Below are 114,008 nucleotides of genomic sequence, written 5' to 3'. Positions count from 1 at the left end.
ATCAGCACGTTGTTGACTGCACCTTCGTTGGAAGACACTTCGACGCTGGCTGCGCTGGCCAAGATGGTGCCAGTCGCGTCTCCGCCACGGATGGGGTCAACCGTATCCGTGAGCTGGGTTTGCTCGGAGATGAACGACGTGACGGTCACGCAAGCCTGAGCCTGACCCGTGCCCGCGTTGGTGCTGGTGTAGCTGCCGGTATTGCAGTAGCTGCCGCGTGGGGTGCCTGCCGCAACGCTGCTGGTGAGGGTGAGGGTCAAGACCTGACCGGGGGCCAAGTTCACGGTGGCGGGCACGGTGCTGACGGTGCGCGTGGCGGCGTCAAAGGTCACGCTGCCGGGTTGAGCGGTGCCGGACACGGTGTAAGAGCCGCTGCCGTAGTTCATGAACACGTTGTTCAGGTTGCCCAGCAAATCCTTCACGGCAACGGCGGTGGCGGTGGCCGAACCGGAGTTGGTGACTGTGATGACGCTCTGGTAGCTGCTGCCGGGGGTCAGTTGGTTCAGGGGCGGCTGGCCCGCGACTTGGGTGTTGACCTTGGTGATGGCGAGGCGGGGCGAAGCGACCTTGAAGCAAGGAATGCCCGAAGCGCCCGTGACGGCTGCACCGTTGTTGCTGGTGGCCGTGAAGGTGCCTTGGTCGCAGTAGTCGCCGTCGACGGTGCCACTTGCGGCGAAGGTGAACGACTGCGTGGCTCCAGGGGCCAAGTTGAACTGGCCGGTGGTGAAGCCGTCGTCACCAGTTTTGCTGGTGTTGACCGTCTGGGGCGCTGTAGTGATGTTCCCCTGAATCGCGTAGTTGGCGGCCACGGTATTGTTGGCGATGGTGTCGGTGACAACGACGTTGGTGGCTGGTGCATTGCCGTTGTTGCTGACCGTAATGCGGGCCACGACGGGCACGTTCGGGCCGACGACCACGCCGCTGGCGATAGGCGTGAAGGCTCCAGCGTTGTCCAAGGTACCTAGCGTCTTGCTGATGCCGAGGCTAGGAGCCGTGACCGTGAGGCAGGCCTGATCGGAGAGCGTGGGGGTCACGGTGCCGAACGCGCCGTTGTTGTAGCTGACGATGGTGGCGACGTCACAGTAGACGCCGACAGCGCTGGCCTGAGCAGGCAACGTGAAGGTGCGGCTGGCTCCGGCAGCGAGGTCGAAGGTGACGTCGAAGCCGTCGGTAGCGTTGGCGGTGGTTCCGGCGGGGGCCGTAACGCTGTAGGCAGCGGCGTCACCAGACCTCAGGACATCGCTGAGGCGGATAGCGGTGGCGGGGCCTGCGCCGGTGTTGCTGACCGTGATCGCGAAGTCGCGGGACTGATTAATTCCGGCTTGGTTGTCCTTGGGCGTCTTGACGATGGTCAGGCGGGCGCTGGGGGCGAATGTCTTGTTCAGGAAGCGTTTGGTGACTTCGGTGCCGTTGACATAAGCGATGACGCGAATGCGGGCGGTCGCCTGCGTGGTCACGGCAGGATCGTGGTTCAGGGCCGTCCAAGTGAAACCGTTGGTGTCGGGCGTGTTCACGCCGGTCACGTTGTACAGAGGGTAGTCGGTGCTGCTGGGAAAGCGCACGTTGTTGCCGGTGGCGCTGTTGGTATACGTGTTGGCGCTCAGGGCATTGTCGTTGATGTCTTGCCCGGTCACAGGGGAGCCGGACGCCTGCCCACCATCGTCAGCGGCGGCAAAGCGCACGCTGCCCGTCTGCTCCAGAATGTCCCAGCGCACGTTTGCACCGACGATGGGGTACACCTTGCCGTCGGCGGCCTTGTAGCCCACGTATCCGCCTGCGACGTTCTGGCTCAGCAGAGGAGCCACTTCGTCCATTTCGCCTGCGGTGGGGGCTGCGGGGTCGGCAGTGCCGCCCACTTTGGTCGGGTCGATGCCGCCCGTTTCGTTTTCCATCCAGGCGTAGAAGGCAAACTTGGTGCCTGCATTGTTCAGATCATCTTTGGTAATGGCAACCATCTTGCCGTTGGCGTCCATATAGAATGCGCCGCTGACGGTGTTTGCCTGCAAGGTGGGGTACACCAAGTTAGTCGTTTTACCAGCTTCCGCCGTAAAATTCTGGGTTTGGGGAATAAAGCCGTCTTTGCTGTAGGTGGCGGTATAGGCACCGGGGGCCAGGCTGCTGTACATGCTGGGCGCGATGATGTTTCCGCCACTGTCGCGGATGGTCAGCGTGTAGCCGCTGGGGTTGGCAGGCAGGGCAATGGTTCCAACCGTCACTGCCGGAGGAGTAATAGTTTGGTCGCCGCCCCCGCAAGATGCGAGTAACAACACGCTGGTCAGAGCAAAAATACCTAATTTGACGTTCATATTCATATGAGCCTCCGGTGAAAATTGCCAACAAAAGAACTGTGAAGTACGCTGCCTTTCAGGTCAGAAGGTACTCCTAGCGGTGTTGGGCTTTCTGTTGAGCTGTTCTCATTTAGGCACATGAGTATCTTAGTAGCAACCCGCCAGAACATTAATTAGTCCTCATAAATCCGGCAGATTCTCACTTCTGATGCCTGACTGACAACCAAGTTAATTATGAGGGCATTAAACTTAATCTATGAAGGCTTTATAAAGATTATGAACAATGGGTTAACACGCGCTTATGACTCGGCGTGAATTTCGCTCAGTGAGTGATTCATCTCACACGACAGTCTTATTTGAGTAAGATTTATCACAAATAGTTGGCATGCCACACCGACCTCACGAGGTACCAGCTGTGTATTCTCAGGGCCACCTGCGTTAATTTCGAGCAATTGGCAGGCAGAATGTATACTCGCACTACACATCAAATAAGTCCATCAATGTTCATTGAAAAGTGCTATAACAATAGTTAAGGCGTATTATCAACTATTCATTAGCAACAGATTGTGGATTATCTCTGCATCGATACTTTTAGGAATTAATGAGGTCAATCTTATTAAGATCACTTAAAATCTTGTGATTCTAGGATGAATCAATAAATTGTTGGCACTCTGAGCTGTGTTGGTTGCGGCGATCCCAGCTAGGACAGGTTCACAAAGACGCTTGCCAGAGTCGTGCAAGCCCACCCTCTAACTCGTTAAATCACTTCCCTATAAGCCACACTCTGGCTCCGGTTCTGCAACTCGCTCCGCAGGTATTGCAAACGCGGGTGCTCCAGCTTGGGGTCGTGGGCCAAAATGTGTTTTGCCAACTCGCGGGCCTGCTCGATGATTTCTAAGTCGTTGGCGAGGTCGCCTAGGCGCAGGTCAGGCACGCCGCTTTGCCTTGTACCGCGAATCTCACCGGGGCCGCGCAGTTTCAGGTCGGCTTCAGCGATCACAAAGCCGTCGGTGCTGCCCTCGATGATGCCGAGGCGCTGGCGGGTTTTGCGGCTGTTCTCGCCGGAAATCAGGACGCAGTAACTCTGGGCACTGCCCCGGCCCACGCGCCCGCGCAACTGGTGAAGCTGCGCCAGCCCGAAGCGTTCGGCATTTTCGATGACCATCACGGTGGCGTTGGGTACGTCCACACCCACTTCGATCACCGTTGTAGACACCAGAATGTCGAACTCGCGGGCGCGGAAGCGGGTCATCACATGGTCTTTCTCGGCGGCGCTCATTTTGCCGTGCAGCAGGTCGATGCGGGCTTCGGGCAAGATCACTTTCAGGTCTTCGGAAAGCTGCGTGGCGGCCAACAGTTCCAGCGTGTCGCTTTCCTCGATCAGGGCCGTCACCACGAAAGCCTGCCTGCCCTCCCGAATCTGGCGCATGGCGAACCCGTAGGCCTGCTGGCGGTGCGTGTCTTGCAGCAACTTGGTTTCAATCGGGGTGCGTCCGGGCGGCAATTCGTCGATGATGCTGAGTTCCAAATCTCCGTAAGCCGTCAGTGCGAGGCTGCGCGGAATGGGCGTAGCACTCATCACCAGCACGTCGGGGCGGCCCGCCAGCAGCTTGCGCCGTTGCTGCACGCCAAAGCGGTGTTCTTCGTCTACCACTGCCAGCCCCAAGTTGTCGAAGCGCACGTTTTCCTGAATCAGCGCCTGCGTCCCCACCACCACGTCCACGTCGCCCTCGGCAATGCGCGTTTGCATTTCCAGCTTTTGCTTGGCGGTCATGGCCCCGATCAGGAGGCCCACCCGCACATCCAGTTGGCCCAAATAGCCCGACAGGTTGGCGTAATGCTGCCGCGCCAAAATTTCGGTGGGGGCCATCAGTGCCCCCTGATAGCCGTCGCGCACGGCCAGATACAGGGCGCAGGCGGCCACAGCCGTTTTGCCGCTGCCCACGTCGCCCTGCACCAGCCTCGCCATTTGCCGCTCGCTCCGCATATCGTCGGTAATTTCCAGCAGCACGCGGCGTTGGGCACCCGTAAATTGAAACGGCAGAGCGCCCTCAAAACGGTGGATGTCGTCGCCTGTGGCCTGAAACCGCTTGCCCAGCAGTACGGCGTCGTCGCCCTGCAACAGCACGCGCAATTCCAAAAACAGGTATTCGTCGAAGCGCAGACGGTTCATGCCGCGTGCCAACTGCGCCTCGTCGTGTGGAAAATGCATGCCCCACAGCGCGTCCGACAGGTCGGTCAGGCCGTATTTCTGCCGCCAGTGCGCGGGGAGGTAATCGTCCAGCGGCACGGCTTCCAGCGCCCGGTAAGCGGCGCGGCGCAGGAACTCCTGGCTGATGCCGTCTTTGGAGTCGTACACGCCCACGATTCGGCCCGTGCTGAGGCTCCCTTTGGCGTCTTCCACCGTTTCCAGATGCTCTACGCCGATTTGCACGCTGCGCCCAAACTTCTTCACGCGCCCTGTGAGCACCAGCCTCGCCCCCACGCGCAATTGGCGTTCCATCCACGGCTGATTAAACCAAGTGGCCTTCACGCGCCCGCCCGCCGGGGTTTCCAGCGTCACGTCCAGAATCAGCATGCCGGGTTTGGGGCTGCGGCGCGACTTCGCCACCACCGTGCCTTCCACCGTCACCTTCTGGCCCTCTTCCACCTCTGACAGGTCAGGCAGGGCGCGGCGGTCTTCGTGGCGGTGAGGATAGGCGTGCAGCACGTCGCGCAGGTTGTGCAGCCCCAACGAATTCAGCTTGCGCGTTCCGCCGGGGCCGGTGTCCAGTCGGGCCAGATCAGCGTCGGGCGGCAGGCGTTCGCCGGGGGCGGCGGTGGGTACAGCCACGCGGGCCGGGGCGCGGGGGGTTCTGGGGGCTTTGGCAGCGGCGTCCTGTCCGTCCAGCACGTTCAGCGCGGCATTCAGGGCGGCGGCGCGTCCGGGTTCGTCCAGATCGCCGTAGCCCTTCAGCGCCTCCCGCACGCCCGGAAAAGGGTTGCCCAGCGGCGACGCCAGTAGCTTTTCTACGCCGCCCGCCACAATTTTATTCTGATGCCCACTCGCCCGCTCCGCCAGCAGTGGCCGCCTGAGTTTGTCGCGCAGTTCTGCCACCGTTGCCATACGGGGTGCAGGCTAGCAGGCGGCGGCGGTAGGCAGGGGGAGACGGGCAACAAAGGGGAGAGGGTAGGCAGAAAACAGGGCAAAAGAAAGCCCCCAGCGGTGGGCCGGGGGCAAAGATTTGTCTTCTGAGTTGAAGTTGAGCTTCCATGTAAACCCCCCAGTCTGCTTCGCAGCCAGCCCCCCTTAAAGGGGAGCGCAGGAGCTTTTACTCCCCACCTCTAAGGGGGGGCGTTGCGCCAGCAACGGGGGGGTTCACACACAAAGTCCGAACCACCTCACTTCAAGCTATACACCCGCACGCTGTCGAACCGACTGGTGAAGCCCGCGCCGCCCATAGAAAACAGTCCGATTTTGGCCTGCCCCAGCTTGTGCGTCCACGTGCCGCCTTTCGTCCAGCTCATGCCGTCGCGGCTGGAATAGGCGGTGTAAGTTTCGCCCGCTCCGGCAACTGAGCTGGCCCGGCGCACGATTCTGAGCCACGTTTCGCGGCCCGGTGCCGATAGTACGGTGTTGCCGTAGCGCGGGAATTTGTCGGCCACTGGGTTTTGCTCTTTGGCAAACTCGATCTGGCGCGTATTCCAGATAGAGGTCACGCCCAGCTTGATGAAGTTGTCGTCGTCGCCGTAGATCAGCAGGCCGCCCTGCGCGTAGTTGAAGCAGCAGCCTTCGTCGGGCAGGTCGCTTTGCAGCTTGATGTCTACGGCGTAGTCGCCTGCGGGCGCGTTCTGAGTCAGCACCGAGGCGTTGTTGCTGTTCTCGAACAGGTCGGCGGGCTGGGTGGCAAAGCGCAGTGCACCGTTTTCCAGCCCGGCTTCTGCGGCGGCGGGCGGACGAACCCAAGTCCAGCGCGGGGCGAGGGCGGGGCCACTGAAATCGTCGTTGAAGGCGCTGAGGGTGTTGCCCAGCACGTCGGGTTTGGGGGGATTGGGCTTGTAGGCACTGAGTTGTCCGGCCTGAGCGGCGGGCGCGGGCATCACGCTGTCCGAGGCCCAGTTGCCCGCCCGCACGGTGGGCCATTCGTCTACCCAGTCCAGCGGATCAAGCAGCACGGGGCGCTTGTTCACGCCGCCGGGGGTGAAGTAGGGATCGTTCAGGTCTATGGCGTGGTACATCGTCCAGTCCTGACCCCCTGCATCGGTAAAAACCGCGTTGTGGCCGGGGCCGACCCAGCGGTTGCCGTTCATGCTGATCAGGGGAGTGCCGCCTGTGCGGGGATCGAGCAGCGACACGCCTTCCTTGTCTACGAACGGGCCAGTCGGAGAGGCCGAGCGCCCGGTGAACATGCTGTAGCCGGTCAGAGGGCCGTTGCAGCAGTTGGCCGCCGACAGCATCAGGTAATAGAAGCCGCCGTGTTTCACGACTTGAGCGCCCTCGTAGCGGTTGTCTATCGCCACTTCTTTCTGGGTGGCCGCGTCGGTTTTCAGGCCATCGGCGCTGAGTTTCCGCACCGAGATTCCGCCGAAGTAGCTGCCGTAGTACATCCAGTTCTGGCCCGCATCGTCGGTAATCACTTCGGAATCGAAGACCCAGCGGCGGTCATCGGGATTGCCTCCGGGCGGGCCTTGGGGTTCCACCACCGGGGTGCCGCTGTCTGTCCACGGGCCAGTAGGCGAAGTGCTGGTCGCCACGCCTATCGCGCTGCCCCGCGCTTTGGTGTCGCTGGCGGTGTAGTACAGGTAGTACTTGCCGTTCAGATACTCGATGTTGGGTGCCCACAGCCCCGCGTCGTCCTTCACCCAGTCGGGCTTGGTGGTAAAGGCGTCACCGATGTATGTCCAGTTCACCAGATCAGGCGATTTCGCCATGCTGATCAGGTGAAAGTTGAGGTTGTTGTTGGCGTCCACATCCTTGGTGTTGTGCGGGTCGGTGGTGCAGTACAGATACCAGTTGGTGTCGCCGGGCGTGCGCGACTGGATCACGGCGGGATCGGCGCAAGATTCCACTCTGGTGCCGTCTGCCTTCTTGATCGTCAACGGGTTGCTGTAGGTCAGCTTCACGGTCTTGTCGGGGGTCTGAAGGGTGTTGCAGGCCGACAAGAGGCCCACGAGGCCGAGCATGGGCCACGCGGCACGGGAACGGCTAGAACGGGTGGTGCTGGATGGGTGCATCACTAAACCTCCTGAGAATGAGGGGAGAGGCCAGCGGAACCGGAGAAGGTTCCTCGTTGAGTTGGGAACTGCTGGGCGAAGCACTGCGTCAAGCACGGTGTTTCTCGATAAACACTGCGCCTCTCGATAAACACTGCGTCTTGAGCCTTCGAAACGCGGAATAGAGACACCAGAGCGACTGACACAGCAAAAGCACCGTGCCAAGACCCATGCGGGCAAGACAAACCAGGTGAACTCATTCCTGCGAAACGTAAGCTTTTAGACAAATCAATCTTAACACGGAACTGGTGATAAACCCAGTTTTGTTGTGGCTTTATGAATCCCGCTCTTAAATCCCGCCGTCAACTTGGGGTAGTTTTCTGCCCCAAACCGCTCTCCGACCACCCCTACCCCCGCCGCGCTTCCCCCATCCCTGCCCCCGCCGTGTGAGGTTTCGCCTCGCCTCTGGTCATTTCCGGCATATCATGGCCCGCAGATGCTGACTCACCTCTCGCAACTTGTGACCGATGTAGACGGCGCGTGGGCTGCGGCCATCGGCGGTCTGGACGGGCTGTTGGTGGAAGGCCACACCGCGACCACCGCAGACCTGAATTTACTGGTGGCCGAACATGCCGGACTGCTCCGCACCGCCAGCGCCGCCTACAGCCAAACCCTCAACGGAGGCCAGACCCGCGAACTGTACCTGCGCGGCGAACGCCTCAGCGTGTACCTGCATCCCATCAACGCCGATTTCTTTTTGCTGCTGGCCCTCGATGGCCGTAGCAATCTGGGTCAGGCGCGGCTGTATGGCCGGGACACCGCCCGCAAACTGGAAGGCTTCTTGTGAAACTTGAACCCCTGCACGCTATTCCCGGTGTGGTCGCCAGCGCTTTGGTCGGCCCAGACGGCCTTCCTATAGAAATGTACGGCGAAGCAGGCGACGCCCTCGCCGCTGAACTCGCCTCGCTGCGGGCCAGTCTAGACCGCACGGGCCGCCGCCTCGGGGCCGGAGAAGTGACCCGCATGGCCTTTACCAGTGAGCGAGTTGAAGTGGTCGCGCTCTCCAGCGGTGAATTCGTGCTGGGCGCGGCCATGTTGCGCGGCAGCGACACCCGCGCCGCCCAGCAAGCCTTGGCCCGCCTCGCCCTCGACCTCACCGATTTGCCCAAGGTGGACGACGCATGATCGAAGCCCTGATGGAAACGCGCGGTGTGCGTCACGCCCTGTTGGTGAATGCACAAGGCGAGATCGTGACCGCCGCCGGGCCGCGTGGCCCCGAAGCCGACGCTGACCTGAATTTGGTGGCCGCAGGCCGCGCCGTGATTGCCAGCCTGCAAGCCACGCAGGGCAGCGGCGAATGGAACGACCTGCTCCTCGACGTCGACGGTGGCCCCGTGCTGCTGACTCCGGTGGGCGATCAGATTTTGCTGGCCGCTTTCGATGACGTTGCTAGCCTAGGCCGAATCCGCTTCGCCGTGCGCCGATTGTTGGGCCAGATCTAGTTCGTCACCAAGAATTCAAGCTGTGGACTAGGGGTGTCAAGGCCCGTAGTCCACAGCTTTTTGGTTCTAGATTGTGTCGGCTCACTAGGCGCGTCTCATCCGGAATCAAAAAGAGTCCTTGATCTGAGGCGGGTTTGCCGTTGGTGGCCCCCCTGCTGCGTAGCTGTACGAGTCCCGCAAATGGAGAGGGCAACAGCAGCATAGTTGAAACTCTTCTTAGTCCCAGATTATTCCCCGTCCACCGCTTCAAAGCCTGCCAGTCCGTCGAACAACCCGCGCAAGGGGAAGGCAGGCAACCCGGTTCGCGTGCCGCCGATGCTGAAGTTTTCGTTGCCCAGCATGCCCACTTCCATCGCTTCCCGTTCCTCGGGCTTCATGCGGCCCACCAGACTCTCTGCGCCCATTTGGGTGCCGTGTGCGGCGAGGGCGGCCTTTTTGTTCTCGGCATAGGGGGCCACGTTCATGGTGACGGCGATGGTGCTGGCGTCCACACCATAGATCAGGGGGTCGAGGTCTTGGCCCAACTGCGACACCATCTGGGCGGCCTCTAGGGTGAGGGCTGTGAAATACAGGCGCTGTGGCCCGCCCCCCGGCAGGTGCCCGGTGCTGAAAAACGCCGCGCTGGTGGCCCGGTGAATCTGTAAATGATCGACGTGGCCGTAGCCGCCGTGTGGGTCGAAGGTCAGGATCACTTGGGGGCGAAGGTCGGCGATCAACGCCCGCAATTTGGTTTCGACATCCAGCGGATTGACGTTCAGCATGGCAAGGGGGTCATCGGTGCGCGTGCGTTCGTGGCGGCCCGAATCGTGATAATCGAGAAAGATGGGCGGCTCGATTTCCAGCGCCTTGCAAGCTTCCCGGAGTTCCTGCTCGCGCTGCACGCCGAGATCATCCACCGTCATGCCCGGCACCGTGATTTTGCCCGCTTCGCCGCGTGTGGCACAGGCCAGCACCACGCGAACCCCCTTCCTTGCGTAGTGGGTCAGGGTTCCGCCTACGCTGAAGGCCTCGTCGTCGGGGTGGGCGAACACAGCCAAAATGGTGGGCTGGGTGTTGGGTGCAGTGTGCGTGTCATTGGAGATCGGCTCGGCAGTCATGGGCGGCAGTCTAGCGGGCCAGACTCGCCCAGATCGTCAGCTAAGCTAAACGCATGAAAGCGGCTCTGCAAGCCCTCTGGACAGTGCTGCAACAAATTGTTCTGGCGCTGATCGGGCAGCCTGTGGCGGGCAAACGGCAAAGGCCCAAGCGTGCGCCCGATTTCCGCCCTGCCTCAGCCCGCCGTGCTGTATGGGAAGTGGGGCGGCAGGCGTGGCTGGCCCTGATCGGTCAGCGGGATTCGGTTCCCAAAGATTCTGTGCCTAAAGACTCTGCTTCAGCCGCCGCCAAAAGCAAACCGCGTTCGTAAAAGTCCCAGAACTCTTCCGGCCAAGTGACGTACAGCAGGCGGCGGTTCCGCAGATCGGCGGCATCGAGCGCCTGCCCCAGCGCGGCATAAAAGCGGCTGCCCTGTTCCTGCATGGCCCGCGCCGTCCAATACGGTTCGGCGGCCAACAATCGGGTCAGGCGGTCTTCGGGGGTGAAGGGTGAGTCGGACATCTGTCTATTATTGGTTCTCGTAACGCTGAGCAACGTCCAAAAGCTGTTGTCCTCCCCTCAAAGGGGGGGCGTTGCGTGAGCAACGGGGGGGTTCGCCCAGCAACTCAGCCTCTCGCCAGCAACGTGGGTTCACCTTTCAAGCTAGAAAGACTGACCCTCACCCTGCCTGACGCAACCCTACACGCCCTCTGATACGCTAGCGCTATGCCAAAAGTGTTAGCCGTCACAAGTGAAAAAGGCGGCGTGGGCAAAAGCACGCTGGCCGTGCATCTGGCCGGAGCGTTGGCCGAACGAGGACTGAAAGTGGCCCTGATCGACGAAGACCCCCGCGTGGGCAGCAGCATTCGCTGGGCAGCGCGGGGAATGAATCTGGGTGGCTCAGGGGTGGGCGGCGCGGGCCTGCCGTTCGCCGTGTACGAGGCCGACGACGTGAAACCCAAGAAACTGGCCGCGCTGGACGCCGTCGTCATTGACACGGAAGGCCGTCCCAAACGCAAGGAACTGCGTCAACTCGCAGACCGCGCCGACTTGATTTTGGTGCCCAGTGGAACCTCGGCGCTGGAGTTGGAAGCCACGCTGGAACTGATGGATTTCCTTCAGAGTGACGCCGATGCCGCCCGCAGAGCGCGTGTGGTGCTGACCCGCGTACCGCCCGTGGGCCGAGCCGGAGAAGAAGCCCGCGAGGACTTGCGCGAGGCCGGGGCAACCGTGTGCAATACGCTGGTGCGGGCCTACGCCGCGTACCAGAGGGCCGCCGAATTGGGCACGCTGGCCCGCGACGTGCGCGATCCCCGTGCCGACACCGCTTGGGAAGACATGCTGGCGTTATCGCGCGAGGTGCTATGAGTGCCGCTGCGGTGGCGGGAGCCAGATAATGGCCCGGTTCGACTACCTGAAAGAAGCGGGCAAGGGCAGCAAGAAAGCGGCAAAGCAGGCCAAAACTGCCGCCCGTGCTGCGCCTGTTGCACCGCCCGCCCCTGCCGCACTGCCCGAAGCCGCCGCACCGCGCAAGGGTGAAACCGCCGAGCGGGTGGAAGCCGTGTATGTCCGCAAGGAAACCGTGCGGGCCGTGTGGCGCGAGGTCAAACGCGGCGGCGGCGAGAGCGTCAGCGAATTGGTAGAAGACCTGCTGCTGCGCTGGCTGCGCGAGCGAACCTGATTCTCGGACGCCGTCGCCCTGCGCTACCCTACCCGGATGAGTGTTGGCCGCTACGCCCCAAGTCCGACAGGCGGGATGCATCTGGGCAATGCCCGCACCGCGCTACTGGCGTGGCTGCATACCCGGTCTGCCGGGGGGAAGCACATCCTGCGCTTCGAGGATTTGGACGGCAGCCGGGTACGCGGCTGGGCCTACGACGCTACCCGCCGCGATCTGGAGTGGCTGGGCCTCGACTGGGATGAGGAATATCTGCAATCCGAGCGGCTGGATTTGTATGCGGAAGCAGTGGCGCGGCTGGATTCTTACCGCTGCACTTGCACCCGCCGCGAAATAGAGGCGGCCATTCAGGACAGCGCGGGCGCTCCACACGGCATAGAAGCGGTGTATCCGGGCATTTGCCGGGGCAAGCAGGCTGACCCAGCCCGGCCCGCCGCCCTGCGCTGGAAGGCCTCAGACCAAACCGTGTGCGCCAGCGACTTCCTGACCCGCCAGACCCTCTGCCAGCAGTTGCCCACCGAGGTTGGAGACATCGTGCTGAGGCGCAACGACGGCGTATTTGCCTACCATCTGGCGGTGGTGGTGGACGACGCCGCGATGGGCGTGACCGACGTGCTGCGCGGCCTAGACCTCTGGACGGCGACGCCCCGTCAGATCGCGCTTCAGCGGGCGTTGGGCTATCCGCAGCCCCGGTATTTACACGTTCCTCTGATGACCGATTACGCCGGGGAACGCCTCGCCAAACGCGGGGGAGCGCCGCCTGTGATGGCGCTACGTGAAAGGGGAGAGGATGCAGGGAGGGTGCTATCGGCCGTCGCTCATTCGTTGGGGCACGGCTTCTGGCCTCAGCCGTTGCCGCCCGAAGTCGCGCTAGACGAGCTTCTGATGCTCTGGCGTTCTAAGCTGGAGCAGCTTCAGCCCTAGCCTACCCCCCCCATCAAGTACCCCCAATCTAGACCAGTTGTCTAAGTTTCCCGAACGCCCGTTAGGTCTGGGGGGCTAGCATTTTGCCATGACCCTCAAGCTGTCCGATCTGACGCTGCTGCTGCCCGATTATCCGCAGCCTGACCCGCGTGGGCGCTTTGGCCGTTTTGGTGGCCGCTACGTGCCAGAAACGCTGATTCCGGCGCTGGACGAACTGGAAGAGGCCTACCGCAACGCCAAAAAAGACCCCAGTTTCCTGAATGAACTTGACCGATTGCTGCGTGAATTCGTGGGCCGTCCCAGCCCGCTGTACTTGGCGCAGCGCCTCACCGATTACGCGGGTGGGGCCAAGATTTACCTCAAGCGCGAGGATTTTAATTACACGGGCGCACACAAAATTAATAACTGCTTGGCACAGGGCTTACTGGCCGTGCGAATGGGCAAAAAGCGCGTGGTGGCCGAAACAGGTGCGGGGCAACACGGCGTCGCCAGTGCCACCGCCGCCGCTTTGTTGGGGCTGGACTGCGTGGTGTACATGGGCGCGGAAGATATTCGCCGCCAAGAACTGAACGTGTTCCGCATGAAGCTCTTGGGTGCAGAAGTGCGCGAGGTGACCAGCGGCACCAAGACCCTGAAGGACGCCACCAACGAGGCCATTCGGGATTGGGTCACCAACGTGCGGGACACCTTTTACATCTTAGGCAGCGTGGTGGGGCCGCACCCCTACCCCGCGATGGTGCGCGATTTCCAGAGCATCATCGGTGAGGAAACGAAGGTGCAGCTTGAGGCGCTGGAAGGCCGCCAAGCCCCCGACGCCATCGTGGCCTGCGTGGGCGGCGGCTCCAACGCCATCGGTATTTTTGCGCCCTATGCCTATCTGCCCGCCCACCAGCGCCCCCGCCTGATTGGCACGGAAGCCGCCGGAGAAGGCGTGCATACGGGCAAGCACGCCGCGTCGGTGGCAGGCGGGCGTGTGGGCGTGCTGCACGGCTCTCTGATGTATCTGCTGAACGACGATGAAGGCCAAATCGTGCCGCCGCACTCCATCAGCGCGGGGCTGGATTACCCCGGCATCGGGCCGGAACACTGCTTTTATTCCGAAACCGGGCTGGCCGAATACGTGCCCGTGACCGACGCGCAGGCGTTGGAAGCCCTGAGCCTGCTGACCCGTCTGGAAGGCATTCTGCCTGCGCTGGAGAGCGCCCACGCCATCTATCACGCCGTCGAACTGGCCCGCGAACTTGGGCCGGACGGAATCATCGTGGTCAACCTCAGCGGGCGCGGCGACAAGGACGTGTCGGAAGTGATGCGCCTCCTAGATTTGGAGAAGTTGAACACCGAAAAGCATGACGCGCATGTCGCTGTTGCTGAAAAAGTCGAGGTCATCGCATGACTGCCGTCTCCCAGACACGCGGAGCCGCCCGCATCCACGCCGCTTTTGCCGAAGCTCAGGCGCAGGGCCGCGCCGCTTTCATCCCCTTCATGACCGCCGGATACCCCAGCGCCGCCGAGTTCCCCGCCGTAGCCGACGCCCTGCTTTCGCGGGCCGACTTGCTGGAAGTGGGCATTCCCTATTCCGACCCCCTCGGAGACGGCCCCACCATCCAGCGGGCCAGTGAGAAGGCGCTGGACGGCGGCACGAGTACCCGGCGTACCCTGCAACTGGTGGCCGATTTGCGCGTGCGGCACGACAAACCCATCGTCATCATGACTTACGTGAATCCCATCTACGCCGTCGGCCCGCGTGAATTTATGCGGCTGGCACAAGCAGCAGGCGTAGATGGCCTCATCTTGCCCGATCTGCCGCCTGACCAAGACATAGAAATCGCGGCGCTGGCAGAAGAATACGGCCTCGCGGTCACGTTCTTGATCGCGCCCACCAGCACTCCGGCCCGCGTGCGCCTCGTGGCTGAAGCCTGCACCGGATTCCTGTACGCCGTGAGCGTCACGGGGGTCACCGGAACCCGCGAGGGAGCGGCGCTGAATGAAGTGCCTGCCATGCTCGCCCTCGCCCGCCAGTTTGCTCATGTGCCGATTGCCGTGGGCTTCGGTGTGAAAGACGCCGCTACCGCCTCGCAAGTGGCCCAGCAGGCTGACGGGGTGGTGGTAGGCAGCGCCTTCATCAATGCCGTGCGGGACGGGCAGGATGTCGGAGCATTGGCAGCGGAGATTGCCGAAGGGTGCAGAAAGCTGTAAGTGGCTTCAAAACCGTAGGGGGTAAGTGGTGAGTGGGCAGTGGGCGAAGAGGGAAAGGCTGGAGCTTCAGGCTTTGGTTTTGGGTTTCCCACTCACCACCGCCCACTCACCACTTACCCTATAGCTATGTCTCTCCCCAGTTCTGCCCGTTCCACTTGGACTCAACATCGCCGCGTTGGTGAAGCTGACGTGTATTCCCTGACAGACGGCCAATTCGGGCTAGACGGCGGCGCGATGTTCGGCAACGTGCCCAAGGTGCTGTGGGAACGCCGCGCCCCTGCCGATCATCTGAACCGGATTCGCCTAAGAATCAATCCGCTGCTGATCCGCTTGGGTGGCCGCAACATCCTAGTCGAAACTGGCTTTTGGGACGGCGGCGACGAGAAGTTCGAAACAATCTATGCCCTAGACCGCGATGAGACGCTGTTTCGGGGGCTGGAAGAAGTGGGCCTGACGCCGGACGACATTCACACCGTCATCAATACACACCTGCATTTTGACCATGCCGGACGCAATACCACGCTCTTGGGCGATCCAACATTTCCCAACGCCCGCTACGTGGTGCAGGCCGCCGAGTTGCAGGAAGCCACGCACACCCACGAGCGCAACCGCGCCAGCTACATTCCCGAAACCTTTCAGCCCATCCTAGACGCGGGACTCTTCGACGCTGTAGACGGCGAGCAAGAGCTTCTGCCGGGCCTGAGCGTGCTGCCGGTGCCGGGGCATAATCTGGGGCAACAGGCGGTAGTTCTCCGCAGTGGCGGCCAAACGCTCGTGTACACCGCCGATATGCTGCCTACACTGGCCCACGCGCCCTATCCGTACATCACGGGCTATGACCTGTACCCCGTGACCACGCTGGAGCACAAGCGCAAGTATCTGCCCCAGTGGTACGAAGCAGGCGCACTGATCTGCACGCCGCACGATCCCGATGTGGCGTTTGCAAAGTTGGTAGAAGGCAAAAAGGGCGGGTTTGAGTTGGTGGCGGCGGAGTAGGAAGAAGAATGCCCCGCCAATTTAGTAGGCGGGGCATTCTTTTAAAAATAGATCAGATTTAAGGCAGGACGCTTAAGAAGTACTCTAAGCCACTACCCGTAGGACGTCCGCTGGCGAGGATCGACACCCCACCCTTGGTATTGACAACACTCCTCTCGATACTGTCAGTAGGGATCAGACTTGTGGTGCCGGATACAGCATCTACTTTGATGCTGCTATTGTACCCAGTGGCCCATAAAGTGTTGGCGTTGTTCTGGTCGAAGCCGGTGATCCGCGAGACAGAACCGCCACTCACGGTAAATGTCGTTGCTGTGCCGTCGCTGTTGATGCGAGTGAGACCACCATTGCTGGAGTACCAGACTTGCCCGGTATTGGAAACTGCTGCGCTGTCAATGCTATTGCCTGAAGGATTGGCAACAGGACTGGCGACTGACGTGGAGGTATTGATAAGGATCGGGGTGCCGTTGTATTCAGGCCCGTACAAGACATACAGTCCGTTGTTACTGACGACGAGCCGATTATTGGGGGTGTAAGTCCGGCTGCCGTCTACCAGCGTTCGTGCCCCTGTAACTGGATTCCATTGAAACAATCCATAAGTGGACGCGCCGGTGCTACCGTCTAAAGTGGCGACAAACCAGATTCGTCCCTGATCGTCTACCACACCATTGCTCATGCCTGCGGTCGTCGTTGTCGTTAGGGCGCTAGAGGTGCCGTCATCCTTGACACGGTAAATAATGTTGCTGTTACGGAAGTCGGTTCCTATAGCGTAGACATCTCCGCCCGGTATTGCCAACAAGAAGTTGGAAACATCGCCTAATGTCACCTCTTTCACATTTTGTCCATTGGCAATCCGGCGCAAAGTGGCCTGAAATCCGCCGTTGGCATAGTTGTAACCACTGATGACCCAAACTCCGTTGCTTGCCGGGGCAAGAGTGTTATAGGCCAATGTACCCAATGAAGTCCGGGCAGGCTTGATCGACAACTGGAACACATTGGGCATGCCATTGTTGTTAACAGGAACTTTATCGCCTGTTACTTTGACTTGAGTGATCCCTAATGGGGCGTCTGCCGCCACTTGCATAGGAATAGCAACAGTGGTGGTCGCGTTGGCATTCACGTTGACCGTGACAGGAGAGGCCGTGACACCCGCAGGCAGACCAGTCAGGTTAAGCGTGACATTTCCGCTAAAACCTTCCTGCGGGCTGACGTTGACAGAGACAGAGGCGCTGCCGCCTTGATAGGCATCGACACCAGTCATAACATTGGCGACATAAACGTTGACAGAAGGAAGACGAATGCTAGCGGGCAATTGAGTCCTGCCCAATTCAGTTCCGCCTTGAGAAGCGATCAATGCAAGCGGCCCGGAATAATCTGTTGCCTGATCCGTCAGGCTGAAGGTCACAGTGGTGGTCAGCGCCTGTGGCTTCAACGCTTGTTGAATCAAGCTCGACCCCTGGGCCGATTGAGCTGAGAGTGAACTAGTACCGCTGAGATTGATAGTGCTAGGAGTAACTTTGACGCCTGGAACGCTGGTGCTGAGGTCAATAGAACCTGAGACGGTCCCGGTGGGAGTGAAAGTGATTTCCCGTGTGACTGAGGTTCCCGCCCCCAAGACGACTGTGCTGTAATCAGTGGGGTTTAGCCTGACAGAGGGCAGCGCTGGCACAAAACCAAGTTGAATCCTTGCATCGCTAGGGACGTTTCTAATCGTGAAGGTCGCCACACCACCTGCGTCAGTTCGGACAATGCTCAGGGCATTCCAGCCCACGCTGACGGTGAGGTCTAGATCGAGGCGGTTAGCACTGCCGCACATGGCGATCCCTTTGAGAGTGGTGGCGGTTTGGGCATACACCCGCGTGACGGGAACGCCTGCGGTTGTGGTTTCAGTGAGTCCACCCAAAAAGTCTCCGGCTGCACTGTAAGCAGAAGGATTGGCAAACTCCGATTGAAAATCACCTCCAGTGGTTCCAGCAGAGAGCGTACAACCAGACAAGAAAAGTCTCAAAGTAGTAGGGGTTGGAAGGGCGGCATTCAGAGACCCACTTGCAGAGATCGTATTGGGGGTGCCGTCAACAGTTGCCCGTGCATTGGTCATGAAGAAACCAATTTTGCCCGCGCCAGCAGTCCAGCCCGGAATCGTGCCCACGACTCGTGCCGCCTCCAACGCCGCTCCTGCCAATGCCGTGTAGGTCAGCGATACATACTTGCTGGCATCCAGCGTCACTGTTTGGGCGGCGGGAGCGGCATAATCGGCCACTGCGCCCCCCTCAACTTTAAGCACACTATTTGCGGGAAGGCCCGTAAAGGTTTTGCTGGCGTTCAGTGTCCCCTTGAAGACTTCTGCGTTGGTGGCCGTGTTGGTGACCGTTACGGGTGCGCTGGAGACACCGCTCAGGTTGACTGTCAGGTCGTAGGTAGGGGCGGGCGTGGGCTTGACATACGTCAGCGTCACCGTTTTGCTGGCATCCAACGTCACCGTTTGGGCAGCGGGTGTGGTGTAGCCAGCAACGTTGCCGCCTTCTATCTTCAGCACGTCGTTGGCTGTGAGGCCTGCAAAGGTTTTGCTGGCGTCCAGCGTGCCTTTAAACAGCTCTGCGCCAGTAGTCGTGTTGATGACCGTCACAGGCGCAGAAGACACGCCAGCCAAAGCAACCGTGAGGTCAAACGTGGTGACTGGAGGGGTCACGCCGGGGCAGGCCGTCAGCAGAACGGTCAGACCCAGCATCGCGCCCGACAATTTCAAATGAGTAAGAATCTTCATATTCACTCAGGATTCTAACGTGCAGATGAGCAAGGCGTGTGCAAGATTGAGGCTTCTTAACAACGGTTAAGGCGTCGTCAGATTGATTAGAAGGGCTGTGGCCCAAGCCGTCTATCCCACCTGCCTTGCCCCAGCCCCGGCGCGGCGGTACACTCAGGCCATGCCGAGCGCACTGACGAGAGACGGGGCCGCCCACTTGGGGCTTCTTCTTCGCTGGGGGCGTTGAGCGCTGGCCCTTGCGTTCACCTGTTGCCCCCGGAAACCTCACCGTTCCGGGGGTCTTTTGTGCACCTAGGCAAACATCACGGGCAGTACCCGCAGCACCGCAGACACAGCACCACCACTTGGGGGAAGACATATGGGAATGACGATTTCGGAAAAGATTCTGGCGGCTCACAGTGGACACGCGCACGTCGTACCGGGTCAACTGACCGAATGCACCACCGACTGGGTGCTGTGCCACGAGATCACCACGCCCGCCGCCCTGCGAATGCTGGAAGAACGCGGCATGGACAAAGTGTTCGACCCCAGCAAGATAGTCGCCATTCCTGACCACAGCGTGCCCGCCATGAATATCAAGGCCGCCAAGATGTACCAAAAGCTGAAGTCTTGGGTCAAAGAAAAGGGCATTGAGCATTTTTATGATGTGGGGCGCGGCGGTATTGCCCATGTGGTACTGGAAAATACTGGGCTGGTCAAGCCGGGGCAAACGCTGGTCAGCGGCGATTCTCATACCTGCAACGCGGGCGCACTGGGCATGTTTGCTACGGGTGTGGGCAGCACCGATTTGGCTGGGGCCATCTACGCGGGCCGCGTGTGGTTCAAGATTCCCGAAACCATGCTGATCCGCGTGACCGGAGAAATTCAACCCGGCGTGACCCCCAAAGACATCGTGCTGGAAGTCATCAAGCGCATCGGGGCCGACGGCGCGAACTATATGGTGATGGAATGGGTGGGCGACACGATTGACCGTCTTGATATGGAAGGCCGTTTTACGCTGACCAATATGGCGATTGAGGCAGGCGGCAAAACCGGGATCGTGGCCGTGGACGACACCACGCGCGCCTATCTGTCGGCACGCGGCATAGAAGCCGGCACCTACACCGAATACACCTCCGACCCCGACGCCAATTACAAAGTTGTCATCGACATCGACGCCAGCAAAGTTGAACCCACCGTCGCCTACCCCCACATTCCCAGTAACGGGCGCGTGGCGGGCAGCGACAAGATTGCCGTCACACACGCTTACGTGGGCAGTTGCACCAACGGACGCATCGGCGACCTGCGCGACGTGGCCCGCATCCTCAAGGGCCGCAAAGTGGCCGAAGGCGTGCAGATGATCGTGGTTCCCGCCACGCAGGCCATCTGGAAACAGGCCGCGCAAGAAGGGCTGATGGAAATTTTTGTGGACGCAGGCGCGAGCGTCAGCTACCCCAGTTGCGGCGCCTGCCTCGGGATGCACTCCGGCGTTCTGGGGCCAGACGACGTGTGTATCAGCTCGACCAACCGCAACTTCGTCGGGCGCATGGGCGACCCCACCGCGCAGATTTATTTGGCGAGTCCCGCGACGGTGGCCGCCAGTGCCGTGGCCGGATTCATAGCTGATCCCCGCGCCTACAACGCCGACGGCAGCAACGCGGCAGACTGAGCGTGGAGGCCAACTGATATGGGAGACGCCAAACGCCGTAAACAATTGGGCCTGATGCCCACCGTGCATCCCTTCGAAGCCGATCTGGACACCAGCGGCAATGTGACCCTGAACCGGGGGCCACAGGAAGCCGCGCTGCAAGTCCTGATCGTAGACGCCTTGCGCGAGACTCAGCCCACCGGGCCATTGTGGGACAGTGCCTACCGGACTTCCTACGTGATGGCAGGTCGCCCTGATCGCCTGCTGGAAACCGCCGATGACGTGCAGGCCATTCCCGTGCCGCCGCACCGCCGCTATGTAGGCGAATTGGCGCTGGGCACGGCGCTCCCCGAAGATGCCAACACTTACACGCATATTCCGTTGGAAGGCGGCGTGCTGCACCTACGCCAGCAAACGCATTCTGCCGACGGCGTGCGCTGGGAATCGTTTCCGGCCAATACCGATCCCCGCCGGGCGCTGGAATTTCTGATGCAGCACCCCGCAGCGGGCGGGCTGGGCAAAGTGGTGGCGACCTTCCGCATAGAGCAGGCGCAGGGCGAAGACGGGCAGCAGGGCCGCGTCACTATCGACCCCGAACCGCCTGAAGAATGGCTGGAAGTGCTGGAAGAACTGGCGAGCGAGTGGCACGGCCAGACGCCCGAAGAATGGGCCGCTTTGCACGCCGAACAGGTGGACGAAGACGAACCCACCGCGCCTGTGCTGAAGCGCAGCCTGTTCGAGTTGCGCGAGCCTGCGCTGCTGCTTTCACCGCTGGGCACACCGTTTGCCCAAGTGGGTGGGCTGGAACTGCATATAGATCCGGCAGGCTCCGGCTACTCGCTCGACGGCGAAGAGTGGATTACTTACGACCCCGACGCCGCGCGGCTGGGCGACTCCCTGCCCCCCGAACTGAGCCAGTTTTTGGACGTTGAGACCGTAACGGTGACCGTGTTTGCCGATGGCCGCGTGGAATGGCAAGACGACGACGTGCCCGCCGACCAAGCAGACCGAATTCGCGCCGATTTGATGCAGGCCACAGGCGCAGGCCACGCCGAACGCTGGGCCGACTGGACAGAGAATCTGCTGCTGGAACTCTTCGCCGACGAATACCCCGACCTGAACGAAGTGGAAACGCTGCCCGTGCCGACGGCGGTGCGCCTCGATATTCCAGTAGACGCCCTGACCGACACTGACCCACTCGCGCAGGCGTTTATAGAATCCGAGCTGACCTTCGACGGCGAGACGTGGCACGACTTGTATGCCGAAGAATTGCCCGCTGAGTTGAGTGCTGCTCGGCCTCTGAATTAAGTTGGCGTCGCGTGCAAACCCCCCAGTCTGCTCCGCAGCCAGCCCCCCTTAAGGGGAGCGCAACAGCTTTGTCCTCCCCTATAAGGGGGGGCGTTGCAAAGCAACGGGGGGGTTCACCCAAAATCCCTACTCTTTGCACCTCAGACCCTCGACCTTTAGACCCTTAGACTCCCCCACCCCCAAAAAGGAACCCCCTATGCCCAAAGTTCATGTCTTCGGACGCGACCACATCAACACCGACGAGATTATTCCGGCCCGCCACCTGACCACCGACGTGGAGGCGGAACTGGCCCCCTACGCGATGGAGGATTACGACAAGACCTTCGCGGCGCGGGTGCAACCGGGCGACATCATCGTGGCGGGCGCGGACTTTGGCTGCGGTTCCAGCCGGGAACACGCGGTCTGGGCCTTGCGCGGCGCGGGCATCGGCGCGGTTATCGCCCCAAATTTTGCGCGGATTTATTACCGCAACTCTATCAACAACGGGTTTCTGGCGCTGGAATGTGCCGGAATCGTGGAAGCCTTTCAGGACGGCGACGAGGCCGATCTGGATTTGATCGGCGGCACGATTGCCAACCTCCGCACGGGTCAGAAGCTGACCTTCGTGCCGGTAGCCCAGTTTGCGCTGGACGTGCAAAAAGCGGGCGGCTGGCTGGAATACATGCGCGACCACGATCAGGCGGCGCTGGAAGCCGGAACGTTGAACGCGGCCAGCACCGAAGCGGGACACGGCCACCCCGGCCACGAGGCTGACCAAGACGCCAAACAGGAGGCCCACCGTGCCTAAAATCGTGATCTTGCCCGGAGACGGGATTGGCCCCGAAGTCACCGCCGCCGCCGTAGAAGTGCTGCGTGAAGTGGCCCCAGACGTGACTTTTGAAGAACACGCCATCGGGGGCGGAGCCTACGACCAGTACGGCGACCCGCTGCCCCCCATCACCCGTGACGCGCTGGCCGATGCCGACGCGGTGCTGCTGGGTACGGTGGGCGGCGCACACAACAGCCCGTGGAACCTGCTGCCCCGCCCCCTGCGCCCCGAAAGTGGCCTGCTGGCGCTGCGGAAACTGCTGGGCTGCTACGCCAACTTGCGGCCCGTCCGCGTGCAGCCGGGGCTGGAGCATCTCAGTCCCCTCAAGCCCGAATTGGCGCGGGGCGTAGACATCCTGATCGTGCGCGAACTGTTGGGCGGCGTGTACTTCGACCAAGACCGCAAGATCGAGGGCGACACCGCCTACAACACCATGCGCTACACCACCGCCGAAGTGGAGCGCGTGGCGAAAGTGGCGTTTTGGGCCGCCGAACAGCGCCGGGGCCGCGTGACCAGCGTGGACAAAGCCAATGTGCTGGAAGTCAGCGAACTGTGGCGGCGCGATGTGACCGCCCTGCGTGACCGCGACTACCGCAACATTCACCTGAACCACGAATACGTTGATAGCGTCGCCATGCTGATTGTGTCCGACCCCAGCCGCTACGACGTGATCGTGACCGAAAACCTGTTCGGCGACATCCTGTCTGACCTCGCCGCCGTGATTCCCGGTAGCCTCGGCCTGATGCCCAGCGCCAGCTTAGGCGACGGCGCGGGCCTGTTCGAGCCGATTCACGGCAGCGCCCCCGACATTGCTGGAAAGGGGATTGCCAACCCCGCCGCCGCCATCATGAGCGCCGGAATGCTGCTGCGGCACGGCCTCAAGCGCAGCGACGCCGCCAACCAGATAGACCGCGCTGTGGCGTTGGCCCTGCGCGAGCATCCCACGCCCGATCTGGGCGGCAAGGCCGATACCAAAACTTTTACCCGCGCCGTGCTGAACGCGATGGGCAGCCCCAGCGTCGGTTAATCCCACTGTCGGTTAAGCAAAGGCAGATTTGAGAATGGGGCGGAGGCCAAGTGCTTTCGCCCCACTTGTTTACGGCCTGTTCTCCAACTCCCGCACGCGGTTTTCCAGCGTTTCTATACGGCTCCGTTGGCCGCTGTTGCTGGCCCGCTCAATCAGTTTGATCACCAACATGACCACGCCAACGATGACGGCCAGCATGGTCAGGATCACGATCAATTCGATGGGGCCGAAGTTAGGCATAAACACAGCCTACTTGTCTGACGGTCAGGTAGCAATGAGACGCCCACACTCCGTATCCCACCAAGGAATCCCACCATGACCGAATACCGTGATACCGCCTATGCCGCCGCTTACCTCGCCATGCAGGACGCTATTCCTCAACGCGACGTGGGCGAGCGGTTGCTGCTGGATTTCCTGCCTGCCCACACGCGCCGGGTGCTGGATGTCGGCTGCGGCGATGGCCGATTGCTGGCGCTGGCCCAGACCCGTTTTCCGGGGGCAGGGGGTGTGCTGCTCGATCATTCTGCGGCCATGTTGGACGCCGCCCGTGAACGCACTTGGGCGGCTCCGGTAGATTACGTGGCCCACGATCTCAGCCAACCCCTGCCCCCGCTAGGCACGTTCGACGCCATCATCAGCGGCTTTGCCATCCATCATTTGCCTGATGCCAGAAAGCGCGAGCTGTACGCCGAATTGCGCGGCCTGCTGAATCCCGGCGGCCTCCTGCTGAACTTGGAACATGTCGCCAGCGTGGATGACCGCGAACATGCCCGCTTTTTAGACCTCATGGGCGGCAAAGAAGACCCCAGCAATCAGCTTGCGCCCGCGTGGGATCAGGTGGCGTGGCTGCGTGAATCTGGCTTTGCACGCGCTGACGTAGTTTGGAAGTGGCTGGAACTGGCGCTGATCGTGGGCTGGACGGATTGAACTACCGCGCCCAAGCTGACTCCGGTTGCCTGCCCACTCGTCCTAAGCCAGCTTCAGCCGCCCTCCAAGCGTGTGTTCGTCTATGTCGCCGCCCACCAGCGCGGCATGAATCCGTCCCAGTGGATCGGTCACGATCAGGGTTGGAAAGGCATAGACGCCGTAGCCTTTGCGAATGCGTCCATCAGCGTCCAAGATCAACTGATCGCCGTACCCGTGTTCGGGCAAGTCACCTCTGCGGGCATCGATGACGCGAATATCGAGTTGGTGGGCCGCAGCGAACCGCCCCACGAACATATCGAGTTGATCGCAGCCGACGCACGCTTCCGCCTTGAAGTACAGCAGGGTTTGCTTGGTCAGAGTCAGAACTGTCGGTGGCGGTCTGACCGAGCCTGCTTTGGGGACAGACATGCTGAACACTTTGTCCAGTACGGTACCCAAGACGCGGGGCAGCTTAATTTTTATCTGAGTGGACATAGACTTTTCTAGAATACCCATGAATGACAGCCCGTCTTGCTGCATGTTCGCCTCTGGGTGCATCCTGTCCTCATGACCTACACCGCTGCCGTGACTTTCCCCGCCCCCAACCGTATCCCTTACCCCGGTGGTTGCGTGCTGGAGCCGGGGCCATACGCGCTGGATTACCTGCTGAAATGGCGGGCCGATGTGATCATAGGCGGTACTGTTCACGCCGATATGCCGGTGTTTCCGCTCATCCGCGCCTTGCTGGCCGACCCCGCCGCGCACGGCGTTACTCAGGCCGAAGCCGAGGCCGCACGCGAACGCTTTTTGGAGGTGGCGGGGCAGGCACTCACGGCAGAGGGCGGCCAATTGGCGTGGCTGGCGCGGGAATTTGAGCGGGCTTGACCCTCATCCCCGAGTTGCTGCCCACCCTGCCCGGTGAAGTGCTGCACGCCCGCGTGGCCCGCACCCTGCGCGACGCCGTGCAGCGCGGTGTGTTGGTGCAGGGCGCACGCCTGCCCGGACACCGCACGTTGGCCGCGCAGTTGGGCGTGTCTCGCAATACGCTGGTAGACGCCTTGGCACAACTTCAAGCCGAAGGGTACGTGAGCGCAGGCGAACGGTCTGGAACCCGTGTGGCGGTGCCGCCTGCTGCGGCTGTGGCTCCTGCCGTTCAGCCCCCGTTACCGCTGAGCGCGTGGGCCACCCGCGCCCTCGCAGGCCGAATCACCGACGCGGGCGGCGTGTACGCCGTAGATTTCCGGGTGGGCCAACCCGTGCCCGACTTGTATCCGGCGGGCGCGTGGGCTTTGGCCTTGGCACGGCGGGCAGGGCAGGCCAGTTCGGGTCAGTTGGGCCTGCCGCCAGATTCACCGACTGAGCCGGGCCTGAATGAACTCGGCCCACTGGAAACCCGCCGTGCGCTGGCCGCCTACCTGAATGCCGAACGCGGCGCACGGGTCACGCCCGACATGCTGATGTTGACGGGCGGGACGCAATGGGCACTAGACGCCCTCGCCCGTGTGTTTTTGGAAGAGGGCCGGGTGGCCGCCACCGAAGACCCCACCTATCCGGGAGCGCGGGCTGCACTGGCCGCCACCGGAGCCACACTGCTGCCCGTGCCCGTAGACGAATACGGCATAGACCCTGCCGCGTTGCCCGCGCACGCCACGCTGCTCTATGTCACCCCCGGTTGCCAGTACCCCACCACTGCTGCCCTGCCCGCCGCCCGCAGTGGGGCCGTGATCGCGTGGGCGCGGGCCTGCGGAGCGTTCATTCTGGAAGACGACTACGCCGCCGACCTGCACCACACGGCGCGGCCCCCAGCCGTGATGCAGGGCCTCGCGCCAGACCGGGTGTTGCTGCTGGGGAGCTTCAGCAAAAGCCTAGCCCCCGTGACCCGCAGCGGCTACTTGGTGGCCCCGCCCGACGTAGTGCGTGTGCTGGCCGGAACCCGCCCCCTCACAGACCGCGCTCCCGGTGTGCTGGACGCCCTCGCGCTGGCCGACATCCTGTCTTCTGGAGCCTACGCCCGCCACCTGCGCCGCGCCCGCCAGAACATTCGTCACCGCCACGACACGTTGCTGGAAGCGTTGGCGGCCCATCTTCCCGGTTGGAACCCCACCCCCGCCCGCGCTGGCCTGCATGTGCATGTGACCCTGCCGCCCCACCTGACCGAAGCCGACGCAGTGGCCCTCGCCCGCCGCGCCGATGTGGCTCTCACGCCCGCCGCCCCATTGGCCGTCTTGCCCCGCCCACCCGCCGTACTGCTGGGGTACGCGCATTTGTCGCCGGAAGCGATTCGGGATGGAGTGCGCAGAATGGGGGAGAGTAGAACGTAAAACGTGGATCATGGTCAGGGTTTTTCGCCTTTTCCACAATCCACGTTCAGCCGTTATTTCGGCTTACAACCTAATCCGGCCCTCAAACAAAGGCGCTGAGGCCTGTAATCGCCCGCCCCACCACCAACGTATTGATCTCGTTGGTGCCTTCATAGCTGTAAATCGCTTCGGTGTCGGCAAAGTGCTTGGCGACGCCGTGTTCCAACAGAATACCGTTGCCGCCAAAGGTTTCGCGGGCAAAGGCCACCGTTTCGCGGCAGCGGGCGGCGGTAAACACCTTGGCGAGTGCGGCGTGTTCGTCGTTCATCTCGCCCCGGTCTGCCATGTAGGACAGGCGCAGGCACAAGGTAAACATGGAGGTCACGTTGCCCAACATATGCACGAGGTGATTCTGAATCAGTTGAAATTCACCGATGCGCTTGCCGAACTGTTTGCGGGTTTGGCTGTAGGTGAGGGCCAATTCGTAGGCTCCCATCGCGCAGCCCACGCCCTGCCACGCCACGCCCGCACGGGTCAGCTTCAGCACGTCGGCGGTGGTGCGCCAGCCCTGCACGGCTTGCAGGCGGTCACGTTCCTCGATCCGGCAGTTTCCCAGCGTAATGTGCCCGTTTTCCACGATCCGCAGGGCGATCTTGCCTTCGATTTTCTTCACCGCGTAGCCGGGGGTTCCGGCCCGCACGATAAAGCCGCGCACTTCCTGCGTGTCCACGTCGCGTGCCCAGATCACAGTTAGGTCACTGAACGTAGAGTTACCGATCCATTTTTTCTCGCCGTTCAGAATCCAGCCGTCGCCGTCGCGTTTGCAGGTGGTACGCATGCCCTGACTCACCTGCGATCCGCCTTCGGGTTCGGTCAGGCCGAATGCGCCGATGGCTTCGAAATCCATCATCTTGGGCAGCCACTCGGCTTTTTGTTCGGCGCTGCCGCCCAAGGCAATAGAGGCGAAGGCGAGGCCCGCATGCACGCCGAAAAACACCGCCGTACTCACGTCCACCTTGCAGGCCTCCAGCGTCACCAGACCTTCGATGATGGTGGCGTTGGGCTTGCGCGTGCCGTCCTCGTTCCAGATTTTACGCAGCAAGTCCAGTTTCCGCAGTTCAGGAATCAGGTGTTTGGGGAACTCGTCGCGGCTCCAGTACTCGTTCATGATCGGCGCGACGTGCGTGTGCATAAACTCTTTGGTCTGGGCGGCCACTTCGCGCTCATCGTCGCTCAAGGTCTCCATCAGGCCGTAAAAATCGCCGTCGGCAGTGGGCAGGGCCGCCTTTTTGCCGCCGTCTCCGGCCAACATGCGCGTCAGTTGCTTGAGTTGGCCGTCGCTCATGCGGGAGGCGGCGTTCAGCAGGGCGGGCAAGTCTACGCGCCCGCTGAGTTTTCCCAGCGCCTGAAGATCGATCTGGGCCAGCAGATCCATCGGATTAGGGGCCATCGGATTGGAAGCCGTCGCGTCCTTGGCAGGAGAGGTCATGCCCCTAGTCTGACATATTTTATACTCGGTACAAAGTTTTATATCCTGCGATTGTGCTGCCCGGTTGTTTATTCATTCTTTAGAGAGCGTGGGGTTGCGAGCTGAACAGCCTCTAGCATGGGTTATGTCCTTCTTCTCGCTCTTCTTTGCCGCCCCATGACGCTGCCCAAAGCAGACCGTCCTACGCGCCCGCTGCCTGCCAAACCTGCCGGGTATGTGGAATTGGCACGGTATTCCAGCTTGGGCCGCCTGTGGGGACTGCTGGGCGGGGCGCTGCGGGCGGGCCGAGAAATCAGCATCGTGCGCGGCGATTCGCCCGACCTGTGCCGCCGCCGAATTGCCGGGTATGCGCTGCCGGGGGCGGCCCTGTTCCTCGATACGGCCCGCCTGCTGAGCCAACTCGAAGACGGCTTCGAAACCCATCCGGCGCTGCTGGCCCTGTTATCAGGCGACGCCGATCCGCTGCGGGCCGAACTGAACGCACACTTTGAATTGCAATTGAATTTTGTGGTGGCCCTGACGGCGGGCCGTGACCTGATCGTGCGTCCAGAATTTAAGTATCTGCCCACTGTTCCGGGCCTCAGCACCTTGCCTGCACAGTTGGCCCTTGTTCCCCGCCGCTTGGGCCGCGATGAACTGCACCTGCTGCTTCAGCGGGCTTGCGGACTGGCTTAAGCCGGAGTGACCCAAACGTGGAGCATCCCCCAATTGGGGGTGTAGGACTTCGCGCAAGCGGCGTGAAACAACCGCTTTACATTAGAACGTTACTGGGACATTCTAGGCAGACAAGCGCCTCAACGTCATTTTGCTCTATGCTGAATGATCTCGCACATATTTCTCATAGCAGATTTGAATAGCAGATTGCCTGTGAGGGTGCGTTTTTAGTGCTGCGGCAGCGTCTTTAATTGAACAACCGGTAGAGTGAACCGTGAATGAGTTCACAGCCAACCGGACAGTTAACAGGATAAGGTCTGACTCGTGGTCAGCGAAACTCCCCGTCCCGCCCGTGCGCGTAGCCCTGAAGAGAAATCTCAGCGCCGCGACGATATCCTCCGTGCCGCCGAACGTCTCTGGACGAATACGCCTTACGCCGATCTGAGCATGAATCAGGTGGCACGTGAGGCCAAACTTGCCAAAGGCACCCTGTATCTGTACTTCGATACCAAAGAAGAATTGTTTCTGGCCCTGCTGACCGAGCATCTGCAGCAGTGGTTGGGCCACCTGACGGGCATGCTGGCCGAGCGTCAGCCCAAAACGCCGGGCGACGTGGCCGATGTCATCATCGATTCTTCTAAAGGCTACGAGGCCCTGCGCCGCCTGCTGATCTTGCTGGGCACGGTACTGGAGCGCAATGTGCGCCCCGAACTGACCCTGAACTTCAAGCGCGACGTGCGCCGGATGCTGCAAGAAGTCATCGCCCAGATGCCCTTCGAGGCTGACCTGACCCTCAAGATCATCGTGCATGTGTACGCCTTGGCGGTGGGCTGGCAGCAGATTACCGAAGAGACCCCGTCCTCGGAAACCCTGCGCCGCTACCCCGAAATGTCGTTCCTGACGCTGGATTTCGACACCGAGTTCCCCATTTCGGTACGCGCCACCATTGACCGTCTGACGGCCAAAGCGTAAGCGCAGCGCCGTTTTAACCCAAATGAAGCAGGCTCCCCAAGTCACCGGGGAGCCTGCTTCTACTTCGTTCAGACCAGCTGGATTATTCCTTCACACCGCCCGAGACGGTTCCGCCCACGAAATAGCCTTGGAAGCCGTAGAACAGCGCGATAATAGGCAGTGCGCCCAAGGTGGCGGCGGCAGAAAAGATGCCCCACTTGGTACTGAATTGCCCGGTGGTAAAGCTGCGGAGCATCACGCCCACCGTCCACTGATCCACGCCCGTCAGGAGGATGCTGGCGAGGATAAATTCGGCGTAGGTGCCGATGAATTGGTTCAGGAAAATGAAGACCAGAATGCCGCCCGACAAGGGCAAGACCACTTGCAGGAAGGTTTGCCAGCGGGTCGCGCCGTCCACCATCGCGGCTTCTTCCAGCGATTCGGGCAGGCTTTCCACGTAGCCTTTGAAAATCCACGTGTTGAAGGCGATTGCGCCGCCAGAGTAAGCCAGAATCAGGCCCGTGAACGTGTTGACGAGGCCCAGGATCACCATCAGGGTGTAGACGGCCACCAACGCCAAAAACACTGGGAACATCTGAATGAAAATGAAGAACAGCAGCATCTGAAAGCGGCCAGGAAAGCGTAGGCGGGCCATCGCGTAGCCTGCGGTGGTACTCAGCACAATTGCCAAGAAGCCCGTGACGCCCGACACCAGCAGCGTATTGCGTACCGACAGCAGGAATTTGCTCTCGTTGCCCTGCCCCGTGAACTGCGACGGCACCATAAAGATGACCAGCAGGGCCAGAGCGGCGATGAGGGCGCGCATGGCCCACGCCCGCGCCTGCGTCAGGCGTTCGCTCTCGCGGCCCACGCGGCCCATGATGGCGAGAATGAGGAGAGCCGTCAGGGCCGCGCCGACCACTCCGGCCAAGACCAGTTGCCAGCCGGGAATGGTCACGCCGTCGAAGAGGGCGGCGTAGTTTTCAAAACTCAGCACCTGCAAATTGGGCAGCAGTCCAGAGCGGTACAGGATATTGGGGTCAGAGAAATTGGGGAAGGCGAACAGACTGTTGCGGGGATCGAAAGCCGCGATCAGCACGTACAGCAGCGGATAGACCGCGATCAGCACCACCAGAATCAGGAACAAGTGCGTCAGTTGATCGCCCAGCACGGCGGCGTAACTGATTTTGCGCCCGGTGCGGGCCATGCCGATGCGCTGCCCGATCAGGCTGGTGAGCGCCAACAGGCCGCTGGCGGCCAGCAGGAACAGAAGGAAGCGAATCCAGCCCCGTTCGACAAAATAGATGGTGAAGCTTTTGGGCCTGCCTGCCATGTTGCGGGCCAAGAAGTAGCCCAGCACGATAAAGCCGATGACGACGGCGGCGGCCACCAGCCAAGGCGCGGCGCGGCGCAGTGCGCCCGGTTCCTTGTGGACGTAGCCACCCGGCGGCAGATTCTGGGGAGTCGGAAGGGCGGTCATTTGCGGGCCTCCTCGAACACGCCAGCGGCCTTAAAGTTGACGAGGCTGATGGCGAGCGTCAGGAAAAAGATGATCAGGGCAATGGCACTCGCCAAGGAGTAGTTCTGGCCCCCGGCACTGGCGAACGCGGTGTTGTAGCCCCACGACAGCAAAATGTCGGTACTCTGCGCGGTACTTTCGCGGCCTTCCTGCGCCGGGCCGCCCGCCGTGAGCAGATAGATGATGCCAAAGTTGTTGAAGTTGAAGGCGAAGCCCGACAGCAAAATGGGCGTGAAGGCGGTACGCAGCAGGGGCAGCGTGATGGACTGGATTTGCTGCCAGCGGCTCGCCCCGTCGATGGAGGCGGCTTCGTACAAATCTTCGTTGATGGTGGCGAGCGCGCTGATGGTGGCGGTCATCATGTACGGAAAGCCCAACCACAGGTTCACCAGCAAAATAGAGACTTTGGCCCACAAGGGGTCGTTCAGCCACGGCACGGCGGCAAAGCCCAGCAGGCCCAGCGCCTTGTTCACGATGCCGAATTGCTGGTTGTACAGCGCCACCCACATCTGCACGCTGATGACAGCGGGAATGGCCCAAGGCAAGAACAGCAGGGTGCGGTAGATGTTACGGCCTTTCAGGCGCTTGTTGTACAGCAGGATGCCCAGAATCAGGCCCGCCAGACCGTTGATGACCACCGTAGAGAACGCAAAAATGACCGTCCACAGGAACACGGGCCAGAGTGCGCTGCTGGCCTTGGAGAAAATCTCTTGAAAGTTGGCGAGGCCCACGCGCTCGATGCGGTTGATGCGGGTCACGTCGGCCAGCGCGAATCCGGCGGCGACGGGGGCGGTCAGCGTCACGTTGTTGCCCTGAACGCTGGCAATGCGGGCGCGAACGGGCGACGAAGCGTCTTCGTCCAGCAGCACCAGCGTATCGCCCACACAGGTGGCCGTCCGGCAGCGCAGGTAGGCCTGCACCGAATCGGCTTCCGGCGTTTCGCTCAGGGTCACCACGCGGCGGTCTGCGCTCAGGGTAGCCGCCGTTCTGACGCCCGAATCCGGGTTGCCGCTGTTCTGGCCGCTGTAATTGGTGAAGGCGTAATTCACGGTCAGGATGATGGGCAGCACTGTGAACGCGATCAGGAACACCAGCGCGGGGAACAGGTAGAACCAGTTGGCGATCCACGGCACCAGCCGCCCGGTAATGGGCATCAGCACCAGCAGCGCGCCCAGCGTGTACACCAGAATCATGTACGGGGGGGCGTCGGGTAGGGCGCGGGCCGTCGCACTCGCCAGCAGCCAGCCGATCAGGGCCGCGCCGCCCAGCAACACGGTCAGCACCAGAATGGCGATCAGAACGCCGCGGGTTCCTTCCGGGGGAACGTTGGTGCGCTTGGCAGGAAGAGGCAGGGACGTGGTCATCGGTAGGTAAACCTCCTAAAAAAAATGTGGGTTGAATGCGCCCCATTGTGGGCGTCATCTGAAATGACTGCAACTCTACCAGAGCGCAGCCTGACCATTGATCTAGTCAGACGAACCATGTAATCGTTTGCATCTCTTGTTATGGTGCAGCCGCAGCAATGGAAAACGGACAGGCGTCTATAGCCCGTCCGTTTTCATTCAATCGGTGTGCTTTTACTTGATGTTGCTGTTAATTTCAGCGACGGCCTTGTCCAGAATCTGGGAGTAGTTCTGGTTGGGCTTCTGCACGCTCTGGGCAATCGCGGCGCTCCAAGGCCCCCACACGCTGCCCATCTCCACGATGTTGGGCATAGGCGTACCCATGCTGATGGTCTTGCCGAAGCCGGCCACCACGGGGTCAGCCTTCAGTTTGGTGCGGGCGCTGAGGCTGACGGGAATACGGCCCCCGGCCTGATTAAAGCTGACCTGCGCGGTGCTGGAAGAAATCTGCTTGGCAAACTGCGCCGAAGCGGCCTTTTGCTTGCCGTAGGCGTTGATCATGGTGCCCTGCACGCCCACGAAGGGGCTCCACTTGCCGGTTGCGCCGGGAGGGGTGGGGAAAGCGGCGATGCCGTAGTCGATGCCTGCTTTCTTGATGTCGCCGATGTCCCAAGGCCCGGTGAGCAGCATGGCGAGGCGTCCGTCCACGAAGGCACTCTTGGCCGCGCCGCCGTCTACACCTTCGGGCACGAGGTTGTACTTGTAGCGCAGGTCGTTCAGGAACGCGCTGGCTTTTTCGGCTCCGGCGTTGGCCAAGCCGATGTCTTTGGGGTTCAGGGTGCCGCTGGTGTTCTTGAACACGTAGCCGCCGTAAGCGCTAACCACGCCGTAGTTCATGTAGGCGTTGCTGAGGTCGGCGAGGAAGCCGAACTTGCCGTTGCCCGTGTTCTTCTGGGCGGCGGCCAAGAAGGCGCTCCAAGTGGTGGGCGCGTTGGGGATGAGCTTCTTGTTGTACACCAGCGCCACGCTTTCAGCGAACATGGGCAGACCGAACAGTTTGCCCTTGTAGGTCATGGCGGTCAGTGCGGTTTTGTCGAAGTCGGTGCGGCTGGTCACGTACTTGTCCATCGGCTCCACGACTCCGGCAGCGGCCAACTGGCCCAAGCGGTCTTGGGGCAGCGTGACGACCACGTCGGGGCCTTGGCCCTTGGGCGCACTCTGAATGAACTTGTCGGGGATGTTGTCGAAGGGCACGCTGACCAGCGACACTTGGGTGCCCGTCTTCTTGGTGAAGTCGGCGGCCTGAGACTTGAGCCATGCCAGTTCGGGGCCGCCAAAGTGAGTCCAGACGGTAAGGGTGGCCGCGCCTGCCTGAGAGGTAAGGGCGCTGCCCAACAGGGCCAGAGACAACAGGGTCAAAGCTTTCTTCATAATGCTCCTTGGGTGGATCGGCGGTGAACCGCTTCCAGTAAAACCAGACGAGTGAACTGTAGAACAGGGCCGCCGTGTTCAGCTTGCTCCAGCAACGCCAGAAGTAGGGTCTGGTGCGGGAGGTTTTGTACGCGAGCCAAAATCTCACGCAGCACTGAAGGGGAATGAACGGGGATGTTCGCTCATCATTATAGGTGCCGCCCTGTCACTTGACAAGACGAGTTCCTGACCTTGGGTTAGCCTTTATTTCACGTTGCCGTCAGAGAAAACGGTTTGTGTTGGAGTGGATACAATTTTCATCTTGGACAAAATAATGGACTTGATCCAATGGTCTCCTGACCATTCGCTGCCCGCGCTTTCTGTTGCCCGGCCCGTTTCGCCGTATGCTGGCCGGATGATTCGTTCCCGCCGTCCTCAACCCAGCAAAGCGAGTGCTGACAGCCCCACAGCCGAGGCGGGCGGTTCAACCCGGCCCGGCAAATTCCGCCCGCGCCCTGACCCGGCCAACCCTGCCCGTGAACTGGCGGTAAAAGTGCTTCTACGTGTGCTGGCAGGCGAATCCTACGCCGCCTCTGCGCTGGATTCGGCCCTGCAAGCGGCCAAGTTGCCCGGACGTGATTCCGGCCTTGCCACCCATATCGTGTATGGCGCTCTGCGGTACGCGCCCACCCTGCAAGCGGTGCTGACGCCCATGCTGACGGAAGATACCCATCCCAAAGTGCGGGCGCTGCTATTGGCCGGAGCCTTCGAGAAACTGATCTTGGGCACGCCCGCGCACGCGGTGGTCAGTGAATACGTGAATCTAGCGCGGGACGCCCGTTTCGCGCCGCCTGCATTGGTGAATGCCGTGCTGCGCCGCGTGGCCCTCCCGCCCGAAACTGAGGAAACCCGCACTGCCCTGCCTGCGTGGATGATCCGTGTTTACCGCGCGGCTTACGGCGAAGATGCCGAGCCTGTGATGGCCGATCTGCTGACGCCGCAACCCCTCTGGCTGAGCTTGTCGGAGGCGGGGGAGAGGTTGCTGGAGGAGGAAGGCAGCGAGGTTTTCTCCGGCCCCAACAGCGTGCGGCGCGTGGCGTTGGCCCGCCCCCTGCGTGAATCGGCGGCATACATGCAGGGCGAGGCGCAACCCATCAACCCGGCCAGTCTGGCCTGCGTGGACGCACTGGGCGACGTAGACGGTGTGCGGGTGCTGGATTTGGCGGGCGGCATGGGCATCAAGGCGGCGATGCTGGCGGCACGTGGGGCCAACGTAACCAGCGTCGACGTAATGCCGCACAAGCACGACGCGGCCCGTACCAACTTGGCCCGCCTCGGCCTCAGCGCCGACTTCATTACCCACGATCTGACCACGCCACTGGACTTGCCGCCCGCTGCGTTGGTGCTGTTGGACGCTCCCTGCACGGGCAGCGGCACTCTGCGTTCTCACCCCGAAATTAAGCTGCGCCTGACCCCACAGGCTGTGGCACAGATGGCGGCCCTGCAAGCCCGGATGCTGCCCCACGCCGCCGCTGCCGTCGCGCCTGGCGGAGTACTTGTGTATTCGGTCTGCTCGGTCATGCCGCAGGAAGGGCAAGACGTGATTGGTGCGTTCTTGGCGGCTCACCCCGACTTTGCCCCCGATCCCTTGCCCGATTTGCAGTTGCCCACCGTTTCCGCCGGAGCAGGTGTGCTGACCGTGCCCGAACACGGCATAGACGGCTTCTTTATTGCCCGGATGCGTCGCCTGAGCTGATGGAGCTTGGTGCGCTAGGCTGAAGAATGCCCCTTAAACATGGTCTGCTCGGTGCCGCCCTGTTGCTGTTCGCCGCCGCTCCTGCACAGGCTCAAGCCGCCGCCAACTGCACCCTTGCCAACGTTGTGGACTCGGCCACCTACGATCTGCTGACCATCACCAACTGGAGCGAAGTCGATCAGGACGAATCCAGCTACAACTGGGCGCAGTGCCGCGCCGCCAAGCTGGATAAGGATTTGGCGACGCAGCCCCAACTGCGGGCCAGATTGCAAACTTTACGCAGGCAGTACCGCGAAATGCGGGCCATAGAGGGCCAATTGGCCGGAATCCGGGCGGGCGGCGGCACGATGTACGTTCACCAAGTACCGCGCATGTATCCGTTTTTAGAGGAGCAATTGGGCAGCCTCGGCGCACTGGCCCGCAGCACTCTGGGCGCACCCACAGGCCAGCATTACGCCCGCGTGATTGCCGAGGCCAAGGCCGATCACGCCAGTTATCTCAAGCTCCAGCGGGCCTACAAACCCGGCCCCGACGAAGACTACGTGATGTACGATCCCAAAACGTGGGCCACTACCCTCAACCGCTACGACACGCTGGGCAAAGCCATCATGCTCACGCTGGGCAACCGCAACGACGCGGCAACGGCGCTCGGCTACAGCATCCTGACCCATTTCACCTTTTCCGCCGATCCGGAGGAATACGGGTACTGATGACGGCAAACCAAGACCCTGAACGCACCGTGTAGCTCAGCGTTCAGGGTCTTGAATTTAGAACTGCGGAGACGGGCGGGTGTGCGGCCCCTCTTCCCACTGAAATCTCAGTTCTGCTTGCCTTCCGCTTCCAACCCCAGCGCAGCGTCCAGCGCCACTTCGATCATGCCGTTGAAGGTCAGTTGGCGTTCTTCAGCTGTGGTTTCCTCGTGCGTGATCAGGTGATCGCTGATAGTGAGGATGGTCAGCGCCCGCACGCCGTGTTTGGCGGCCAGCGTGTACAGCCCGGCGGCTTCCATTTCTACGGCCAGCACGCCAAAATCGGCCCACTGCTGAAACTGCTGAAACTCGTCTTGATAAAAAGTATCGCTGCTCATGATGTTGCCGACGTGCGTAGCAAATCCGCGTTCCTGCGCGATCTGGTAGGCCCGCAGGAGCAGCTCGAAATCGGCAATCGGCGCGAAGTTCTTGGCCCCGAAACGGATGTTGTTGATGTTGGAATCGGTGCAAGCGGCCTGAGCCAATACCAGATCGCGCACATGCACATGCGGCTGGTAGCTGCCCGCCGTACCCACGCGAATCAGGTTTTTGCAGCCGTAGCCCGTGATCAGTTCGTGCACGTAGATCATGGAACTGGCGATGCCCATGCCGGTGCCCTGCACACTCACGGGCTGGCCTTTGTAGGTTCCGGTATAGCCCAACATGCCGCGCACGGTGTTGTGCTGCACGGGGTTTTCAAAAAAGGTTTCGGCAATGTGCTGGGCACGCAGCGGGTCGCCGGGCAGCAGGACGGTTTCGGCAATTTGGCCGGGTTGGGCATTCAGGTGAAGACTCATCGGGCCTAGCCTAGCAAGTTTGGCGGGGGCAGCCTCGAAGTGCTTAGCCGTCTATGCAGTTTCTGTGTGATCGCTGCCGTCCACCCATTCCTGTGCCAGCCAGCGCGAGTGTGGTAGGCCCCGGCTGAGAATGCCGCGCCGCACATCGGCCACGTCGTAGGGCACTCGGTGAAAAGTAGGTTGCCAGCCCGCCCCGGTGCGCCTCAACATCAGGTATTCGGCCCGCGCCAGATTGACATAGCGGTCACCGCGTTTCTGGAAAGGCAACCCCACACTGCCGGGATTCAGCAGCACCCAGCCGTCCAATTCACGGTGCAAAGGCTGGTGCGTATGGCCGCCGATCCAGACCGACTGTTGCCCAAATTCCGCCCGCAGTTGGTTCAACCGCGCTTCTGGCGTGTGCGCCGTCAATTCTTCGTTGTCGCGTTCCGGGCTGCCGTGAAAACAGAGCAGATCAGGCCACTCGGCGCGGGCGGTGTAGGTCTGGAGCAAATCCAGTTCGGCGCGGCCCAGTTGTGTTCTGGCCCATTCGCCAATGGCGTGCAGCTTTTCTTCGTCGGGAAAACCGCGTGGGGCAAAGGCTGTAGCTTCTTCCAGCAGCATTCGGTCAGCGTTGCCGCGTACCACCGGGCAACCCAGCGCCGCGATTCGCCCTATACATTCGGCGGGCCACGCGCCGTCCATCGCCACATCGCCTAAGCAGATAAAAGCCTCGGCTCCCTGCCGTGCCATATCGGTCAGCGCCGCAGTCAGGGCGGGCAGATTGCCGTGAACGTCGCCAAACACGACCAGTTTGAAGCCTTCGCGGGGGAGCATGGCTGAGCATACCGGCTGGCCTCACACGCTCACCAGCCCCAGACCAATCCCGCGTGCCACCGCTCCGGCGCGGCTTTGTACGCCTAGCTTGGAATACAGCGCCCCCACATGAAACTTGATGGTGCTTTCGGTGACGCCCAGTTCCCGCGCCGCCCGCTTGTTGCTGAGGCCCTCGGCCAGCAGCACCAACACGTCGTGTTCGCGGGGGGTCAGGGTCACATCGGACGGCGCGGGGGCCATGTCGTCGGCTGGCGAGTTCGGGGCGTGCAGCAACGCGGGGGGCAGCACCACCAAACCCGCCGCCGCGCCCAGCACCCCGGCCAACAGTTCGGCGGGAGTGGCGTCGGCACTCAGCACCGCCCAGCCGCCGCCCGTCAGTTCTGGCAGAAGTGCGGCCCATTCCGCCGATCCCAGCGCCACAATCGCCCCCCCCTCGGCCAAGGCGTCGGCCAGCGCGTCCGGGTCGGCCAGCCACGCATCGTCTACGATCAGCACGGCACTTTCGGCCTCGGAGCGTAGCAGGCCTGCCGCTCCCAGCAGGCTTTCTATCCCGGCCCGCAGCATGGCCGACTGCACCGCTACCCGTACCGACGGCGGCAGATGGGCAGGCAACGCAACAGGTTCGGCCATAGCTGATGCTACGCGCACGGGCTGTGGCCGGGGCAAAAAGCTCAGCGTTCTCCCACAGTCACGGTCACGTCGGTTTCTTGGCCGCCGCGCAGCACCCGCACAGCGAGCATTTCTCCGGCCCGCTCGCGCACCAGCGCCAGCAGTTCGCCGGGATGCCGCACGGCCTCACCGTCCAGCGCCAGCAGCACGTCACCGACCAAGAGTCCTGCGTTGGCGGCAGGGCTGCCCGTTTCCACCTGCACCACCGTCAGGCCAATTCGCCCACGCTGTTGGCCGCCGCGTCCTCCCCAGCCGCGACTCTCCCTACCGCGCTCGCCCCGTCCGGCTCCCCGGCGTGGGCCATGTTCGCCGCGCCCGCCGCGTTCTTCAGGTTGGGCTTCGCTCCCTGCTTCGGCCTGTGGCCCGGTTTGCGTGTCCGACTGTTGAGCATCAGGAAAATGAACCGGCTGTGTTGCCACTCCCAGATACCCACGCGGCACGCGGCCCGCCGTGTTCAGCAGGTCGGCCACCCGCAGGGCGCGGGCTGCGGGTACGGCCAGCAGGGTGCCCCGGCTGACGCCCGCGTTCAAAAGGCCCACCAAGCCGCCGCGTGTGTCTACGAGTGCGCCCCCGGTCACGCCGCGAAACGGGGCGGCCCCGGCTTCCAGCCAGCCGCGCATCGGGCCACGTTCGGGCGGGGCGGCCCGTTCCATCAGCCCGAGCGTCACCTGTAAGCCGTGCATGGGGCGGCCCACCCCCAGCAGCAACTCGCCCACTCGCGCTCCGGTGCTGGCGGGCATCGCGGGCAAGTTCAGCCCCTCCACCCGCAGCAACGCCAAGTCGGTGGAGGGGTCACGGCCTGCCACAGTGGCGGCCAGTTCGCGCCCGTCTGCCGTGCGGACTTTCACTTCATCGCTGTGCAGCACGTGGGCTGCCGTCAACACTTGTCCGTCTGCTACGACTGTGCCGCTCACTGGGCGTCCACCCAACACGGTCACTACAGATTGTCCCGCCGTTTGCGCGGCGTCCGCTAAACCTTCCGAAATCCTGCTCATGTCATTTATATTCGTCATGCCCATAGAATGCGTCCAGCAGACTAAATCTGCGCCGGGCGAATGGTGGGGGCGGCGGCCTGTCCGAACGGCTAGGGGTGGGGTTGGGTCAGATAGACAGTTCCGGGCGAACCCCCCAGTCTGCTTTCGCAGCCAACCCCCCTTAAGGGGAGCGCAACAGCACTTGTCCCCACCTCTAAGGGGGGGCGTTGCGGAGCAACGGGGGGGTTCACCCACAATCTAAAAAACTCCCCCGCCCCAGCCGATAGCACACCACCCCCACCCACTCCTCCCGGTAAAGTTCCGGCTCAGCCCGCCCCACTTCAACAAATCCCAGCCCCAGCATCAGCCGATGAGAACGGCTATTGGGCGCGTGAACCTGTGCCGTGACTGTGTGTAGTCCAAGCGGGCCAAATGCGTGTGCCAGCAGCAACCTGCACGCCTGATGCGCCAGCCCACGCCCCCACTGCGCCCGCTCGCCAATCGCCACGCCCAGTTCTGCCGTGTGCGCCAGCTTATTGGCAAGGTCTACATAGCCCACGAGTTCTCCGTTTTCTTCTATTCCCAACCGCAAAAAGTCTGGCCCGGTTCCGGCGATCAGGCGCTGCCAGTGCTTGCTGATCAGACGCGGGGCGAGGTGGGGCGTCCAGCCTGCGGCAAGGCAGAATTCCGGGTCGGCGGCCCAGCGCACGGCGGCCTGTTCGTCGCCGGGGCGAAGTGGGCGCAGGGTCACGGCCATGCCCGCAGGATAGGCTGAATTCAGTGTCCCTTCCTCCGCACACCTTCCCGCATCCCTACCGCGCCTTCACGGCTTTTCTGGGCGCGTCGTTTGCGGCTGGCCCGGCCCCACGCCGTCAGTTCTTGCCCGCCGAATTCCGCGCAAGCTTGCTGGCCGGAGCAGGGGAGAGGCTGCCCTTGCTGTACGCTCCGGTGCTGGAATGGGCCTTGGCCGAGCGCGTCCACGACGCCGAGTATCTGCGCCGCTGGCGGGCTGGAGAGGTCACGCGGGCCGAAGAACGGGCGCTGGGGTTTGCTTGGTCGCCTGCCGTCGTCGAGCGCGGCTTAGCCAGCAGCGGCGCAACCTTGGCGGCCACAGGGGACGCTTTGACCTTGGGCCTCGGCATCAATCTGGGCGGCGGCACGCACCACGCCTACCGCGCTCACGCCGAGGGGTTTTCCTTCCTCAACGACGTGGCGATCAGCGCCCAGTGGTTGTTAGATGAAGGCCGGGCGGCGCGGATTGCAGTGGTGGATCTGGACGTGCATCAGGGCAACGGCACGGCGTCTATCTTCGCCGCCGAACCCCGCGTCTTCACCGTCAGCGTGCATGGAGCCAACAATTACCCGTTTCAGAAGGAGGTCAGTGGGCTGGACGTGGCCCTGCCCGACGGCACGGGTGACGTGGTGTATTTGGCAGCGTTGGAAGACGTGGTTTTTCCTGCGCTGCACGCTTTCGCCCCCGATTTTGTCTTCTACCTCGCCGGGGCCGATGTGCTGGAAGGCGATCAGTTGGGCCGCCTTGCCCTCACGCCTGCCGGAGTACGCGAACGAGATGAGCGCGTGTGCCGCTGGGCCGCCCTGCACGGCATTCCGCTGGTGCTGGTCATGGCGGGCGGCTACAACACAAATCCCCAAACGCTGATCGCGGCGCGCTTGGGGACGTTGGAGGCGGCGTTGTCTGCGTTTGGGGCGGTGGTTGGAGAGGTTTAAAGGTTTAGGGTCTAAGGTGCTGGGTCAGTCCGGCGCTTCGGCTTAAAGAGGCGGTGAGTGAGCGTCAGCGAATGCCGTTGTTAGACCCTCAGCCCCTCGACCCTTAGACGGTCTTTCACCTCACCACAAAGTCAATCTCCACCACTGCCGTCACGTCTTTTTCCAACGCCGTCGTGTCGTAACTGCCCGTGTCTTCCACGCTGGTTTCAAAGCGGGGCGTGATCTGGAACACGCCCACGCGGGCATTCTTCACGGCCCCGATAGAGTTTCCGGCACTCTGGGCAATGGCCTGAGCGCGGCGTTGGGCGTCTTTGCTGGCTTCTTCCAGCAGTTGCACGCGCACGTCGCTCAGCTTGGTGTACAGGTACTGCACGTCGCCGCTTTCGATGCTGAGGCCGCCTGTGCTGGCATCTACAAAGGCCGCCGTTGCCGCACTTACCGCGCTTTGCAGCTTGGCAATGTTGCCCGACTGCACCCGGAACGTCTGGCTGACCACATAACGGGTGCGCTCCACTTCGGCGTTTTCGCCGTTCACGTCCTCGATGACCGTGTAGTTTTGCGGCCCCGCATTCACTGGTTCGCGCCGCAGTTCGGACGTTGCAAACGCCTGCGCCCGCAAAAAGGCGTCTATGGCAGGCTGCGCCCCCTGAAAAGCCTTATACGCATTCTGCAAATTGCTGTCGTCGCTGCTGCGAACCGTAAACGTCCATCCCGCTAGATCGCTGGTGATGTTGCGCTTGGCGCTGCCCGTCACATTGATCACGTCGCTGGCATTCTTCACATCGGCAAGGCCCCGCACGACGACAAACCCGGTGGCAAAAAAGGCGACGGACGCGATGGCGGTAGCAATAATGGCGCTGGGCAGGCGCACCGATGGGGTCATGAGCTACGCTAACACGCTTCTCATTTAAGCGCGTCATCCGAAAGAATGGGCCTGAATGAATTGACCCTGAAGAGTGTGTAGGTGGTCAGAAAACCGGGGCGCAGGCTGTGGCATAGTAGGGGACAGCGCCGTCCGGCGGGGGAGGGGAAAAGATGACTGTCAACAACAATTCACAAGATCAAGCTCAAGACTACGTGCGTGCCCAAGAGGTGAAGCGGGAATCTAAACCGCCCCGCACGGAAGCAGAGATCCGCGCCGAGATGAAAGAGAGTGTCAGGCGCAATGCCCGCGTGTTGCAGACGCTCGCCAAGTTGTAGGGGATGGCTGGCCCACTGTCCAACACCTACTTTTACCGGTAGCGAGGGATAGATTACCCCACCAAAAAATACGTCCTCGAACTCCATGACGACGTGTTGGAAGTGTCGGAAGGCCGTCCGGGTGTGGCCCATATCGGCGTGATCGAAAGTGCGGTCAGCAAGCCCGTCACTTCTTTGGGTGGCGAAGATGCCTACCCCACGTTTTTCACCAAATTGGCGGCGATTGGCTACACCTTAGCCCACGATCACGGCTTCAGTGACGGCAACAAGCGCACCGCCCTTCAGGTCATGCTCAACGTCTTGGAAGCGAATGGGTTTTATCCTGACCCATCTGACCGCGAGAAGGTGACGGCGGCGATTCTGGCAGCTATGAATTTGCTGGATGTGGCGGGACTCCGCGTCACCCTGATGCTGTGGTGCGGCATTGATCCCGCCGACGCGGAAGCCTGACGCGGTATACTGAGCGCATGACGCGCCGCCTAACGCCAACCTAGTGACCTCGCTGTTCATCTCTGGATGAGCCGAACGAAGCGAGAGGCGAAAAACAGACAGTGCAGCGGGAATGGAGACCCTCCCCGCTTTTGCGGAGGCTCGCAACGTGAGCGGCACTGTCTCGAGCGTGAGTTGAAGGCGCGATCACCCAGCCTCAAGAACCCAAGAACCAGCAACAGTTCATCATCCGGGCCGCACCGATCAGGCCCGCAGGAGTTCCTATGACCAGTCTTCCCACCCAGCCCGACGTGCAGGACGGGGCCACCGCACCAGACCCAGCCGTCTTAGAAACGATTGTCGAACCCACCGCCACCGAAAAAGCCGCAGCGTTGGCCGACAAGAACCTCACCACCGAGATTGCCCGCCGCCGCACTTTTGCCATCATTTCTCATCCCGATGCGGGCAAAACCACCATTACCGAAAAACTGTTGTTGTACGGAGGCGCAATTCTGGAAGCAGGCAGCGTGACTGCCAAGGAAGGCCGCTCCCACACCAAGTCCGACTGGATGAGCATTGAGCAGCAGCGCGGCATTTCTATTTCGAGTTCTGCACTGACCTTCGAGTTTTCGGGCCGCCACATCAACCTGCTGGATACGCCCGGACACCAAGATTTCAGCGAGGACACCTACCGCACCCTGACCGCCGCCGACAGTGCCCTGATGGTGCTGGACGCGGCGCGTGGGGTGCAGACGCAGACCGAAAAGCTGTTCGCGGTGTGCCGCAACCGGGGCATTCCCATCCTGACCTTTGTGAACAAGATGGATCGCCCCGCCCAAGACCCCTTTGAACTCTTGGAGCAGATCGAGAACATTTTGAAAATCACGGTGGTGCCGCTGACGTGGCCGATTGGCGACGGCCCCGACTTTAAGGGCGTGTACGACTTGCAAACCAAGCAAGTGCTGGCCTTCGAGCGCACGGCGGGCGGCAAGCAACGTGCGCCTATGCAGACGGCGGGGCTGGACGATCCTAAATTGGTGGGGTTGGTAGGTGCGGATTTGGCTGCCAAACTGCGCCACGATGTAGAACTCATCACCGCCGCGCTGCCCGAATTTGACGCCGCCGAGTTCCTGAGCGGCGAACTCACTCCCGTCTTTTTCGGCAGTGCCATGAATAATTTCGGCATCGAACATTTTCTCAGCAACTTCGTGGAACTCGCGCCGCCCCCCGGCCCCACCGAAACCAATCTGGGCGAGCGCGAGCCGGAAGCGCCGTTTGCCGGATTCATCTTCAAGTTGCAGGCCAACATGAGCAAGCAGCACCGTGACCGCACCGCCTTTATGCGCGTCATGAGCGGGCATTTCGAGCGCGGCATGGACGTGACCCACACCCGCACAGGGCGCAAGCTGAGGCTCTCGCAGGCGCATACGCTGTTTGCCCAAGACCGCGAAAAGGTGGAGGACGCTTACCCCGGCGACATCGTGGGCTTGGTCAACCCCGGCGTGTTCCAGATTGGCGACGTGATCAGCGTGAACGGCAAAGTCGTGCTGCCCAGCTTCCCGCGTTTTACGCCCGAAACTTTCGCCACCATCGGTCTGCGCGATGTAGGCAAGCGCAAGGCCTTTATGAAGGGACTCCAGCAACTTGCTGAAGAGGGCGTGGTGCAGGTGTTCTATCCCACCGACGGCGCACGCGATCCGTATTTGGGCGCAGTGGGGCCGCTGCAATTCGAGGTCTTTCAGGCCCGCTTGCTGGAAGAATACGGCGTGGACGTGGAAATGAACGTCACGTCTTATCAGTTGGTGCGCTGGTTGGCCGGAGACGCCAATTCCGTGGCCCGTTTTGCCCGCCACGTCGAAGACGATCAGGGCCGCCCCGTGATGCTGTTCCGCTCTAAATACGACTTGAGCTATACGCAAGAGCAGCATCCCGAAATTGAGTTCTTGCCGCTGCCCAAAGACTTGACGCGGGTATAAGGGAAAAAGCCAATTCTCTAAGTCGTCCGGCCTGAATCCTACGCATTGGATTCAGGCCGGACGCTTTTGCTCTTTACAAGAATCGCCCGTTTTCCTGCCATACCTCGCCGTCCAACAGAATCCGCCCGCCTCGCCGTAAGTCCGTGATCAAATCCCAGTGAATCGCGCTGGCATTCACGCCGCCCGTTTCCGGATAGGAGCGGCCCAGCGCCAGATGCACCGTGCCGCCAATTTTTTCGTCGAACAGAATGTTGCCTGTGGGCGTCTGGATGCCGCTATTGGAGCCGATGCCCAGTTCGCCCAGCTGCCGTGCGCCGGGATCGGTGTTCAGGGCGGCCAGCAGGGTGCTTTCGCCCTCGTCGGCGCGGGCATCCACCACCACACCTTCCCGAAATTCCAGCCGTGCGCCGCGCACCATCACGCCCCCGTATTCGGCGGGCACGTCAAAAGTAATAAACCCGTTGGCGCTGTCTTCCAGCGGCCCGGTAAACACTTCGCCGCTGGGCATGTTGCGTTTGCCGTCGCTGTTGGCCCAGGTTCGCCCGCCCACGCGCAGGGTCAGGTCTGTGCCGGGGGCCTCGATTCTTACCGTGTCGGCGCGGCTCAGGCGGTCTATCAGACGGGCCTGCAGCTCGCGCACCTCGCCCCACGCGGCCACCGGATCAGGGCGGTCAAGGAACATAGCCCGCATCACGAACGCGCCAAAATCGGCTTCGGTCATGCCTGCTTGGGCGGCGGCGTGCGCGGTGGGATACAGGGTCAGGCTCCATTTTTTGCGGGCGCGGGTGGCGGCCAAAGCGGAGCGGGCAGCGGTCAGGCGGGCGCGTCGGCTGGCATCTACGGCGTCCACTTGGCCCGCCCCCGGCGTCAGGATTCGTAAGGTGCCGTCCATGCCTTCCATATCGGCCAACTCTGCGGGGTGAAGTACGTCCAGCACGCCGTCAGCCGCCAGTGCGGCCACGTCGTCGTCTTGACCCGGATACTCCAGCCGCACCGCGGGCCGCCCGCCTACCTTCAACACGGCGCGGGCCACTTCGCGCACGAGGGGCAGACCCGCCATGCCGCCCGCAATCAGAATGCGTTCGCTCGGCTGCACATTCAGGCAGTAGGCCACCAGCAATTCGGCATGTGGGCGCGGATCGTAGGCCAAGAGGGTTGCATGTGGGGCCGCTGCTGAGGTTGCTTCTGAGTTGTTCTGCACGCGGGCCAGCCTACCGCATTGGGCCAAAGCAGCGGGCCGGAAATGTTGTGTGGTAGATATGCAGCGTTGACGGTTCCGGGTAAACCCCCCAGTCTGCTCTCCTGCGGGGCTGTGCCAGTTCGCAGCCAGCCCCCCTTAAGGGGAGCGCAACAGCTTTTAGTCCTCCCCTCCAAGGGGGGGCGTTGCGGAGCAACGGGGGGTTCACCTTCCAACTTGGGCGTCCTCGCCCCTCAACTCCAGCCCCCAGCCTGCTCGCCCCGCTGCTGACCATCTGGCCCGGTGCTATCCTGCTCGGCTATGACGGCCCCGCTTGACCCAACCCCCTCCAACTCTGTCAAATCCGCTCCGGGTGCATCCGAACCCGCCCGCCTCGACCCCAACAATACGGCCACCCTGACCATCGCCTGCCCAGACCGCAAGGGCATCGTGGCCGCCGTGTCGCAATTTTTGCTCAATCACGGCGCGAATATCCTGCACTCCGATCAGCACACCACCGACCCCAGCGGCGGCCAGTTTTTTATGCGAATGGAATTTCATTTGGACGGCCTCGACTTGGCACGCGGCGCATTCGAGCGGGCCTTCGAGAGCGTCATCGCCCAACCCTTCGAAATGCAGTGGCGCGTGAATTACACGGCCCAGCCCAAGCGTATGGCGATTCTGGTCAGCCGCTACGATCACTGCTTTCTAGACCTGCTGTGGCGCAAACGCCGGGGCGAACTGCACATAGAGATTCCGCTGATTATTTCCAACCATGAAGACCTGCGCCGCGACGCCGACATGTTCGGCATTCCTTTTCACGTGGTGCCTGTCACCAAAGCGAACAAAGCCGAGGCCGAAGCCGAGCAGGTGCGCCTGATGCACGAGGCCGGGGCCGATTTCGCTGTGCTGGCGCGCTATATGCAGATTCTGAGCGGCGATTTTTTGCGGAGCTTTGGCCGCCCGGTCATCAACATCCACCATTCGTTCCTGCCCGCGTTTATTGGCGCGAACCCCTACCGGGCGGCCTTCAACCGGGGCGTGAAACTCATCGGCGCTACCAGCCATTACGTCACCGAGGAACTGGACGCCGGGCCGATTATCGCCCAAGACGTGATTCCGGTCACGCACCGCGAAACGCCCGATTCCTTGATGCGGATGGGCCGCGACGTAGAACGCCAAGTGCTGGCCCGCGCCGTCAAAGCCCATGTGGAAGACCGGGTATTGGTCTACGGCAATAAGACGGTGGTGTTTTAAACAAGAGTTTCCACGCAGGGATTTATGGCGACAGCAACGAAGGCCCTTGAGGAGGGGATTGAAATTCCCCGGTCTCGTGGGCCTTCATGCGAAGTGTCTATGCCTCGCTCCTCCAGCCTACCGCTCAGCATCGTCACCGCGTTGTTGAATCGTGCCACCAGTGTGAGTGGTATCGCCCCCTACAGCACCGTCCGGAAAAGCACGCTGTGCCAGTCCCTGGCACAGCAATCGTTCACGACGACCCAAGATCTCCAGCGTCGAGCCAAGAGCGCGCCGTGTGGCGCGCTCTTGGCTATTGACTTTGTGATGGTGCCGCACGCGGGGCTGGAGATGGAGGGTCTGAACTTTCACTACAGCGGTCAGGCGCGGACTCAATTGGGGCACCAGTTCACCTCAGCGGCCTTGGTGAAGTTCGGGACCGATCCGACGCCACTGTTGGAGCGGTTCACAGTCTCTCGCCTGTTGGAGACCGCTGCGTATCCGTACCGCACCGCGACCCAAGAGATGATTCACACCGTCACGCAGTGCCGGGAGGCCGGGGTGTCCATCGCTGGGCTGCTGCTGGATGGAGAGTTCGGACGAAATGAGGTCGTGACCTTCAGTCACGACACGCAGATCCCCGTGCTGGTGCGAGCCAAGCGGAATATGAGTGTTGAAGTTGAGGGTGAGTCTCTCACCCTCAACGCTCTAGCACAGCGCTTTCCGCCCGAACGGTGCCATCTCTATGCCGAGTTCGCTTGGCGTGTCCGTCGGCTCTCCGTGTCGCGTGACGTCGGGGCCTTCGATGTGCTCATCATTTGGCGCAAGGTTCACGGCCAATGGAGCTGCTTTTTTCTGTTCAGCACGTTTGATGCTGCCTTCACCGTCCGGGCGCTGCTGCGGGCCTGGAAGGCCCGCTGGGGCATCGAGATGGGCCAACTCGATTACGGTGATACATCTCGAACCTCCGGTTCTTCCAGCATTGAAGTGGCTTTACTGACCCATTGCCGATGTTGCCGAGCGCCGATGGGTTCAGCTCTCAAGACTTGGAGTCGCCTGACCTCCGCATCATCCGCCCAGATTCGCCAGGTTCCCCCTTGTTTCAGTTGTTCTCCCTTCACGATGTCTCGGTGCAGCCAGCCGTACAACGTTACGACCGGCATGTTCAGCCTCTGTGCCAATCCATCCAGCGTCCACCAGTCCCCCGCCCGCGGGGGACGCCTTGAAGGGACGGCACGTCCATCTGTGCCCTTTGAAAACCGAAGGCCCAGACGTTGAGCCAGACTCCGAACTTGGGCCGCATTCCAAGTGGTTCGACGTTTGGGTGGACGCAGCCCGGCTGCATTGAGTTCGTCAGCCATCTCCAGTGCCGTTTTTTCCTGTGTCACCCCCGCCTCGACCCGTGCACACAGCTCCGCATATGTACTGACCTGATCGAGCCGGGCGACGGGTCGAATCAGTTGACCCCCTGTCACATTTCCCCCCTGCCATTCGATGCGCACGTCCATTCGCTCATCATTGACTGCGCCCCAGAGCGTGATCTGTTTGACGACCAGGCGCAGGACCTCCTTGCGATCCTGCATCGTTGTGGTCGATGCAGACCAGAGTGCGGGCAAGGCCGTTGACAGGGTCTGTACCTGAAGGATCTCGGCTGGGGTCAACTGCCGTGGGCGCAGATGAACGTGTCGCTCGTACTCCTCTTTCAAGGTTCGCTCAGCCTCTAATGCCTGCTCCCAAGCGCGTTCCAGGGAACGCGCGACGAGACGGTGTTCGGGCTCCACTCCCCGATACTGACGGGCAGCACGCTCTGCCTCATAGTGCGCCCGTTCCAAGCGGGCGTGCCAGTGCTGATCCAAAGCTTCACGATCCCGATTCAGCGCGGCCTGTGCTTCGAGGGAGAGGGCCACACTGACCGGCGTCAAGGCCTCAAGCAACTGAGCCGTCACCCAGTGGTCGACCACCGCACCTGTACAGCTGAAACAGGGTGAACCTGCGTAATCCGATACCTGTCGGATGCAGTTGTAACGCAATGCTGATCCACCGAGTGCGGTGTGATAGGAGACCACCATCCGGTGCCCACAGTGTCCGCACCTCAGCACACCACTGAGGAGCCCAGTGCCCCGTTTCGGGGCACCCGACAACGATGCGATATTACGGTTGGCGGCCATACGAGCGACATTCTGTTGGTACTGCTCCCAACTGATGTACGCGGGCACATGCTCTTTCAGCAACACATGCCACTGGCTCGGCGGCAGTGTCACCCGTCCGGTCGAGCTTCGTCCAGCCAGCTTTTTCTTGGGGTCGACCTGCCGTCGGCCGTACGCATACACTCCCGCGTACATCGGATTGTGCAGCAGATTCTGCAGGGTCATCCGGTTGGGTCGGCGCCACGTCAAGAGGCCCCCACCAGCGCGCGTCCGCTCGCGGACGCCCAGCTGAATCCGTTCCTCCACCAGGTAGTGGAGTACGGCATGCAGGGTGCCCAATTCCTCAAATTTACGGAAGATCAACCGGATCACCTGTTGTACTTGCTCATCCGGATCCAGCTGAATCTGGCCATACACATCCCGGAGATAGCCGCTCGGCGTCGGTGTGCCCAACGCACCCCGGCGGGCCTTGTTGAGTTTGCCCTGATGCATGCGGTTCTTGAGAATATGTAGCTCTGCTTCACTCATCGTGCCTTTGAGACCGAGGAGCAGTCGATCGTTGTAGTCGGCCGGATTGTAGATCCCGTCTGTGTCTCCAATCAAGGTTTGGAATAAGGCACAGACCTCCAGCAGGTGGTGCCAGTCGCGGTTCGAGCGGGCCAGGCGGCTCATCTCAATGCCGAGAATCAACCCAACGTGACCGAGGCTTACCTCGGTCACCAGGCGGGTGAAGCCCGGACGGCCCGCGGCGCTCGTTCCAGATTTTCCCTGGTCATCATCGATGACCAGCACGCGTTCTGGAGCCCAGCCCAGAGTGGCGGCGTGATGGACGAGCGCGTACTGGAGACGGGTCGATTCCTGATGCTGCTGAAGTTGGGCCAGCGTGGATTGGCGCACGTAAACGATGGCCAGCCGGTCGAGGTGGTTCACCTCGATCTTGTGATGACGTCGCACTTCAATGGACGCGGTCATGAGGCTCCTGCGTCTTTTCCGATGTGGTGGTCTGTAATTGCCGTTCCAGCAACCGAATCAACACCTGGAGCAGGCGTTGCTGACGTGCTGGAGAAAGGCTCAGCCAGAGGGTCGACGGGGGGGGAGATTCGATCCGGGCATAGGTGACCGTCCTCTACAAGAGCCGCAGCTCCGCTGCGGTGGATAAAGCGAGCGAGCCGAACGAGGCTGTCCAACCCAATGATAGGCCGAGTGGCTTCCAGCTTTACAGCGGTACTGGTGTTGGGACGTGGAAGTGATTCACCGCTTGATGAAGCAAAATCTCGGTCTAGCACGCTGCCGCTGTCGAACCATTCAGGCTCAAGATAACTGGGCCTGGTGTGTGGTGGAGGCTCTTCATGCGGTGCTACTCGTCCGTCAGGAGCAGCCGCAATTAACGTGGCGAGCGGCTCAGCACCGAGCGGCACAACACACAGAATTGTACGTCCTGACCGAGGTGCAGCCTGTACCACAACACCTCCACGCCGCCTGACACGCGATTGGGAGAGTGGTGGAAACTCTTGTTTAAAGCCTGATCTTGACCCAACAAAACGGCGCTGGAGTTGAATCACTCAGCGCCGTTTGTGAATGTACCGGGCCTAATTCAGTTCCCGCGCCCCTGCCGGAACCGTAGAAATCAGCACGTCTAGGCGATCGAGCAGGGTCTTGCCCTCCAGCGCTTCCTCCCGCTGTTCGGGCGTCAGGGGCAACAGGGCGGCGGCAAAACTGGCCAGCAGCAGCGGTTCGTCGGGCGCATTGTCGCGGATGGCGGCGGCGTCACTGGGCCGCAGCCGCAGCAAGTCGGCCAGCAGGCGGCGGGCTACAGCTTCGGTGGCGGGCAGGCCGAGGGGGTCAGGTTCCAGCGGCCAATCTTGCACGGTGGCGCTCAGGTACGGCTCGGTCAGGTCAAAGTCCTGAATCCGGAAGCGGTCACCGCCCACCACGATAATGCTGCTCGTCCCGTCTTCATGGCCCTGCGCCTGCATCAGGTGGGCGTAGCTGCCGACGCGGGACACCCGTTCGTGAAAAGGCAGCGTGGATTCGTTGCTGGTTTCGCGCACCCGCACGATACCGAACGGCTCACCCGTGTCCTGCACGCGCACCAGTAGCGCCCGGTAGCGTGGTTCGAAGACATAGAGGGGCAGCACTTGCCCCGGAAACAGAACGAGGTTCGGCAAGGGAAAAAGAGGGACAACCGGGGGTGCGGACATGGTGCGCTTATCCTGCGCCCTGAACGGGTGTCATGACTTGTGCGGAAGCTACAGAAGCCCTAAGGCACAGCTTACTTTTTGTTGGTCTGGTCATGGTGTTGGGCCTGATCTGGAGGGGGGGCGGATTCAGGCAGAGCTGCTGAGAGCGGTGCAGAGTCTGGACGCCTGCGCTTCCGCTTGGGCGCGGGCGGCGGCGGAGCATTCCAGAGGTTCAGTTGCTCAGCAGACACGCCAAGAGAGAGCAGATGGGCGCTGTCTTGGGGCGTGAGTTGGGCCGAGGCCAGCAGATCGGGGCGGCGGGCAAGGGTGCGGGCCAACGCCTGTTGCCTGCGCCACGTTGCAATGGCCGCGTGATTGCCGCCGCGCAGCACGTCGGGCACGGCCTCGCCCTCCCAGTCCAGCGGGCGGGTGTATTCGGGGTAGTCCAGTAGGCCGCTGGAAAACGAATCGGCGCGGTGGGAATCGGCGTCTCCCAGCACGCCCGGAACCAACCGGGCCACCGCTTCCAGCACGCAGGCGGCGGCAGCTTCCCCGCCCATCATCACAAAATCCCCGATGCTCAGTTCCCGCGTGACCCGCGTTTCTACCCGTGCGTCAAAGCCTTCGTAGCGGCCACACAGGAACACCAGATGCCGCTTGCCGCTCAGTTCCTCGGCCACCGCCTGAGTAAATGGCTGCCCCGCCGGACTGAACAGGATGACTTCATCAGGAGGGTTTAAATCAGCAGTGTCTACACTTGCCAGGGCACGTTCGGCCACATCTACCCGGATCACCATGCCCGCGCCGCCGCCGTAGGGCGTGTCGTCCACTTTGGCGTGTCGGTTGCCCGCAAAGTCGCGTAGATTCACCAACTGCACATCAATCAGGCCACGCTCCCGCGCCTTGCCCACAATCGCCTCACGGGCGAAGGGGGCCAGCAGTTCGGGAAACAGCGTGAGGAAGGAAAACGTCAGCATGGGCAGGGGCCTGCGCTACTCCTCGGCGTCATCGTCGAGCAGGCCAGCGGGCGCGTCGTCAGTCAGCACGACTCTCACTGGGCGGCCCGCCTCCGTCTGCACGTCCACGTAAGGCGCTTGCAGGGGCAACAGCGATTGTCTCGGCCCAGATACTGTGCCCGCATGCTGAACCACCAGCAAATCCTGCGGCCCAGCATCGATCACGTCGCTGACTTCGCCCAAAACCGTGCCAGCAGAATCCAACAAGGGCAGGCCGCGCAAATCGTGGTAATAGAAACTGCCCTCTTCCAGCCCCGGCAAGTCGGCGTCGGCGGCGTACACGTTGGCCCCGCGCAGGAGTTCGGCCCCTTCCCGGTCAGTTATTCCGGCCAGTTGCAGGGCCACGCCGGGGGCCAGAGGATCAGCCCGGCGCACCCGCAACCAGCCGCGCCCTTCCACGTACACGCGGGGCAGGCTCAGAATCTGGCCCGCGTCGCCCAGCACGTACAGCTTGATGCCGCCCTGTACGCCGTGTGGCCCCAAAAAATAGCCCAGTCGAGTGGTATCGGCGGGCGCAGTCATGGTTGCCGCCCAATTCGTGTGGTGTATGTCATCCGGCCTACTTTAGGGGTGAAAAAGAATTTTTATTGCTGTTTGCGCGGCGCGTCTAGGTCTACATTCAGCCGCTCACGGGGGTCGCTGACCGCCCGCACCAGCGTCCGAATGGCCTGAATCACGCGCCCCTGCCGCCCGATAAGACGGCCTTCCTCGCCGGGGCCGACGCGCACCGCGATGGTTGGCCCACGCTTGGCGACCCGCACCAGCGAGGGCTGATCGACCACGCTCTGTGCCAGAAACAATGTCAGGTCTACCGGGTCGGTTTTCATGAGCGGCATTCTAGAGCATTGCGCCTGACGCCGAATTCATGTCTGTTTTGACGCTTCGCTTCGACTCCATCACTGCGCCAAATCGCAGCGCCAACAAAAAAAGCTCCCGAAGGAGCTTTGATCAAACCGAATTCTCGGTTTACGCGACCTTGACGCCCTGAGACTTCAGCAGGCGGCGGGCCGTCTGGGTGGGCTGAGCGCCGTTGGCGATCCAGTAGGCGGCACGCTCGGTGTCGATCTTCAGGAAGGTTTCGCTGGTTTTGCGGGGATCGTAGTGGCCGAGGTTCTCGATGTAGCCACCGTCGCGGGGACGGCGAACGTCGGTCACGACGATGCGGTAGTGAGGGTTGTGGGTGGAACCAAAGCGGGAAAGGCGAATCTTGACCATGGGAAAACCTCGGAGTTGGGGTGTACTGAGGGTAAAGCGCCTGCAAGGATGGCAGGGTTCATACGCCCGTCAGCAGCCAACCGGGAGCGCACCGAGGAAGAGTATCAGACCGGGGCAGATGGGGCAAGGGGCGGACGGGTCAAGTGCTGGACTACTCTAGAACCCCGGATTCACGGGCTGCCTTGTCGCCCCATTTACCCGGTTCAGCTGAAACGCCATGCGGTCTGGGCCGAAGATGGGGCTGCCGCCGATGGCCCCCAGCGGCGTGCCCTGAGCCACGCGGTTGCCCACACTGACTTGCGGGTCTTGCAAGCCAAAGTAGGCGCTGACGGTGGGGCCGTGATCGACCAGAATGACCCAGCCCAGACTGTTGTAATAGGTGGCGGCAATGACGTTGCCTGCAGCGGTAGCGGCGGCCTGCGTGCCTCCCGGCGCACTGAGTACCACCCACTGCGCCCCGTTCGCTCCGTACCCCTGCGAAACTTGGCCGCCCGGCAACGGGAACCCGGCGGGGCCACTGGCAGGCGGCAGCGGCGCAAGCTCCTGCTCCACCCGTTCCTGCGCGGCCTCGGCCTCCTGACGCTGCTGGGCCAACTGCTCCTGCTCCTGCTGCACGGCGGCGCGGCGGGTGGTTTGGGCAGCGGCAGCGCTGCGCTGGGCTAGCGCTCGGGCTTCCTGCTCCCGCACAAGGCGTTCGCGTTCGGCTTGGGCGCGTTGCTGCTGCTCACGGGCCAGTTTTTCTTGGGCGGCCTGACGCTGGGCCGACTGAACGCGGGCCGCTTCCGCCCGTGCGGCCTGAATCCGGGCGGCTTCCACTCTGGCCGCTTCGATCCGGGCTGCTTCTACCCGCGCGGCCTCAATTCGGGCGGCGCGTTCCTGTGCTGCACGCACGGCAGCCAAGCGCGCAGCCTCTCTGCGGGCGCGTTCCTGCGCTTCCCGAATCCGGCGCAACTCGGCCAAGCGGCGCTGGCGTTCTTCTTCCAGTCGGCGCTGGCGTTCGGCCTCTATGCGGGCGCGTTCCTGCACCACCGCACCCACCAGATTGTCTATGGTGCGCCCGGTCAGGGCCTGCTCGGCCTGAGTCTGGGCAGCAATGGTGCGTTGCCCCTGCTCCGATTTCTGAAGGCTCGCCAGTAAGGTCTGCTGCTCTTGGCGGCGGTCTTTCAGGTTCGCCAAGACCTCGGCCCGCTGGGTCTGCAAGTCTTTCAGGGCGGCGGTCTGCTGGGCCTGCTGCGCCTCCTGCTGCTTCAGAGCAGCCGCCTCGGAACGCAGCGTTTCTATGATCTGCACGTTGTATTTGCCCGCCATGTTGTTGTAGTTCAGCCGAATCAGCAGGTCAGACAGGCTGCGGGACTGAGAGAGCAATTGCAGGTAGCGCCCGCTGCGCTCGCGGTAAAGGGTATTCAGAATCTGGCGCACGTCTTCTTGCAGGCGAGACACCCGCGTTTCGGTGCGGGCTTTGGCGGCGGTGGTATCGGCCAGCAGTTGTTCGGCCAAGCGGGTGCGGGCGGCCAGCGTCGCCACCTCGTTCACCAGTTGCGTCACGTTGCGGCCCAGTCCGTCTAGGCGGGTCAGGGTGGCCTTTTGCTGCGCGGTCAGGTTCTGAATGGTGTTCCGCACCCGCTCCAGCTCCCGCGCCTGATCCGCGTTCAGTCGCCGCTGCTGCTGAAGGTCGCGCTGCAACTGCTCCAGCCGTTCGGAGGTGGTCTGCGCCCCCGCCAGCAGCGCCGCCGAAATCAGCACCAACGTTGCGCGTCGTCTCAGTGCCCAGTGACTCAGCCGCACTATTCCAGCTCCTGCAAGTAGCGGCGAGAGGCGAACAGGCTGCCCAGCAGGCCAATCGTGATGCCCAGCAGCGCCACACCCCCCAGAATCGGGGTCAGGGTGGCGGGGTCAGTCACCACCGGGAACACGGGGGCCAGCAGTTGCACGCGGCGGGCCAACCCGAAGTAAGCGGGCGTGAGTATTGCCAGCGCCACCGCTCCGGCCAGCACCCCCAGCAGCACGCCCTCGATCACGTGCGGCATGCGGATAAAGCCGCGTGTGGCCCCCAGCAGGCGCATCACACTGATTTCGTTGCGGCGGGCATACATGGCGACGCGCACGGCATTCAAAATGTTAAACAGCGTGCCCAGCAGCAGCAGACCCACCAGCCCGTATCCGGCGGCCCGAATGGCGGTCAGCGCCCGCACGGTGGGGTCGACGTAACCCGCGCCGTATTCCACGTCCTGCACGCCCGGTAACCGCGCTACGGCAGAGGCCACCACCCGCGAATCTTCTACGCGCCCTACCCGCATCCGCAGGGTGGTCGGAAAGGGATTGCCCACCAGTGCCACGGCGTCGCGGGCATACGGAGAGTCGCGCGTCATTTCCTCCAGCACCTGTTCACTGCTGACCAAGCGGGCCTCGCGCACCTGCGGAAAGCCTTGCACCTGCCGCAGCAACGCCGCGCCGTCGGTGCCCGTGTTCAAGAAGGCCGCCACCTCCACCTGAGATTCCAGCTGTTCCAGTGTGCGGTTCACGTTCAGCGTCAGCAGCAGCACGAAGCCCAGCATCAGCAGGGTCAGGGTCATGGTCATGAGGGTGGCGAGGGTGGCGGTAAAGTTGCCGCGCATGGCGACGAGAGCTTGCCGGAAGTGGTAGCTCACAGCGCGTACCCGCCGTAGGGATCGTCGCGTACCAGCTTGCCCTTCCGTAGCGTCAGGGTGCGGTGCCGGAAGGTTTCCACGAGGTCGCGGGCGTGGGTCGCCACCACCACCGTCGTGCCCCGCAAGTTCACGTTTTGCAGCACCTTCAGTACCTCCCGGCTGTTGTCGGGGTCTAGGTTTCCGGTGGGTTCGTCGGCCAGCAGCAGCGGCGGATCGGACACGATGGCGCGGGCAATCGCCACCCGCTGTTGCTCGCCTTGAGACAGTTGCAGCGGCAGCGCGTACTTTTTGTGTTCCAGTCCCACTGTCCGCAGCGCCGTCGTGACCCGTGCAGGCCATTCCCGCTGCGCCACCCCGGTCACGCGCAGGGCGAAGGCCACGTTGTCGTAGGCGTTCAGGTGCGGCAGCAACAGGTTTTCCTGAAACACGGTACCCATGCGGCGGCGCAGGAGGGCCGTGCGGCCTCCCCGGTAGCGGGCCAGCGCCTCGCCTGCCACACGCACTTCTCCTTTGCTGGGCAGCGCCCGTTTCAGCACCAGATTCATAAAACTGCTCTTTCCGGCCCCGGAATGGCCCACCAGATACACGAATTCGCCTTTGCCGACATGCAAACTCACGTCGTCGAGGGCCAGCGTGCGGGTCACGGGGTACTCAAGGGTGACGTGTTTGAAATCGATCATGCGCGTTCCCCGGCAACAAGGATGCTGGGCAGCGTTAAGAGGAAGAATGAAGTCATGCTCGCGCAGCAGCATAGCCCACCCTCTTCACTTAACCGTGAATTCAAACTCATGAAGGCGCGTCAGCTGGTAACTTCGGCCTCAAATGCCCTTCACCCGCACGCACTATCCTGAGCCTGTGAATGCAAAACGCTTGACCATCGTGGCCGGAACGCTCGCTGCCACTGCCGCCGTTGCCTACGCGCAACTGGGCGGCTATACGCAATCCGACCTCACTAAAACGGCCACGGGCAAGACGCTCCTTCAGGTCATCGGCGACCTGAACCAGTATTACCTGTACCCGGTAGACCAAGAAAAGCTCCTGCGCGGCGCGATCAACGGCGCACTCGGCAGCCTCAACGACGAATTCACCTACTACAGCGAACCCGCCAACAACGTCGTAGACCAGCAGAACCTGAGCGGCGAATTCTACGGCATCGGTGTGACGCTGGTGGCCGCCAACGCTGACGGCACGGGCGGCAAAATCGACAACGTGTACAAGAATGGCGCGGCGGCAGCCAACGGCGTCCAGATCGGTGATGTGTTCGTCAAGATCGGTGACAAGGACGTGCTGACCAGCAAGCTCGATGAAATTGTGCGGCTGGTACGCGGCACCAAGGGAACCTTCGTCAACGTGACCTTTGCCCGCGACGGCAAGACTTACAACGTGAAGATGGAGCGCCAGCCCGTCGTGATCGTCAGCGTGGAAGAAACCATGTTGCCCGGCAACGTCGGTTATATCGCCCTGAACACTTTTTACAACGAGAAAGCCAGCGAGCAGTTCCGGGCCGCTGTGGCCAACATGAAGAAGAAGAACGTGACCAAGTTGATCCTCGATTTGCGGGACAACGGCGGCGGCCTGCTGAGTGCGGGCGTAGACGTGGCCGACCAGTTCCTGCAGACGGGCAACATCGTGAGCCTGCGCGAGCGCAACGGCAAAACCACCGTGTATGGCAAAGCCGCCAAGCGCAACTCCGACTACACAGGCAAATTGATCGTGCTGGTCAACAAGAACAGCGCCAGCGCCAGCGAAGTGGTCAGCGGCGCATTGCAGGACGAAAAACGCGCCACCATCGTGGGCGAGCAGACCTTCGGCAAGGGCGTGGCCCAGATTCCGATCACCACCGTTGACGGCGGCAAAGTCGCTATCGTGAACAGCGCGTGGTTGACGCCGCGTGGCCGTGAGATTCACAAGAAAGGCATCACGCCCGACGTGATCGTCAAGGACACCCGCTACGTCACCCCCCTGAACTTCAGCGGCGGCGGCATCGCGGCAGGTAGCAAACTGACCCTGACGGTGGCGGGCAAGCCTGTGACCGTGACCGCCGACAAAGACGGCAAGTTTACCTACACGGGCGAGGTCAAGCGCCCCACCCGCAGCACCGTGCAGGGAGAGGCCAGCGTGGACATCGTGGCCGACGCCCAAGTGAAGAAGGCGCTGGAACTGCTGAAGTAGACCCTCTGCGGAGAGTCGGTGGGCTGGGGCTTCGGCTTCTGGCCCACTGATTTTTTCTTTGCCTGAAGTCTCTGGTCAACGGCGTCGGCGGCGGGTACGATCTGATGCAGGAGGCCCACCCATGACCCACCGTTTTGGAGTCGTTCGCCTTGTCCTGCTCCCACTCGTTTTACAGGTTCTGTCGGCCTGCGCTCCCGCAGCGCGGCTTCAGGAGACCCCCGATCTGCTGTCTTCCGTCGATTCGGCCACCATCTGCGCGGCCCAGCCCCGTGTGGGCGATGGGGGATTTTTGATCTGGGGCGCAGCAGACGGCTCAGGAGGTGGGCGAGGGGGTGGCTACACGCTGGACTGTCCAGCCCTGAAGATCGTGTATGACGGCCAGACAGTGACCGTGCGGGCCGCGAGCCTGACCGACGCCCTTCAAACCTTTGCCGACGAAGCCTTGCTGCTGTCCTATTACGCCGACTTGCGGGTGCGGATGCCGGAGCCCGGCCTGTTGACTGCCGATCCGGTTCAGGGCGTGCCAGACGTCTTGACCGAGGAGGTCAATGCCGTGACCGTGACCATGACGCAGGCGGGCAAGCCGCCTCAGCCGCTGCTGGTGCGCGGGCTGGTCACGCCGCAACGCTTCGACCTGACCTCTCCTGTGACCATCGAAATCCGGGCCGCCAGAACTGCCAATCCTTGGCCCCGTGTGGTGCTTGACCCGGTCAATTTCACGGTCACGGCCACGTTGGGCAACTGAAACAGGCTCAATCCCAGTCCCACTTGCGCCAGTCGCTCGCTTTGGCTTTCCCAGCTTTGCCCGACTTGGCTTCCGGCTCAGGCTTCTTGGCGGCTGGGTCGGGATACCAGTCGTAGGCGGCGGCCAAAGCAGTATCTAATCTTGCCCGCAGCAGGCCAGCAAGTGTGGCCGATTCCGCAGCACTGACCTTGCCGATCTCAGCCTCTAAGCGGGCCTGAAGTTCTTCCAGTTTGGGCAGATACGGCTCGCGGGCCTTCTTCACCGCGCCCTTTCTCAGCGGTTCGGGGTGAATGGTGGGGCGGTAACTGCTGGCGGCGGCTTCCAACAGCGCGGCGCGGGCTTGCGTTCGGGCAGCCTTGGCTTTTTCGGCCCGTTCGCGGGCGTCGGCGGCGCGGGCTTGACCGATCAAAAAGTTCTCGTCGCGCTCGGCTTCCTCTACCCTCGCTTCGGCATACAGCTTTACCGGGGGGAGTTTGCGGCGGCCCATTTTCAGGCCGTTGGGCCGCGTGCCGTCGTGCGTGCCCAAAAATTTGGCGATCAGGGCCGCCGTCCAACCGCGCTCCTTCAGGTCTTGGGTCGCCAAGAATCCGGCGGGGTTCAGGGGTACTTTTTCAGGCTTGGCGCTCATGTCGTTCCCGGTTTGCCCTCTCCCAATCAGAGCACAGCATGTCCAGCCGCACGCTGTCGTAGCGTTGGCCCCCGACTACACGCGCTTCCCGCACCCGGCCTGCTTCCCGGAAACCTAAGCGCAGGGCCGCCCGGATCATGCGCTCGTTGCCGCTCCATGTGGTAAACGTGACGACATGGGCGTTGGTTTCCTCGAAGGTGGCCGTGACCCATAGCCCCAGCGCCCGCGTGCCTACGCCGCGCCCCCAGTGCGCCGGGTCGTACACCAGAATGCCCAAATCCCACCAGCCGCCGCCCGCCGGAGCTTCCTCGGAGCGGTTGACCATGCCGATGCACACGCCGCCCACGTCAATCACGCGCTCATCGGGACGGGGCGGAGTGACCGCCAATTGGTCTACGTAGGCATTCATCGTTTCCGTCGTACTGACCGCGTGAAAATACGGCGCGTCCCACTCGCGCCACTGCGCCTGCGGGTCGGTCAGCCAGCGCCGCAGCGTGGGCAGGTCGCGGGGGCGGCGGCCCCGAATGGATACTTGTTCTGAATTGGTGGGCAGCAAAGTCATGGGCGCATCATTGCAGAAGTGCGGGCCACAGCAACAGCGGGCAAGCAATCATGCTTACGTCACTTGAAGGTCAGCGTCTCGCCACTTGCCCCCACCGTCACCTTGCCGCCGCCTTTCAAGCGTCCAAACAACAGTTCGTCGGCCAGCGGGCGCTTCAGCTTCTGCTCGATCACGCGGGCCAGCGGGCGTGCGCCCATCTGCGGGTCGTACCCCTGTTTTGCTAGCAAGGCGCGGGCGGCGGGCGTGACGGTCAGGGCCACGTTCCGCTCCAGCAGTTGTGCGGTCAGCTCGCGCAGGAACTTGTCCACCACGCCCGCCATAATTTCGGGGGCCAGCGGCGAAAAGTGTAGCACGGCGTCAAGGCGGTTACGGAATTCGGGGCTGAAGGTGCGCTTCACGGCCTCGGCACTCTCGCCCGTGCGGGACACTTGCGAGAATCCCAACCCCGGACGGCTGGCGTCGGCGGCTCCGGCATTGGTCGTAAAGATCACCAGCAGGCCGCGCCCGTCCACCTTTTTGCCCGTGTGGTCGGTCAGCGTGCCGTGATCCATCAATTGCAGGAACAGGTTGTAGATGTCGGGGTGCGCCTTCTCGATTTCGTCCAGCAACACCACCGCGTTCGGATTTTTGGCGACGGCATCGGTCAGCAGGCCGCCCTGATCGAAGCCCACGTAGCCGGGAGGCGCACCGATCAGGCGGGCCACGGTATGCGCTTCCTGATACTCGCTCATGTCGAAACGGGCCAGATGCACGCCGAGGCGCTCCGCGAGGGCGCGGGCCAGTTCGGTTTTGCCGACTCCGGTGGGGCCAGCAAACAGAAACGCCGCCTGAGGCTTCTGCGGATCGCGCAGGCCAGCGCGGGCCAGTTTGACGGCGCTGGCCACAGCCGTTACCGCCGCTGCTTGCCCCAGCACCCGCTTGCCCAAATCGGCTTCCAGCGTCGCCAACGACTGGATTTCTTCGGCCTTCACCGCGCCCACTGGCACGCGGGCCATTCGCGCCACCGTCGCCTCTATGTCGGCTTCGGCAATCTCGCCACCAGTGCCGACAGAAGACCGCGCCGCGCCCGCCTCATCAATCACGTCTATGGCCTTGTCGGGCAGGAAGCGGTCACGCAAGTGTCGCGCACTCAGGCGCACAGCGGCGTCTAGGCCAGCATCGGAATAGGTGACTTTGTGGTGGGCGGCGTACTTGGGAGCGAGGCCCCGCAAAATGGCGATGGCGTCGGCCTCGGACGGCTCCGGCACATCTACCGGTTGAAAGCGCCGCCACAGTGCCCGATCTTTTTCGAGGTGACGCAGTTCGGCGGGCGTGGTGGCCCCCATCAGCCGCAGTTTGCCGCGTGCCAGTGCGGGTTTGAGGAGGTTGGCGGCGTCCATGCTGCCGCCCTCGGTGGCTCCGGCCCCCACCACCGTATGCAGTTCGTCTACAAATAGCACCGCGTTCTGACCGTCCAGTGCGGCCAGCACGCCCTTTAGCCGCTGCTCGAAGTCCCCCCGGTAGCGCGTGCCTGCCAGCAGCGCCCCCAAATCCAGCGCGTACACCGATGCGCCGCGCAGGAATCCGGGCGCTTTGCCATCTGCGATCCGCTGGGCCAAGCCTTCGGCCAGCGCCGTTTTGCCCACGCCGGGTTCGCCCACCAACACCGGATTGTTTTTGCCGCGCCGCGCCAGCACATGCACCACCCGCGTCAATTCGGCGTCGCGCCCTATCACCGGGTCAAATTCTCCGGCGCGGGCCTGTGCAGTGAGGTCGGTAGTGAAGGCTTCGAGTGGGTCTACGGGCGCGTCTTCAGCTGGCGCTTCTGCGGGGCCATCTATGCCAGCAGTCAGGCGTTCGCGGCTTCGGCCCGCCACCTTTGCCGTGCCGTGCGACACGTACCCCAGCATATCCAGCCGCGTAATCCCCTGAGCCTCCAGCGCGGCGCGGGCGGGCGAGTCTTCTTCTTCCAAGAGTTCCACCAGCACCCGCGCTCCGTCGGCGGCCTCCTTGCCTTTGCCGCTGGCGTGCAGTTGCAGCACCGCGCCCTGCACGACGCGGTGGACGGCTAGGGTGAAATCGGGGCTGTCATCAGGGTCTAATTCGTCGGCGGGCAGCACTTCAAAGGTGTCCAGCGTCTGTTGCAACCTGTCGCGCAAGCTGTCCACATTCGCGCCCAACGCCAGCAGTGCTTCGCGGCCTTCGGGGTCATGGGTCAGGGCCAGCAGCAAATGCTCCAGCGTCACGTATTCGTGTCCAGCTTCCCGCGCATAGTCGGCGGCGCGGCCAATCGTTACCTGCAACTGATCTCCGATCATGGCTGTCCTCCTGAATCTTGGCCCTCTGGTTCGGCCACCAGCATCAGCGGATAGCCGTCCTGCCGCGCGTGGGCCGTCACCTGCGCCACCTTCGTTTCGGCCACCTCGCGGGTATACACGCCCGCTACGCCGCGCCCTTTGTGATGCACGGCCAGCATGACCAATTCCGCTTCCTGCTCGCCCTTGCGGAAATAGCGTTCCAGCACCATCACCACGAAATCCATCGGGGTGTAATCGTCATTGATGAGCAAGACCCGGTAAAGGCGCGGGCGCTGCGTTGTCGTGCGGTCTAGCGTTTGCGTGCCGCTGTCTGGAGTGTTCCGGCGCGTCATGGGCGCAGTGTAGCGAAGTTGGCCGGAAAGGGGCGGGGCAGGGGTTACGGTGTGTGGCTGTCGAGGCTGTGGGTCATGGGATTTGACGTTGCTCCCACGTTTTCCCCCACTCCCCTGACCCCTTTGGGGGCGGGGAGTTGTCGTTGCACTAGGCAGGAGTGATCTTGTCGCGTTCCGACTCGGCCCCATCGTTCATCTGAAGCGGAGTTGCCAGTTTCCTCTGAAATGGAATTGGCCCGCCCACTGCGTGGACGACGGCCTCACACGCATTTGGGCGGGGACGATCTGGGGTGGCGGTGTGGTGGTTTTGCTCCCGCCCCCTTGAGGGGGGAGGGCTGGGGAGGGGGTGAGTGAGCTTTAGCGATTGCCCTTCCAAACGCCACCCACAAAACAAGAACCCCCTCCACTCACCTACGGAGCAGAGGGGATATCCAACCGAAGTGCTGGGTGATTAGCTCTTCTTAGCGTCCTGCACAGCGCCTTTCACATCGGCCTTGACTTCGTTCGCTTTGGCTTTGGCGTCGGCGGCCACATCGGCGGCTTTGTTCTGGGCGTTGTCTGCGGCCTTCTGAGCGCCTGCGGCCACGTCCTGCGCTTTGTCTTTGGCAGCGTCCACCGCTTTGCCCGCGTCGGCTTTCACGTCTTGCGCCTTGTCCTGCATAGCATCAGCGGCCTTTCGGCCTTCTTTTTGCATGTCGGCCTTCACGTCACCGGCCTTATCGTTGGCGTCGGCAGCCACGTCAGCAGCGGCGTCTTTGGCCTTATCGGCGGCTCCAGTCACGGCGGCTTTCACGTCGCCTGCCACTTCTTTGGCTTTGGCTGCGGCAGCGTCAGCACCACCAGCGGCAGCATCCTTCACATCGCCAGCTTTATCGGCAATCACGTCGCCTGCGTGCTGGGCGGCGTCTTTGGTCTTCTCCCAGCCTTTGGCCACGCTGTCGCCCATGTCATGCACGGTGTCTTTCAGGCCCAAGTCGGCCAGTTTCTGATCCAGTGCCTTGCGGTTCTGTTCGCGACTCAGGTAGTACGCGCCCGCGCCAATCAGTGCGCCCAGCAGCAGGAGGCGTTTTACGGGAAAATGACGGTCATCTCGGTCAAACATATGAGAAATCCTACCCCGCCTTTCTCATGAACAGATGAGGACGCACTCAGGAGGAGTTCAGCCTGAGGCAAAAATGGGGCGCTGGCCGAGGCTCTGCACTATCCGTAACAGGTAGCCGTCTGGATCAGCCACCACGAATTGACGGTTGCCCGCTTCTTGGCCGTCCTGTCGATACCAGCGTTCCTCTATGGGCAGCAAAATGGAGGCGTTGGCCTGCTTGACCCGCCCATATACGGCGTCTACATCTGGCACAGGCACCGATAAATTGATGCCCCGGCCATACGGAAAGACCAATTCGCCCGCTAAAAAAGTGCGTTCTGGCAGGGTGGGCTGCTCTAGCATCAATTCTGCCCCGCCCAATTCGAGGTATACAAAGCGTTCCACTGGGCGGGTGTAGCGCACGCCAAAGCCGATGACATAGGTATAAAACGCCAAGCTGCGGGTCAGGTCAGACACATATAACTCAGGCACGATGGTTTGACTGGTCATGCGTCCTAAACTAGGCCCAATCATGACTGTTGCCCCGCCGTCTTCTCACCCGCTGCCTGCCTTTCCGCCCAGCCTCAGTGCCGCGCTGGACGTGCAAACTTACGGCGCGGCGCTGGCCGAGTACGCCTGCCGCACGGTGCGGGCACACGGCGTGCGGGTGTGGGCGGTGTCGGGCGGCTCGCTGGTGCCTGTGGCCGAGGAGGGGCGCGGGCTGGCCCTCAGCGACGGAACCCTTGCAGCGCGGGCTTTGGCAGCGGGCGTGGTGCTGGAAGAAGGCATGTTGGCCTGCCTGCCCTTTGGCGCGGGGGTGCTGGAATTCGTGGGCGCTGACCCGGCGGGCGTGGAGAGTTTGCTGGGGCTGACGCCGTTGCTGGCACTGGCGCTGGAGGGCGTGCAGGCACGGGAAGCTCGGCGCGGGCGAGGGCGCGTGGCCGAAACGGTGGAAGGGTTGGTTCGCAGTCTCGGCGGAAGCCTCGATTTGCCGGAAGTCCTGACCGTCACGGCCCGCAGCGCGGCGTTGGCCCTTGGGTTCGGGCGGGCCTTCGTGGGCCTGTTCAGCGAATTTGGGGAAGCGGGCGCACGCACCGGAGAGATTTTTACGCACGGGTTCGAGGGCGAGTTTTCGGGCGGCATCGGCGTCGGCCCGGTCAGCTTTGAGCGGCTGGTGCAGCGCGGCGAGGCCATCCGCTTCGAGCGCGGGCGGGATGCGGGCACACCCCTCGCCGCAGGGCTGGCCGAACTGAACCCGGTGGCGGCGGTGATTGCCCCCCTGACGGCGCGGGGGCGGCCCTTGGGACTCTTGTATGTAGACAGCCGCACGCCGGGAGCCAGTGCCAGCGAAGACGACGCCCGATTGGTGCTGGCGCTGGCTGAGCAAGCCAGCCTCGCCATAGACAATGCCCGCCTGTACGGCATAGAAACCCGCAAGCGCGAAGCCGCTGAGGCCCTGCGTGAAGCGGGCGCGGCATTGGCGGGCAGCCTGCATCTGGCCGACACTCTGGCGCAACTGCTGGAGCGGGCTGTGACCCTGTTCCGCGCCGACGCTGCGGGCGTGTCGGAACTGTTGCCCGATGGACGAACGCTGATTATCCGTAATGCTGTGGGCCTGCCCAGCGAATACGTGTTGCGGGTGAGGGCCAAAGTGGGGGCGGGCGTCACGGGCGGAGCGGTAGAGCGCCGCGCGATGGTGGCCGCCCGCGACTTGCCCCGTGACCACGCCGATCCCCAAAGCGAGGGCGCGATTACCGGTGGCCTCGGCGGAGGCAGCCGCTACACCCGGCAACTCTTGGCGCAGGGCGCGTACCCGTTTCGGGGCGTGGTGGGTTTGCCGCTGCAAACGGGGGCGGGCATTTTCGGCGCTCTCACGCTGTATTTCCGCGAACCGTTGCCGCTGGACGCCGACGATCTGGCGCTGGCCGAGGTGTTTGCCGCGCAGGCCAGCCTCGCCATTGCCAACGCCCGCCTGTACGAGGAAGAACTGCGCCGCGAGCGCGAAGCCGCCGTGCTGCTGAACGTAGGCCGCTTGCTGGCCGAAGACCAATCGGACGCGGCCCTGACCGAAGCGGTGCGCCTGTCGGTGCTGGCGATGAATGCCACACGCGGCCTGATCGCCCTGACCAGCGAGGCCGGAAGCATCAGCCGCTGCGCCGCCTTCAACCTGCACTCGCCCAACGACGCAGATTTGGCGGGCCTGACCGCGCAATTGGGCCGGGGGCCGCGCCCGCTGACCCGCAAATACGCCCTGCCAGTGGCCGGGAGCGCCCTGATCGTGCCCCTGAGGAGTGGAGACGACGTGCTAGGTTTCCTGTACGCTGACGACCCCGGCACCGACCCGCCCAGTGACCGGGTGCTGCAACTCGCCCGCAGCGTGGCCGACCAGATTGCCCTCACCCTCACCCGCGAGCGATTGCTGTCGGCACTGGCCCGCGAGGAAGCCCGGTATCGTCAACTCGCGGAGGGCGCACACGACCTGATCCTGTCTGCCGATGAGGGCGGCGTGATTACCTATGCCAACCCCGCCAGCACTGCGCTGTTGGGGCCGCTGCTGGGGCCACTGACCGGGCAACCGCTGCTGATGTTGGCGACCCCCGCCACCCGCCCCGCCTTGCACGCCGCGCTGGACGCCGCCCGCGTGCGTGCTGTGGGGGGCCGCGCCGAAATCGAGGTAGGCGGCACCGATCATCCGATTCGGCTGGAAGTGCGTCTGAGTGCCGTGCGAACGCCCGGTCAGCCTGCCGCCGCGCCCTCTGTCCTGATGGTGGCCCGCGACCTCAGCGAGTTGCAGACGCTGGCCGACGAGATTACCCGGCGGGGGCAGGCGCTGGAAGCCGCCACCAGCCGTCAAAGCGAACTCCGCACCTACCTGACACTGTTCACGCAGGCGCAGGAGGAAGAACGCCGCCGCATCAGCCGCGAACTGCACGACGATACGGCGCAAGTTCTGACGGCCACGACCCGCCGCGTGGCCCGCCTCGCCCGCGACCTGACCGGAGAGCAACGCGCCCGCGCCGACGATATTCGCGCCGACCTCGACAACGCCATAGAAAGCGTGCGCCGCTTTGCCCGCAACCTGCGCCCTAGCGTGCTGGACGACCTCGGGCTGCTGCCTGCACTGGAATGGCTGGCGACCCAAGCCGTCACCGATACCCGCCTGGAAGTCGCGGGGCAAGACCGCCGCCTGCCGCCCACCATCGAACTGACCGTGTTCCGGCTGGCCCAAGAAGCCCTGAACAACGTCGACAAGCACGCCCGCGCCCTGAGTGCCGCCATTCGCGTGCAGTACACGCCTGAAGGGGTGAGGGTTGCCATTACCGACGATGGGCAAGGCTTCACGCCAGATCAGGCGCAGGCCCGCGCTCAGGCCGGACACTTGGGCCTCATCGGGCTACGCGAACGGGTGGCGTTGGCAGGCGGTGAACTGGATGTGGAGAGCGTACCGGGGCAAGGGACGACGCTGGTGTTTACGTTGCCGGGGTAAGCGAAACGCAAAATTTTCGGCTGGGCTTGAGGACAATCATAATTGTATGCGGTTTCTAGATTCTTATTCAGGAAAGGATAAATTGTGAGGTTGTATTTTACATGAAGAATTTATATAAAGGAATTCTGTATTCAAAATACCACACAAAGGAAAATCATATCTTCGTTTTTCAGGAGCAAGAATATAGCGTGGTTGGCGATGATTTTAAGGATTGGGCGCGCTACCACCTGCCTCATTTGGTTGGTGGCATTTATAGATTCCATGACAGCGTTCTAATCGCTGGATACTTTGAAGATCAGACCATTCATGTGTCGTCTGTATTTCGAGAAACAAGTCAACTATCCAACAAAATATTTGACCAAAAGGAGTTTAGGGAAAGTATTATAAAGGAGAATGCTGAAAATTGTGTGCTAGGCATTTTAGAGTACATGAGTGGTGGGGTTTTTCCTAAGCTTTTCCTAACTGATAAATTCTTCAAAATCGTTGATTCTAGCTTTATCTGCTGGCTGCAAGAAAAGTTTCCCGACCCAAAACGCGGCGGATTGAGATTCCGATATTGGACGAGTATCGAATTTGAGGAATCTGAGGGAGAGATTCACAAAGTTTTGAGGCTTCATATCAATTTGTGGAGCGGATTATGGTACACAGTACCAATGTGATGTCAACCCGCATTCTCGTTTTTTTACAAGAATGGTGATTAAATGAGTCTCAAAAATACCTCTGGCGTTTCTAATGCAGAGGGTTTTAATTAATTGCGTAACACCTAAACACTATAAAAACTAAAACATAATGCTTAGTTTAATTGCGGCAGATACCCTACCCATGCCGCGCCAAAAACGCCTCTCTCTCCATCCAAGCCATTTTCGGCGTTCCCTCACTCGGCGGCTTGGGCGTGCCATACACTGCCCGCAACAGGCGGAAGCCTAAGCCGAACCACCGCGCTTGCTGGGGCGGCAAGTCCAGTAGGGCAAAGCCGCTCTTTTCCAGCGGGCCGTGAAATAGCGTGACGGCGTACACGGCCTGAGCATCCGCCAATTCGGGCCGGGTTCGCAGGGCGTGCGCCACGTCTTTCAGGCTGCGTTGGTAGGCGCGGTAGGCGGCAATAGAGCTGCGGGTGCTGATGCCCACTATGCGCGGCGAGTGCAGATGCAGCTCGGCATTGGGCGTGTGCGGCGGCAAGGGCAGCGGCGGCATCACCTCGGAGCGCGGGGCCACGCGCATCACGGCGTCGGCGCGTTGGGCAAGGTCGATCACATGATGGTCACGGGCAAAACGGTCTTCGACGGTGCGACTGTAGAGATAAATCAGCAGGTCACGGGGCATGGCAGGGCGCAGGCCGGGAATGGCCCGCACGGGCGCGGGACGGTAGCCGAGGGCCTTCAAGTCGGGCAGGGTGGCCGCCAACTCTGCGGGGAGGACTCGCAACGTCTGGCCCGGTTGCGCCGCCGCCTGCGGAAAGGGGAGAGGACGCACGCCCCCGTGCCTGAGCGCCGCCAGATGTGTACGGGTCAGCGCCGCGCCTTCCAGTGCCCACGCGGTTACGACTTGCCCCCCTGCTGCTTCCAGCCCGCTGATTCCAGTCGGCGGCCCACTTCCGGCGATCTCGTGTCCGGCTTGCGTTGCAGAGTGCAACAGGTGTGGGACAGTGCGGGCCAGTCTTGGCGGAACCAGCAACGTGGCCCCAATGTTGGCTTCTGCTAACGCCGTCAACGCAGTTTCCAACTCCGCCACCGACTCCACAGGCACGGTCAGGCCCACAGAGGGTTCGCCCGGAGCGCCGCCGTGCAGCGTACCGAACGCGCCTGCACGCAGGAGAGAAGGCCATAACCAAGAGGGAGAAAACGCGGGCATAGCGCTGACTGTAGCGGCATTGCAGGAGGGTTGCACCCTTCCGGGGACGGCTCGGCTCTGGTTCCCGGCTTCTCAGAACAACGCCGAAAAAAGCGCCGAAAGGTCAGCAAGCTCCGCGCACCCTCAGTTTTGCCACTCGCCCTGCTTGAATGCGACTTTCGGTGGTCGCCATTTTTATGGCAGCACGCTCTCATGCTGATCACGGTATGCTCCTGTCTAACGATGCTTCAGTTTTCCTTTATCTCCAAGGGCCAGTGCAGAGTGGCGAGGACTCCGGCGAGCATGGCCCGCAGTGGCGGGGGGCGGGCGTGACTCCGGCTGCGGCTCAGGCGGCTGCCCTGCCGGAAGGCGCGGCCTTCACGGAACGTCCGCTGCGAATCGGCCTATTTACCGATACCTTTTTGCCCGATCAGAACGGCATCGTGACCAGCGTGGGCCTGCTGTCCGACGAGTTGCGGGCGCGCGGGCACCATGTGGATGTGGTGGCCCCCGATTTCCCCGAACACGTGGATAGCCGCGCCGACGTGTACCGGATTTCCAGCCTGCGCTATATGTTCTTGCCCACCTACCGTTTGGCGTGGCCCACCCGTAAGGATTTCGAGCGCAAATACGACATCGTGCATACGCACACGCCGCTCACGCTGGGGCTGGCAGGGGTGCGGCTGGCCCGCAAATGGCAGGTGCCGCACATCGCCACTTACCATACGCATTTGGCGGCCTACACGCACTATGTACCGGGCCTGACTTCCTTTGACCGCATGACCAAACTGGTGTCGCGGGTGTCGGGCCAACTGTACGGGCGGGCCGACGCGGTGATCGTGCCCACGACGGGCATGCTGGACGTGATGCGCGACATGGGCGTGCGTGATCCGGTGGTCATTCCCACCAGCATCGATCCCAGAGGGCTGGAGGCCGCGCCACCAATCCTCAATCCTTGGCCTGCGGGCACGCGCCGAATCCTGAGTGTGGGCCGCCTCGCCCGCGAAAAACGCTTCGATCTGGTACTCGATAGCCTGTCGCAGCTGGACAACGCCCACCTGGTCATCTTGGGAGAAGGGCCGGAGCGGGCACACTTGGAGGCCCACGCCCGTCAACTCGGCATCTCGGAGCGCGTCACGTTTTTGGGGGTCCGTCCGTGGACAGAAATCGGCGCGTATTACCGCCTCGCGGAACTGTTCCTGTTCGCCAGCGACACCGAAACGCAGGGGCTGGTGCTGCAAGAAGCGCAGCTGATGGGCGTTCCGGTAGTGGCGGTGGGCGCACGCGGCACCCTCAGTGGGGTGGCACACGGGCGCAGCGGCTACCTGACCATGCCCGGCGACGTGAACGCGCTGGTGCGGCACGCCCGCGACGTGTTGGGCAGTCCGGAACTCTGGGAACAGCTCTCGGCAGGCGCACGCGCATTCGGCCATACCACCACGCCCGGTGGGGTGGCCGAACGGGTGCTGGAGGTGTATGCCCGCGCCTTGGGCGTGCCGAGCGGCGTAGCGGCCCTACCCTCAGAGGCCGTTACTCCTCGAAGTAGCCTCGTGTATGACCGCTGATATTTTGCGCGTGCCGCCACAGGAAGGGAACAAGGCCGCCTTCCAGCCGCCGCGCACTGGTTTCGACGAGTGCGCCCGGCACGTAGGCCACCGTTCCCAAGCGCGCCAACGCCTGACCCAGCAAAATATCCTCGTAGGCTTCCACCGCTGGGTACCCGCCCGCCAACTCCGCAGCGCGGCGCGAGTAGGCCATGTTTGCCCCGGCCAGATTAGGTTTGTCGGCCAGCACGCACAGCCGCAAAAACAAGTTGTAGGCAGCCTCCGAAATCTGGGGCAGTGGGCGGCGCACCCCCGAAAAGCGCATCGGGCCGTAGAGGGCCACCCGGCCTGTGGCGGCAGCGTTCAGACGCTCCAGCCACTGCGGGGCGGGCAGGGAATCGGCGTCGGTGGAGGCCACCCAGTCGCCCCGCGCGGCTTCCAGCCCAGCTTGGCGGGCACGGGCCACGCCGCGTTCGTGGCACTGAATCACCGTCGCTCCCCACGCGCGGGCCACCTCGGCGGTGGCGTCCCGGCTGCCGTTGTCGACGACAATCACTTCATGGGGGGCGTGGGTCTGACGTTCCAGTGCGCGCAACGTGAGCGGCAAATAGACCGCTTCGTTGCGCGCAGGAATAACAACCGAGAATTCCGGCACCCGGACAGGCTAGCAGGTGTTCGTATGGTCATCTTCATGTGCCCCCCATCTGTTCGCTTTCCTCTCCACTGCTGTGGCAGTGGAGCCGCTGCATGACGGCAGGCAAGCGTCCACTCGCTGACCGGATTCCGCTGCTGCCCGGCACGCTCGTTCCGGTGATGGGGGCCACGGTGGCGGTAGCCTGCGCCGAATTTGTCCGCAACGGCCTGTATGTGGGGTACCTCCCGCTGGTGGGACGCTCCGAATTCGGGCTGCCCCTCACGGCTACGGGCGCGGCTCTGACCGCCCACCTGATCGCCGATACCCTGATGCGCGGCCCGGCGGGGGCGGCCATTTCGCGCTATGGGTTGCGGCCCGTGGTGGCAGGCGGGGCACTGCTCAGTTTGCTGGCGGTGGCCTGTTTGCCGTTTGTCAGCACCTTCTGGATGTTGATTCTGGTGGCCGTGCTGCACGGCATCGGCTTTAGCGTGATGTGGCCGGGCGCACTGAACCTGACCGCCGATTCCAGCAAACCCGGCTACAGCGGGCGGGCCTTGTCCACCGTGACCATGTGCGCCCTGCCCATGATCGGCGTGGGCGTGCTGGTGTACGGCGCTATTGGCAAGCAGGGGGGCAATTTTCCGCTGATCTTGGCGGGCGGGCTGCAACTGTTGGCCGTGTGCGGGGCGCTGCTGATGCCCATGCGCCGCGTGCGCCAACGCGAAACGCCGCCTGCCCCCAGCCGCGAGAGCGTGCGCCGGGTGGCCCGCTCCCTGCTGCCGCTGATGCCTGCGGCGCTGTTGCAAACTGGAACCCTGTCGCTTATTGGCCCGCTGCTCTTTCCTATCGCCAAAAAACTGGGCCTAGAGTACTGGCCGCTGGTGTCTATTTTGGCGCTGGGCGGCGTCATCGCCTACGCCACTATTCCCTTCGCCGGAAGAATCGCAGACCGGGGCAACGCCCGTCTGGTGCTGGCCAGCGGCTTTGGCCTGATCGGGTTGGCCTTCTTGCTGGTGGCGACCCTGCCTCCCCTCTGGGCGTTTTACCCCATCGCGGTGGTGCTGGGTATCGGCTACGGCTGCGTCACGCCCGGTTGGTCAGCCCTCGTCACGGGTACGCTGCCCGAAGCCGAACGCCCCGCCGCGTGGGGCGCACTGATGACCGTCGAAAATGCCGGAACCGCCTTCGGCCCGGTGGTGGGGGCGCTGGCGTATCAGGCCATCGGCGTCAGCGGGCCGTTCGTGGTGGGCGCGGCGCTGGCTCTGGTCACGGCCAGTGCTTACGCCGTGTTCAGGAGGGCGTTTCCGGCGGCGGTTCATGGCTAGAGCTGGATAACCTCGGCCCTAGAACTATGGTTTATGAAGGTACTCCGGCTTAGGAAGGTCAAGCGCGATTCATGGGTTTTAATTCACGGCCCACCCAAAGGCAGGAACCCGCCATTCAAATCAATTCTTATGCACCTTGGATTAAAGCTGGCACGGCTCTAGCTGCCGCCGTGCTGGCCGCCGATGTGCTGGGCCGCGCCGCCGGATGGGGTGCGCTTGGCCCCGGCCCCCGCACCCGGCCCCGCGTGGCCCTCACCTTCGACGACGGCCCCGGCCCCCGCACGCTGGAGTTGTCGGCAGTGCTGGAGCGGCACGGCGCACCCGCCACCTTTTTCGTCACGGCCCCGCACACCGCCGCGCACCCAAACCTGATACAAGCTCTGGCCGACGCGGGCCACGAATTGGAGGCGCACGGTATCTGGCACCGCCCCGCTCTGTTGCTACCCCCGTGGATGGAATGGGCCCAGGTGCGCTGGCATCCGCGTGCAGGGCAACCCGGTTTGCTGTTCCGCCCACCCTACGGCGGCCACAGTCCGTTTACCCGTGTGCTGGCCCGCCTTGCCCGCCGCCGCATTGCCCTGTGGGACACGGAAGGCCGCGACTGGCTGGACTTGCCCGCCACTGAACTGGCCCGGCACACGCTAGAGCAGGTGCGCTCCGGCAGCGTGATCTTGCTGCACGACGGCCCGGAGGTTACGCCCGAACTGCTTGACCTGATCTTGCATGGCCTGCACGAACGCGGCCTGACACCTGTGCTGCTGCGCGATCTGCCCATGCAGCGCATCGGTGTGCGGGCAGGGCTGGCGCGGCTGCGGGCGAGCTATGGCCTGTGAAGGGCGTCTGAGGGTCGAGGGTCTAAGAAAGGCGAGGGCTAGGGCAAACGCTGGCGCTCATTCACTCCCCCTCCCAGTCCTTAGCTTTTAGCCCTCGCCCCAAAAACGCCCCTCTATACCAACCTTTACGCCGTTGCCAACAACCCCAGCCGACGCGCCAACGGTTCCGAGATCAGCCATTGTTCCGGCATTTCGCCTGCTTCTTCCGGCAACACTTCCATCAGCACGCAGCCCCGGCCCAAGTAGAACGCCACGATTTTGGCCCACGCTTCTTCCTCGGAGTCGGCAGTTTCCTCGATGTCTTCCAGCGTGCCCCAAATGTCGCCGTCTACTTCCTCGCTTCTCAGGGCCTCGGCGTGGCCGCTGAACACGTAGGCGTCTACTTTTTCCTTGCGCGGATGATAGACGCCGCCTTCCTCGCGCAGATCGAGTTTGTCGCCGCGCTCGTACAGACTTTCTAAAAAGATTTGCCACTGCTGAGCAGTCAGGACAATGGAAGGAGTAGGTGCAGAATCGGTCATGTTCGGCAGTGTACCCGCCCCCGACCTCTAAAGGCAGGCCTCACGATTCTGGAACGCTGGGCGCGTTTGGCCCGTACACTGAGCCATCATGCCCCGCTTTCATAATCAACACTCGCACCAGCAAGACTTGCATAACCAAGCCAAGCCCCGCCTGCGCCCATTTGCCCTGTTGCTGCTGTTCGCGGCGGCCTTCGTGCTGGCCCTCGGCAGCCTGACTCTGCACAGCACGGCCTCGGCCCAATCGGGCGGCGGCTTTGGCGGCAGCAGTTCCGGTGGGTCTTCGGGCGGTGGGGGAGGCGGCTATGGGGGCGGCGGCGGTGGATACGGCGGGGGCGGCTACGGCGGTGGATACGGGGGCGGCTATAGCGGCCCGATTATCGTCAATACGGGTGGCGGCGGCTATTACGGCGGCGGGAGCGGCGGCTTCGGCTTCATCGGCCTGATCATCTTCGGCTTCGTGGTGTTCTCGGTGGTGGGGGCCATGCGCCGCAGCATGGCGGGCGGCGGGGCACGTGCCCTCACACGTGGCGGCGGGCTGGCGGGCTTCAGCGGTACGGCGCAGGCCGTCAGTGTGCAACTCCTGATGGCTGAGGGCGATGAAGTCAAAAGAGCCTTGCAACGGGTGGCCCAGTCCGGCGATCCCGACAGCAACGAGGGGCTTGCCCGGATGCTGCAAGAAGCCGCGCTGGTGGCCCTGCGTCACCCGGATCGCTGGGTGTACGGCAACGTAGAACGCGCACAGGGAGCCGCCAACGCCGCCGATTCGCAAGTGGGCGCGTGGGCCACCGAAGCCCGCGCCGCCTTTACCGAACAGACCACCAGCAACTACCAGAACAAAGACGTGAATACTGGTTTCCAGCAGCGCAAAGACTACAAGGCCGACAACGATTCCGGCGACCTGTATCTGGCCGTGACCATCGCCATCGCCGCCCATACGCTGGATAACTTGCCCCCCGCAGGCGTCACCAACGCTGCCGAAGCCCGCGCCGCCCTGAACGCCATCAGCAGCGTGGCCCCCGGCGACCTGATCCGCGCCGAAGTGGTCTGGAGTCCGGATGTGGAAGGCGAGTTTCTGAGTGAGGATGAGGCGATTCAGAAGTATCCGAAACTCACCAAACTGTAAGGGGTGGGTGGGCCGGATCAGAGATCGGAGAGGGTGGATCGTGGACAGTGGGAATAGCCCAACCACTATCCACCCTCTCCATTCCACATTCGGGCTTTTACCCGTCGCTGGGCGTCCGTTTTTTCGGCTTGCTCGCTGCAAATTTCGCCAGTTTCGCCGTCATGGCGGGCGGCGTATTGGTCAGAATATGGCGTGACGCCGGGTTGCGAGCGGCAAAGTCGGCCACGCGGTTCATCATGATCTTGAATACGTCTTCGGGCATGTCCAGCGCGGGCGTCAGGCGTACCGTGCGCTTGGAGCTGAGGCTGAGATTGCCCATCACGCCGCTGCCGTGCAGTTCGCGCAGGGCCAGAATCGCGGTGGCCTCGAACACCAGTTCCTTGAGTACTTCGGGCAGGGGCAGCCCCAGCATGGGCTTAAACTGCATCGCCAGCAGCAGCCCTTGGCCGCGCACATCTTCCAGCAATCTGGGGTACTCGGCCTGAATGGTTCTCAGGCGGGCCAGTCCCAATTCGCCCAGTTTCAGACTGCGGGCGGGCAGGTCATTGTCCATCAGGTATTCCAGTGACTTCAGACCCACCGCCATCGCCATCGCGCCGCCGCCGAAGGTGTTGGAGTGCCGTTTGCTGCTGAGGCCGCCCAGCATCTTTTTGTAAATGGCGTGCCGAACGATGGTCGCGCCCACTGCGGTCATGCCGCCGCCCAGCGGCTTGGCGAGCGTGATGATGTCGGCATCTAACCCCTGCGCCGCCGATTCGAACCAATGCCCAGTGCGGCCCAGTCCAGTCTGGATTTCGTCGGCAATGACCACAATTCCGTACTTGCGGCACAGTTCGCCTAGCCCGCTCAGGAATCCGGCGGGCGGAATGTTCACGCCGCCTTCGCCCTGAATGGGTTCCACCACTACGCACACCACGTTGTCGGGGCCGACACGCCGGATCAGGCTGGTCAGCGCGGTCAGGTCGCCGTATGGACAGGTCAGCGCTCCCGGTACGAGTGGCCGAAACACATCCTGATATTCGGGATTGGGCGTGAGGCTCAGGCTGCCCAGCGTTTTGCCGTGATAGCCGCTGGAAAACGAAATCTGAAACTTGGCTTTGGGCCGCCACGCTTTGGCAAACTTCAGTGCGCCCTCTATGGCCTCGGTGCCGCTGGAGCAGAAAAACACCTGCGAATCGGTGTGGCTGGGCAGTTCGCGGGCCAGCAGGCGCACCAGATTGGTTTGCAGCGCCGCCCGCCAAGGCCCCGACGATTGCTGCGGCAGGCCCATCGCCCGGTTTTTGGTCAAGAAGTCCTGCAAAAAGTCGGTCAGCACGGGGGGCATTTCGCCAAACGGGGTGGCCGCGTAGCCGGAAGCGTTGATGCGCCGCACGCCCGCTTCATCCTCCAGTTCCCACGGCGTGACCCGCGAAAACGGCCCGGCCAATCCCAGCAGATTCAGGCCGTACAGCAATTCTTCATTGCCAAATTGCTGATCGAGTTGCCGCGCCGCTGTTCCGGCAAAACGCTCGTCCAGCACCTCACTTGCGCGAATAAACCCATCGGGAAGGCCAACAGTCATGCGGGCTAGTCTATCCGCACGGGCGGGATCGCGCCGGGTCGGTTCACGCCATGCGGCTTTGGGGAGCGACATAGGGCAGACGGTTTGGCTTCCGCGCCCTAGAGCATTTGTCATCATAATGACCGAGCGGAGCGAGTGAATTGTACCGAGCAGGACGGAGAATGGAGTGATCAGAAGTCTTTTTTCTGATCACGTAATTCGGAGAACTGCTCTATGCTTGGCCCATGCGGATTGTCCGAATTCAGACCGAAAGCGGGCCACACTGGGGCCAACTCGACAACGACATGGTTTATTTGACGCGCGGCGTGACTGGAGAGCGCACAGGCCAAACGGTGGCTTTTGCCGAAGCAACCCTACTGGCCCCTGCCGAACCCAGCAAAATCGTGTGTGTGGGCCGCAATTACCTCGATCATATTCGGGAACTGGGCAACGACACGGCAGGCCTCCCCACCGAACCCGGCATTTTCCTGAAAGGGCCAAATGCGCTGGCCGAACCCGGCGGCACCGTAGAAAAGCCCGACTGGACAGAGAGTTTTCACTTTGAAGGTGAATTGGCACTGGTGATGGGCAAGCAAGCCCGCAACCTGACGCCTGAAGACGCGCTGGACGCCGTACTGGGCTACACCTGCGGTCTAGACCTGACCGCCCGTGACCGCCAGAAAACCGACTTGCAATGGTTCCGCGCCAAAGCTGCTGACCGCTTTTGTCCGTTGGGGCCTTGGCTGGAAACCGACTTGAATCCGGCTGACCTGCGCGTGCAGACCCGCGTGAACGGCCAGACCCGGCAAGATGGCCGCACCAACCAGATGATCTTCGACGTGGTTCAGATCCTGACCTACATCACCCGCTTTGTGACGCTGGAACCCGGCGACGTGGTGCTGACCGGAACCCCCGAAGGCGTGGGGCCACTGGAAAAGGGCGACACGGTAGAGGTTGAGGTGGAAGGCGTGGGCGTACTGACGACGCTGATCGGGTGACGCTTCTTGAAACTGAGAGTCTTGACGTAGACCTGCATTTGGGCCAAATCCGCTTCAGCGCCCGCGCCGCCGTTCTGATCGTGCGGGATGGTCATCTGCTGCTGAACAAGTTCAACCACGCGGATTTCTGGTTTACGCCCGGTGGCCGCATCCAAAGCGGAGAGGCCAGCGAACAAGCCGCACGCCGCGAATTCTTGGAAGAAACAGGCGCGGTGTTGGGTGAATTGCGGCTGGCTCTGGTGGCTGAATTGTTTGGGCAGATGGGAGGCCAAGAAATACACAGTTTGCAATTCTTCTATCTGGCGGCGGGTTGCCCGCAGCTTCCGAGCAGCAGTTTCGCCAACAAGTTGGATGAGGGTGTGACGTTCGACTGGTTCGCGCTAGAAGACCTGCAAACTGTGGATGTCCGGCCTGCGTTTTTGGTGGGGCGACTGCCTTCACTCCTCGCCTCGCCAGAAGTGCAGCATATGGTGCATTACCGGGAATAAGAGAAAAATCGTCTAACACCGCCACCCCAGATCATTCCCGCCCAAGTCCGTGTGAGGCCGTCGTCCACGCAGTAGCCGGGCCAATTCCATTTCAGGACAAACTGCCGATTCTGCTTCGAACGAACGATTTAGCCGAGTCTATATGCGACAAGATCGATCCTCCTCAGCGGAGCGTTAACTCCCCTTACTCCTTTGGGGGGTGGGGGAGTCCAACGTGGGAGAAAACAGACCCGCCTACCTTCACCCAACGGGGGCCACCCAAAAGCCAGCCGTCCTCAAGCGTAACCCCATAGACCATGATTTCTACCCCCGCCGCGCTACGCTGAGGCCGTGCCACAACTCCGCTGCGTGCCCGCGCTCCTGCTTGCCCTGACCTGTGGTTTAGCCGCTGCCAGCCCTGCCACCGACCTGTTCGACACCGTGACCAAAGCGGTGCAGACCGGGTATTACGGCTGGTCTACGGTAGACCGGGTGGCGCTGGCCCAAAAGTACGCGCCGATTCTGGCCGAACGCTGCGAGGCACAGGCGGAATCGTGCGACTACGGCACAGGCCGCGCCGTCATTACCGACATGCTGAAGGAACTGGGTGACGCCCATACCAACGTGCGTGACGCCGAAGCTGCCGAGCGGTTGGCCGAGGTGAGTCAGAACAAATCGGTGCCCCGAACCGGAGCGCGGGTGAGCCGGGTAGCGGGCGGCCTGTTGGTGGTGTCGGTGATGCCGGGAAGCCCCGCCGAGCGTGCCGGAGTGCGCCGCTTCGACCTCCTGACTCAGGTCAATGGTGAGCAGGCCGGAACCGATCAACCCATCGGCCCCAATGAATTTGTGCGGCTGGAGCGGGCCAATTCCCCCATGAGCGTGAGTGTGAAGCGTGCCGGAACCCCAGAGCGCACCGTGACCCTGACCCCCCAAAACTTGCAGGCACGCGACGAACCGACCCTGAGTTGGGTGGGTGAGGGCGGACGCACGGCACTGATTCAGTACCCCACCTTCCTGTCATCCGACAGCGCCGAACTCTTTCTGGAGCGGGTGGGCGAGGCCAAGCGGGCCAATGCCGAGGCGCTGATCGTAGACCTGCGCTACAACGGCGGTGGCAGCTTGAACGAGTGTGTGGCGGCCAGCAGCGTGTTCGGCCCCACCATCTACCGCGCCCGGTTCGAGCGGGGCGGCTTCACCTACGGCGGTTTACTTGGCGATGAGGTCATGTCGCCGGTAGCGCGGATGGCCCGCCCGGACTGGGCCGTGTGGAAACAGCCGGTGGCCGTGCTGATCGGCCCAAATACCGCGTCGTGTGCCGAAGTGTTCACCCACTACGCCCGGTTGTCTGGGGCCACTGCCATTGGCGAGGTCACACGCGGCGTGGGCAACAGTGGCGTCAACTTCCGGCCCCTGCCCGATGGCGGCGTGCTGGGCCTGACCATCCTGAAAGCCTTCGACGCCGCCGACAAGCCCCTGCCAGACCGGATTACCCCCGATATTCTGGCCCCCACCGACATCGCCGCCCTAACCAGCACCGGGCAAGACACCACGCTGGACGCCGCCCTAACTGTGCTGAAAGCTCAGGTGACGAAGAGGGAAGCCCCCAGAACCGAGCCGCCTGCGCCGCCTAAGCAGGGGCTACACGGGAACTGAGGGTAGGATGTGGACAGTGGGCTGGAGAACGCGAGAAAGCCGTGCTGGCCGATTACATTCCGTTCTAGACCTGCACCGCAGTTTTCGCGCTGATGCTCTGACCTCCTCCCCTCCACCTTCCTGACGACGCATTCCTCATTCCAGACCTTTACACTTCGGTCAGGTTATGGATTCTTTGAAGGCGCTCGCGGCGCAAGTTGGTATCGCGGATCTGTTGGGACGGGGTTTTCTCAGCGTGCTGCTCACGTTTTTCACGGCATGGGTGTTCACTTGGCGCTTTATTCCCAGTGTGCGGGCTTTTGCCATTCAGGTGGGCTGGGCCGATCAGCCCAATGCCCGCAGGATCAACAAGGAGCCGCTCCCCAACGCGGGGGGGCTAGCCATTTTCGCTGGATTTATTCTGAGCGTCGTGGTGGCGTGGGCGCTACGGCCCATCGTCATCGAAGTGGTGAACATTCAAGTTTTAGCCATTCTGCTGGGCGCGTCCCTGCTGGTGCTGACCGGATTTATCGACGATCAGTTCAACCTGTCGCCGCTGTCGCGCTTGCTGGTGCAAACGTTGGCAGCCTTCCTCCTCATCGTCAACGGCCTGAGAATAGACCTGAACGCCATCCCGTTCATTCCCGCCCTGCCCGACGCCTTGAATATCGTGCTCAGCAACCTGATCACGGTGGTCTGGATCGTAGGCCTGACCAATTCGGTGAACCTGCTGGACGGTGTAGACGGCGTGGTAGGCGGCGTGGGCTTCGTAGTGAGTATGGTGCTGTTGGTAACAGCGGCCCAGTTCCCTGACCGGGCGGCAGCCGTCATTTTGCTGGCCGGACTCGCGGGCGCGACGTTGGGGTATCTGCGCCACAATTTCAATCCCAGCCGCATTATCATGGGCGATACGGGTTCGTATCTGATCGGCTATACGCTGGCCGCTGTAAGCCTGCTGGGAACCCTCAAGCTCAGCGCCGGGGCCAGCCTGATCGTGCCGCTGATCGTGTTGGCGCTGCCTGTGCTGGACACCACCCAAGTCGTGATTGGGCGGCTGGCACGCGGGATTCGCAATCCGCTGGGCCACCCCGACAAAACCCATATTCACTTCCGGGTGTTGGCCCGCACCGCCAGCGCCCGCCGCACCGCCGTCATCCTCTGGGCGGTCTCGCTCGTCTGCGGCATGATGGGGATGTGGCTGCAAGGCGTGTCTGGCAGCGTCATTCTGCTCACGGGCGTGGTGGTCTCGGCCTGCTTGTGGTTCGTGGCCCACCGCCGCATGCGTGCCCAGCCCTCAGAGGCCCAACTTTCAGCGGCTCAGACTTCCGCTGTTCAGACAGAAGTTCCCAGCCAGCAGGAAAGCTGAGATGATGCCCCCGATGTCTGCTGCCGATTCCCAAACGCCCGCTCCCAAAACCATCGTCCTCGCCTTCGGCACCCGCCCCGAAGCCACCAAAATGGCCCCCGTGTACGCTGCCATCGCTGCTCATCCGGGCCTGCGGCCCCTGATCCTGTCCACCGGGCAGCAACGCCAAATGCTGGACGGCGCACTCGCGGTCTTCGGCCTCACCCCCGATGAAGACCTGAACGTGATGACAGACCGCCAAACGCTGGCTGACCTGACTGCCCGCATCGTGCCGCCTTCGGGCAAGCTGCTGCGTCAGATGGAAGCCGATATGGTGCTGGTTCACGGCGATACATCTACATCGTTTTGTGTGGCCCTCAGCGCCTTTTACGAGGGTATTCCGGTGGGCCATGTGGAAGCGGGCCTGCGAAGTGGCAGCCTCAGCGAGCCGTTCCCCGAAGAAGCCAACCGCCGCTTGACTGGAGTGCTGTCTACGCTGGATTTCTCGCCCACAGCGGGCAGCAAGGCCAACCTGTTGCGGGAAGGCAAAGCGCCCGGCAATATCGTGGTGACGGGGCAAACGGCGGTAGATGCCGTGCGCGAAGTGGCAGGCCGCGTGCCTCTGCGCCCCGACTGGCAAGCCCGCGTGCAGAAGGGTCAGCGCCTCGTGACCGTGACCATGCACCGCCGGGAAAACCAGCCCATGATGCGGGAAATGGCCGCAGCGTTGGCCCGCGTTGCTGGGGCCTTCCCTGAAACCCATTTCATCTATCCCGTTCACCTGTCGCCCGCCGTGCAGGAAGCCGTGCGGCCTGTACTGGGGGCGCTGCCCAATTTCGAACTCACCGATCCGCTGGACTACAGCGACATGGCCCCGCTGATGGCCGCCAGTGCGCTCCTTGCCACCGATTCGGGCGGTCTGCAAGAAGAAGGTGCGGCGCTGGGCGTGCCTGTGGCGGTGCTGCGCAACGTGACCGAACGCCCCGAAGGTGTAGAAGCAGGCGTGCTGAAGCTGGCCGGAAACGATCCCACGCAGCTAGAACGCGTGCTGACCGAACTGCTGGGCAACGAGTCGACGTTGGCCGCCATGCGGGCCGCTCGCAACCCTTACGGCGACGGGCAGGCGTCCGGGCGCATCGCAGCGGCGATTGCTTGGCACTTTGGGCTGGGGAAGCGGCCCGACGATTGGGGCTGAGGAGCGAACGTAGAGAGTGGGTCGTAGAACGTGGTTTTGGCTGTCTCCACGCTCTACGATCCACGTTCTTGCTTTAGGCCCGCTTTTCCCTATACCAGCGAATCAGCGCATTTGTACTGCTGTCGTGCGCCAACTGCGGTTCCCCCTCGCTGCCCAGTTCTGGCACGATTTTTCCGGCCAGCACTTTGCCCAATTCCACGCCCCACTGGTCAAAGGGATTGATGTCCCAGATGGCTCCCTGCACGAAGACTTTGTGTTCGTACAGAGCGATGAGCGCTCCCAAAATGCGCGGCGTGAGCTGGTCGGCCAGCAGGGTAGACGTGGGGCGGTTGCCATCGAAGACGCGGTGGGGGGCCAGTGCCGGGTCGATGCCTTCGGCCAGCACGGCGTCCAGCGTTTTGCCGAAGGCCAGCGCCTCGGTCTGGGCAAACACGTTCGCCATGAGGAGGTCGTGGTGGGTCAGGCCACCCGGTACGGGCATGGGGTTCAGTGTACGGGCAAAGCCTATGAAGTCGCAGGGAATGAGCTTGGTGCCCTGATGGATGAGCTGATAGAAGGCGTGCTGGCCGTTGGTGCCGGGTTGTCCCCAGATGACCGGGCCAGTCTGGTAATCCGTGACCGAGCCCCCTAGCGTGACGTGCTTGCCGTTACTCTCCATGTCCAGTTGCTGCAAGTACGCGCTGAAGTGAGACAAATATTGGTCATAGGGCAAGATGGCTACCGTTTCCGAGCCGAAAAAGTTGTTGTACCACACGCCCAGCACGCCCATCAGCACGGGCAAATTGGCTTCCAGCGGCGCGGTGCGGAAGTGTTCGTCCATCTCATGGAATCCGGCCAAGAGTTCGCGGAAGCCGTCTGGCCCAATGGCGAGCATCAGGCTCAGGCCGATGGCGCTGTCCATGCTGTAGCGCCCGCCTACCCAATCCCAGAATCCGAACATGTTGGCGGTATCTATGCCGAACTTGCCTACCGCGTCGGCGTTGGTAGACACAGCTACAAAGTGCCGCGCCACCGCTGCCTCGTCGCCCAAAGCGGCCAGCAGCCATGCACGCGCACTTCCCGCATTCGCCATCGTCTCCTGCGTCGTAAAGGTCTTGCTGGACACGATCACCAGCGTTTCTTCAGGGTTCAGGTCGCGTACTTTTTCGGCCAGATCGGTGCCGTCCACATTGGACACGAAGCGCAGGGTCAGGTTGCGCTGGGCGTAGTGCTTCAGCGCCTCATACGCCATCACGGGGCCAAGGTCAGAGCCGCCGATGCCGATATTGACGATGTTGCGAATGGGTTTGCCTGTAAAGCCCAACCACTGCCCAGCCCGCACGCTGTCGGCAAAGGTCGCCATGCGGGCAAGCACCTCATGCACGTCGGGCACCACGTTTCTGCCGTCTACCATCACCGCCGCGCCGCGTGGGGCACGCAGGGCGGTATGCAGCACGGCGCGGCCCTCGGTCACATTAATTTTCTCGCCCGCCAGCATCGCGTCACGCTTGGCTTCTACTCCGGTTTCGCGTGCCAGATTCAGCAGCAGCCCCAGCGTTTCATCGGTCACGCGGTGCTTGCTGTAATCCAGATAGAGGCCCGCGCCCTCAGCGTTCAGGCGCTCGCCGCGCCGGGGGTCGGCGGCAAACAGGTCGCGCAGGTGGGTGTGCTGCATGGCCGAAAAGTGGGCTGTGAGGGCTTGCCAAGCGGGTAGGTGGGTCAGCGCGGCGGGATTCGACATGCGCAGAGCATACCCCCGGCCCCCGGCTTAGGCACCGGAGCTTGCCTGAACACCTCACCCATGTTCGGCCAACGGTTGAGCCAGATATGGAGTCAATCCAGCCGTCTGAATCTGCCCTCAGCCCTTCAAGAAATGGGCCGCGACGTTGCTGGTTTCAGGCGGTTCCAACGTCACCCGCGCCGTCACTTGCCCGTCGATATTCGCCACTGTCACACCCGGAGCCAGTGCGCCGTGCATGATCAGCGTGAAGCGGTCTTGCCAATCACGCAACACCTCGCGCTGGTTTCGGTGGCCGCCGTGCAGCAGGGCCAGCAGGCAGGCGTCCACAAACAGCGAGGCCAGAAACTGGGTGTTGGTATCGGGCCGAATATGGCCCTGATGGCGCATGGCGATCAGCACAGGTTCCACCAGCGCCACCAATGTCACGGCGGTACGGATGTCATGCATGGCGGCGGGCGTCCCCGGATGGGCCGGAGCCTCTGCCGGGGCGTCGTGGTGTCTGGCCCCCAGCACAGCTTGCCCTACTGCGCCCACCAGATGGCGGTAACGCACGCCTAGGTCGGCCATTCTCGCTGTCACCTGTCCCCATACAGCTTGCGGCGGACTGCCCGCGCCCAGTCGCCGAATCGCCTCGTCACGCGTGTCGGTCACGGTGCGCTCAAAGTGCGCCAGCAGCATATGAATCTTGCTGGGATAGTAGCGGTACAGGTTGGTGCGGCTCACAAACGCGGCGCGGGCGATGTCCTGCGCGCTGGTCTGGTCTAGGCCGCTGCGGGCGAACAGTTCAAAGGCGGCGCGGGCAATGCGTTCGCGCCGGGCGTCATCTTGCTCTCCCCGGTCAACTTTCATGGGCGGGTCTCCCCAAGCTTGCCTCTCACGGTTTTACAATACCCCGCCGCTGCCCGGCCCTGCCTGACTGGGCCTTACTCTCCAGATGAGGATATGTTGATGTGAACTTCCCACTTGGTCAGAGTGGGCGAAGCCACTCAGCCCTGTGTTCATTTAGGAATGCCCTACAACGAGTGCTAAACTTCTGGGGTGTCCCGTGTCGGCCCCCTGACCTATTTTATGCTGTTACTCGCGTTGCTGGCGCTGGGATACGCTGCGGTGACCGACCAACAGGGCTTGCTGGCCGGGTCGGCCTTGGTATTGGCCGCCGCGTCCTGGCCGCTGAGAGGCCTCTGGCGCTGGGTAGCCCTGGCTGTGTACCCGGCCGCTTTCTTGGCGTCTCTGGTCTTGCCCGGCTCGGCTCCCACGCTTGCCGAGTTGTTGGGGGGACTGTGCGTTATCGGCGGCCTTGGCCTGATGACCCTGCGCGAGCAAGCCTCGGTGCGGGAAATGGCGTGGCAGCGCAACACTATAGACGCCCTGCGGGTGGGCAGCGAGCGATTGGCAGACGCCCGCGACGCCGACGCGATCATCCGCGCTGGCGTGGGCATTCTGGACAAATTGCGCGTAGCTCCCAACTTGGCCTTCGTGGCCTACCGCAAGGGCACGCCACATATTCTGGCGGCCAAAGGCGCGTACGAGGTCTTTCTGGAGCAGCCTATTCACCCCAGCGACACCGACAGCCGCAGCGTACAGGCCGACCACTGGGTGGCAGAGGAAGCCCTGAGCCTGCTGCCCAAAGCCCAGCGCCAGAAATACCATGTGGCTCCCGTGTACGGGCGGGCCACCACGCACCTCGGCGTGCTGATCATTACCCGCGCCGAAGACCGTGATTTTGATGAGGACGAAAAGAGCGTCATCGCCTCGTTTGCCCGGTTGCTGGGGTCGCAGCTGGGGCAGTGGCAGGCCATCAGCGATCTGCGCGACGCCAACGAAGTCACGTTGAGGTCGTTGGGAGCCGCGCTGGAGCGCCGTGACGACGATACTGGCGGCCACACCAGCCGGGTCGTCAGCATGAGTGTGCGCCTCGCCCGCCGCATGAGCTGGGACGAAGATCAGGTCAAAGCCCTGCGCTGGGGCGCGTATCTGCACGATCTGGGCAAACTGGCGATTCCAGACCGGATTCTGCACAAGCAAGGCCCGCTGGACGCCGGAGAACGCCGCATTATTCAGACCCATACCACCGTGGGCTACGACATGTTGCAAGACCTGCATTTTTTACCCGCAGAGACGCTCGACTTGGTGCGCTACCACCACGAACGCTGGGACGGCACGGGCTACCCCGCCGCCCTGCGCGGCCAGAACATCCCCGAGACGGCGCGGGTCTTCAGCATCGTCGACGTGTTCGACGCTCTCACCAACGCCCGGCCCTACAAGCCCGCTTGGACACGCGAACGCGCCCTGAACGAGATCAGGATGCAGGCGGGCCGCCAGTTCGATCCGCAGTACGTAGAAGCCTTCCTGCGAATGATGGCCGAACACGACGACGCCCGCCTCGTGTCTTAGAGCCGGGTGTTTTAGGGTGTCAGAATCAGGGCTGCCGGATAGGCTACGGCGTGACGGGCACGCTGTTTTTAAGAACAGCCTGCACGCGAACGGTTGGCTGGAAAAGGGAGAACTGGTACGCGATCCGGTGCGGCTGGACGGGTTGGCTCGAGCGCAAGCCGCGTCCATCCAGACCCACTGGCCCACCGCCGATCTGATTGTCGGAGCCAGCCAATGCGGGGCAGTCTTGGCCGCGTTCGTGGCGCGTCATCTGGCCTTGCCTGTCGCCTTCGTTAACCTCCAAGACGGGCAAATGACCTTCCACCGCATGAACGTTCCAGCATCCCCGCAGCGGGTTGTGCTGGTAGACGACCTGATCAGTACGGGCACCGACGCCCGCCTGATGGTGGCCGAAATGCGGCGGGCGGGCCATACCGTAGTGGGCCTGAGTGTCTGGACGGTGCGTCAGACGGCACTGCTGCCAGAGGTGCCTCTGCTGACGCTGTGGCCGCATCCCTACCAAACGTTTTCGGCCTCGGCTTGCCCACAGTGTGCGGCAGGCGAGGCTGTGCGCTGGGAGCAGGTGCGCGAGTAGCCCTGCCTTACCCCAACGCTTTCAGATCGGCCCGTGTAGGCGCGTAGGCTCCGGCGCGGGCACACGCGGCAGCGGCAGCGCGAAGTCCGACTTGCAGGTGGTCGTTCCAGAGGGCGTCGGGATTTTCGGTGGCGCTGACCAGCATTCCGGCACACAGGGCGTCGCCCGCACCCACCGTGTCTATCACCTGTACGGGTGTGGTCGGCAAATCTAAACGGCCCGCCGACTGAAACAAGGTCGCGCCTGCCGCGCCGCGTGTGATCACGATGGGTGAACGGGCGTTCATGCCGCGCAGATCGCGCAGGGCGTCGTCTTCGCTGCGTCCGGGAAAGAAAAAGTGCAAGTCCTCGTCGCTGAGCTTGATCAGGTCGGCGCGGCGCATCACGGCCCCAAACACGGCGGGATAGTCGGGGTGGCGGTGAGCAATCCGGGCGTTGGGATCAAAGCTGATCTTGACGCCTGCTGCCCGCGCCGATTCGATCACGCCGAGCAGCGTATCGGCCAGCGGCCAGCGTGCAAGGCTGATGCCTCCCACATGCAGCCAGCGGGCCGCGCCCAGCCAGCCATCGGGGAGGGCGGTGGGGTCGAAGTGCAGATCGGCGCTGTTTTCTCCTAAGAAGCGGTAAGCGGGCGGCGACTTGGAATACACCACGGCCATCAGCGTGGGGGCGGGCGCACGCTGCAAAAAGCGCTGGTCAAGGCCTGCTTCCAGCGATTCGCGCAGCAGGTCGTCGCCAAAGTTGTCTTGCCCCACTGCACCCGCAAAGGCACTCGGCACACCCAGCCGCGCACAGGCCCGCGCCACGTTCCAGCCTGCTCCTCCGGGATGGGCGTTCCAGACGTTTCCGCCGCCGGTCACGAGGTCGGTCAGTGCTTCTCCAGCACTCACAATCAAGGGCAATGTCATACGCGCCCACTTTAAAGCACAAGGTCAGTTCAGGCGGCTGTGTTGCCTATTCGCCGTTCCGCACTTGTACCCGAGCGTGGGTCAGACGTTTCCTGACAATGCCTCTACCCGCTGCCGCTTGAGCCTTTCTTCATTCTGTCTGGCCGTTTACTCATTGCCTGCACAGCCGGGTCACACTAGGGAATGGCTGCCTCCCCGTTTCCGGCCACTCCAACGGCCCCGTCCATTCCGCTCGCAGGTGTGGTGGTCACTGGTGCGGCACGAGGAATTGGCCGGGCCATCACCGAGTTGTACGTGGAGCGTGGCCATCCGGTACTCGGCGTAGACCTGAATTTGCCGCCCCTGACGAAGGGCAGTCTCCGGTTGCGGGCTGACGTGGCCAGTGCTGCGGGCCGAAGCCGTATTGCCCGCGCCGCCCGTGAGCTTGGCGGCGTGGGTGTGCTGGTCAACAACGCTGCCTATCAGGGCGCACACGGCGGCGTGCTGGACGTGAGCGCTCGCGGCTGGGCACGCGCTCTGAATGTCAATCTCAGTGCCCCGCTGCTGCTGACCCGTGACCTGATCGATCTGATGCCGAGGGGCAGTGCCATCGTGAATGTCGCCAGCGTGCAGGGGCTGTTTGCCGAGCAGGGCAACGCTGCCTACAACGCCAGCAAGGGTGGACTGGTAAACCTGACCCGCGCGATGGCCCTTGATCTCGCGCCGCGTGGGGTGCGCGTCAATGCTGTGGCTCCCGGCGCGATCAGTACCGAATCGGTATTGCAGGCCATCACGGCGAGCGCCAACCCCGAACAGACCCGCCGTGATTATGAAGACCTGCACGCCCTACGCCGCCTCGGAGAGCCGCGTGAAGTCGCGCAGGTCGTCTACTTTCTGGGGAGCAGCGAGGCCAGCTTTCTGACAGGCGTTATTTTGCCTGTAGACGGCGGCATGACCGCCAGCTTCATGATGGCGGGCAGACCGGTTTAGCCGCTCACATCCGCCGTCTGCCCCAACTCAGCAGGCCGATAATCAGGGTAAACGCGATCAGGGCCAGAACGGGAATGGTGAGGATAGAATTCAGGCCCGCCAGTGCGCCGCCGCCCCAGATGGGCCACTGCACGTCGCATCCGGCGGTGGTCTGGCCTACGCCGCACACCTTCAAGCTTTGAATGACGCCCCAGTCTTCCAGATTATGAATCAGGGCCACCACCCAGCCCACGGCGGCGAGTGGCAGGGCGTAGGCGCGAATCGTCAGGTCGCCCCGCAGCGCGGCGATACCCAGCAGCAACGCCAGCGGGTACATGGCAATCCGCTGAAACCAGCACAGCACGCAGGGAATAAACCCCCGCGACTCGCTGAACCAAAGGCTGCCGATGGTGGCGAGTAGGGCCACCACCCACGCCAGATACAGGCGGTTGTCGCGTGTCATTTCTGCGTCTCAGTTTTGCAGCGCAGCATCAATCGCGGCGCTGACCGAGGCGGTGGCGTAGCTGTCCACCAGTTTGCCGTTCACGTAGATGGCGGGCGTTCCGGCGACTTTGGCGTCCACGGCCTGCTTCTCGTCGGCGTCCACTGCGGCGGCAGTTTCGTCGTTGTCGAGGCAGGTGGCAAACTTGGCGGTGTCCAGCCCTTCCACGTTGGCGGCCAAGTCTTTCAGGCGGCTTTTGGTGGCCCACACTGCCGATTCGTTGCCCTGCCCACGAAACAGCACCGACTTGTAGCTCTCGTGCAGGTCGTTGCTCTGCACAAACGCGCACTCCACAGCCTGCGCGGCCAGTTTGCTGTCGTCGGTGGGCAGGCGGGCACTCTGCGCCAAGAACGGGTAATTGATCGACACCAATTTCGCCTTGCCCGTGTCGATGTATTTGGTCTTCAGTTCGGGCAGGAATTCATCCTCGAACCGTTTGCAGTTGGGGCACTTGAAATCTTCGAATACCACCAGCGTCACGGGCGCGTCGGACTGGCCCAGCACCGGCTGACTTGAAGTGTCGAAGTTGACGACTGCGGTAGAACCGCTGGGTTGGCCGCGCACAGCGAACAGCGCGAGGGCGATCAGAGCGGCGGCCAGGAGTGTGCCGATCACCAGAATGGTGCGGTTGGGGTTGGTTCCTTGAAGACGGGTCATGTTGGGGCCAGTGTACCAACCGCGCCGATGAGCGGGGCAGAGGCAAAGGCGGGAGGTATACAGAGAATCGGTGCTGTTCTGATGAATCTGGAATCAGACGCAATCCCTGTCATCTCTTCGCCCGGCGCAACTGGGACGATCTGGGTCTGTCACAGCGTTTTGAAGGGTGTCAACATCGCCCCACCCGCCCGCTCAATCTCTGGGTCAAAGCCGCCTAAAACTGGCTCTAGCATTTTTTAGAAGCGGTAGGTCAGCCCAAGGCGAGTGCCGGGGGAGAGCAGACCTGTTCCAGCCGTGTCGAAGAGATAACGCCCCTTGAGTTCCGTGAAGTAGCCCCAGCGTGAATCTCCGAAGGTGTTGCGGATGCCCGCCGTGCCGCTGACCCAGAACACTTCGCCTAGCACGGTGCCCACGCCCGGCCCGCCGTACACGGTCACGTTGCCCGCAGGCCCGCTGAACAGGAGATCGGCCCCCACCAAGGGCACAATCGGCACATTGACATCGGGTAGGGGAACAAAGATCACGTCGGCCATGCCCCGCACGGATACGCTGGCCCCGCCCAACTGCCCCACACCGACGCTGAGGCCCGCGCTGAGGCCGGGAAGAACCAAAAATTCGGACGCGAGACTGCCCCAAATGGTGACAGATTCTCTCTGGGTCGGTTGGGCTGATGCTTGTGCGGCGGCTGTGCTTAACAGGGCACTTCCAGAGAGGGCGGCAAACAGCAAAGCACGGGCGGAAGTCTTCATCACGCCCTCATTCTGGCCGATGCGCTAGAGATTGCAAGCACAAATACCTGTACCTACAGGGGAATCTCCCCACACAAACAACCTCTGCCCATAACAAAAAGGACGCCGAAGCGCCCCTTCCAGAGGTACTTTTTGTTCGCTTCAGTGCAGCAGGCCGATGGAACGGGCCCGGCTGACGGCTTCGGTGCGGTCACCGGCGTCCAGTTTGGCGTACAGGCGGGCCAAGTGATCCTTCACGGTGTCGGGGCTGACGCCCAGATTCTTGGCGATTTCCTTGTTGCTGTAGCCCTGAGCGAGCAGCGGCAGCACTTCGGATTCACGGGGGGTCAGGCGCGGCACATCTACATGCGGCAGACGGTCAATTTCGGGGTGGGCCACGATGTCGCGCAGTTGGCGAGCGAGGCTCTCGGGGTCGGTTTCCTTGCTCACGTAGCCTCTGGCCCCGGCGGCGCGGGCGGCCTGCACGATGGCGGGTTCGGAAAAGGTGGTAATGAGCACGCTGACCACGTTGGGGTTGCTCAGGCGCAGCTTCTCGCAGACCTCGATGCCGGTCATGCCGGGCATTTTCACGTCCAACAGGGCGGCGTCGGGCTGGTGCAGGCGGCAGGCGTCCAGCGCGGCCAGACCGTCGGCGGCTTCGGCCACCACGTCAAATCCCTGATGAATGAGTGCGTACTTGAGGCCCATACGGAACAAGGGGTGGTCGTCGGCAATGACTAGTCTCATGGGGTGACCTCCGGAAGGGTCAGGGTAAACAGGGAAGAGGAGGGAGAAAAGACGTCTGGGACAGTGTGCGTGGCACTGGTGGTTGGATCGTGTACCGAAGGTGGGGCCAGTGGATCGGGCGGCTCTAATCGGTGGGGGTCAAACAGGGGGGGCGGGTGGCGCTCGTACAGCAGTTGCCCGCCGTGCGCCTCGGCAATGCGCCGCACGATAAACAGGCCCAGCCCGGCGGTTCCGGCGGTGTAGTGCTGCCCCGCGATCAGGGCAGGCTGAGCATTGAAGGGCTGCGCGAGGTCGGCCAGATCACCGCTGAGGCCGGGGCCGTCGTCCTCTACGCCAATGCCCTGCGGCGTCACCGACAACTGCACCCGCGTTTGCGCGTACCGCACGGCATTTTCGGTCAGGTTGGAAACGGCGCGTTCTATCACGTGGGCGTCTACCGGGGCTGATCCGCTGCCGCGCACGCTGAGGCTCAGGCCGCGTGCTTCGGCTTGGGGGGCCATACGGCGGGCCACGTTGTCCAGCAAAACGCGCAGGTCAGTTTGTACCAACTGCACCTGCACATCTTCACGCTCGAAGCGGTGGGCGTCGGCCATTTGCTGCACCAGCGCCAGCAAGCGGGCGGTTTCGGCCTGAATCTGCACGCCCACTTCGCGGCGCTCGGCTTCTGGCAATGGGTAGGCGGTCAGGGCGTGCGTCAGGTGCCCAGTGGCGATCAGGGGCGTTTTCAGGTCATGCACCAGCGTCGCCATAAAGGCGCTGCGGCGGCCCTGCTCGGTGCCGAGGCGGTCTAGGAGGGTGGTGAACGCGCCGCGCAGGGCACGAATTTCGGCGGGGTCGTCGGCGTGGGGCTGGGCAAAATCGCCGCGCTGCACTTCTGTCTCTAGGCGGTTCAGGGGCCGCAGGAGTGCCCCGCTGAGGACGTAGCCTGTAACTGCACACAGCAGGCCGACCACCAGCATCCACACGACCAGCGTCAGGGTGGGCACATTGGGCTGCGCCGTGAAGGTCAGCACCAGATTGGGCAGGAAGGCCAGCAGAAAAATGACCAGCGTAAATTGCCCGCGCAGGGTGGCCCGCAGCCGCACCTGCTCCTTGGTGTGATGGGCTGAAACCAGCGGAGCTGCCATCCGGTCTGCCACCCGATCTGGGGCAGTCCTCATGCTGGCATCACGTGCGCTCATAAAGGCAGCTTAACCGCCGCGTTCTGACAGAACCGTCACGGCTACCTTCTGGCCTCTCATGTGTCAAGCCCCCCAGATGCCGCCCCCGATGGGTGGGCCAATGGGTCACCTGAGATTCCCGTGCCAAAGGGCAGTTTTGCTCATGCTGTACGGTTGGCAGGAATCACACGGCAGAACACAGCGGGCCAAAGTGACTCACCGAGGCCCGCTGTCATCTGGTTTTCATCTGGCGCTCAGGCCGCCCTGCCTTCCTCTCAGCTCAATTCATCTCCGGTTTCTTTCTTGGCATAGGCGTCGCTGATCAGCTTGACGCGCAGCGGTGTTCCATCTGAAGCGTAGCGGGCCGCAACTGGGGCCACCACCACTCCCTCACGGGTATGCAGGCCGCGCCCAGACACGGTTTCCGGCCCCTCCTTGAGGGTGCGGATATGGGCGGCGTCGAAGGGGCCAGTGTAAATGAGAGGCACGGCCCACTCCTTAAACCAGCCTTTCCAGTCCGCAAAGGGCTGATCCTTGCCGTCTACCACGAGCCGGAACACCCGCAAGGTTGGCCCGCTCTGGCCGTAGCCGTAGCCTTTTTGCACAGGCAGGACTTCCGTAAACACCTGTACCTCTTGGCCCGGTGAAGCGGTGTCTTGCGGGTAAGCGGCGGCTACGGCTTCAAACAGCCCAGCGGCGTGGGCGGCCTGCCAGTACACGTTTCCAGCGTTTTCTTTCAGCCCCAGCGCCTGCCGCGACAGCCCTTTGCTGGTCACGACCCACTCGCCGCCCGCCGCCCGGTAATAGATGCCCTGCGACCCGTGCAGCTTTTCGGTCACGACCACAGCCTCACCGGGCACGAAGTCGCGCTCGTAGATGCCGAACTGTTCTACATCGTGGTGGCGGTAGCCGCTGCCTAGTACGCCGCTCACGTTCTCGGCGTCGCCTGCCATAGACACAGGCACAGGCGGTTCGTAAAACGTGATGCCCAGCCGCTCCGAGAGGTCTTCTCCTACCGGCAAATCGGACAGGCCCAGCGATTCCAGCACGTCCGGCGGCAAGATCACGCCCTGAGAGCGCTCGCCCCGCAGCCGCATGCTGACCACGCGGTTGGCGTCTGGGCCGTGCAAATAGGACACGCCCGTGTCGGCATTGGTGTATAGGCCCGCAAATTGCGGCGGCAACAGCGCCCGCTCTGGCGCGACCACGATCAGATCGCCGTCCTTAACATTGCCCTTCTGAACCACCAACTGAAATGGCCCTACCTTGCACAGCGCCAGCCGTTCCGCGTTTGGGTGCGGAAAAAGTTGCGCCTGTGCCTTGATCACTTGCCGCTGTGCCATCTGATGTTCTCCCTTGGGGCAAATCCCGTAGCCCGACAGCAAGAATGCCGCCCCGGTGTGGGAACGGCAATCCGCCATTTCCATCAGTGATGGCTTATGCACGGCAATTCTCTCTTGTCCCGCTTAAAGTGAAGCACCCATGCTCACGACTGAATTCATGCTGACATCGTTGATCGTCGCCCTGATTCCGGGAACGGGCGCGATTTATACCATTTCAACGGGGTTGCTTTATGGCTGGCGGGCCAGTCTCGCCGCCGCGTTCGGGTGTACGTTGGGCATCATCCCGCACTTGCTCACCAGCGTGTTGGGCTTATCGTTCGTGTTGCACATGAGCGCTACCGTCTTTCAGGGACTCAAGTTTGCTGGAGCGGCCTACCTGTTGTACCTGGCCTGGGCCACTTGGCAAGACCGGGGAACCTTGCAATTCAATGCGGGTACATCACACCAAAACTCTCGCCAGATCATTGTGCGGGCCGTGTTGCTCAATCTGCTGAATCCTAAACTAACCCTCTTTTTCTTCGCGTTCTTGCCCCATTTCATTCCAGCGGGTACGCCTTCGCCCACCGCTTCATTTCTTCTCCTCAGCGCGGTGTTTATGACCGTCACCTTCGCTGTGTTCGCGGTCTACGGCGTGTTGTCGGGCAGCATCCGAACTTATGTGGCCCGCTCGCCTCAAGCAATCGTCTGGCTGAGGCGTTCGTTTGCGGCCACCTTTGCCGCCCTGAGCGTGCAGTTGGCCCTGACAGAACGCTGACCACGATAAGAAGGCGCACCAGAGGAGAGATTCCTGCTGGTGCGCCCTTTGTTCTTATGTGTTTAAGACTTATTCGTCCGTACTCAGCACCGCCAAGAACGCTTCCTGCGGCACTTCTACCGTCCCGATCTGCTTCATGCGGGCGCGGCCTTTTTTCTGCTTGTTCAGCAGCTTCTTCTTGCGGCTGATGTCGCCGCCGTAGCACTTGGCCAGCACGTCTTTGCGGTAGGCCTTCACGGTGGCGCGGGCAATGATTTTGCCGCCGATGGTGGCCTGCACGGGCACGGGGAACATTTGGCGCGGAATCACTTCGGCCATCTTGTCCACGATTTTACGGCCAATCCCATACGCCTTGTCCTCATGCACGATCACGGCGAGGGCGTCCACGATTTCGTTGTTTACCATGATGTCCACTTTTCGCAGGTCGCCGTCGCGGTAGCCGATCTGTTCGTAATCCATGCTGGCGTAGCCCCGGCTGATGGATTTCAGGCGGTCATGGAAATCGTAGAGAATCTCGGCAAACGGCACTTCGTAGAGGAGTTCCACGCGCTTCCCCACGTAGTTCATGGTGATCATGCTGCCCCGGCGCTCCTGCAAAAGCTGCATCACGGGCCCCACGTGTTCTTCAGGCAACATGATGCTCAGCTTGATGTAGGGCTCCTCGGTGGCGCTGATGCGGTCACGGGTGGGGAATTCTGCCGGGTTCTGGGTCTCGAAAATGGTGCCGTTGGTCAGGCTTATTCGGTACACCACAGCGGGCGCGGTGGCGATCAAGTCCAGATCGTATTCGCGTTCCAGTCGCTCCTGAATAATTTCGGCGTGCAGCAGGCCCAAAAAGCCGCAGCGGAAGCCGAAGCCCAGCGCCTCCGAGGTTTCGGGTTCAAAGGTAAACGCCGCGTCGTTCAGCTTCAGCTTTTCCAGCGCGTCGCGCATCTTGCGGTAATCCTCGGTGTCGGTGGGATACAGGCCCGAAAACACCACGGGTTGCGCGGGTTTGAAGCCTGGAAAAGGCTCCGGCGTGGGCCGGTCTTTCTGGGTCAGCGTGTCGCCCACCTGCGCGTCGTGAATGTCTTTAATTCCTGCCGCCACCCAGCCCACAGCCCCCGCCGGAAGCGAGTCGCTGACGATCAGACCGGGGGTAAACGTGCCCAATTTATCGACATCGAAGGTTTTGCCGGAGTTGAACAGCATGATGGGCTGCTTGGGCGTCAGCGTGCCTTCCAGCACCCGCACGAACAGAATGACTCCCTGATAGGCGTCGTAGAAGGAATCGAAAATCAGGGCTTTCAGGGGCGCTTCCGGGTCGCCGGGGGGCGGCGGAATGCGGTCTACGATGGCTTCCAGAATCTCAGTAATGCCGATGCCCGATTTGCCGGACGCGAACACGGCGCTCTCGGCGGGAATGCCGATCACGTCCTCGAGTTCCTGCGCCGCGCCTTCCGGGTCGGCGGCGGGCAAATCAATTTTATTGATGACCGGAATGATTTCCAGATTGCTGTCGATGGCAAGGTAAGCGTTGACGATGGTTTGCGCTTCTACGCCCTGCGAGGCGTCTACCAGCAGTAGCACACCTTCACAGGCCGCGAGGCTGCGCGAGACTTCGTAGTTGAAATCCACGTGCCCCGGCGTGTCGATCAGGTTGAAGGTGTAGCTTTCGCCGCCCGTGCCGTCTTCCTGCGGGGGCCGCACATAGGTCAGGCGAACAGGCGTGGACTTGATGGTAATGCCGCGCTCGCGCTCCAGCTCCAGCGTATCGAGGGTCTGGTCGCGCTTGTCTCGCTCGCCCATCGCGCCGAGCCGCTCCATGATGCGGTCAGCCAGCGTCGATTTGCCGTGATCCACATGGGCAATAATTGAAAAATTCCGAACATTCACCCTAGCAGTGTAGCGGGAGGCGGCAAAAGGAATAGGACGCGGGCAAACAGAGCCCCGACTAAGCCTTGGCGGAGGCCGAAATTCAGACCCGTTCCAGCGCCCGGTGAGGCAGCGGCGGCAGTTCTATTTGCACGGAATCGCCCTGTCGTATCTCGCCGCCCACTGCCACCACACCCATAATTCCCGCCTTGCGAATCAGGTTTCCGTCCTCATCCCGCCCCAGCACCGCCGCCAACAAGCCGGGCCGAAAGTTCTCGATCTGACTGCAAGGATTCCGTAAGCCTGTGACCTTGATCACCGCCTCAGCGCCCAGATGCAGCCGCGTGCCTATCGGAAGCGCCAGCAGGTCTACGCCGCGTGTCAGCACATTTTCGCCCAGATCGCCGGGCTGAAGGCCGAAGCCTGCCGCGTTCAATTCATCCAACAACTCGGCATGAATCAGGTGGACTTGGCGCAAGTTGGGCTGGGTGGGATCGGCGGCCACGCGGGAACGGTGTTTTACGGTGTGGCCCGCGTGCGCGTCGTCCTGCACGCCCACTCCGGCCAGCAGATGCACGCTAGGCACAGGCTGTTTGCTGAAGCCGTGTGTAGGGCTGGCCGCCACCGAAACGATATGGGCCGGGGCAAAAGCAGAGGTTGTCATCCTGTCTCCAGTCTGCCCCAAGTTTGCCGCATCAGGCGGTCTGACCATCTGGCAAGCAGGATTTGTCACGAGCCGGGTATCATCACAACTCTGTGCGTTTACTGAAAGAGTGGAACGTTAAGATTGAACGAGACATATGAGACGCCCCCCATCTGCCCCGCTGTCCCGCTGCCTGTTGCCCGCCCTCCTGTGCGCGGCAACGCTGAGTGCCTGCGGTGCTGTCGGCCCAGAGAGCGGCGTGGGCGTCAGTGCCAAAGGTGTCGTCGTGTTTCCGCCCAGTGCCGGAACCGCCGTCTTCACGGCCTCCGTAGATGGGCGGGCGCAGGCCATCGCCTCGGCAGCAGTGGCCGCCGACGGCAGTTATCGGCTGGCCCTGCCCTCGCTGCCCAGCCTGCCCAGCCGCAGCAATCTGGAGGTTCTGCCCACCGTGCCCAGCGTCTTGCCCGATCAGGTCAGCGGCGTGGAGTGCAGCGGCGAACCCGTTGCCAGCACGCCCAATGCCCGTGTATTGGTTCTCAGTGGCGGCACCTTCAGCGCCGACGGTGCGGGCGGAGCGGTCACGGGCCATCTGATGCCCGCCAGCGCCGCCATCGGCAACCGCCTGACCTCGCAAGATATTCTGATCACCACCCGCACCCACGCCTACGCTGACCGCGACGTGCGCCTCACCGGAACGCTGAACTGCACGTTTACTCGCGCCGATGGCAGCACGCTGGAAGGCTCTGTGCAGGTCAACTACGATCTCAAGCACGGCTGGAATTCGCTGGAAACCCGCACCGGGCAGCCTTCGGTAAACGCGCCGATTGCCACCGTGACTAGTTCCCACACGCTGGCGAATGTGAACTGGCGGTATTTGCCTGTGACCCCGTAAGCAGGCTGCGGCTCTCAAGCGCCGGGTTCATGCTGGGGCGGGTTCATACTGAGGCGCATGACCGAGTTTCAGCAACCTCTTTCTCTGGGCTACCACACCGATCTGGCCGTGCGGTTCCATGAGGGCGGTTCCTGCGAAGTGCTGGAACTGGCGGATCTGGGGCCAGTTGTTCGGGTCGCCACGCCCAGCAATCCTACGTTCTGGTGGGGCAACTTCTTGCTGATGCCCCGGCCTCCGCGTGTGGGCGAGTTGCCCGCTTGGTTAGCGGCGTTCCGGCAGGCGCACCCGCAGGCCCGGCACGTCACTTTCGGGCTGGATACCACCGATGGCGAGGGCGGCGCACAGCAGGAGTTCGTGGACGCCGGATTCAGCCTGCACCGCGATACTGTTCTGACCACGTCCCAGACCGTGCCGCCCCGTACCCTCAACACCGATCTGAACTTCCGGCCACTGGACGCCACGCAAGATGCCGACTGGCAAGCGGCTCTGGGCCTGCGGATGGCCGTGAACGCCGCCGATCCGGAACCGCACGAGGCGGCGGGCTATCAGACCTTTGCCGCTCGCAAGCTGGACGCGGCCCGCGCCGCCCAGCACCGGGGCCGGGGGGCCGTGTTCGGTGCGTTTGGCCCCACAGGTCAGATGTATTCGGGCTTGGGCGTGTTTTCGGCAGACGGGGCACACCGGGCGGGCGGCGTCACGCGCTACCAGAATGTCGAGACGCACCCGGAAACGCGCTCGCTGGGACTGGCGGGCACGCTGGTACACCGGGCAGGCGAGTGGGCACGCACCCACCTGAACGCCCAAACCTTGGTCATCGTGGCAGACCCGGCCTACCATGCCCAACGCCTGTACGAACGCGCCGGATTCCGGCCCACCGAGATTCAGACCGCTTGGGAGCGTCCGCCTCAAGAGGAAAGAAGCGCAACGGAGTCTGGCTCCAACCCGGATTCGGGCCGTCAAGCTGAGCCGTGACGGGTAGGCCACGCAAAAGAAGTCGCAGAAAGGGCGAAAAAACGCGCTAGCCCCACTGCGACAACTTTAATTTAGGTTGAGAAGCCCGCTAGATCTAAGCTCAGTTCTCAAAAATCTTGCGCCCATCTTCCAGTGCGGCGCGGTTGTAGCGGTTGGCGAGAATGAAGAAGGTGGGTGCCCATAAGCCCACGAAGATGCCGAAGCGTTCGCCGTGTGCGCGGGTTTCGGCGTCCTTGCCCTGTCCGCCCTGAGAGGCCCAGATGGCGATGGAACCCAGAATGGAGGCAAATCCGGCGATGGTGAGCAGGTTGGAAATGTTGCGGTTGTCCATGATGACGCTCCTTGAACCAGTTGAGGTCGTCTGAACCGCCCGCCCGGTGCGGGGCCGTTCATGTCTAAATCTATGCCAATGTGACCCGGCTCTCTAAGGGGTTCTGCGGGAATGCCTACGGAAGGGGCGCCGATTCCTTTTCTTTAGTTTTCCTCAAGGCCTTCTGAGGAAGCGGCCCCGAACAGCCTCCCCGATCCGTCCTGTGCCAGCAAGCGGGCGATGGGCGCGAAGGTGCGGCGGTGCTGAGGCGTGACCCCAAGTTGCTCCAGAGCGGCGCGGTGGGCGGGAGCGCCGTAGCCCTTGTGGGCGGCAAATCCGTAGCCGGGATACTCGGCCTCCAGTTCCGTCATCAGGCGGTCACGCTCGGTTTTCGCCAGCAAACTGGCGGCGGCCACCGTGTAGCTCAGGGCGTCGGCCCGCGCCGGGGCGGTCAGCGGGAGGGGCGTGCGGAGTTTCAGGTAGTCGGTGATCAGGGCTTGCGGGGCCGGAGCTAGGCGGGCGAGGGCACGGGCGGCGGCGGCGTGGGTGGCTCCCAGAATGTTCAGGCGGTCTATTTCGTCGGGCCAAGCGTGTTCTACGGCCCACGTCAGGGCCACTTCCTTCACCTGCGCCGCGTACCGTTCCCGCTGAGCCGCCGTCAGTTGCTTGCTGTCCCTAAACGGATACTCCAGCGCCAGACCGGGCAAAATGACTGCCGCCACCGTAACTGGCCCGGCCCACGCCCCGCGCCCCGCCTCGTCTACGCCCGCTACCCGGAACGCGCCGCGCCGCCAATGCTCGCGCTCGAAGGCCCAATCGGGAGTCACGGACGGTACGGGAGAAGACACGACCTTAGGCTAGCGCACCCGCGCCAGCAGCCATCAAAAAGCTCCGCCAGCGGCGCGTATGCTTTTGCGGTGCTGGCGGGCGGATGAACCGACTTCACCCGGTCGGTCTTAAGTTGTGGTACACCTGTAGCCTAAACAGCTGGGATGGGCAAAGAATGGGTGTTGGCGTAATGTGGCCTTTACACATAGGTGCCGAGGAAGAATGTTGACTAGACATGGCGTCCGTCTGCGCTGCCCACCTTGCCGGGGCCACATGTGATAAACGGGAACGCATGACCGGCACACGCAAACAGAAAATCAGAGTCTCGCGGGGAGGCCCGGATAAATCGGCGGGCAGGGCGGCGGGCACGCCGTCTGGGACGGGCAGTCCTTCTGTGCCAAAAAGCATCCATGTGGTTCAGCGGTACAGTTACTTCGACGCACGCCCCGCTGCCCTCGCCCCTCGCCTAGACGGCCTGCACGCCTTTACCAAGCCCGGCGTGCGCGGCTACCCCGAAGTGGACGGGGCACAGTCCCTCATGGTGCAGACCATGCGCCGGGAAAAGGTGCGCGGCGACGTGCTTGACCTGACCGCGATGGGCGGCCTGACCGGATCGCTGCCGGGCGTGACTTTGCGGGCTGTGGAAGGTTCGGCAGCAGCACTGGCGGCCCTGAAAGCAGCGGGAATAGAGGCGCGGGCGGCCTGTCCGGGCGACAACCTGAGCGCCGAATGGCCCACGCGGGCACAGACGGTGGCACTCGTGCTGGCCGGAGACCGGGGCACCGACTACGCGATGGCGCAGGTGGGGTGGGCGCACGCCTGCACGCCCCCCGGCGGCACCTTGTATATCGCCGGAGACCGCGACAAGGGCTTTGACCGCTACGTGCGTGCAGCGGGCGCGGCGTTCGGTACAGGCGAAACCATTGGCCGCGACGGTGGAATGCGCGTGGCCAAACTGATCCGGCGGCCCGGCCAGACGCCGCCCTTGCCTGCCCCCGAAACCTACGAAGCCTACGGTGTTCAGGTGACGGGCCTGCCCGGAGTGTTCAGCGCCGGACGGCTGGACAAGGCCACGACGCTGTTTTTGGCCCACCTGACGGCGATGGTAGAGGCCGGAACCCTGAACTTGGCGGGCAAGCGCGTGCTGGATCTTGGTTGCGGCACAGGCGTGATCGGCGCGTGGGCGGCCAAGCAAGGGGCAGAAGTGACGCTGGTAGACGGTGACTTGTCCAGCGTGCGCAGCGCAGAAGCTACTTTGCACGCCAACACCCTGACAGGTGAGTGCATCCACTCCGATGTAGACGCCAGCTTGGGCCAGCGCACCTTCGATCTGATTCTTACCAATCCGCCCTTTCATGTGGGGCGCGGCGTGGTGTTGGACGTGGCCCGCGAGTTTATTCAGACTGCTGTGCGCCGCCTTGTGCCCGGTGGCACGCTGTATCTGGTTGCCAACGATCCTTTGCCCTACGAACCCACGATGCAGGACGTCGGCCCGGTGCGGGAACTCCTGCGGGAAGGTGGGTTTAAGGTGTTGGCGGCGAGTAAGTCAGCGTAGTCAAGTGAATCGCTCTGTGTGAAACTTGCCCAGCTCAGTGAGCGTTAAGAGACGGTGTTACGTGTAAACCCCAGTCTGCTTCACAGCCAGCCCCCTTAAAGGAGCACAACTGCTGTTGTCCCCACCTATAAGGGGGGCGTTGCGAAGCAACGGGGGGGTTCACCTTCCAACTTGGAGTGTTGCCAATCAAAAACAAGCAGTTGCTCTGGTTAAAGGCCCGCTCAAGACACTGCGCCCGTCACCGGGAACCTTTCTCTGTTTCACCCCGTACCTGAAATGTTGACCCTGTTTCTCCCGCTCTGCCCACCGTCAAACGCCCGCCTCTCCGTGAACCGTGAGGGGCAGTCTACGTTTGCCCTGTCGCCGGAGAACAGGACACTTTGCTAGACTGACGCGCTCCGGCCTGCGCTGACCTTCCTTCTGGGCTTTTTGCCCGCTCTCCCGCGTTCAGGCCACCGTTGCACATTTCCCGCTTCAAGTGTTCCGCTCAGGCGCTTTTCCCCCCTCCTTCTCCTGTATTCTCAGCCCTACGTTTCCGGCCCGAGTCCGACGTCCACCGTGTTGGCCCTGTTTAGGTCGCTTGGCATACCGCTCTCAACACTGTTGCCACCTCTTTGCCGCTCTGACTTTGGCCCGGAAAATACGACCCGCTGATCTACACTCTGACATCCAATATTGACGTTTCAGGAGGCCGCATGGCAGATTCCACCAAACCCCGCACGCGCAGCAAGGTTTCCGCAGCGGCGACGCTTGCCGCCCCCGAAGAAAGCCGTATCAAGACCCCCGATAAGCCCCGCACCCGCACCCAGCCGCGCACCCGTGCCGTCATGCCTGATGCGGAGAGCGGCGCGGAGGCCGTGCCAGTTGCTGCTGAGGTTGCCCCAGCGCCCGCCAAGGCCAAGCCTGCCCCCAAAAAGGCCGCTGCACCCAAAACCGAGGCTGCCATAGACGCTGACCCGGACAGTGCCGAAGCAACCGCCGCCGACGTTGCCCCGGCCAAGCCCGCTCCCAAAAAGGCCGCAGCCAAGCCCAAAGCGGCCAAAGCGGCTCCCGCCACGACCGATGACGGCGCGGCAGAAGCTGACGCTGGCTCGGATGCTGGCGCAGAAGCGGACGCGCCCAAGCCTGCGGCCAAAGCCAAGGCTGCGCCCAAAACGGCTGCCGCCAAAGCCCCGGCCAAGACTGCGGCCAGCAAAGCGGCTCCCAAACCCGCGCCCAGCGGCAAGGGCAGCGCCGCCGACAAGCCCTACCACGCCCACCCCAGCATTCAGGACATGCTCAAAGTGGGCAAGGCGGCAGGCATTCTGTCCAGCGAGGACATCGCGGCGGCCCTGAGTGTGGCCCTCGAAGCCAGCGGCCTAGACCCCGAAAGCCCCGAAGCCTTTGAAGACATGCAGCTCTTTATTGCCGGACAGGGCATCGAAGTGCAGGACGTGGACGAGGACGACGAGGACACCGACGACGAGGCGGATGAGGCTGAAGAGGGTGGCCCGATCAACCGGGCGGCGGCCAACACCGAAGACGACGAAGAAAAATACTTCGACGACATGCCCCGCGCCGTCAGCAACGATCCCGTGCGCCAGTACTTGCACGAAATCGGGCGCGTGCCCCTGCTGACGCTGGAAGAAGAAATCGCGCTGGCCCGCCGCATTGAGGAAGGCGAGGCCGCCCGCAAGACGCTGGACGAAGACTTGGAGATGGATGACCGGGGCCGCCGCCGCCTGATGCGCCAAACAGAAGACGGCGCGAATGCCCGGCAGGGACTCATCGAAGCCAACTTGCGCCTTGTGGTCAGCATCGCCAAGAAGTACACCGGACGCGGCCTCGGCTTCCTTGACCTGATTCAGGAAGGCAACCAAGGCCTGATCCGCGCCGTCGAGAAGTTCGAATACCGCCGCCGCTACAAGTTTTCCACGTATGCGACGTGGTGGATTCGGCAGGCCATCAACCGCGCCATTGCCGATCAGGCCCGCACCATCCGCATTCCGGTGCACATGGTCGAAACCATCAACAAACTCACGCGCACGGCCCGGCAGCTTCAGCAGGAACTGAGCCGCGAAGCCACGCACGAAGAGATTGCCGAAGCGATGGGGCCGGGCTGGGACGCCACCAAAGTCGAGGAAGTGCAGAAGGTCAGTCAGGAGCCGGTGTCACTGGAAACCCCGATTGGCGACGAAAAAGACAGCTTCTACGGCGATTTCATTCCGGATGAGAATCTGGATTCGCCCGTGGACAACGCCGCCAAAACGCTGCTGAGCGAGGAGCTTGAGAAGGCCCTGAGCAAGCTGACCGAACGCGAAGCCCTCGTGCTGAAGTTCCGCAAAGGCCTCGTGGACGGGCGCGAGCATACGCTGGAAGAGGTGGGCCAACGCTTCAACGTGACCCGCGAACGCATCCGCCAGATTGAAAACAAGGCGTTGCGGAAGCTGAAGTACCACGAAAGCCGCACCCGCAAACTCCGCGACTTCTTGGACTGAGCCTCTGCACGACTAAAAATCTGGGTTGTTCTGCCCGCTCTGGCTTCGGCTAGGGCGGGTTTTTGTTGTGGGTGGGGGAGGGGCGAGTGAGTTGGGGTGGGCCTTTAGCCCCTCCCTCTTGAGGGGGGAGGCTGGGAGGGGGTGAGTGAGCGACAGCGATTGCCCTTCCATAAGAAGCAACGACGAAAGTCGGGTCTGAACTAGCGTAAAGCCACGCTGCCTCATATCAGAGTCAAATCCCCCGCCCCACACGCTACACTCGCCCAAAATGTCTGCCCCAAACGCCATGCACGACGATCAGATCACGCCGGTAGAAGTCCCCCATGCCCCAGCTTGGCAGGCCTACGGCGCGGCGCTGTTGCCCTTGGCCTTGCTGGGCGTGTTGCCCGTGTGGGCGTGCCTGCTCCTTTGCCTGCTGTTTGGGCTAGGCGTGCGCTCCGTGCTGTGGCATGAAGGCCGCCTGCTCATTTCGTTTCTGATCGTGGGCGCGGCCATCGTGGGCCATCTGCTGGGCCTCGGCGGTTTATCGGTGGCGCTGAATTCCGGCGGCTTGGGCAACCTGTTGGTGCTGTATCTGGCGGGGTTGCTGGGCGTAGGGGGCCTGTCGTGGGGCGCGTCCCTGCTGGAAGAAGGACGGCGCAGAGGACTCTTTTTTGTTCTCGCAGCGGGTCTGGTGTCGCCTCAGCCTTTGCTGCTGCTGGCGCTGGCAGGCGGGGCGCTGATGCGTCCGGGTTTGGATGACCGCAGACCGGGTTGGTTGGGCCGGGAAGGTGCGGGCTGGACGGGGAAGAATGCGGCTTGGCTGGCCTTACCGGTGGCCCTTGCGCTGGCTCTGGCTGTTGCGTTGCCCCGGCCCGCGCCGCTGTGGAATACGTCGTCTCCGCCGCCCGTGCAGGCCCAAGCTCCGGCTGAAGTTCCCCCCGCCGAACCCAGCGCCCGCCCCTCCACTTTGGCCCCCCTGCAACCCCCTGCCCCGCGCCCCCGCCTGATCACCGAAGATGTGATTCCCGCGCCGCCCGGTGAACTGGTGTTGGTGGCTGGAATCTTGGTTCTCTTTGCGCTCTTTCTGCTGCTGCGCGTCATTCCGGCCCAGCGCGGGCGGCCTGCAACGCTCGTGGAATGGCTGATGGGCGCGGGCCTCGTGCTGACACTGGTGCTGTTGGTGGCATTGGCCTTCGGTGGTGCGCCGGGTCAAGAGGCCGGAACGCTGCCCCCCGCACAGGCCGAGGCGTTGGCCCCAATCGAACCAGACACCCGTGAAGCTACCCCCGAAGAACGCTGCCTGACATCGTTTTTGAATCTGGTGCTGTGGGCAGCGCTGCTGTTTTATCTGGCGGTGTTCGCGCTGTTGGTTCACACGGCCCTCAGCTTGCGCGGGGCCAGTCGCCGCGATGCTCAGGCCGCCCTGCCTACCACACCAGATGCGCCCGATGCCGCCGCCCTGCACCGCGTCCGGGTGGCCTACCGCAATACCGAAACTGCGCTGACCGATGCAGGCCGGGGCCGTGCCGCACACGAGACGCCGCAGGGGTACGCCGCCCGCCTCGCCGCCGACTTGCCCACGCTGGCCGCCCCGCTGAATCTGCTGGCCCGCGTGTACGCCCCGGTGCGCTACGGAGGCTCGGTCAGCCTTACCGACGCCGACGCTGCCGAGGCCGCCGAAGGGACGATTCGAGCCGAACTGCCTACTTTGCCGCCCGTAGCTTCCTCCGACGCGGCAGAATGACGGCCATGACTGCTTCTCAATCCCCCGCCCCAGCCTTTGTCGGGCGCGTGCTGGACAACGTGGCCCGCGTGCTGGTGGGCAAAAACGACGTGACCGCGCTGGCACTGGCTGGAATCTTGGCAGGCGGCCATATTCTGCTGGAAGACGCTCCCGGCACGGGCAAAACCATGCTGGCCCGTGCGCTGGCCGCCTCTCTGGGCTTGCCGTTTTCGCGGGTTCAATTCACGCCTGACCTTTTGCCCAGCGACATCACGGGCGTCAGCGTGTACCGTCCCGCCACCGGAACCTTCGAATTCGTGCCGGGGCCAATTTTCACGGGCATCCTGCTGGCCGACGAAATCAACCGCGCCACCCCCAAAACCCAGTCGGCATTGCTGGAGGCGATGGGGGAGGGCCAAGTGACCGAATCGGGCGTCACGCACCGCCTGACCGCGCCGTTTGTGGTCATTGCCACGCAAAATCCGGTAGAGCATGAGGGAACCTACCGCCTGCCCGAAGCGCAACTTGACCGCTTTCTGCTGCGGCTGTCGGTGGGCTACCCCACGCTGGAGGAAGAGGTGCGGATGCTGGGCCGCCTGCAATCCCTGCACCCGATTCATGCGCTGGAAGGGGTTGCCACGCCCGCCGATCTGCTGGCCGCTCAGAGTGCCGTGCGGGGCGTGTTCGTGGCCGAGGATCTTCGGCGGTATATCTCCGGGTTGGCGGCCCGCACCCGGCTGCATCCGATGGTGGCGCTGGGCGGCGGGCCGCGTGCCAGCCTCGGTTTGCAGGGCGTAGCGCAGGCGCTGGCGTGGATGGAAGGCCGGACATTTGTGACGCCCGACGATGTGCAGCGGGCCGCGCCGGGAGTGCTGGCCCACCGCCTGAGCCTGCGGGTAGAGGCGCGGCTTCAGGGGACGCCGGGAGAGGCGGTGGTGGCCGATGTCTTGCGGGCCGAACCCGTTCCGGTAGAAGTTCAGCCCGTGCCAGACGCTCTCGCCCATTCATGACCCTGCTGCTGGTCGCGCTGTTTTGGCTGGCCCTGATTGCCCTCTTGGTGGGTGCGCTTTGGCTGGCCTACCGCCGTCCACCCACCGTCACGCTGTCCCGCACGTTGTCCACTTCCGCCTTTGCGGGGGGCCGCATTCCACTGACCGTGCAGGCCAGAATAGCCAACCTCTTGCCTGTGCGCGTGCTGATCGAAGACGAATCTCCGCGTACCGTGGTGGCCGACACCGTGCCAGTTTTGGCAGGCTGGGTGCAGGGCGAGGCGGTGCATCAAGTCCAAACTATGCTGACGCTGAACCGCCGGGGCGTGTTCGAGTGGGCGGGCGGAACGCTGCGCTGGGCCGACCCGCTGGGGCTGTTCTGGCGCACTGTGCCCCTCAATGTTCCCACCAGATTAGAGGTCTATCCCGGCACACACGGCCTGCTGCTCCCTGACTTGTTGCGGCCTCTGCTCAGCGAGGGCGCGTGGTCTCGCACGCACGGTCTGGAAGACCCGATCAGCCTGCGCGGCGTGCGCGACTACGTTCCCGGCGACCCACCGGGCCGGGTGCATTGGCGGCTCACGGCCCGCACGGGCAACCTCACGGTGCGCGAGCCGGAGCGCACTGACGCCAGCAGCGTCACCGTTTACCTTGACCTCAGCACGGGCGGCGACGTGTATCTAGAGAGCGCCGTGCGTTTGGCGGCCAGCTTGGTGCAGGAATCGTTCACGCTCGACCTGCCAATTGCCGTTGCCTCCAACGCCGGGGCCACTCCCATAGGCCGTACCCCCGAAGCCATGCGGGCCGCGCTGTTGCGGTTGGCACAGGCGACAACTGATTCAACTTCGCCCACCATCCCGCCCATTCGCGCAGGCGGCAACCTGATCATTCTCACTGCCCGCGCCGGAAGCGCCCTGATTGAGCAGGCCATGCGTGCCCGCGCCACCGCCAGCCGGGTCGCCCTGATCGCCATTCCAGACGGCTTTTATCTGGAACCCGGAGAAAACCCACGCCGTCAGTGGGTGGCCGCCCCCGACTCTATCCGTGAGCTGGAGCGGCAGGCGGGCGCACTGGCCGGAGCAGGCGTGCTGGTGTTCGTGCTGCGCGGTAATCAGAGTGTGTTGCGGCTGGGCGGGTAGGGGAGTGGGCGACGGTTGTGGAACGGCGGAAGGGCGTCTAAGCGTCTAGGGTCGAAGGGTCTAGGAAAGGCAGGCCATGCGATCTGGGCCGGTTCTTTTGCCTCTCCAGCCCCAAACCCCTACCGCCCCAGCACCTTAGACGCCTGACCTGCCCCCACCTAAAGAAACGGCTCAGGCCCGGTACACTTCCGCTTGCTACCGTAGGCACATGACCGACAACAAAGATCAAGGCACGCAGACTCCCGCCGCCGGTACTCTAAAAACAGAGGACGAAATCAGCAACGTGGACTTGCAATTTATGGGCAAGCCTGATCCCCGCAAAGAGCAGGCCGCCGAAGTGAACGCCCAAAGCAAGGCCCCCGGCGAGTTTCAAGACCGGGGAATGGACAAGCAGGACGTGGCCTCGGCAGGCAGCATGGTGGCCAGCGATCCGCCCAGCTCGAATATGGGCGACGAAGGCAAACTGGGCGAGTAGGAATCTGGAAGGAATTAAGGCTCTAAAAACAAAAAACGTTAGACGCAGATCTAGGCGGCCATCACAGGCCGTCTTTTTTGGCTTATCTAGACGGTAGACCCCCATTCAGGTGGGATGGCCGCCCAGGACTGTGTGGCACGAGTATCCGGTCATTCTCCCTCAAATCACGTATACACCCAACGGGTGGTCATTTACCAAAAATAGTCAAATTTTTCACATTATGGCTAAAAAAATCTATACTTTCTCTCAATGCTTCCTCATTAGGGCGGCAGTGCTCATGGCTGTCTCGATCACGGGCCTCCAGTTCCCCCTTCCCCTTTGAGAGTTCTCCTCGTCAAAGCGTCCAAAGAGCTTCCATGACCCTCAGTTCACCCCACAATCCGCATCAGCCGTTGACCGTCGCGCTGTACACCGAAGGTACCTATCCTCAGGCGCACGGCGGCGTCAGCGTGTGGGTCGATCAATTGGTGCGGGGCCTCACCGAACACACCTTCTCGGTGCAGGCCATCAGCGGCATTCCGTTTGCACGTCCAGCACTCGACATGCCCAGCAATGTCAACTTTACGCAGGTTCCGCTGTGGGGGCCGCCCTCTGTGACCCGGACGGATCGGCAGCGAGAAGGAGCCATTTTGTCTGCGTACAGCGACTTCCTAGAGTCCCTGTGCACGCTTGATGTCAATAGCTTCGGCGTTGCCCTGCGCGCCCTGTCTCAGCAAGGGGCTAAAGGCCCGCTCACGGGTGTGCTGGAAGGGGGCCGCGCCGCCCGCCTCACGCTGGACATCTGGACGGCGCAGGCCCGCGCCCAGGATGAAGACCGCCTGCCGGGCCGTCCCCGCCTGCCGCGCCCCACCGTTTCCGACGCGCTCGACGTCCAGATGTGGCTGGAACACGCTCTTCGCCCACTGGCCGCCCGGCCACCCGAAGCCGAGGTCGGGCACGCGGTCAGCAACGGATTTGCCGCGCTGTTGGCCCTCAACGGCCTCTGGACATACGGCACACCCTTTTTGCTCACCGAACACGGCATCTACTTGCGCGAGCGCTACCTCGAATTCCGGCATACCTCCTATACCCCCGGCTTCAAAGCGATGCTGCTGCGCTTTTACCGCCTGCTGTGCAGCCTCGCCTACCGGGAAGCCGCGTTGGTGTTGCCCGGCTCCCATTACAACCGCCGCTGGGAAGAAGAACTGGGAGCCGAATCCGAGAAGATTCAGTGCATCTACAACGGCATCGACCCCAGCGTGTTCCCGGAGGCCGAGTCGGAACCGGAAGGGTCGGTGGTCAGTTGGGTAGGCCGCGTCGATCCCCTGAAAGACTTGGAAACCCTGATTCGCGCTTTCGATCTGGTGCGCCGCAAAATTCCGCACGCCCAACTGCGCCTGTTCGGGGGCACACCCGCCGGAAACGAGGATTATGAGCGCCATTGCCGCAGCGTAGCCTCGGGGCTGCATCTCGATGGCAACGTAACCTTCGAGGGCCGGGTAGCCGACATTACCGACGCTTACCGGGCCGGACAAGTCGTGGCCCTGACCAGCGTCAGCGAAGGCTTTCCCTACACGGTCATCGAGGGTATGGCGATGGGCCGCCCGCCTGTCGCGACCCGTGTGGGCGGCGTGCCTGAGGCAGTGGGCGACGCTGGCCTGATCGTGCGCCCCCGCGACGTGATGGGTGTGGCGAGTGCGCTAGGGCGCTTGCTGGAAGACCAGCCGTTGCGTGCCCGCCTAGGCCGCGCCGCCCGCGAGCGCGTCATGGAGATGTTTACCCTCGACGGCTGCCTGCAAGCGTACTGCCGCGCCTATCCGGTGGCTCTGGCCAATGCTGGGGGCGAGCGCCTGTGAGCCTGCCCAGACAGTGGGGGCACCCATGAGCCAGTCGCTGCGCACCATTTTCCCCGACCCGGTGGCCGACACAGCCCAGACGGGAGCGGATCGGGCCAGAGCAGATCAGGGCAAAGTGGATCAGGCCGGTGCCAACAAGGCCGGTGCCAACCAAACGGGGGCGCGGCCTCTCACGGGGTTTGAAATCCTCAGTGGCCGTACCACGCTGCACGGCTGGTCGCAACAGATGTTGGCCCCGCTGTACGAGGCCCCTCTGCACAACGCGACGTTGCAGACTCCACCTTTTCCCCAGCCTGCTGCGCCGCCCGTATCAATGACCTCGGAAGTGGGGCCTGCGCCCGCGCCGGGGGCACTGCCAGACCGCCTGCGCGAGGTGGATCTGAAGCTGGCCCCGGAACGGGAGTTGGCCGTCGATGCCCTAGAAATCGCCGCCTACCTGGAGGCCGACGGCCTGAGCGACGAATCGCTGCGTGGGCGCTACAACGCGGGGGGACTGTTTCAGGCCGCCGAACTGCTGTTTGCTCAGCGGGGGTCGGGCCGCGCCCTGAACCGGTTGCCCAGCGCTCCACTGCCCGATTTTCCGTGGCACATGTTGCTGCGTGGCCCGCTGTACTTGCTCCCCGGCTTAGCCGGTCTGATGATCACAGGCCCGCTGGGGCAGGGTGCATCCGCCGCGTTTACCTTTGCTGCCGCGTTTGGCTGGGGCTGGTCTATGACCATTGCTGGCCTGCGCTACAGCGAACCGTTTGCCGTGCCGGGCCGGGCCATGCGTGCGGCGCTGTGGCTGGCCGGGCTGATGGGCACGCTGGGCGGAGCCGTGACTGCCGTGCTGCTGGCTGGGCCAGATCAGGCCGTTCTGGGTGCCCTCAGCGGCGGCGTGGTGGCGCTGGCAACGGCGTCGGCGGGTATTTTGCTGGCACTGGGCCGGATCACGTTGTCTGCGGGGGCATTTGCGGTGCCGCTGCTGGCCGCGACCATAGTGCAGGCCAGTGTGTTGCCAGTGATGGAGTCGATGATCACCTCGGGTTCCGAAGTGGCCAGTTCGGTGGCTGCTTCCACTCTGGTCAATGCCGATCTAGCCAGTGCCGATCTAGCCAGTGCCGAGTTGGCAACTTCAGAAGTAGCGAGATCGGTGGTCGGGGCAGGGATGGTCGGTGCAGCGGCGTCTCCTTCACTGGTGCTGCCCCTGATTGCGCTGGCCCTCCTGGCCGTTCTTCCGGTGCTGGCCGTCCTGAGGGCCACCCGCGCTCCCGGCGAATTGCCCACCACATGGGCCGTCTTCAAACCGCATTTGCGCCTAGCCATCTACGGTTGGGCCATGGCCCTCACCTTCGTGGCCTTCAGTGCCCAGGTTGGCGCGTGGCCGCTGCTGCCCATCATCGTCAGTGCTGGACTGTTGGAGGCAGGCGTATGGCACGCCCAAGAACGCTTGCAACATGCCGCCCGCAGTCTGCGCGATCTGTCCGACCTGCGCTGGCGTGGGCGCGTGACGGTGCCAGCCGTGGCGCTGTTGTACGCGGCTGTGTTGGCACTGGCTCTTTTGCTCGTCAAGGTCACGGGGGTCTTGCCCCAGTTCAGCGGAATTCCGCCCGGTGTTCAGGTGGCGGTGGCGTTGTTGGGAGCCGCCTTCTTGCTTAGCGCGTGGCTTGCCAATCAGCGGCAAGTGACTGCCCTGCTCGGACTCTGGAGCGTGGCCGCCGTTCTGACCTTCACTGCCCTGATCCCCTTGCCGCTCCTGTCCATTTCGCTCGTCCTCATTTTGATGCTCAGCGCCCTCAGCGCCCTCAACGATCCCCGGAGTTACCGATGACTACCCCCATGATGCCCAACCTGTCTGCCCCCGCTTCTGCCCACACTGGCTCTTCCCGCCCGGTGGTGGCTGTCACTGGCGCAGACGGCTTTATCGGCTCTCACCTCACCGAACAGTTGGTGCAGGCGGGCTACCACGTCAAGGCGATGGCTATTTACAACTCTCAGGGGTCGTATGGCTGGCTCGATACGGTTGGCCCCGACACCATGCAGCACGTCGAAGTCCAGCTGGGAGACGTGCGCGATTCCGGCAGCGTGCGGGCGCTGATGCAGGGTGCCCAAACCGTGTACCACCTCGCGGCCCTGATCGCTATTCCGTACTCTTACGTTGCGCCGCGTTCCTATGTGGAAACCAACATCACGGGCACGCTGAATGTGTTGGAAGCCGCCCGCGAACTCGGTACGGGCCGCGTCGTGCATACCAGCACCAGCGAGGTCTACGGCACAGCCCGCACCGTGCCCATCCACGAAACCCACCCCTTGCAGGGCCAGTCGCCGTACTCGGCCACCAAAATCGGGGCCGACAAGTTGGCCGAAAGCTACTTCCTCAGCTTTGGCCTACCTGTCGTCACGCTGCGGCCCTTCAATACCTACGGCCCGCGTCAGTCGGCCCGCGCCGTCATTCCCACCATCATCAGCCAGATCGCGGCGGGGCGGCGTGAAATCCGTTTGGGCGACCTGCGCCCTACCCGCGACTTCAATTTCGTGGCCGATACCGCCCGCGCTTTCCGTGCGGTGGGCGAAGCCGGGCCGGAAGTGCTGGGCCAGACCCTGAACGCCGGATCGGGCCAGGAAATCACCGTGGGGGACACCGTGCGCCTGATTGCCCGCGTGATGGGGGCCGACGTGGAGGTCACCCAAGAAGACCAGCGTCTTCGTCCGGAAGGCAGCGAAGTGATGCGCCTCCTTGCTGACGCCAGCAGCCTGAGCGCGGTCACGGGGTGGCAGCCCAGCGTGTCCCTCGAAGAAGGGTTAGGCCGCACCGCGCAGTGGTTTACCGATCCGGCCAATCTCGCCCGCTACCGCGTGGATACCTACACCGTTTAGTCCCACCCCTCCACTCCACTGGTTCACTGCACCTCTTTCCGGACTCAGGATCGACCCGCACCGCTGATCTTTCCCTGTGTCCCGTG

At 62.8% G+C, this 114,008-nt stretch carries 104 protein-coding genes (1 of these 104 only partly in view); 53 read left to right on the top strand and 51 right to left on the bottom strand.

Annotated features, from left to right (window positions below):
- From SU48_RS08160 to SU48_RS08150, 3 genes are all read right to left on the bottom strand, one after another.
- On the bottom strand, positions 1-2,312 hold the 5' portion of the coding sequence (locus SU48_RS08160) for a beta strand repeat-containing protein (protein ID WP_064014821.1). 400 nt of this gene lie to the left of the window's left edge; only the first 2,312 of its 2,712 coding nucleotides appear in the window; it begins with the start codon at positions 2,310-2,312; its stop codon lies off the left edge, out of view.
- A gap of 733 nt (positions 2,313-3,045) precedes the next feature.
- Entirely contained in the window at positions 3,046-5,394 is a 2,349-nt protein-coding gene (gene recG / locus SU48_RS08155) for an ATP-dependent DNA helicase RecG (protein ID WP_064014820.1), read from the bottom strand.
- Between the two features lie 275 nt (positions 5,395-5,669).
- Positions 5,670-7,502 (bottom strand): family 43 glycosylhydrolase, encoded by a 1,833-nt coding sequence (locus SU48_RS08150; protein ID WP_231881568.1) that lies wholly within the window; start codon positions 7,500-7,502, stop codon positions 5,670-5,672.
- Between the two features lie 475 nt (positions 7,503-7,977).
- On the opposite strand from SU48_RS08150, the gene SU48_RS08145 reads away from it, so the two are divergent.
- The 3 genes from SU48_RS08145 to SU48_RS08135 are packed head-to-tail and all read left to right on the top strand — an operon-like array spanning position 7,978 to position 8,983.
- A complete protein-coding gene (locus SU48_RS08145) occupies positions 7,978-8,328 on the top strand; it encodes a roadblock/LC7 domain-containing protein (protein WP_064014818.1) in 351 nt (116 codons plus the stop codon).
- Positions 8,325-8,666 (top strand): roadblock/LC7 domain-containing protein, encoded by a 342-nt coding sequence (locus SU48_RS08140; RefSeq protein WP_064014817.1) that lies wholly within the window; start codon positions 8,325-8,327, stop codon positions 8,664-8,666. The genes SU48_RS08145 and SU48_RS08140 overlap by 4 nt, the downstream gene beginning before the upstream one ends.
- The gene (locus SU48_RS08135; protein ID WP_064014816.1) at positions 8,663-8,983 is read left to right on the top strand and encodes a roadblock/LC7 domain-containing protein; all 321 of its coding nucleotides are present in this window, start codon (positions 8,663-8,665) and stop codon (positions 8,981-8,983) included. The genes SU48_RS08140 and SU48_RS08135 overlap by 4 nt, the downstream gene beginning before the upstream one ends.
- Positions 8,984-9,210: 227 nt before the next feature.
- On the opposite strand, the gene SU48_RS08130 is transcribed toward SU48_RS08135, so the two are convergent.
- Together SU48_RS08130 and SU48_RS08125 are read right to left on the bottom strand one after the other, a co-directional pair.
- Positions 9,211-10,080, bottom strand: a complete 870-nt coding sequence (locus tag SU48_RS08130; RefSeq protein ID WP_064014815.1) for a PIG-L deacetylase family protein — start codon at positions 10,078-10,080, stop codon at positions 9,211-9,213.
- Between the two features lie 229 nt (positions 10,081-10,309).
- Positions 10,310-10,579 (bottom strand): hypothetical protein, encoded by a 270-nt coding sequence (locus tag SU48_RS08125; RefSeq protein ID WP_064014814.1) that lies wholly within the window; start codon positions 10,577-10,579, stop codon positions 10,310-10,312.
- Positions 10,580-10,783: 204 nt separating this feature from the next.
- Here SU48_RS08125 and SU48_RS08120 point away from each other — a divergent pair, with 204 nt between their 5' ends.
- The 6 genes from SU48_RS08120 to SU48_RS08095 all read left to right on the top strand — a co-directional run bounded on the left by SU48_RS08120 (position 10,784) and on the right by SU48_RS08095 (position 15,851).
- Complete coding sequence (locus SU48_RS08120) at positions 10,784-11,425, top strand: ParA family protein (protein WP_064014813.1); 642 nt, start codon at positions 10,784-10,786, stop codon at positions 11,423-11,425.
- A 28-nt stretch (positions 11,426-11,453) separates the two neighbouring features.
- Complete coding sequence (locus SU48_RS08115; protein WP_064014812.1) at positions 11,454-11,738, top strand: hypothetical protein; 285 nt, start codon at positions 11,454-11,456, stop codon at positions 11,736-11,738.
- A gap of 36 nt (positions 11,739-11,774) precedes the next feature.
- A complete protein-coding gene (gluQRS, locus tag SU48_RS08110) occupies positions 11,775-12,659 on the top strand; it encodes a tRNA glutamyl-Q(34) synthetase GluQRS (RefSeq protein ID WP_064014811.1) in 885 nt (294 codons plus the stop codon).
- An 88-nt stretch (positions 12,660-12,747) separates the two neighbouring features.
- Complete coding sequence (trpB, locus tag SU48_RS08105) at positions 12,748-14,052, top strand: tryptophan synthase subunit beta (protein WP_064014810.1); 1,305 nt, start codon at positions 12,748-12,750, stop codon at positions 14,050-14,052.
- A complete protein-coding gene (trpA, locus tag SU48_RS08100) occupies positions 14,049-14,855 on the top strand; it encodes a tryptophan synthase subunit alpha (RefSeq protein WP_064014809.1) in 807 nt (268 codons plus the stop codon). Before trpB ends, trpA begins: the two co-directional genes overlap by 4 nt.
- Positions 14,856-14,981: 126 nt before the next feature.
- Positions 14,982-15,851 carry an MBL fold metallo-hydrolase gene (locus tag SU48_RS08095; protein ID WP_064014808.1) on the top strand — a complete coding sequence of 290 codons (870 nt, stop codon included), beginning with the start codon at positions 14,982-14,984 and terminating at the stop codon, positions 15,849-15,851.
- Between the two features lie 58 nt (positions 15,852-15,909).
- On the opposite strand, the gene SU48_RS08090 is transcribed toward SU48_RS08095, so the two are convergent.
- Positions 15,910-18,612: a hypothetical protein gene (locus SU48_RS08090; protein WP_064014807.1), complete on the bottom strand. Its 2,703-nt coding sequence runs from the start codon at positions 18,610-18,612 to the stop codon at positions 15,910-15,912.
- A 358-nt stretch (positions 18,613-18,970) separates the two neighbouring features.
- Here SU48_RS08090 and SU48_RS08085 point away from each other — a divergent pair, with 358 nt between their 5' ends.
- The 4 genes from SU48_RS08085 to leuB all read left to right on the top strand — a co-directional run bounded on the left by SU48_RS08085 (position 18,971) and on the right by leuB (position 23,382).
- Complete coding sequence (locus tag SU48_RS08085) at positions 18,971-20,260, top strand: 3-isopropylmalate dehydratase large subunit (protein WP_064014806.1); 1,290 nt, start codon at positions 18,971-18,973, stop codon at positions 20,258-20,260.
- Positions 20,261-20,278: 18 nt separating this feature from the next.
- Positions 20,279-21,547, top strand: coding sequence for a hypothetical protein (locus tag SU48_RS08080; RefSeq protein WP_064014805.1), 1,269 nt, complete (start codon positions 20,279-20,281; stop codon positions 21,545-21,547).
- A 196-nt stretch (positions 21,548-21,743) separates the two neighbouring features.
- Entirely contained in the window at positions 21,744-22,334 is a 591-nt protein-coding gene (locus tag SU48_RS08075) for a 3-isopropylmalate dehydratase small subunit (protein WP_064014804.1), read from the top strand.
- Positions 22,327-23,382, top strand: coding sequence for a 3-isopropylmalate dehydrogenase (gene leuB / locus SU48_RS08070; RefSeq protein ID WP_064014803.1), 1,056 nt, complete (start codon positions 22,327-22,329; stop codon positions 23,380-23,382). Before SU48_RS08075 ends, leuB begins: the two co-directional genes overlap by 8 nt.
- A 69-nt stretch (positions 23,383-23,451) precedes the next feature.
- Here leuB and SU48_RS14160 read toward each other — a convergent pair whose 3' ends face one another.
- Positions 23,452-23,622, bottom strand: coding sequence for a hypothetical protein (locus tag SU48_RS14160; protein WP_157451125.1), 171 nt, complete (start codon positions 23,620-23,622; stop codon positions 23,452-23,454).
- A gap of 75 nt (positions 23,623-23,697) precedes the next feature.
- On the opposite strand from SU48_RS14160, the gene SU48_RS08065 reads away from it, so the two are divergent.
- The gene (locus SU48_RS08065) at positions 23,698-24,309 is read left to right on the top strand and encodes a class I SAM-dependent methyltransferase (RefSeq protein WP_064014802.1); all 612 of its coding nucleotides are present in this window, start codon (positions 23,698-23,700) and stop codon (positions 24,307-24,309) included.
- A 42-nt stretch (positions 24,310-24,351) separates the two neighbouring features.
- Here SU48_RS08065 and SU48_RS08060 read toward each other — a convergent pair whose 3' ends face one another.
- Positions 24,352-24,783 (bottom strand): TlpA family protein disulfide reductase, encoded by a 432-nt coding sequence (locus SU48_RS08060; RefSeq protein WP_157451124.1) that lies wholly within the window; start codon positions 24,781-24,783, stop codon positions 24,352-24,354.
- Positions 24,784-24,855: 72 nt separating this feature from the next.
- Between SU48_RS08060 and SU48_RS08055 the strand changes: the two genes are divergently transcribed.
- On the top strand, positions 24,856-25,173 hold the full coding sequence (locus tag SU48_RS08055; RefSeq protein WP_064014800.1) for a hypothetical protein: 318 nt from the start codon (positions 24,856-24,858) through the stop codon (positions 25,171-25,173).
- Positions 25,170-26,609 (top strand): aminotransferase-like domain-containing protein, encoded by a 1,440-nt coding sequence (locus SU48_RS08050; protein WP_064014799.1) that lies wholly within the window; start codon positions 25,170-25,172, stop codon positions 26,607-26,609. Before SU48_RS08055 ends, SU48_RS08050 begins: the two co-directional genes overlap by 4 nt.
- Positions 26,610-26,691: 82 nt before the next feature.
- Here the strand turns inward: SU48_RS08050 and SU48_RS08045 are convergent, their stop codons facing one another.
- The gene (locus tag SU48_RS08045; RefSeq protein WP_064014798.1) at positions 26,692-28,077 is read right to left on the bottom strand and encodes an acyl-CoA dehydrogenase family protein; all 1,386 of its coding nucleotides are present in this window, start codon (positions 28,075-28,077) and stop codon (positions 26,692-26,694) included.
- Between the two features lie 156 nt (positions 28,078-28,233).
- On the opposite strand from SU48_RS08045, the gene SU48_RS08040 reads away from it, so the two are divergent.
- Together SU48_RS08040 and SU48_RS08035 are read left to right on the top strand one after the other, a co-directional pair.
- Complete coding sequence (locus tag SU48_RS08040; RefSeq protein ID WP_064014797.1) at positions 28,234-28,752, top strand: hypothetical protein; 519 nt, start codon at positions 28,234-28,236, stop codon at positions 28,750-28,752.
- A gap of 303 nt (positions 28,753-29,055) precedes the next feature.
- Positions 29,056-29,703 carry a TetR/AcrR family transcriptional regulator gene (locus SU48_RS08035; protein ID WP_064014796.1) on the top strand — a complete coding sequence of 216 codons (648 nt, stop codon included), beginning with the start codon at positions 29,056-29,058 and terminating at the stop codon, positions 29,701-29,703.
- A gap of 82 nt (positions 29,704-29,785) precedes the next feature.
- Here SU48_RS08035 and SU48_RS08030 read toward each other — a convergent pair whose 3' ends face one another.
- From SU48_RS08030 to SU48_RS08020, 3 genes are all read right to left on the bottom strand, one after another.
- Positions 29,786-31,162: a sugar ABC transporter permease gene (locus SU48_RS08030; protein WP_082869720.1), complete on the bottom strand. Its 1,377-nt coding sequence runs from the start codon at positions 31,160-31,162 to the stop codon at positions 29,786-29,788.
- On the bottom strand, positions 31,159-32,565 hold the full coding sequence (locus tag SU48_RS08025) for an ABC transporter permease subunit (RefSeq protein WP_064014795.1): 1,407 nt from the start codon (positions 32,563-32,565) through the stop codon (positions 31,159-31,161). The genes SU48_RS08030 and SU48_RS08025 overlap by 4 nt, the downstream gene beginning before the upstream one ends.
- Before the next feature lie 213 nt (positions 32,566-32,778).
- The gene (locus tag SU48_RS08020) at positions 32,779-33,975 is read right to left on the bottom strand and encodes a sugar ABC transporter substrate-binding protein (RefSeq protein WP_064014794.1); all 1,197 of its coding nucleotides are present in this window, start codon (positions 33,973-33,975) and stop codon (positions 32,779-32,781) included.
- Positions 33,976-34,369: 394 nt separating this feature from the next.
- Here SU48_RS08020 and SU48_RS08015 point away from each other — a divergent pair, with 394 nt between their 5' ends.
- Complete coding sequence (locus SU48_RS08015; protein WP_082869719.1) at positions 34,370-35,710, top strand: RsmB/NOP family class I SAM-dependent RNA methyltransferase; 1,341 nt, start codon at positions 34,370-34,372, stop codon at positions 35,708-35,710.
- 26 nt (positions 35,711-35,736) lie between these two features.
- Positions 35,737-36,420, top strand: coding sequence for a hypothetical protein (locus SU48_RS08010; protein WP_064014793.1), 684 nt, complete (start codon positions 35,737-35,739; stop codon positions 36,418-36,420).
- A 107-nt stretch (positions 36,421-36,527) separates the two neighbouring features.
- Here SU48_RS08010 and deoD read toward each other — a convergent pair whose 3' ends face one another.
- The 5 genes from deoD to SU48_RS07985 form a co-directional block, all read right to left on the bottom strand.
- Entirely contained in the window at positions 36,528-37,256 is a 729-nt protein-coding gene (gene deoD / locus SU48_RS08005) for a purine-nucleoside phosphorylase (protein WP_064014792.1), read from the bottom strand.
- Positions 37,257-37,307: 51 nt separating this feature from the next.
- The gene (locus tag SU48_RS08000) at positions 37,308-38,072 is read right to left on the bottom strand and encodes a metallophosphoesterase family protein (protein ID WP_064014791.1); all 765 of its coding nucleotides are present in this window, start codon (positions 38,070-38,072) and stop codon (positions 37,308-37,310) included.
- A 21-nt stretch (positions 38,073-38,093) separates the two neighbouring features.
- Positions 38,094-38,702: a response regulator transcription factor gene (locus tag SU48_RS07995; protein ID WP_064014790.1), complete on the bottom strand. Its 609-nt coding sequence runs from the start codon at positions 38,700-38,702 to the stop codon at positions 38,094-38,096.
- A 41-nt stretch (positions 38,703-38,743) separates the two neighbouring features.
- Positions 38,744-39,754, bottom strand: coding sequence for a S1C family serine protease (locus tag SU48_RS07990; protein WP_231881567.1), 1,011 nt, complete (start codon positions 39,752-39,754; stop codon positions 38,744-38,746).
- A 208-nt stretch (positions 39,755-39,962) separates the two neighbouring features.
- Positions 39,963-40,472 (bottom strand): GNAT family N-acetyltransferase, encoded by a 510-nt coding sequence (locus SU48_RS07985; RefSeq protein ID WP_064014788.1) that lies wholly within the window; start codon positions 40,470-40,472, stop codon positions 39,963-39,965.
- 23 nt (positions 40,473-40,495) lie between these two features.
- Between SU48_RS07985 and SU48_RS07980 the strand changes: the two genes are divergently transcribed.
- The gene (locus tag SU48_RS07980) at positions 40,496-41,443 is read left to right on the top strand and encodes a histone deacetylase family protein (protein WP_064014787.1); all 948 of its coding nucleotides are present in this window, start codon (positions 40,496-40,498) and stop codon (positions 41,441-41,443) included.
- Between the two features lie 115 nt (positions 41,444-41,558).
- Here the strand turns inward: SU48_RS07980 and SU48_RS07975 are convergent, their stop codons facing one another.
- Entirely contained in the window at positions 41,559-42,326 is a 768-nt protein-coding gene (locus SU48_RS07975) for an SIMPL domain-containing protein (RefSeq protein ID WP_064014786.1), read from the bottom strand.
- A gap of 152 nt (positions 42,327-42,478) precedes the next feature.
- Between SU48_RS07975 and SU48_RS14155 the strand changes: the two genes are divergently transcribed.
- The 3 genes from SU48_RS14155 to SU48_RS07965 all read left to right on the top strand — a co-directional run bounded on the left by SU48_RS14155 (position 42,479) and on the right by SU48_RS07965 (position 45,048).
- Positions 42,479-42,643, top strand: coding sequence for a hypothetical protein (locus tag SU48_RS14155; protein ID WP_157451123.1), 165 nt, complete (start codon positions 42,479-42,481; stop codon positions 42,641-42,643).
- Between the two features lie 93 nt (positions 42,644-42,736).
- The gene (locus SU48_RS07970; protein WP_197474631.1) at positions 42,737-43,093 is read left to right on the top strand and encodes a type II toxin-antitoxin system death-on-curing family toxin; all 357 of its coding nucleotides are present in this window, start codon (positions 42,737-42,739) and stop codon (positions 43,091-43,093) included.
- 263 nt (positions 43,094-43,356) lie between these two features.
- Positions 43,357-45,048, top strand: coding sequence for a peptide chain release factor 3 (locus SU48_RS07965; protein WP_231881566.1), 1,692 nt, complete (start codon positions 43,357-43,359; stop codon positions 45,046-45,048).
- 73 nt (positions 45,049-45,121) lie between these two features.
- Here SU48_RS07965 and SU48_RS07960 read toward each other — a convergent pair whose 3' ends face one another.
- Complete coding sequence (locus tag SU48_RS07960) at positions 45,122-46,249, bottom strand: aminopeptidase (RefSeq protein ID WP_064014784.1); 1,128 nt, start codon at positions 46,247-46,249, stop codon at positions 45,122-45,124.
- A gap of 297 nt (positions 46,250-46,546) precedes the next feature.
- On the opposite strand from SU48_RS07960, the gene purU reads away from it, so the two are divergent.
- Positions 46,547-47,482, top strand: coding sequence for a formyltetrahydrofolate deformylase (gene purU, locus SU48_RS07955; protein ID WP_064014783.1), 936 nt, complete (start codon positions 46,547-46,549; stop codon positions 47,480-47,482).
- A gap of 923 nt (positions 47,483-48,405) precedes the next feature.
- Here purU and SU48_RS07950 read toward each other — a convergent pair.
- The 9 genes from SU48_RS07950 to ftsE form a co-directional block, all read right to left on the bottom strand.
- Entirely contained in the window at positions 48,406-50,580 is a 2,175-nt protein-coding gene (locus SU48_RS07950) for a recombinase family protein (RefSeq protein WP_064014782.1), read from the bottom strand.
- Between the two features lie 617 nt (positions 50,581-51,197).
- Positions 51,198-51,809, bottom strand: coding sequence for an LON peptidase substrate-binding domain-containing protein (locus tag SU48_RS07945; RefSeq protein WP_064014781.1), 612 nt, complete (start codon positions 51,807-51,809; stop codon positions 51,198-51,200).
- Positions 51,810-51,880: 71 nt separating this feature from the next.
- Positions 51,881-52,765, bottom strand: coding sequence for a tRNA (guanosine(37)-N1)-methyltransferase TrmD (trmD, locus tag SU48_RS07940; protein ID WP_064014780.1), 885 nt, complete (start codon positions 52,763-52,765; stop codon positions 51,881-51,883).
- Positions 52,766-52,780: 15 nt separating this feature from the next.
- Positions 52,781-53,326, bottom strand: coding sequence for a ribosome maturation factor RimM (gene rimM / locus SU48_RS07935; protein ID WP_064014779.1), 546 nt, complete (start codon positions 53,324-53,326; stop codon positions 52,781-52,783).
- 62 nt (positions 53,327-53,388) lie between these two features.
- A complete protein-coding gene (locus SU48_RS07930; RefSeq protein ID WP_019008678.1) occupies positions 53,389-53,631 on the bottom strand; it encodes a KH domain-containing protein in 243 nt (80 codons plus the stop codon).
- Positions 53,632-53,770: 139 nt separating this feature from the next.
- On the bottom strand, positions 53,771-54,019 hold the full coding sequence (gene rpsP / locus SU48_RS07925) for a 30S ribosomal protein S16 (RefSeq protein WP_064014778.1): 249 nt from the start codon (positions 54,017-54,019) through the stop codon (positions 53,771-53,773).
- Positions 54,020-54,175: 156 nt separating this feature from the next.
- Positions 54,176-55,804 (bottom strand): M23 family metallopeptidase, encoded by a 1,629-nt coding sequence (locus tag SU48_RS07920; protein ID WP_231881565.1) that lies wholly within the window; start codon positions 55,802-55,804, stop codon positions 54,176-54,178.
- Positions 55,804-56,667, bottom strand: a complete 864-nt coding sequence (locus SU48_RS07915; RefSeq protein ID WP_082869717.1) for a cell division protein FtsX — start codon at positions 56,665-56,667, stop codon at positions 55,804-55,806. The genes SU48_RS07920 and SU48_RS07915 overlap by 1 nt, the downstream gene beginning before the upstream one ends.
- On the bottom strand, positions 56,664-57,347 hold the full coding sequence (gene ftsE, locus SU48_RS07910; protein WP_064014776.1) for a cell division ATP-binding protein FtsE: 684 nt from the start codon (positions 57,345-57,347) through the stop codon (positions 56,664-56,666). The genes SU48_RS07915 and ftsE overlap by 4 nt, the downstream gene beginning before the upstream one ends.
- A 175-nt stretch (positions 57,348-57,522) precedes the next feature.
- On the opposite strand from ftsE, the gene SU48_RS07905 reads away from it, so the two are divergent.
- Together SU48_RS07905 and SU48_RS14150 are read left to right on the top strand one after the other, a co-directional pair.
- Positions 57,523-58,839: a S41 family peptidase gene (locus tag SU48_RS07905; protein WP_064015936.1), complete on the top strand. Its 1,317-nt coding sequence runs from the start codon at positions 57,523-57,525 to the stop codon at positions 58,837-58,839.
- A 121-nt stretch (positions 58,840-58,960) separates the two neighbouring features.
- Positions 58,961-59,584: a hypothetical protein gene (locus SU48_RS14150; RefSeq protein WP_157451121.1), complete on the top strand. Its 624-nt coding sequence runs from the start codon at positions 58,961-58,963 to the stop codon at positions 59,582-59,584.
- A gap of 7 nt (positions 59,585-59,591) precedes the next feature.
- Here SU48_RS14150 and SU48_RS07895 read toward each other — a convergent pair whose 3' ends face one another.
- From SU48_RS07895 to SU48_RS07870, 6 genes are all read right to left on the bottom strand, one after another.
- Complete coding sequence (locus SU48_RS07895; RefSeq protein WP_064014774.1) at positions 59,592-60,212, bottom strand: hypothetical protein; 621 nt, start codon at positions 60,210-60,212, stop codon at positions 59,592-59,594.
- Positions 60,196-60,774, bottom strand: a complete 579-nt coding sequence (locus tag SU48_RS07890) for a GNAT family N-acetyltransferase (RefSeq protein ID WP_064014773.1) — start codon at positions 60,772-60,774, stop codon at positions 60,196-60,198. The genes SU48_RS07895 and SU48_RS07890 overlap by 17 nt, the downstream gene beginning before the upstream one ends.
- Before the next feature lie 59 nt (positions 60,775-60,833).
- On the bottom strand, positions 60,834-63,071 hold the full coding sequence (locus tag SU48_RS07885) for an AAA family ATPase (RefSeq protein ID WP_064014772.1): 2,238 nt from the start codon (positions 63,069-63,071) through the stop codon (positions 60,834-60,836).
- Positions 63,068-63,403, bottom strand: coding sequence for an ATP-dependent Clp protease adapter ClpS (gene clpS / locus SU48_RS07880; RefSeq protein ID WP_064014771.1), 336 nt, complete (start codon positions 63,401-63,403; stop codon positions 63,068-63,070). The genes SU48_RS07885 and clpS overlap by 4 nt, the downstream gene beginning before the upstream one ends.
- Before the next feature lie 451 nt (positions 63,404-63,854).
- Complete coding sequence (locus SU48_RS07875) at positions 63,855-64,505, bottom strand: hypothetical protein (protein WP_064014770.1); 651 nt, start codon at positions 64,503-64,505, stop codon at positions 63,855-63,857.
- A 57-nt stretch (positions 64,506-64,562) separates the two neighbouring features.
- On the bottom strand, positions 64,563-64,994 hold the full coding sequence (locus SU48_RS07870) for a bleomycin resistance protein (RefSeq protein ID WP_064014769.1): 432 nt from the start codon (positions 64,992-64,994) through the stop codon (positions 64,563-64,565).
- 22 nt (positions 64,995-65,016) lie between these two features.
- Here SU48_RS07870 and SU48_RS07865 point away from each other — a divergent pair, with 22 nt between their 5' ends.
- Together SU48_RS07865 and SU48_RS07860 are read left to right on the top strand one after the other, a co-directional pair.
- Entirely contained in the window at positions 65,017-67,971 is a 2,955-nt protein-coding gene (locus SU48_RS07865; protein ID WP_064014768.1) for a sensor histidine kinase, read from the top strand.
- A gap of 101 nt (positions 67,972-68,072) precedes the next feature.
- The gene (locus SU48_RS07860) at positions 68,073-68,630 is read left to right on the top strand and encodes a hypothetical protein (protein WP_064014767.1); all 558 of its coding nucleotides are present in this window, start codon (positions 68,073-68,075) and stop codon (positions 68,628-68,630) included.
- A 157-nt stretch (positions 68,631-68,787) separates the two neighbouring features.
- On the opposite strand, the gene SU48_RS07855 is transcribed toward SU48_RS07860, so the two are convergent.
- Positions 68,788-69,822 carry a YkoP family protein gene (locus SU48_RS07855; protein ID WP_064014766.1) on the bottom strand — a complete coding sequence of 345 codons (1,035 nt, stop codon included), beginning with the start codon at positions 69,820-69,822 and terminating at the stop codon, positions 68,788-68,790.
- Between the two features lie 308 nt (positions 69,823-70,130).
- Between SU48_RS07855 and SU48_RS07850 the strand changes: the two genes are divergently transcribed.
- On the top strand, positions 70,131-71,366 hold the full coding sequence (locus SU48_RS07850) for a glycosyltransferase family 4 protein (RefSeq protein ID WP_082869836.1): 1,236 nt from the start codon (positions 70,131-70,133) through the stop codon (positions 71,364-71,366).
- Here the strand turns inward: SU48_RS07850 and SU48_RS07845 are convergent.
- Positions 71,332-72,000: a glycosyltransferase gene (locus tag SU48_RS07845; RefSeq protein ID WP_064014765.1), complete on the bottom strand. Its 669-nt coding sequence runs from the start codon at positions 71,998-72,000 to the stop codon at positions 71,332-71,334. The genes SU48_RS07850 and SU48_RS07845 overlap by 35 nt on opposite strands.
- A 92-nt stretch (positions 72,001-72,092) precedes the next feature.
- On the opposite strand from SU48_RS07845, the gene SU48_RS07840 reads away from it, so the two are divergent.
- Together SU48_RS07840 and SU48_RS07835 are read left to right on the top strand one after the other, a co-directional pair.
- Entirely contained in the window at positions 72,093-73,304 is a 1,212-nt protein-coding gene (locus tag SU48_RS07840) for an MFS transporter (protein WP_064014764.1), read from the top strand.
- Positions 73,305-73,375: 71 nt separating this feature from the next.
- Positions 73,376-74,137, top strand: a complete 762-nt coding sequence (locus SU48_RS07835; RefSeq protein WP_082869716.1) for a polysaccharide deacetylase family protein — start codon at positions 73,376-73,378, stop codon at positions 74,135-74,137.
- A 125-nt stretch (positions 74,138-74,262) separates the two neighbouring features.
- Here the strand turns inward: SU48_RS07835 and SU48_RS07830 are convergent, their stop codons facing one another.
- Positions 74,263-74,658 (bottom strand): hypothetical protein, encoded by a 396-nt coding sequence (locus tag SU48_RS07830; RefSeq protein WP_064014763.1) that lies wholly within the window; start codon positions 74,656-74,658, stop codon positions 74,263-74,265.
- Between the two features lie 88 nt (positions 74,659-74,746).
- Here SU48_RS07830 and SU48_RS07825 point away from each other — a divergent pair, with 88 nt between their 5' ends.
- The gene (locus SU48_RS07825) at positions 74,747-75,781 is read left to right on the top strand and encodes a DUF1517 domain-containing protein (protein WP_082869715.1); all 1,035 of its coding nucleotides are present in this window, start codon (positions 74,747-74,749) and stop codon (positions 75,779-75,781) included.
- A gap of 97 nt (positions 75,782-75,878) precedes the next feature.
- Here the strand turns inward: SU48_RS07825 and SU48_RS07820 are convergent, their stop codons facing one another.
- Positions 75,879-77,342: a class-III pyridoxal-phosphate-dependent aminotransferase gene (locus SU48_RS07820; RefSeq protein WP_064014762.1), complete on the bottom strand. Its 1,464-nt coding sequence runs from the start codon at positions 77,340-77,342 to the stop codon at positions 75,879-75,881.
- A gap of 224 nt (positions 77,343-77,566) precedes the next feature.
- Between SU48_RS07820 and SU48_RS07815 the strand changes: the two genes are divergently transcribed.
- From SU48_RS07815 to wecB, 5 genes are all read left to right on the top strand, one after another.
- Positions 77,567-78,319 (top strand): fumarylacetoacetate hydrolase family protein, encoded by a 753-nt coding sequence (locus SU48_RS07815; RefSeq protein WP_064014761.1) that lies wholly within the window; start codon positions 77,567-77,569, stop codon positions 78,317-78,319.
- Positions 78,316-78,807, top strand: coding sequence for an NUDIX hydrolase (locus tag SU48_RS07810; protein WP_064014760.1), 492 nt, complete (start codon positions 78,316-78,318; stop codon positions 78,805-78,807). The genes SU48_RS07815 and SU48_RS07810 overlap by 4 nt, the downstream gene beginning before the upstream one ends.
- A gap of 330 nt (positions 78,808-79,137) precedes the next feature.
- Positions 79,138-80,439 carry a S41 family peptidase gene (locus SU48_RS07805; protein ID WP_157451119.1) on the top strand — a complete coding sequence of 434 codons (1,302 nt, stop codon included), beginning with the start codon at positions 79,138-79,140 and terminating at the stop codon, positions 80,437-80,439.
- Positions 80,440-80,605: 166 nt separating this feature from the next.
- Positions 80,606-81,784, top strand: a complete 1,179-nt coding sequence (locus tag SU48_RS07800) for an MraY family glycosyltransferase (RefSeq protein ID WP_064014759.1) — start codon at positions 80,606-80,608, stop codon at positions 81,782-81,784.
- A gap of 13 nt (positions 81,785-81,797) precedes the next feature.
- Positions 81,798-82,958 carry a non-hydrolyzing UDP-N-acetylglucosamine 2-epimerase gene (gene wecB / locus SU48_RS07795; protein WP_157451219.1) on the top strand — a complete coding sequence of 387 codons (1,161 nt, stop codon included), beginning with the start codon at positions 81,798-81,800 and terminating at the stop codon, positions 82,956-82,958.
- 73 nt (positions 82,959-83,031) lie between these two features.
- Here the strand turns inward: wecB and pgi are convergent, their stop codons facing one another.
- Together pgi and SU48_RS07785 are read right to left on the bottom strand one after the other, a co-directional pair.
- Positions 83,032-84,678 (bottom strand): glucose-6-phosphate isomerase, encoded by a 1,647-nt coding sequence (gene pgi, locus SU48_RS07790; protein ID WP_064014757.1) that lies wholly within the window; start codon positions 84,676-84,678, stop codon positions 83,032-83,034.
- A gap of 117 nt (positions 84,679-84,795) precedes the next feature.
- Entirely contained in the window at positions 84,796-85,527 is a 732-nt protein-coding gene (locus SU48_RS07785) for a TetR/AcrR family transcriptional regulator (RefSeq protein WP_064014756.1), read from the bottom strand.
- Positions 85,528-85,716: 189 nt separating this feature from the next.
- On the opposite strand from SU48_RS07785, the gene SU48_RS07780 reads away from it, so the two are divergent.
- Positions 85,717-87,072 (top strand): HD-GYP domain-containing protein, encoded by a 1,356-nt coding sequence (locus SU48_RS07780; protein ID WP_331710174.1) that lies wholly within the window; start codon positions 85,717-85,719, stop codon positions 87,070-87,072.
- A gap of 16 nt (positions 87,073-87,088) precedes the next feature.
- Positions 87,089-87,646, top strand: a complete 558-nt coding sequence (locus tag SU48_RS07775) for a type I phosphoribosyltransferase (protein ID WP_064014755.1) — start codon at positions 87,089-87,091, stop codon at positions 87,644-87,646.
- Positions 87,647-87,653: 7 nt separating this feature from the next.
- Here SU48_RS07775 and SU48_RS07770 read toward each other — a convergent pair whose 3' ends face one another.
- Positions 87,654-88,553 carry a carbohydrate kinase family protein gene (locus tag SU48_RS07770; RefSeq protein ID WP_064014754.1) on the bottom strand — a complete coding sequence of 300 codons (900 nt, stop codon included), beginning with the start codon at positions 88,551-88,553 and terminating at the stop codon, positions 87,654-87,656.
- A gap of 183 nt (positions 88,554-88,736) precedes the next feature.
- Between SU48_RS07770 and SU48_RS07765 the strand changes: the two genes are divergently transcribed.
- Complete coding sequence (locus tag SU48_RS07765; protein WP_064014753.1) at positions 88,737-89,522, top strand: SDR family NAD(P)-dependent oxidoreductase; 786 nt, start codon at positions 88,737-88,739, stop codon at positions 89,520-89,522.
- 4 nt (positions 89,523-89,526) lie between these two features.
- Here SU48_RS07765 and SU48_RS07760 read toward each other — a convergent pair whose 3' ends face one another.
- The 6 genes from SU48_RS07760 to SU48_RS07735 form a co-directional block, all read right to left on the bottom strand.
- Positions 89,527-89,964 (bottom strand): disulfide bond formation protein B, encoded by a 438-nt coding sequence (locus SU48_RS07760; protein WP_064014752.1) that lies wholly within the window; start codon positions 89,962-89,964, stop codon positions 89,527-89,529.
- 9 nt (positions 89,965-89,973) lie between these two features.
- Positions 89,974-90,660 carry a DsbA family protein gene (locus SU48_RS07755; protein WP_064014751.1) on the bottom strand — a complete coding sequence of 229 codons (687 nt, stop codon included), beginning with the start codon at positions 90,658-90,660 and terminating at the stop codon, positions 89,974-89,976.
- A gap of 236 nt (positions 90,661-90,896) precedes the next feature.
- On the bottom strand, positions 90,897-91,409 hold the full coding sequence (locus tag SU48_RS07750) for a hypothetical protein (protein WP_064014750.1): 513 nt from the start codon (positions 91,407-91,409) through the stop codon (positions 90,897-90,899).
- 141 nt (positions 91,410-91,550) lie between these two features.
- Positions 91,551-92,135 carry a response regulator transcription factor gene (locus SU48_RS07745; RefSeq protein ID WP_026298755.1) on the bottom strand — a complete coding sequence of 195 codons (585 nt, stop codon included), beginning with the start codon at positions 92,133-92,135 and terminating at the stop codon, positions 91,551-91,553.
- Entirely contained in the window at positions 92,132-93,262 is a 1,131-nt protein-coding gene (locus tag SU48_RS07740; RefSeq protein WP_064015930.1) for a HAMP domain-containing sensor histidine kinase, read from the bottom strand. Before SU48_RS07740 ends, SU48_RS07745 begins: the two co-directional genes overlap by 4 nt.
- 308 nt (positions 93,263-93,570) lie before the next feature.
- The gene (locus SU48_RS07735) at positions 93,571-94,740 is read right to left on the bottom strand and encodes an RNA ligase (ATP) (protein WP_231881564.1); all 1,170 of its coding nucleotides are present in this window, start codon (positions 94,738-94,740) and stop codon (positions 93,571-93,573) included.
- Between the two features lie 37 nt (positions 94,741-94,777).
- Here SU48_RS07735 and SU48_RS07730 point away from each other — a divergent pair, with 37 nt between their 5' ends.
- The gene (locus SU48_RS07730) at positions 94,778-95,392 is read left to right on the top strand and encodes a LysE family translocator (RefSeq protein ID WP_064014749.1); all 615 of its coding nucleotides are present in this window, start codon (positions 94,778-94,780) and stop codon (positions 95,390-95,392) included.
- Between the two features lie 69 nt (positions 95,393-95,461).
- Here the strand turns inward: SU48_RS07730 and lepA are convergent, their stop codons facing one another.
- Together lepA and SU48_RS07720 are read right to left on the bottom strand one after the other, a co-directional pair.
- A complete protein-coding gene (gene lepA / locus SU48_RS07725; protein WP_231881563.1) occupies positions 95,462-97,267 on the bottom strand; it encodes a translation elongation factor 4 in 1,806 nt (601 codons plus the stop codon).
- Positions 97,268-97,349: 82 nt separating this feature from the next.
- Positions 97,350-97,910: an MOSC domain-containing protein gene (locus tag SU48_RS07720; protein ID WP_064014747.1), complete on the bottom strand. Its 561-nt coding sequence runs from the start codon at positions 97,908-97,910 to the stop codon at positions 97,350-97,352.
- Between the two features lie 136 nt (positions 97,911-98,046).
- On the opposite strand from SU48_RS07720, the gene SU48_RS07715 reads away from it, so the two are divergent.
- Positions 98,047-98,781 (top strand): hypothetical protein, encoded by a 735-nt coding sequence (locus tag SU48_RS07715; RefSeq protein ID WP_157451118.1) that lies wholly within the window; start codon positions 98,047-98,049, stop codon positions 98,779-98,781.
- A 57-nt stretch (positions 98,782-98,838) separates the two neighbouring features.
- Positions 98,839-99,753, top strand: a complete 915-nt coding sequence (locus SU48_RS07710; RefSeq protein WP_064014745.1) for a GNAT family N-acetyltransferase — start codon at positions 98,839-98,841, stop codon at positions 99,751-99,753.
- 100 nt (positions 99,754-99,853) lie between these two features.
- Here the strand turns inward: SU48_RS07710 and SU48_RS07705 are convergent, their stop codons facing one another.
- Both SU48_RS07705 and SU48_RS07700 read right to left on the bottom strand, forming a co-directional pair.
- Entirely contained in the window at positions 99,854-100,084 is a 231-nt protein-coding gene (locus SU48_RS07705; protein ID WP_064014744.1) for a hypothetical protein, read from the bottom strand.
- Between the two features lie 143 nt (positions 100,085-100,227).
- Positions 100,228-100,911 (bottom strand): ribonuclease HII, encoded by a 684-nt coding sequence (locus tag SU48_RS07700; RefSeq protein WP_082869714.1) that lies wholly within the window; start codon positions 100,909-100,911, stop codon positions 100,228-100,230.
- Positions 100,912-101,183: 272 nt separating this feature from the next.
- Between SU48_RS07700 and SU48_RS07695 the strand changes: the two genes are divergently transcribed.
- The 9 genes from SU48_RS07695 to SU48_RS07655 all read left to right on the top strand — a co-directional run bounded on the left by SU48_RS07695 (position 101,184) and on the right by SU48_RS07655 (position 113,922).
- Complete coding sequence (locus SU48_RS07695) at positions 101,184-102,446, top strand: class I SAM-dependent methyltransferase (protein WP_064014743.1); 1,263 nt, start codon at positions 101,184-101,186, stop codon at positions 102,444-102,446.
- Between the two features lie 695 nt (positions 102,447-103,141).
- On the top strand, positions 103,142-104,923 hold the full coding sequence (gene rpoD / locus SU48_RS07690) for an RNA polymerase sigma factor RpoD (protein ID WP_064014742.1): 1,782 nt from the start codon (positions 103,142-103,144) through the stop codon (positions 104,921-104,923).
- A 268-nt stretch (positions 104,924-105,191) separates the two neighbouring features.
- Positions 105,192-106,649: a DUF4129 domain-containing protein gene (locus tag SU48_RS07685; protein WP_064014741.1), complete on the top strand. Its 1,458-nt coding sequence runs from the start codon at positions 105,192-105,194 to the stop codon at positions 106,647-106,649.
- Entirely contained in the window at positions 106,646-107,638 is a 993-nt protein-coding gene (locus tag SU48_RS07680) for an AAA family ATPase (RefSeq protein ID WP_064014740.1), read from the top strand. Before SU48_RS07685 ends, SU48_RS07680 begins: the two co-directional genes overlap by 4 nt.
- Positions 107,635-108,756 (top strand): DUF58 domain-containing protein, encoded by a 1,122-nt coding sequence (locus SU48_RS07675; RefSeq protein WP_064014739.1) that lies wholly within the window; start codon positions 107,635-107,637, stop codon positions 108,754-108,756. The genes SU48_RS07680 and SU48_RS07675 overlap by 4 nt, the downstream gene beginning before the upstream one ends.
- 208 nt (positions 108,757-108,964) lie before the next feature.
- A complete protein-coding gene (locus tag SU48_RS07670; protein WP_064014738.1) occupies positions 108,965-109,231 on the top strand; it encodes a hypothetical protein in 267 nt (88 codons plus the stop codon).
- 356 nt (positions 109,232-109,587) lie between these two features.
- The gene (gene pelF / locus SU48_RS07665) at positions 109,588-111,066 is read left to right on the top strand and encodes a GT4 family glycosyltransferase PelF (RefSeq protein ID WP_064014737.1); all 1,479 of its coding nucleotides are present in this window, start codon (positions 109,588-109,590) and stop codon (positions 111,064-111,066) included.
- Positions 111,067-111,091: 25 nt separating this feature from the next.
- Positions 111,092-112,876 (top strand): hypothetical protein, encoded by a 1,785-nt coding sequence (locus SU48_RS07660; protein ID WP_231881562.1) that lies wholly within the window; start codon positions 111,092-111,094, stop codon positions 112,874-112,876.
- Entirely contained in the window at positions 112,873-113,922 is a 1,050-nt protein-coding gene (locus SU48_RS07655; RefSeq protein ID WP_269446942.1) for an NAD-dependent 4,6-dehydratase LegB, read from the top strand. Before SU48_RS07660 ends, SU48_RS07655 begins: the two co-directional genes overlap by 4 nt.
- Positions 113,923-114,008 lie beyond the last annotated feature (86 nt).

It is taken from the genome of Deinococcus puniceus, assembly GCF_001644565.1.
Classification (GTDB): Bacteria; Deinococcota; Deinococci; order Deinococcales; family Deinococcaceae; genus Deinococcus; species Deinococcus puniceus.
The sequence above is the reverse complement of the archived record's forward strand: the minus strand, read 5'-3'. Positions and strand labels throughout refer to the sequence as shown.

Bases quoted from the DNA above. Each gene is read 5' to 3' on its own strand.
- SU48_RS08125 (WP_064014814.1), bottom strand. From the start codon at position 10,579: ATGTCCGACTCACCCTTCACCCCCGAAGACCGCCTGACCCGATTGTTG.
- SU48_RS07820 (WP_064014762.1), bottom strand. From the start codon at position 77,342: ATGACTGTTGGCCTTCCCGATGGGTTTATTCGCGCAAGTGAGGTGCTG.
- SU48_RS07965 (WP_231881566.1), top strand. From the start codon at position 43,357: ATGACCAGTCTTCCCACCCAGCCCGACGTGCAGGACGGGGCCACCGCA.
- SU48_RS07885 (WP_064014772.1), bottom strand. From the start codon at position 63,071: ATGATCGGAGATCAGTTGCAGGTAACGATTGGCCGCGCCGCCGACTAT.
- trpA (WP_064014809.1), top strand. From the start codon at position 14,049: ATGACTGCCGTCTCCCAGACACGCGGAGCCGCCCGCATCCACGCCGCT.
- SU48_RS08060 (WP_157451124.1), bottom strand. From the start codon at position 24,783: ATGTCCACTCAGATAAAAATTAAGCTGCCCCGCGTCTTGGGTACCGTA.
- SU48_RS07705 (WP_064014744.1), bottom strand. From the start codon at position 100,084: ATGGACAACCGCAACATTTCCAACCTGCTCACCATCGCCGGATTTGCC.
- SU48_RS07770 (WP_064014754.1), bottom strand. From the start codon at position 88,553: ATGACATTGCCCTTGATTGTGAGTGCTGGAGAAGCACTGACCGACCTC.
- wecB (WP_157451219.1), top strand. From the start codon at position 81,798: ATGTCTGCTGCCGATTCCCAAACGCCCGCTCCCAAAACCATCGTCCTC.
- SU48_RS07950 (WP_064014782.1), bottom strand. From the start codon at position 50,580: ATGACCGCGTCCATTGAAGTGCGACGTCATCACAAGATCGAGGTGAAC.
- SU48_RS07670 (WP_064014738.1), top strand. From the start codon at position 108,965: ATGACCGACAACAAAGATCAAGGCACGCAGACTCCCGCCGCCGGTACT.
- SU48_RS07710 (WP_064014745.1), top strand. From the start codon at position 98,839: ATGACCGAGTTTCAGCAACCTCTTTCTCTGGGCTACCACACCGATCTG.
- SU48_RS07840 (WP_064014764.1), top strand. From the start codon at position 72,093: ATGACGGCAGGCAAGCGTCCACTCGCTGACCGGATTCCGCTGCTGCCC.
- SU48_RS07715 (WP_157451118.1), top strand. From the start codon at position 98,047: ATGAGACGCCCCCCATCTGCCCCGCTGTCCCGCTGCCTGTTGCCCGCC.
- trmD (WP_064014780.1), bottom strand. From the start codon at position 52,765: ATGCTGACGTTTTCCTTCCTCACGCTGTTTCCCGAACTGCTGGCCCCC.
- SU48_RS08085 (WP_064014806.1), top strand. From the start codon at position 18,971: ATGGGAATGACGATTTCGGAAAAGATTCTGGCGGCTCACAGTGGACAC.
- SU48_RS07660 (WP_231881562.1), top strand. From the start codon at position 111,092: ATGAGCCAGTCGCTGCGCACCATTTTCCCCGACCCGGTGGCCGACACA.
- SU48_RS08000 (WP_064014791.1), bottom strand. From the start codon at position 38,072: ATGCTCCCCCGCGAAGGCTTCAAACTGGTCGTGTTTGGCGACGTTCAC.
- SU48_RS07860 (WP_064014767.1), top strand. From the start codon at position 68,073: ATGAAGAATTTATATAAAGGAATTCTGTATTCAAAATACCACACAAAG.
- rpoD (WP_064014742.1), top strand. From the start codon at position 103,142: ATGGCAGATTCCACCAAACCCCGCACGCGCAGCAAGGTTTCCGCAGCG.
- pgi (WP_064014757.1), bottom strand. From the start codon at position 84,678: ATGTCGAATCCCGCCGCGCTGACCCACCTACCCGCTTGGCAAGCCCTC.
- SU48_RS08095 (WP_064014808.1), top strand. From the start codon at position 14,982: ATGTCTCTCCCCAGTTCTGCCCGTTCCACTTGGACTCAACATCGCCGC.
- SU48_RS07825 (WP_082869715.1), top strand. From the start codon at position 74,747: ATGCCCCGCTTTCATAATCAACACTCGCACCAGCAAGACTTGCATAAC.
- SU48_RS07870 (WP_064014769.1), bottom strand. From the start codon at position 64,994: ATGACCAGTCAAACCATCGTGCCTGAGTTATATGTGTCTGACCTGACC.
- pelF (WP_064014737.1), top strand. From the start codon at position 109,588: ATGACCCTCAGTTCACCCCACAATCCGCATCAGCCGTTGACCGTCGCG.
- SU48_RS08040 (WP_064014797.1), top strand. From the start codon at position 28,234: ATGACGCTGCCCAAAGCAGACCGTCCTACGCGCCCGCTGCCTGCCAAA.
- SU48_RS07815 (WP_064014761.1), top strand. From the start codon at position 77,567: ATGCGGATTGTCCGAATTCAGACCGAAAGCGGGCCACACTGGGGCCAA.
- SU48_RS07685 (WP_064014741.1), top strand. From the start codon at position 105,192: ATGTCTGCCCCAAACGCCATGCACGACGATCAGATCACGCCGGTAGAA.
- trpB (WP_064014810.1), top strand. From the start codon at position 12,748: ATGACCCTCAAGCTGTCCGATCTGACGCTGCTGCTGCCCGATTATCCG.
- SU48_RS08065 (WP_064014802.1), top strand. From the start codon at position 23,698: ATGACCGAATACCGTGATACCGCCTATGCCGCCGCTTACCTCGCCATG.
- SU48_RS07890 (WP_064014773.1), bottom strand. From the start codon at position 60,774: ATGACTTTGCTGCCCACCAATTCAGAACAAGTATCCATTCGGGGCCGC.
- rpsP (WP_064014778.1), bottom strand. From the start codon at position 54,019: ATGGTCAAGATTCGCCTTTCCCGCTTTGGTTCCACCCACAACCCTCAC.
- SU48_RS07675 (WP_064014739.1), top strand. From the start codon at position 107,635: ATGACCCTGCTGCTGGTCGCGCTGTTTTGGCTGGCCCTGATTGCCCTC.
- recG (WP_064014820.1), bottom strand. From the start codon at position 5,394: ATGGCAACGGTGGCAGAACTGCGCGACAAACTCAGGCGGCCACTGCTG.
- SU48_RS07985 (WP_064014788.1), bottom strand. From the start codon at position 40,472: ATGGCCGTGACCCTGCGCCCACTTCGCCCCGGCGACGAACAGGCCGCC.
- deoD (WP_064014792.1), bottom strand. From the start codon at position 37,256: ATGAGTCTTCACCTGAATGCCCAACCCGGCCAAATTGCCGAAACCGTC.
- rimM (WP_064014779.1), bottom strand. From the start codon at position 53,326: ATGACTGCGCCCGCCGATACCACTCGACTGGGCTATTTTTTGGGGCCA.
- SU48_RS14160 (WP_157451125.1), bottom strand. From the start codon at position 23,622: ATGCCTAACTTCGGCCCCATCGAATTGATCGTGATCCTGACCATGCTG.
- SU48_RS07680 (WP_064014740.1), top strand. From the start codon at position 106,646: ATGACGGCCATGACTGCTTCTCAATCCCCCGCCCCAGCCTTTGTCGGG.
- SU48_RS08130 (WP_064014815.1), bottom strand. From the start codon at position 10,080: ATGACTGCCGAGCCGATCTCCAATGACACGCACACTGCACCCAACACC.
- SU48_RS07990 (WP_231881567.1), bottom strand. From the start codon at position 39,754: ATGACGAATATAAATGACATGAGCAGGATTTCGGAAGGTTTAGCGGAC.
- SU48_RS07655 (WP_269446942.1), top strand. From the start codon at position 112,873: ATGACTACCCCCATGATGCCCAACCTGTCTGCCCCCGCTTCTGCCCAC.
- SU48_RS07745 (WP_026298755.1), bottom strand. From the start codon at position 92,135: ATGAGACTAGTCATTGCCGACGACCACCCCTTGTTCCGTATGGGCCTC.
- gluQRS (WP_064014811.1), top strand. From the start codon at position 11,775: ATGAGTGTTGGCCGCTACGCCCCAAGTCCGACAGGCGGGATGCATCTG.
- SU48_RS08090 (WP_064014807.1), bottom strand. From the start codon at position 18,612: ATGAAGATTCTTACTCATTTGAAATTGTCGGGCGCGATGCTGGGTCTG.
- SU48_RS07720 (WP_064014747.1), bottom strand. From the start codon at position 97,910: ATGACAACCTCTGCTTTTGCCCCGGCCCATATCGTTTCGGTGGCGGCC.
- SU48_RS14155 (WP_157451123.1), top strand. From the start codon at position 42,479: ATGACTGTCAACAACAATTCACAAGATCAAGCTCAAGACTACGTGCGT.
- purU (WP_064014783.1), top strand. From the start codon at position 46,547: ATGACGGCCCCGCTTGACCCAACCCCCTCCAACTCTGTCAAATCCGCT.
- ftsE (WP_064014776.1), bottom strand. From the start codon at position 57,347: ATGATCGATTTCAAACACGTCACCCTTGAGTACCCCGTGACCCGCACG.
- SU48_RS08150 (WP_231881568.1), bottom strand. From the start codon at position 7,502: ATGCACCCATCCAGCACCACCCGTTCTAGCCGTTCCCGTGCCGCGTGG.
- SU48_RS07835 (WP_082869716.1), top strand. From the start codon at position 73,376: ATGGGTTTTAATTCACGGCCCACCCAAAGGCAGGAACCCGCCATTCAA.
- SU48_RS08045 (WP_064014798.1), bottom strand. From the start codon at position 28,077: ATGACCTCTCCTGCCAAGGACGCGACGGCTTCCAATCCGATGGCCCCT.
- SU48_RS07695 (WP_064014743.1), top strand. From the start codon at position 101,184: ATGACCGGCACACGCAAACAGAAAATCAGAGTCTCGCGGGGAGGCCCG.
- SU48_RS08075 (WP_064014804.1), top strand. From the start codon at position 21,744: ATGCCCAAAGTTCATGTCTTCGGACGCGACCACATCAACACCGACGAG.
- SU48_RS07740 (WP_064015930.1), bottom strand. From the start codon at position 93,262: ATGGCAGCTCCGCTGGTTTCAGCCCATCACACCAAGGAGCAGGTGCGG.
- SU48_RS07865 (WP_064014768.1), top strand. From the start codon at position 65,017: ATGACTGTTGCCCCGCCGTCTTCTCACCCGCTGCCTGCCTTTCCGCCC.
- SU48_RS07995 (WP_064014790.1), bottom strand. From the start codon at position 38,702: ATGGCCGAACCTGTTGCGTTGCCTGCCCATCTGCCGCCGTCGGTACGG.
- SU48_RS08010 (WP_064014793.1), top strand. From the start codon at position 35,737: ATGCCCCTTAAACATGGTCTGCTCGGTGCCGCCCTGTTGCTGTTCGCC.
- SU48_RS08020 (WP_064014794.1), bottom strand. From the start codon at position 33,975: ATGAAGAAAGCTTTGACCCTGTTGTCTCTGGCCCTGTTGGGCAGCGCC.
- SU48_RS07830 (WP_064014763.1), bottom strand. From the start codon at position 74,658: ATGACCGATTCTGCACCTACTCCTTCCATTGTCCTGACTGCTCAGCAG.
- SU48_RS08115 (WP_064014812.1), top strand. From the start codon at position 11,454: ATGGCCCGGTTCGACTACCTGAAAGAAGCGGGCAAGGGCAGCAAGAAA.
- SU48_RS07765 (WP_064014753.1), top strand. From the start codon at position 88,737: ATGGCTGCCTCCCCGTTTCCGGCCACTCCAACGGCCCCGTCCATTCCG.
- SU48_RS07945 (WP_064014781.1), bottom strand. From the start codon at position 51,809: ATGTCCGCACCCCCGGTTGTCCCTCTTTTTCCCTTGCCGAACCTCGTT.
- SU48_RS07785 (WP_064014756.1), bottom strand. From the start codon at position 85,527: ATGAAAGTTGACCGGGGAGAGCAAGATGACGCCCGGCGCGAACGCATT.
- SU48_RS08080 (WP_064014805.1), top strand. From the start codon at position 20,279: ATGGGAGACGCCAAACGCCGTAAACAATTGGGCCTGATGCCCACCGTG.
- SU48_RS07875 (WP_064014770.1), bottom strand. From the start codon at position 64,505: ATGTTTGACCGAGATGACCGTCATTTTCCCGTAAAACGCCTCCTGCTG.
- SU48_RS07760 (WP_064014752.1), bottom strand. From the start codon at position 89,964: ATGACACGCGACAACCGCCTGTATCTGGCGTGGGTGGTGGCCCTACTC.
- SU48_RS14150 (WP_157451121.1), top strand. From the start codon at position 58,961: ATGACCCACCGTTTTGGAGTCGTTCGCCTTGTCCTGCTCCCACTCGTT.
- SU48_RS07855 (WP_064014766.1), bottom strand. From the start codon at position 69,822: ATGCCCGCGTTTTCTCCCTCTTGGTTATGGCCTTCTCTCCTGCGTGCA.
- SU48_RS08030 (WP_082869720.1), bottom strand. From the start codon at position 31,162: ATGACCGCCCTTCCGACTCCCCAGAATCTGCCGCCGGGTGGCTACGTC.
- SU48_RS08015 (WP_082869719.1), top strand. From the start codon at position 34,370: ATGATTCGTTCCCGCCGTCCTCAACCCAGCAAAGCGAGTGCTGACAGC.
- SU48_RS08025 (WP_064014795.1), bottom strand. From the start codon at position 32,565: ATGACCACGTCCCTGCCTCTTCCTGCCAAGCGCACCAACGTTCCCCCG.
- SU48_RS07895 (WP_064014774.1), bottom strand. From the start codon at position 60,212: ATGAGCGCCAAGCCTGAAAAAGTACCCCTGAACCCCGCCGGATTCTTG.
- SU48_RS07975 (WP_064014786.1), bottom strand. From the start codon at position 42,326: ATGACCCCATCGGTGCGCCTGCCCAGCGCCATTATTGCTACCGCCATC.
- clpS (WP_064014771.1), bottom strand. From the start codon at position 63,403: ATGACGCGCCGGAACACTCCAGACAGCGGCACGCAAACGCTAGACCGC.
- SU48_RS08145 (WP_064014818.1), top strand. From the start codon at position 7,978: ATGCTGACTCACCTCTCGCAACTTGTGACCGATGTAGACGGCGCGTGG.
- SU48_RS07755 (WP_064014751.1), bottom strand. From the start codon at position 90,660: ATGACCCGTCTTCAAGGAACCAACCCCAACCGCACCATTCTGGTGATC.
- SU48_RS08055 (WP_064014800.1), top strand. From the start codon at position 24,856: ATGACCTACACCGCTGCCGTGACTTTCCCCGCCCCCAACCGTATCCCT.
- SU48_RS07930 (WP_019008678.1), bottom strand. From the start codon at position 53,631: ATGAAAACCGACCCGGTAGACCTGACATTGTTTCTGGCACAGAGCGTG.
- SU48_RS07750 (WP_064014750.1), bottom strand. From the start codon at position 91,409: ATGAAGACTTCCGCCCGTGCTTTGCTGTTTGCCGCCCTCTCTGGAAGT.
- SU48_RS08135 (WP_064014816.1), top strand. From the start codon at position 8,663: ATGATCGAAGCCCTGATGGAAACGCGCGGTGTGCGTCACGCCCTGTTG.
- SU48_RS07800 (WP_064014759.1), top strand. From the start codon at position 80,606: ATGGATTCTTTGAAGGCGCTCGCGGCGCAAGTTGGTATCGCGGATCTG.
- SU48_RS07730 (WP_064014749.1), top strand. From the start codon at position 94,778: ATGCTCACGACTGAATTCATGCTGACATCGTTGATCGTCGCCCTGATT.
- SU48_RS08120 (WP_064014813.1), top strand. From the start codon at position 10,784: ATGCCAAAAGTGTTAGCCGTCACAAGTGAAAAAGGCGGCGTGGGCAAA.